The 111,429-nt window shown below is 41.5% G+C and carries 94 protein-coding genes, 1 tRNA gene and 1 pseudogene; 53 read left to right on the top strand and 43 right to left on the bottom strand.

Translation table 11 applies throughout. The features are described 5' to 3' along the window. Positions 1-235: 235 nt before the first annotated feature. Positions 236-382, top strand: coding sequence for a hypothetical protein (locus FMM05_RS21010; RefSeq protein WP_185965585.1), 147 nt, complete (start codon positions 236-238; stop codon positions 380-382). 71 nt (positions 383-453) lie between these two features. Further along, on the top strand, positions 454-2,019 hold the full coding sequence (locus FMM05_RS13185; protein ID WP_143373865.1) for a recombinase family protein: 1,566 nt from the start codon (positions 454-456) through the stop codon (positions 2,017-2,019). Between the two features lie 125 nt (positions 2,020-2,144). On the opposite strand, the gene FMM05_RS13190 is transcribed toward FMM05_RS13185, so the two are convergent. The 11 genes from FMM05_RS13190 to dinB all read right to left on the bottom strand — a co-directional run bounded on the left by FMM05_RS13190 (position 2,145) and on the right by dinB (position 20,638). Then, positions 2,145-2,420: a helix-turn-helix domain-containing protein gene (locus FMM05_RS13190; protein ID WP_143373866.1), complete on the bottom strand. Its 276-nt coding sequence runs from the start codon at positions 2,418-2,420 to the stop codon at positions 2,145-2,147. Between the two features lie 552 nt (positions 2,421-2,972). Further along, the gene (locus tag FMM05_RS13195) at positions 2,973-4,847 is read right to left on the bottom strand and encodes a DUF4209 domain-containing protein (RefSeq protein ID WP_185965586.1); all 1,875 of its coding nucleotides are present in this window, start codon (positions 4,845-4,847) and stop codon (positions 2,973-2,975) included. 141 nt (positions 4,848-4,988) lie between these two features. Further along, the gene (locus tag FMM05_RS13200) at positions 4,989-6,389 is read right to left on the bottom strand and encodes a hypothetical protein (protein WP_143373868.1); all 1,401 of its coding nucleotides are present in this window, start codon (positions 6,387-6,389) and stop codon (positions 4,989-4,991) included. A gap of 69 nt (positions 6,390-6,458) precedes the next feature. Beyond that, a complete protein-coding gene (locus tag FMM05_RS13205) occupies positions 6,459-7,298 on the bottom strand; it encodes a hypothetical protein (RefSeq protein ID WP_143373869.1) in 840 nt (279 codons plus the stop codon). A gap of 70 nt (positions 7,299-7,368) precedes the next feature. Beyond that, entirely contained in the window at positions 7,369-10,023 is a 2,655-nt protein-coding gene (locus FMM05_RS13210) for a hypothetical protein (protein WP_143373870.1), read from the bottom strand. Then, the gene (locus FMM05_RS13215; protein WP_143373871.1) at positions 10,010-10,312 is read right to left on the bottom strand and encodes a hypothetical protein; all 303 of its coding nucleotides are present in this window, start codon (positions 10,310-10,312) and stop codon (positions 10,010-10,012) included. The genes FMM05_RS13210 and FMM05_RS13215 overlap by 14 nt, the downstream gene beginning before the upstream one ends. Before the next feature lie 283 nt (positions 10,313-10,595). Next, a complete protein-coding gene (locus FMM05_RS13220) occupies positions 10,596-11,816 on the bottom strand; it encodes a Shedu immune nuclease family protein (protein ID WP_143373872.1) in 1,221 nt (406 codons plus the stop codon). Positions 11,817-11,819: 3 nt separating this feature from the next. Next, the gene (locus tag FMM05_RS13225) at positions 11,820-13,814 is read right to left on the bottom strand and encodes a UvrD-helicase domain-containing protein (protein WP_143373873.1); all 1,995 of its coding nucleotides are present in this window, start codon (positions 13,812-13,814) and stop codon (positions 11,820-11,822) included. Beyond that, positions 13,798-15,702, bottom strand: a complete 1,905-nt coding sequence (locus tag FMM05_RS13230; protein WP_143373874.1) for an ATP-dependent nuclease — start codon at positions 15,700-15,702, stop codon at positions 13,798-13,800. Before FMM05_RS13230 ends, FMM05_RS13225 begins: the two co-directional genes overlap by 17 nt. A 714-nt stretch (positions 15,703-16,416) precedes the next feature. Beyond that, positions 16,417-19,479 (bottom strand): DNA polymerase III subunit alpha, encoded by a 3,063-nt coding sequence (locus tag FMM05_RS13235; protein ID WP_143373875.1) that lies wholly within the window; start codon positions 19,477-19,479, stop codon positions 16,417-16,419. Position 19,480: 1 nt separating this feature from the next. Beyond that, on the bottom strand, positions 19,481-20,638 hold the full coding sequence (gene dinB / locus FMM05_RS13240) for a DNA polymerase IV (RefSeq protein WP_143373876.1): 1,158 nt from the start codon (positions 20,636-20,638) through the stop codon (positions 19,481-19,483). Between the two features lie 87 nt (positions 20,639-20,725). Here dinB and FMM05_RS13245 point away from each other — a divergent pair, with 87 nt between their 5' ends. From FMM05_RS13245 to FMM05_RS13260, 4 genes are all read left to right on the top strand, one after another. Further along, positions 20,726-21,490, top strand: a complete 765-nt coding sequence (locus tag FMM05_RS13245; RefSeq protein ID WP_143373877.1) for an XRE family transcriptional regulator — start codon at positions 20,726-20,728, stop codon at positions 21,488-21,490. A gap of 205 nt (positions 21,491-21,695) precedes the next feature. Continuing rightward, entirely contained in the window at positions 21,696-22,133 is a 438-nt protein-coding gene (locus FMM05_RS21290; RefSeq protein ID WP_143373878.1) for a MauE/DoxX family redox-associated membrane protein, read from the top strand. Continuing rightward, entirely contained in the window at positions 22,130-23,233 is a 1,104-nt protein-coding gene (locus FMM05_RS13255; protein WP_143373879.1) for a hypothetical protein, read from the top strand. The genes FMM05_RS21290 and FMM05_RS13255 overlap by 4 nt, the downstream gene beginning before the upstream one ends. A gap of 76 nt (positions 23,234-23,309) precedes the next feature. Continuing rightward, on the top strand, positions 23,310-23,579 hold the full coding sequence (locus FMM05_RS13260) for a DUF6520 family protein (protein WP_143373880.1): 270 nt from the start codon (positions 23,310-23,312) through the stop codon (positions 23,577-23,579). Positions 23,580-23,646: 67 nt separating this feature from the next. Here the strand turns inward: FMM05_RS13260 and FMM05_RS13265 are convergent, their stop codons facing one another. The 3 genes from FMM05_RS13265 to FMM05_RS13275 all read right to left on the bottom strand — a co-directional run bounded on the left by FMM05_RS13265 (position 23,647) and on the right by FMM05_RS13275 (position 30,703). Beyond that, positions 23,647-26,277, bottom strand: coding sequence for a S9 family peptidase (locus FMM05_RS13265; protein WP_143373881.1), 2,631 nt, complete (start codon positions 26,275-26,277; stop codon positions 23,647-23,649). Next, positions 26,277-27,560, bottom strand: a complete 1,284-nt coding sequence (locus FMM05_RS13270; RefSeq protein WP_235894409.1) for a RagB/SusD family nutrient uptake outer membrane protein — start codon at positions 27,558-27,560, stop codon at positions 26,277-26,279. Before FMM05_RS13270 ends, FMM05_RS13265 begins: the two co-directional genes overlap by 1 nt. 125 nt (positions 27,561-27,685) lie before the next feature. After that, complete coding sequence (locus tag FMM05_RS13275) at positions 27,686-30,703, bottom strand: SusC/RagA family TonB-linked outer membrane protein (RefSeq protein WP_143373882.1); 3,018 nt, start codon at positions 30,701-30,703, stop codon at positions 27,686-27,688. A 451-nt stretch (positions 30,704-31,154) separates the two neighbouring features. Here FMM05_RS13275 and FMM05_RS13280 point away from each other — a divergent pair, with 451 nt between their 5' ends. The 6 genes from FMM05_RS13280 (at position 31,155) to FMM05_RS13305 (ending at position 36,529) form a co-directional block, all read left to right on the top strand. After that, positions 31,155-31,574, top strand: coding sequence for a hypothetical protein (locus tag FMM05_RS13280; RefSeq protein ID WP_143373883.1), 420 nt, complete (start codon positions 31,155-31,157; stop codon positions 31,572-31,574). Between the two features lie 224 nt (positions 31,575-31,798). Then, positions 31,799-32,572, top strand: coding sequence for a GGDEF domain-containing protein (locus tag FMM05_RS13285; protein ID WP_143373884.1), 774 nt, complete (start codon positions 31,799-31,801; stop codon positions 32,570-32,572). 52 nt (positions 32,573-32,624) lie between these two features. Next, complete coding sequence (locus FMM05_RS13290) at positions 32,625-33,509, top strand: nucleotidyltransferase domain-containing protein (protein ID WP_143373885.1); 885 nt, start codon at positions 32,625-32,627, stop codon at positions 33,507-33,509. 3 nt (positions 33,510-33,512) lie between these two features. Then, complete coding sequence (locus FMM05_RS13295; RefSeq protein WP_143373886.1) at positions 33,513-34,157, top strand: Cap15 family cyclic dinucleotide receptor domain-containing protein; 645 nt, start codon at positions 33,513-33,515, stop codon at positions 34,155-34,157. A 241-nt stretch (positions 34,158-34,398) separates the two neighbouring features. Then, positions 34,399-35,103 carry a hypothetical protein gene (locus tag FMM05_RS13300; protein WP_143373887.1) on the top strand — a complete coding sequence of 235 codons (705 nt, stop codon included), beginning with the start codon at positions 34,399-34,401 and terminating at the stop codon, positions 35,101-35,103. Between the two features lie 115 nt (positions 35,104-35,218). Then, positions 35,219-36,529 carry a hypothetical protein gene (locus FMM05_RS13305; protein ID WP_143373888.1) on the top strand — a complete coding sequence of 437 codons (1,311 nt, stop codon included), beginning with the start codon at positions 35,219-35,221 and terminating at the stop codon, positions 36,527-36,529. A 131-nt stretch (positions 36,530-36,660) separates the two neighbouring features. Here FMM05_RS13305 and FMM05_RS13310 read toward each other — a convergent pair whose 3' ends face one another. Continuing rightward, the gene (locus FMM05_RS13310; RefSeq protein WP_143373889.1) at positions 36,661-38,289 is read right to left on the bottom strand and encodes a helix-turn-helix domain-containing protein; all 1,629 of its coding nucleotides are present in this window, start codon (positions 38,287-38,289) and stop codon (positions 36,661-36,663) included. Positions 38,290-38,662: 373 nt separating this feature from the next. Here FMM05_RS13310 and FMM05_RS13315 point away from each other — a divergent pair, with 373 nt between their 5' ends. From FMM05_RS13315 to FMM05_RS13340, 6 genes are all read left to right on the top strand, one after another. After that, on the top strand, positions 38,663-39,376 hold the full coding sequence (locus FMM05_RS13315; protein WP_143373890.1) for a hypothetical protein: 714 nt from the start codon (positions 38,663-38,665) through the stop codon (positions 39,374-39,376). A gap of 69 nt (positions 39,377-39,445) precedes the next feature. Next, positions 39,446-40,291 carry a helix-turn-helix domain-containing protein gene (locus tag FMM05_RS13320; protein WP_143373891.1) on the top strand — a complete coding sequence of 282 codons (846 nt, stop codon included), beginning with the start codon at positions 39,446-39,448 and terminating at the stop codon, positions 40,289-40,291. Positions 40,292-40,362: 71 nt separating this feature from the next. Continuing rightward, on the top strand, positions 40,363-41,205 hold the full coding sequence (locus FMM05_RS13325) for an RteC domain-containing protein (RefSeq protein WP_143373892.1): 843 nt from the start codon (positions 40,363-40,365) through the stop codon (positions 41,203-41,205). A 149-nt stretch (positions 41,206-41,354) separates the two neighbouring features. Continuing rightward, positions 41,355-41,663 carry a helix-turn-helix domain-containing protein gene (locus FMM05_RS13330; protein WP_143373893.1) on the top strand — a complete coding sequence of 103 codons (309 nt, stop codon included), beginning with the start codon at positions 41,355-41,357 and terminating at the stop codon, positions 41,661-41,663. A gap of 76 nt (positions 41,664-41,739) precedes the next feature. Then, positions 41,740-43,155 (top strand): DUF3945 domain-containing protein, encoded by a 1,416-nt coding sequence (locus tag FMM05_RS13335; RefSeq protein ID WP_143373894.1) that lies wholly within the window; start codon positions 41,740-41,742, stop codon positions 43,153-43,155. Positions 43,156-43,172: 17 nt separating this feature from the next. Continuing rightward, positions 43,173-45,236 carry a type IA DNA topoisomerase gene (locus tag FMM05_RS13340; protein ID WP_143373895.1) on the top strand — a complete coding sequence of 688 codons (2,064 nt, stop codon included), beginning with the start codon at positions 43,173-43,175 and terminating at the stop codon, positions 45,234-45,236. Positions 45,237-45,288: 52 nt separating this feature from the next. Here FMM05_RS13340 and FMM05_RS13345 read toward each other — a convergent pair whose 3' ends face one another. Both FMM05_RS13345 and mobC read right to left on the bottom strand, forming a co-directional pair. Next, on the bottom strand, positions 45,289-45,465 hold the full coding sequence (locus FMM05_RS13345; RefSeq protein WP_143373896.1) for a histone H1: 177 nt from the start codon (positions 45,463-45,465) through the stop codon (positions 45,289-45,291). 147 nt (positions 45,466-45,612) lie between these two features. Beyond that, on the bottom strand, positions 45,613-47,619 hold the full coding sequence (gene mobC, locus FMM05_RS13350) for a conjugal transfer protein MobC (protein ID WP_143373897.1): 2,007 nt from the start codon (positions 47,617-47,619) through the stop codon (positions 45,613-45,615). 237 nt (positions 47,620-47,856) lie between these two features. Here mobC and FMM05_RS13355 point away from each other — a divergent pair, with 237 nt between their 5' ends. Beyond that, positions 47,857-48,630 carry an SDR family NAD(P)-dependent oxidoreductase gene (locus FMM05_RS13355; protein WP_143373898.1) on the top strand — a complete coding sequence of 258 codons (774 nt, stop codon included), beginning with the start codon at positions 47,857-47,859 and terminating at the stop codon, positions 48,628-48,630. Positions 48,631-48,698: 68 nt separating this feature from the next. Then, on the top strand, positions 48,699-49,613 hold the full coding sequence (locus tag FMM05_RS13360; RefSeq protein WP_143373899.1) for a helix-turn-helix domain-containing protein: 915 nt from the start codon (positions 48,699-48,701) through the stop codon (positions 49,611-49,613). A gap of 21 nt (positions 49,614-49,634) precedes the next feature. Here the strand turns inward: FMM05_RS13360 and mobB are convergent, their stop codons facing one another. Together mobB and mobA are read right to left on the bottom strand one after the other, a co-directional pair. Then, positions 49,635-50,921 carry a conjugal transfer protein MobB gene (gene mobB, locus FMM05_RS13365; RefSeq protein WP_143373900.1) on the bottom strand — a complete coding sequence of 429 codons (1,287 nt, stop codon included), beginning with the start codon at positions 50,919-50,921 and terminating at the stop codon, positions 49,635-49,637. Between the two features lie 5 nt (positions 50,922-50,926). Continuing rightward, positions 50,927-51,355, bottom strand: a complete 429-nt coding sequence (gene mobA, locus FMM05_RS13370) for a conjugal transfer protein MobA (RefSeq protein ID WP_143373901.1) — start codon at positions 51,353-51,355, stop codon at positions 50,927-50,929. 650 nt (positions 51,356-52,005) lie between these two features. Here mobA and FMM05_RS13375 point away from each other — a divergent pair. Genes FMM05_RS13375 through FMM05_RS13385 form a run of 3 tightly spaced genes read left to right on the top strand, consistent with a single transcriptional unit; the run spans position 52,006 to position 53,821 of the window. After that, a complete protein-coding gene (locus FMM05_RS13375; protein WP_143373902.1) occupies positions 52,006-52,773 on the top strand; it encodes a ParA family protein in 768 nt (255 codons plus the stop codon). A 5-nt stretch (positions 52,774-52,778) separates the two neighbouring features. After that, positions 52,779-53,189 (top strand): DUF3408 domain-containing protein, encoded by a 411-nt coding sequence (locus tag FMM05_RS13380; protein ID WP_143373903.1) that lies wholly within the window; start codon positions 52,779-52,781, stop codon positions 53,187-53,189. Between the two features lie 2 nt (positions 53,190-53,191). Beyond that, positions 53,192-53,821: a hypothetical protein gene (locus FMM05_RS13385; RefSeq protein WP_143373904.1), complete on the top strand. Its 630-nt coding sequence runs from the start codon at positions 53,192-53,194 to the stop codon at positions 53,819-53,821. Between the two features lie 78 nt (positions 53,822-53,899). Here FMM05_RS13385 and FMM05_RS13390 read toward each other — a convergent pair whose 3' ends face one another. From FMM05_RS13390 to FMM05_RS13400, 3 genes are all read right to left on the bottom strand, one after another. Beyond that, complete coding sequence (locus tag FMM05_RS13390) at positions 53,900-55,075, bottom strand: MFS transporter (RefSeq protein WP_143373905.1); 1,176 nt, start codon at positions 55,073-55,075, stop codon at positions 53,900-53,902. Positions 55,076-55,145: 70 nt separating this feature from the next. Continuing rightward, complete coding sequence (locus FMM05_RS13395; RefSeq protein ID WP_143373906.1) at positions 55,146-55,727, bottom strand: TetR/AcrR family transcriptional regulator; 582 nt, start codon at positions 55,725-55,727, stop codon at positions 55,146-55,148. A 171-nt stretch (positions 55,728-55,898) separates the two neighbouring features. Next, positions 55,899-56,918, bottom strand: a complete 1,020-nt coding sequence (locus FMM05_RS13400) for a PDDEXK nuclease domain-containing protein (RefSeq protein ID WP_143373907.1) — start codon at positions 56,916-56,918, stop codon at positions 55,899-55,901. Between the two features lie 259 nt (positions 56,919-57,177). Between FMM05_RS13400 and FMM05_RS13405 the strand changes: the two genes are divergently transcribed. The 13 genes from FMM05_RS13405 (at position 57,178) to FMM05_RS13465 (ending at position 72,251) form a co-directional block, all read left to right on the top strand. Next, positions 57,178-57,483: a DUF4134 domain-containing protein gene (locus tag FMM05_RS13405; RefSeq protein ID WP_143373908.1), complete on the top strand. Its 306-nt coding sequence runs from the start codon at positions 57,178-57,180 to the stop codon at positions 57,481-57,483. 12 nt (positions 57,484-57,495) lie between these two features. Beyond that, on the top strand, positions 57,496-57,828 hold the full coding sequence (locus FMM05_RS13410) for a DUF4133 domain-containing protein (protein ID WP_143373909.1): 333 nt from the start codon (positions 57,496-57,498) through the stop codon (positions 57,826-57,828). After that, positions 57,825-60,320: a TraG family conjugative transposon ATPase gene (locus FMM05_RS13415; RefSeq protein ID WP_143373910.1), complete on the top strand. Its 2,496-nt coding sequence runs from the start codon at positions 57,825-57,827 to the stop codon at positions 60,318-60,320. Before FMM05_RS13410 ends, FMM05_RS13415 begins: the two co-directional genes overlap by 4 nt. Before the next feature lie 25 nt (positions 60,321-60,345). Further along, on the top strand, positions 60,346-60,975 hold the full coding sequence (locus FMM05_RS13420; protein WP_143373911.1) for a DUF4141 domain-containing protein: 630 nt from the start codon (positions 60,346-60,348) through the stop codon (positions 60,973-60,975). 18 nt (positions 60,976-60,993) lie between these two features. Beyond that, positions 60,994-61,992 (top strand): conjugative transposon protein TraJ, encoded by a 999-nt coding sequence (gene traJ / locus FMM05_RS13425; RefSeq protein ID WP_143373952.1) that lies wholly within the window; start codon positions 60,994-60,996, stop codon positions 61,990-61,992. An 11-nt stretch (positions 61,993-62,003) separates the two neighbouring features. Next, positions 62,004-62,630 (top strand): conjugative transposon protein TraK, encoded by a 627-nt coding sequence (gene traK, locus FMM05_RS13430; RefSeq protein ID WP_143373912.1) that lies wholly within the window; start codon positions 62,004-62,006, stop codon positions 62,628-62,630. A 6-nt stretch (positions 62,631-62,636) separates the two neighbouring features. Beyond that, positions 62,637-62,903, top strand: coding sequence for a hypothetical protein (locus FMM05_RS13435; protein WP_143373913.1), 267 nt, complete (start codon positions 62,637-62,639; stop codon positions 62,901-62,903). Next, positions 62,890-64,194 carry a conjugative transposon protein TraM gene (gene traM, locus FMM05_RS13440; protein ID WP_185965587.1) on the top strand — a complete coding sequence of 435 codons (1,305 nt, stop codon included), beginning with the start codon at positions 62,890-62,892 and terminating at the stop codon, positions 64,192-64,194. Before FMM05_RS13435 ends, traM begins: the two co-directional genes overlap by 14 nt. A 17-nt stretch (positions 64,195-64,211) precedes the next feature. Beyond that, positions 64,212-65,105: a conjugative transposon protein TraN gene (gene traN, locus FMM05_RS13445; RefSeq protein ID WP_143373915.1), complete on the top strand. Its 894-nt coding sequence runs from the start codon at positions 64,212-64,214 to the stop codon at positions 65,103-65,105. Positions 65,106-66,439: 1,334 nt separating this feature from the next. After that, positions 66,440-67,549, top strand: a complete 1,110-nt coding sequence (locus FMM05_RS13450; RefSeq protein ID WP_221932274.1) for a chemotaxis protein CheB — start codon at positions 66,440-66,442, stop codon at positions 67,547-67,549. A gap of 23 nt (positions 67,550-67,572) precedes the next feature. Then, complete coding sequence (locus FMM05_RS13455) at positions 67,573-71,325, top strand: CheR family methyltransferase (protein ID WP_143373916.1); 3,753 nt, start codon at positions 67,573-67,575, stop codon at positions 71,323-71,325. A 4-nt stretch (positions 71,326-71,329) separates the two neighbouring features. Next, the gene (locus tag FMM05_RS13460; RefSeq protein ID WP_185965588.1) at positions 71,330-71,767 is read left to right on the top strand and encodes a response regulator; all 438 of its coding nucleotides are present in this window, start codon (positions 71,330-71,332) and stop codon (positions 71,765-71,767) included. A 58-nt stretch (positions 71,768-71,825) separates the two neighbouring features. Next, a complete protein-coding gene (locus FMM05_RS13465; protein WP_143373918.1) occupies positions 71,826-72,251 on the top strand; it encodes a response regulator in 426 nt (141 codons plus the stop codon). A 31-nt stretch (positions 72,252-72,282) separates the two neighbouring features. On the opposite strand, the gene FMM05_RS13470 is transcribed toward FMM05_RS13465, so the two are convergent. Together FMM05_RS13470 and FMM05_RS21015 are read right to left on the bottom strand one after the other, a co-directional pair. Next, the gene (locus tag FMM05_RS13470) at positions 72,283-73,497 is read right to left on the bottom strand and encodes an aspartyl protease family protein (protein ID WP_185965589.1); all 1,215 of its coding nucleotides are present in this window, start codon (positions 73,495-73,497) and stop codon (positions 72,283-72,285) included. Positions 73,498-73,547: 50 nt separating this feature from the next. Next, positions 73,548-73,937, bottom strand: a complete 390-nt coding sequence (locus FMM05_RS21015) for a hypothetical protein (RefSeq protein WP_185965590.1) — start codon at positions 73,935-73,937, stop codon at positions 73,548-73,550. Positions 73,938-74,345: 408 nt separating this feature from the next. Between FMM05_RS21015 and FMM05_RS13475 the strand changes: the two genes are divergently transcribed. The 4 genes and pseudogenes from FMM05_RS13475 to FMM05_RS13490 all read left to right on the top strand — a co-directional run bounded on the left by FMM05_RS13475 (position 74,346) and on the right by FMM05_RS13490 (position 77,901). Next, positions 74,346-75,212: a helix-turn-helix domain-containing protein gene (locus tag FMM05_RS13475; protein ID WP_143373920.1), complete on the top strand. Its 867-nt coding sequence runs from the start codon at positions 74,346-74,348 to the stop codon at positions 75,210-75,212. A gap of 129 nt (positions 75,213-75,341) precedes the next feature. Then, positions 75,342-76,484: an aldo/keto reductase gene (locus tag FMM05_RS13480; RefSeq protein WP_185965591.1), complete on the top strand. Its 1,143-nt coding sequence runs from the start codon at positions 75,342-75,344 to the stop codon at positions 76,482-76,484. Positions 76,485-76,567: 83 nt separating this feature from the next. Beyond that, positions 76,568-77,266 (top strand): annotated as a pseudogene (locus FMM05_RS13485) (NAD(P)H-dependent oxidoreductase). Between the two features lie 29 nt (positions 77,267-77,295). Next, positions 77,296-77,901, top strand: coding sequence for an NAD(P)H-dependent oxidoreductase (locus tag FMM05_RS13490; protein ID WP_143373921.1), 606 nt, complete (start codon positions 77,296-77,298; stop codon positions 77,899-77,901). Between the two features lie 269 nt (positions 77,902-78,170). Here FMM05_RS13490 and FMM05_RS13495 read toward each other — a convergent pair whose 3' ends face one another. The 10 genes from FMM05_RS13495 to FMM05_RS13540 form a co-directional block, all read right to left on the bottom strand. Continuing rightward, a complete protein-coding gene (locus FMM05_RS13495; RefSeq protein ID WP_143373922.1) occupies positions 78,171-78,956 on the bottom strand; it encodes a PRTRC system ThiF family protein in 786 nt (261 codons plus the stop codon). Continuing rightward, entirely contained in the window at positions 78,956-79,660 is a 705-nt protein-coding gene (locus tag FMM05_RS13500) for a PRTRC system protein B (RefSeq protein WP_143373923.1), read from the bottom strand. The genes FMM05_RS13495 and FMM05_RS13500 overlap by 1 nt, the downstream gene beginning before the upstream one ends. Beyond that, positions 79,650-80,819, bottom strand: a complete 1,170-nt coding sequence (locus tag FMM05_RS13505) for a hypothetical protein (RefSeq protein ID WP_143373924.1) — start codon at positions 80,817-80,819, stop codon at positions 79,650-79,652. Before FMM05_RS13505 ends, FMM05_RS13500 begins: the two co-directional genes overlap by 11 nt. A 17-nt stretch (positions 80,820-80,836) precedes the next feature. Next, a complete protein-coding gene (locus tag FMM05_RS13510; protein WP_143373925.1) occupies positions 80,837-81,055 on the bottom strand; it encodes a PRTRC system protein C in 219 nt (72 codons plus the stop codon). Next, positions 81,000-81,647, bottom strand: a complete 648-nt coding sequence (locus FMM05_RS13515) for a prtrc system protein e (RefSeq protein WP_221932275.1) — start codon at positions 81,645-81,647, stop codon at positions 81,000-81,002. Before FMM05_RS13515 ends, FMM05_RS13510 begins: the two co-directional genes overlap by 56 nt. Positions 81,648-81,653: 6 nt before the next feature. Continuing rightward, a complete protein-coding gene (locus FMM05_RS13520; protein ID WP_143373926.1) occupies positions 81,654-81,842 on the bottom strand; it encodes a hypothetical protein in 189 nt (62 codons plus the stop codon). A gap of 49 nt (positions 81,843-81,891) precedes the next feature. Then, positions 81,892-82,935 carry a DUF932 domain-containing protein gene (locus FMM05_RS13525; protein ID WP_143373927.1) on the bottom strand — a complete coding sequence of 348 codons (1,044 nt, stop codon included), beginning with the start codon at positions 82,933-82,935 and terminating at the stop codon, positions 81,892-81,894. Between the two features lie 26 nt (positions 82,936-82,961). After that, a complete protein-coding gene (locus FMM05_RS13530; protein ID WP_143373928.1) occupies positions 82,962-83,447 on the bottom strand; it encodes a single-stranded DNA-binding protein in 486 nt (161 codons plus the stop codon). Between the two features lie 747 nt (positions 83,448-84,194). Further along, positions 84,195-85,382, bottom strand: coding sequence for a winged helix-turn-helix domain-containing protein (locus tag FMM05_RS13535; protein ID WP_143373929.1), 1,188 nt, complete (start codon positions 85,380-85,382; stop codon positions 84,195-84,197). 55 nt (positions 85,383-85,437) lie between these two features. Next, positions 85,438-86,334, bottom strand: coding sequence for a helix-turn-helix domain-containing protein (locus FMM05_RS13540; protein ID WP_143373930.1), 897 nt, complete (start codon positions 86,332-86,334; stop codon positions 85,438-85,440). Positions 86,335-86,505: 171 nt separating this feature from the next. On the opposite strand from FMM05_RS13540, the gene FMM05_RS13545 reads away from it, so the two are divergent. The 8 genes from FMM05_RS13545 to FMM05_RS13580 all read left to right on the top strand — a co-directional run bounded on the left by FMM05_RS13545 (position 86,506) and on the right by FMM05_RS13580 (position 93,748). Beyond that, the gene (locus FMM05_RS13545) at positions 86,506-87,255 is read left to right on the top strand and encodes a glucose 1-dehydrogenase (protein WP_221932276.1); all 750 of its coding nucleotides are present in this window, start codon (positions 86,506-86,508) and stop codon (positions 87,253-87,255) included. 105 nt (positions 87,256-87,360) lie between these two features. Then, entirely contained in the window at positions 87,361-87,771 is a 411-nt protein-coding gene (locus FMM05_RS13550) for a (R)-mandelonitrile lyase (RefSeq protein WP_143373932.1), read from the top strand. 69 nt (positions 87,772-87,840) lie between these two features. After that, positions 87,841-88,485 carry a carboxymuconolactone decarboxylase family protein gene (locus tag FMM05_RS13555; RefSeq protein WP_221932277.1) on the top strand — a complete coding sequence of 215 codons (645 nt, stop codon included), beginning with the start codon at positions 87,841-87,843 and terminating at the stop codon, positions 88,483-88,485. A 90-nt stretch (positions 88,486-88,575) separates the two neighbouring features. Beyond that, positions 88,576-88,941: a putative quinol monooxygenase gene (locus FMM05_RS13560; protein ID WP_143373934.1), complete on the top strand. Its 366-nt coding sequence runs from the start codon at positions 88,576-88,578 to the stop codon at positions 88,939-88,941. Between the two features lie 132 nt (positions 88,942-89,073). Then, positions 89,074-90,135 carry an NAD(P)-dependent alcohol dehydrogenase gene (locus tag FMM05_RS13565; protein ID WP_235894410.1) on the top strand — a complete coding sequence of 354 codons (1,062 nt, stop codon included), beginning with the start codon at positions 89,074-89,076 and terminating at the stop codon, positions 90,133-90,135. A gap of 27 nt (positions 90,136-90,162) precedes the next feature. Beyond that, a complete protein-coding gene (locus FMM05_RS13570; RefSeq protein ID WP_143373936.1) occupies positions 90,163-90,573 on the top strand; it encodes a cupin domain-containing protein in 411 nt (136 codons plus the stop codon). A gap of 68 nt (positions 90,574-90,641) precedes the next feature. After that, on the top strand, positions 90,642-92,564 hold the full coding sequence (locus FMM05_RS13575) for a pyrroloquinoline quinone-dependent dehydrogenase (RefSeq protein ID WP_143373937.1): 1,923 nt from the start codon (positions 90,642-90,644) through the stop codon (positions 92,562-92,564). Between the two features lie 68 nt (positions 92,565-92,632). Continuing rightward, positions 92,633-93,748, top strand: coding sequence for an aldo/keto reductase (locus tag FMM05_RS13580; protein ID WP_143373938.1), 1,116 nt, complete (start codon positions 92,633-92,635; stop codon positions 93,746-93,748). Positions 93,749-93,998: 250 nt separating this feature from the next. Here FMM05_RS13580 and FMM05_RS13585 read toward each other — a convergent pair whose 3' ends face one another. From FMM05_RS13585 to FMM05_RS13600, 4 genes are all read right to left on the bottom strand, one after another. Beyond that, positions 93,999-96,680, bottom strand: coding sequence for a PAS domain-containing sensor histidine kinase (locus FMM05_RS13585; protein WP_143373939.1), 2,682 nt, complete (start codon positions 96,678-96,680; stop codon positions 93,999-94,001). A 185-nt stretch (positions 96,681-96,865) separates the two neighbouring features. Continuing rightward, complete coding sequence (locus FMM05_RS13590; protein ID WP_143373940.1) at positions 96,866-97,312, bottom strand: response regulator; 447 nt, start codon at positions 97,310-97,312, stop codon at positions 96,866-96,868. Between the two features lie 157 nt (positions 97,313-97,469). Continuing rightward, positions 97,470-99,014, bottom strand: coding sequence for a cryptochrome/photolyase family protein (locus FMM05_RS13595; protein ID WP_143373941.1), 1,545 nt, complete (start codon positions 99,012-99,014; stop codon positions 97,470-97,472). Next, a complete protein-coding gene (locus FMM05_RS13600) occupies positions 98,998-99,150 on the bottom strand; it encodes a DUF2256 domain-containing protein (RefSeq protein ID WP_143373942.1) in 153 nt (50 codons plus the stop codon). Before FMM05_RS13600 ends, FMM05_RS13595 begins: the two co-directional genes overlap by 17 nt. Positions 99,151-99,363: 213 nt before the next feature. Here FMM05_RS13600 and FMM05_RS13605 point away from each other — a divergent pair, with 213 nt between their 5' ends. The 3 genes from FMM05_RS13605 (at position 99,364) to FMM05_RS13615 (ending at position 102,501) form a co-directional block, all read left to right on the top strand. Continuing rightward, positions 99,364-100,872, top strand: coding sequence for a PAS domain-containing sensor histidine kinase (locus FMM05_RS13605; RefSeq protein WP_143373943.1), 1,509 nt, complete (start codon positions 99,364-99,366; stop codon positions 100,870-100,872). 525 nt (positions 100,873-101,397) lie between these two features. Then, positions 101,398-101,835: a response regulator gene (locus FMM05_RS13610; protein ID WP_143373944.1), complete on the top strand. Its 438-nt coding sequence runs from the start codon at positions 101,398-101,400 to the stop codon at positions 101,833-101,835. 213 nt (positions 101,836-102,048) lie between these two features. Further along, complete coding sequence (locus FMM05_RS13615; RefSeq protein ID WP_143373945.1) at positions 102,049-102,501, top strand: response regulator; 453 nt, start codon at positions 102,049-102,051, stop codon at positions 102,499-102,501. A gap of 508 nt (positions 102,502-103,009) precedes the next feature. On the opposite strand, the gene FMM05_RS21295 is transcribed toward FMM05_RS13615, so the two are convergent. The 3 genes from FMM05_RS21295 to FMM05_RS13630 all read right to left on the bottom strand — a co-directional run bounded on the left by FMM05_RS21295 (position 103,010) and on the right by FMM05_RS13630 (position 104,969). Continuing rightward, positions 103,010-103,132, bottom strand: a complete 123-nt coding sequence (locus FMM05_RS21295) for a DUF1016 N-terminal domain-containing protein (RefSeq protein ID WP_394345152.1) — start codon at positions 103,130-103,132, stop codon at positions 103,010-103,012. 221 nt (positions 103,133-103,353) lie between these two features. Then, positions 103,354-104,595 (bottom strand): site-specific integrase, encoded by a 1,242-nt coding sequence (locus FMM05_RS13625; RefSeq protein WP_143373947.1) that lies wholly within the window; start codon positions 104,593-104,595, stop codon positions 103,354-103,356. A gap of 299 nt (positions 104,596-104,894) precedes the next feature. Beyond that, positions 104,895-104,969, bottom strand: a tRNA-Pro gene (locus tag FMM05_RS13630). Between the two features lie 196 nt (positions 104,970-105,165). Here FMM05_RS13630 and trxB point away from each other — a divergent pair. Continuing rightward, positions 105,166-106,119, top strand: a complete 954-nt coding sequence (gene trxB, locus FMM05_RS13635; protein ID WP_143373948.1) for a thioredoxin-disulfide reductase — start codon at positions 105,166-105,168, stop codon at positions 106,117-106,119. Positions 106,120-106,197: 78 nt separating this feature from the next. On the opposite strand, the gene FMM05_RS13640 is transcribed toward trxB, so the two are convergent. Then, entirely contained in the window at positions 106,198-107,034 is an 837-nt protein-coding gene (locus tag FMM05_RS13640; protein WP_143373949.1) for a GIN domain-containing protein, read from the bottom strand. A gap of 188 nt (positions 107,035-107,222) precedes the next feature. Between FMM05_RS13640 and FMM05_RS13645 the strand changes: the two genes are divergently transcribed. After that, a complete protein-coding gene (locus tag FMM05_RS13645; protein WP_221932278.1) occupies positions 107,223-110,519 on the top strand; it encodes a S41 family peptidase in 3,297 nt (1,098 codons plus the stop codon). An 86-nt stretch (positions 110,520-110,605) separates the two neighbouring features. On the opposite strand, the gene FMM05_RS13650 is transcribed toward FMM05_RS13645, so the two are convergent. Then, a partial coding sequence (locus FMM05_RS13650; protein WP_143373950.1) for a DUF4365 domain-containing protein occupies positions 110,606-111,429 on the bottom strand: 824 nt, incomplete at its 5' end.

A 111,429-nucleotide genomic window follows, 5' to 3' on the forward strand; every position in this document is an offset into this window, starting at 1 on the left:
TGTCCGCAGTATTTTTTTAAGTTCCGGCTATCGGTGGTTAGGGTGTTACCTGCACAAATTTAACCAAAAGCAGGCTCGGCCTGTAATTGCTTTCCAAAAATTTTATCGCTTGAACAAAGATAATAAAAAAGTTTATATAGTATTTATTTTACCAAAACTATTTACTATCTTAGCCTTTGTGAACGGTAGATCCCTGCACGGGGGAATGGTGTAGAACGATTAATGTGGGAGTGCAATGGAGACAAAACTAAAACCGGAGCAGGTTGTGGAGATGCTGCGCAAAAAAGGCATGGAGGTAACGGTAGAACAGGCGGCTATGGTGCTGGAATTTTTACAGTTGCTGGCGACCATAATGGTGGCGCAGTACCTGAAGAAGCCTTGATACTGTATTTTGTATCTTTATGGTAATGGTATGGGTACACGTCAGATTGATAATAACTTAAACTTTTTAGAATGAAAATAGCTGATTTATATTGCAGGGTGAGCAGTGACGAACAGGCGAAAGGCTATTCCCTGCGCAGCCAAGAAGACCTGTTGCGCAAGTACTGCGGGATACATCACATTGAGGTGCGTAAGGTCATTTTTGAAGACCATTCCGCCAAGAGCTTTAACCGCCCGGAGTGGAAGGCCTATCTTGCGGAATTAAAGAAAAACAAAGGCAAGACCGACCTGATGTTGTTTTTAAAGTGGGATAGGTTCAGCCGTAATACGGGTGATGCTTACCAGATGATCAGTATCCTGAATAAGCTGGGTGTTGAACCGCAGGCTGTCGAGCAGCCTTTAGACCTGTCCGTGCCGGAAAACAAGCTGATGCTGGCTTTTTACCTTGCTGCCCCGCAGGTAGAGAACGAGCGCAGGGCGCTGAACGTTATCGACGGTATGCGGCAGGCAATGAAGGATGGCAGGTATATGGGATTGGCTCCGGTCGGTTACATTAACAAGACAGATGATAGCGGAAAGAAATCTATTGAGCCTTTAGAGCCGTATGCGGGTATTATCCGCTGGGCTTATGAGGAAATAGCACAGGGTGTATTTAATACCGAGCAGGTGTATAAGCTTGCGCGCAAGAAAGGGTTTAACAAAACCAAGTCCTTATTTTGGTTTGCTATCCGTAACCCGGTGTATTGCGGAAAGATATTCGTACCTAAGCATAAAGGTGATGCCAGCCACTTTGTAAAAGCACTGCACGAGCCGCTGATTACCGAAGACCTGTTTTACCGCGTACAGGACATGCTGGACGGCAGGAAAAGGAACCAGTATAAGACGAAGGTCGTATCTGCGCCCCTGTTGCCTCTAAGAGGCTTTTTGGAATGCCCCCAATGCGCTAAGCTGCTTACGGGCAGCTCTTCTAAAGGGCATACGAAGTATTATGCCTATTACCACTGCTTTGGAGGCTGTAATTTCCGTTTCCGGGCGGATAGTGCCAATGACCAGTTTTTAAACGAACTGAGGCGTTATATCCTGCGTGAGGAATTAGCGGATGTATTCAGGGTGGTCGTTGAACAGGTTTGGAAGGGACAGACCCACGATATTCAGCAAGACCATAAACAGTTGTCAAAGGATATTGCTGCAATGGAGGAAAAGCTGGACTACCTGCGTGAGCTGCTGATCTCCAAACAGATTGAGCCGGAGGACTACCGGGAGATGAAAACGGGCAACAGCGAGAAGCTGGAACGGCTGAAGGCGAAGCTGGCCGGATTGAACCAGGATACAACAGATGTTCGGGCATTGCTGAAACAGGGCATCGGCAACCTGATGAAGCTGGATTGTGTGTATGAGGCGGCAGAGCCGGAATTAAAGCGCAATATCATTAGTTCGATGTTCCCTGAAAAAATGGGTTTTGAAAATAATGCACTTCGAACTGGTAGGGTCAATGAAGCAGTGCGGATTATTTACCTGATAAACAGCAATTTGGTTAAAAATAAAAAAGGACAAAATGGAAATTCATCCATTTTGTCCTCTGAAGTCGGGGTGGCAGTCCGACAACCTTTATTTGTAAGCGTATCTGAATCAGTATAATGTGTTCATCCTCAATTATATGCTCACCGAATTGTTCACATTTAATTTGAGCGGTAACTGATACAAATTTAATGATTTGAATTATGAAATACTACATTTACTTTAAATTCTTTAAGTATTACATATTAACGCGCAGTGTTTCCATCCATTAGTTTCAGGATATCCTCATATTTATAATACATTAGGCCACCTATTTTTGTATATGGCAAAGTTCCATTTATCCTTAGATTCTGTAGTGTGCCAGCTGAGACGCCTAATAGTTTACGTACCTCCAAACTTTTAAGCCAGGTTTTCGAGGTTTCACCCGCCTTTTGGGGATAGATTGCAAAACGGCGTATTTCTTCCAGCAATTCTTTTTTGAATTGCTCAAGATCGTCTCTAGTTATAAGTTCTACATTCATACTTCGATCATATTTTAAGTTTACCACTTATTTATACTGTAGAAGTAAGTTACATTCAAATTGAAATTTGTTTTGAGTTATCAATTATTTGACATTGTTTGGCCCTACATTTCTGTAGAGATAATTTTGTTTGCAAAATTTCATATGCAGAGAGGTTGTAATCTTACAGAGGGTTTGGGAGCCCGGGGGCGCAACAGTGTAAAAAAGATAAACCAAAAATCAAAAAATACAGATAGAAACCGTTTCAATATTGGATATGTGCAATTTTTAGAGTTTAGTTATGTTTAGGTTGCCACTTTAGCTAGAACGTCAGTTTCGGCCGCTAATCGAACTTCGAACTAAAACCCTGTAAAAAGGGTATTTCATCTCTAAGTTTTCAAATTGCAACGAGTTACGACAAATTGATTTAAATGCTTTAAGTTTTTGCATTGAACTAATTGACTCTTTAGAACTTTGTAAGTATGAGTTCAAGTTTACTAAATTCTAACGTTTTATTACTCTAAACTCACTAGAGATTACTGCGAGCAATCTATCACATAGTCAACGCGAGAATTATTGCGATTCCGTATCTCCTTCTGTTATTTTAATATCGTATTTACCTAGCCGTAGGAGTACGGCGAGGAGCAGTAACATTTTATCGGGATGGTATTCTTCAGGGCTATAGAAGCAATGGGCAATGTTATTGCGGATATTAAGACCACCTTCGTTGGAAAACACGTAATCAAATAATAAGCGGTCATCTTCGTCAAAATATTTACGGATTGCCTCGTTATTTAATATGTCGTGAGCTAGGGCTTCCTGCGTCCCCTTGCGCTTGCCTATACTTGTGGATACATTTAATCGTTGGCTGAAGCTACGGAAAAGCCCCTCAAGTTTTAAGGCTAAACTATCGGTACAAAGTATGAAGCTGGGTTTATAATAATCACTTTCACCCCATGCGCGCACCTGGTGTATAAATTCGGTGATTGCCGGAGCCACCTGAAAAATCCAATTTGTTTGATGCGGTTCACCATTGAGATTGTATGAAATAGTCGGCTTTCCAATCCATGTGTGTTCGACGAGAAACTCCATAAAGTTGTTCACGGTAATACGTCCTTCCCTGATTCCGCCAATCAGTGTATAATGCAACAGCGGTAGCGCGTGGTCGGATAACAGATTGCCATATACTTCAAGAATATGGTGTTTTTGTTCCTGTTCATTTTCCAGCTTTGAAATATTTTTATTTCCGTCAAAATGATAGTTCGAAATTCCCTTGAGCCAAGGTACGCTACCGTCTTGTGTAATTTTAAGAATCTCAGCAAACTTTGGAAAAAAAAGTCCTTTTGATAACAGGCCATAGAATTCTTTCAGGGGCAGCTTATGTAACCTTTTAGCCTTTTTTTTCAGTAAATCATCTACTTGTACACGCCTTTGGATTTCATCATCATCGAAATGATAAATGTGATGCTCTAGTGTTACGCCATTTTTCAGCTCATAATGCAGTTGTTCAGTGCGTTTTTTTTCTGTGGAATTTCCGCTAAGTCTAAAGGCTTCTATTGCTGCAGTATAATAGGTTAGCTTAATCCAGTCCCGTTGCTTATCGGTTTCTTTCTCAGCCATACCCAGATTGAGGTAACCCATTTGCTCATACCACGGTTGAGCGTTTGCCTTTACTTTTTCGGATATTTTAATTGCCGTAGGTAAATAATAATTAAGGAGCATGAAGTCATCAATCCTGTTTTTTATTACCTTTTGGATCTCGGACTCGAATAATTGCAAAAGGCCATCGAAATCTACGACTTTAAACACTTTACCCGCTCCTAACATATGTTCTATAACGCTGTGTTTGGTTGCAAACGGAATACTTTGGTTGTTTAATAGTTCTTTAATCCTTTCTTTAAGGATGGCAGGTTCAATACCGGCAGAAGTCACCAGCCCGAGGGTATTTTCCAATATCCTGGCCACTAAGCTTGAGATGGTTCCCCCGTCTCTGCTGTCGCGTTCGGTACAATTTTGGATAACCTCACAATAGCAGTTATATGCTGCTAAAGCGAACTTTCGGTTTTTTGTGGCAGGGTATTGCCATAATAATTGGTTGTAACGTCCTCGTAATAAAGCTGAATTTGCCTCACGGGCTCGTTGAGTAATGTAGGTAATGGCTTCATTTTCCATCCGCTCCCGGTCAGGATATAATACTATGCTCCCGGGCTGGGTCGCATTTGAGACCGCGAAAGAAAAAATTTCACTGCCTATGAACGAAAAACAGGCGACTTCAATTTCCCAAGTTAACAGTTGTTTTTCAATCGGGTCTTGTGTCTTTGACCTGTATTTAAGGAAGGGTGCCGCGGCATCATATCCTTCTTCTATCTCCAGTGAGGCATCATCGACAAAGCAGTATAGGTCTTCAAGCGAACCTATTGTATCAATAAGATTGTCGTAATCTTTCATTTTTTTTCTTTTTTGCATAGCTCTTGAAACCGATGTTAGGTGGCCGAGTATTTTTCTTTTGGCTATTTTACCGGAGTTTTACAAAACTCATTTTTAAACTCACTTGCAGTTTAAAATTTTCCGGAATTAGTTGGATTACTTCTAAATCAGTTCAAAGTAATCTGACTCGTCCTGGATATTTTTACCATTGCGAAATTTTGCATGGTTAATGACATAGCCACTAAAACCACAGTTTTTTAAAAGGAGCTTACTTATGAGTGTATACAGTTTTGAACTTATGTAAAACATATGATCGTCAATTTCTTCGCTGCTACGCTCTGATCCATCATTCATCAAAATATTTCCGTGTAGCAGGTAGTTTCTGTAGTCAATGGCCTTTTCGTCTGAAGGAGAAAGAGGGATACCCAATTGGTCAAAAGGTTCCCTAAGTTTCATAGCATTGGTAATTTTTTGCGTTTTTATGGGGCTATTTAACACAGCTATTCTCCTTCTGATTTTGATAACAGCATCTGGATGAATTCTTGAAGTGTATTTATCCAAAACGGTATTCAATTCGCTGACAATTTTTTGGGCGAGTTTCTTGTCGGTGATAAGGTTTGACCGCATTTGTGAAGGGTTTATTATGATATTAGCCAGCGATTCAAGTATTACTGAGAAAACGCCTGGCATAGAAACTATCGATTTTAGATGGGAAACTTCTATTAAGAATAAAATTGCGACGGATAGATCTTCGTTGTCACGTATCTGGGTTACAAATGTCGAAATTACGGAAGAAGGGATTTTGATAAGCAGGTCTTTAAAACTTTTCATTTCCTCTTTTTCGCTATTGGAAAATTCATATGAAAAGGGAGATGGGTTAGATGTTACCGGATAGTATATGGACTTTAACGATACCCTTGCTAACCTGTTATATTGAAAGTCAGTATCCGAGAATATATAATGTTCGCCACCTGGCATATAGCCGGTAAGAAAGCCAATGCCCTTTTGGATAGCATATGAATCTTTTTGAAAATTCTCAAAATCTACAGGTGTAAGATTTTCTATTACGATATAGCTGATACTATCCTGCTCATGCTGTACAATATCGTAGATTGCTTTTCCAGTATTAATCCGTACACTATGGAAGGCCCAGGGTATTACCCCATCATGCTTTGGAGATTCCAATTTGAGATAAAATGGACGGTTTCCATTGGAAGTATCAAAAAAGAACATTCTGAACTTGGATTTATCCATAATGTTGCCTTTATACATGCCGTTGATACTGAATGTATGCTTAGCAGGAAGATTACGAAAGAGGTTCTGTAAAGAACTATCAAAATCGTGTGAGGTAATTTTGTATGATTTACCTTTTAAAACCATATCCATCAAGCCTTTTTCAGGGTTACGGAATATCCCTTCAAAACTTAACTCAAACTCCCTATTTATTTTTGTGATATATGCCTGGCCTTCTAACAAAGGTAGACTAACTTGTTCGGAACTTAGCTCTTCAATCTTCTTAATGATGGCAATTTCCATCTGAAAGTCCTTCATATTAGGTTCCATTTTTTTTAGCCTTTTTTTAGTCATTAATAATTAACTAAGAAGAAAACATCAATTTTATTGAAATTTCATCTAAGCATGTAAATCGTGTTCTGATCCGGATAATTTACATTTTGGGCAAATAAATGCATCTAAATCCGTATCAGGCAAAACTATCCGTATTGGGTAGTTGTATTTTTCTGTATCCCCGTAGGTCTTTGCCTCTTTGAGTACCTCCAGTGCATTGATTGTTCTGCAAATAATTTGGTAAGCGGTTTTCCGGGTTACAAAGAGACTCAATAATTCAAATACACTCAAATTTTTGAAGGTATACCATTCACTGTCGATTCGAAAAATATGTGTCGCTTCTTCTTGTGTCAAAAGGATGCCTCCATCAAGGGATTTTTCATAGGATTCTTCTATCGCCTCAGCTGTATTAAAGATAAAATCAACTAATTCGTCTTTTATCACAAAATTTTCGAGTTTAGAATTAATGTCACCTTTAATTTCAAGTTTTTTTCCAGCTGACTTGATCTTAGAGATATCAGAAAAAGCTTCAGATATCGCGTTTTTGAATACTGCTTCTAAATCGGAATTTTCTATTTCAGTTGTAGAAATAAAACCAACTTCATCGTTATGTTTTTCCCTGTAGCTTTTCATGTCGAACCGCTCTAGAATATTTGTGAAAAACGATGGCAGAATGTCTTCTGCCATCTGGTATAATACTTCTTTATTGATTATTACAATCTTTATTTGTGGTTTATCATTGTGATTAGCGGTGTTTTTTGTGAGATGAAAATTTACGTCCTCTAATAGGTTATCGAATACCAACGTGCAATGTATATCTTTAGGCAGAATGCCTAATCCGATACTGAATACACGGTCACTCAACCGGCACCAAAAGTCATTTATTTCCAAATTTCTAATGTCCATTCTTCAACTCTTTAATTTGAAAGTGCTTTGATAAGTCAATTGCAAACAATTTAGATGATTTCAGTGTACTTTATAGGAAGTGGTAGGCAATTTTTCTTAGCAGCCCTTTGTTGTGAGAATATTTTATTTTTTCTTTTACCATCCTGCTTGCATTTTGGTTTGCCTTTACCAGTTCGAGTTTGCGATTGGAATAATCATCAGTAAGCCAGTTTATTTCAAATAATCCATCTGTCTCGTAATTGTTAAGGTTGATAAAGAAATAAAAATAAGGGTGTAAGCTAATGATTTGATCCAGCAATGTATTTTCAAAATTTTCCTTTCCTAATTTGTGAAGTACTTGAATGAAATCATCCAACTCTTCATGCATATAAGACGGCAATCCGGTAATCGGGTTATTGTGGTCTTGAAAATAGTATCTGCTACGTCCTAAAAGCTGACGAATCCGGACACAATACTGATCCAGGAATTCTAATGGGGTGTCTAAAATATCTATGCATACTGCTTCGCAATACAATGATGGATGGAAATCAGATATCAGGCTGTTGGTAATAGTTACTTGAAACTGTTTCCTAGATTCTAAACTGAGAATTTTCCAAAGTGCCGGTATCAAGTTGATTGTGGGGGATTTCACGGCTATTTTTGATAGTTCTTCAAACAACTTTTCATCTGTTAAGCTAAAACCTTTCTTTCTTAGTGCATTCAGGATATTAGCCGGAAGATAGGAAGCTTCGTCCTGTCGATCCAGAATTGATTTTAAAAGGTTTGTAAGTGACTCATCACTTAACGATTCATATTTGTCCAATACAATAAACGACAGGACGCTTAAGTCGTGCGCTGAAAAGTCAACTTTGATGGCAAGATCAAAAAAAGCGTTCAGAAATTTTTGTTCAAAGTCAAATTCTAAGTAGCTGATAAGATAACAGGCATTGGTAAATACAGAGACAATTTTTTGCCGCAGTGCAGGGTTTTCAGTCCTGTTATTCCGGTGTCTAATCTGCTCATCCAAAAAAGTTATATTTTTTTCATCTAAAAAATTTTTAAGGGATTCTTTAAAATGTTTTTTGCCCTCATCTGTACATTTTATGCTTTCCAAATTATTTCGTTGTATAAATCGAAGGAGTTTCTCCGGACGGCAATACAAAAGCATAATGGTAATTTCAAAATCGCCAAAAGCGGCCAAATGGCTCCTGTATTCGCTTTGCATCGAATAAGAGATGCAACAACACTCGACGTATTTTTCAAATATTAGCTCAAATTCGTTAGTAAAAAAACACCTGTTTCCTCGGTAGAAAAAGTAACATTCTATTATTTTCGACCGTAGTTTCTCAATTGTCTGTCCGGTTGAATAATTTAAATCCCTGTCTTTTAATTCCTTAATTTGGAGGTAGAGTTTGTCTACAGATACCCTATAATCGTTAAGAAGGCTTCTTTCAGATATGGATTTTAAAATTTGCTTTTTATCGGATTCTAAAGGAAGTTTTAAAAGTTCGTAGTTAAGATCCACCGTTTGATTTTCATGTAGTGAACGTTGTATGATTTCGAAGTTATGAACGGCAATATATCCAGGAACTAAGTCTTTAGATGCTTTTGTTTCGTTAATTACCCATTCAAGCTTCAACTTCGATGAGGTATAATGCCCCAACAGAAAAAGTATATGGGCCGAAAGAAGTTCCGTGTAATATACGTCATCAGGCGCAACAAGTTGCGACTTCTCAAAAGCTGTTCTAAAGGCCAGGCTCTCATAATGGCACATAGCACAGTCGCATTGCCCAGGGTCATCAATGGATATGTGAATTTTTTCCTGACCTTTTCCGTTAAAAATGCTGACACAACTTTGATTAAGTTGACGGATAATCTCATTTACCTTTAGCTGTGGATTTTTGACACCTTTATAAAAAGTAGGTTTGCTTAACCTGATTTCATCTGTAATGGTAATGCTTTCAAAGAAATCGATTATTTCCTGATTGGTTGATTTCAGGGTAAACTTGTTATAATGGGTCTGGTCGGTGATTTTGGAGCGAAATGCCATTTTTTCCACCATACGCCACGCCAGGATTTGCCCGAACTCCCTGTAATACCTTACGGCGTGCCAAAGCTTGTCTACAATATGTAAACCTTCAAAACTTTTATGAAATTGTTCGTTCAGATTTTTATCGGCGGTTTCCTGTTTTATCCATTTCGCGTCAGCGTTTGAAATTATTGTCTGGTAGCGAAAGCGGGAAGTGTTGATTATCTGTTCGGTTATGATGTCGTTGATAGTGGTATGAGACAAATCCCGATACTGCTTAAAATCCCTTTTTTTTGTTACACTGAAACTATAATAGAGATTATCTAGTTTATCCCGTTTTAAAGGCAATTCTTTTATGATCTCTGTCGCTTTAAAGAAATACCAATGATCCTTGTCCTGATCGTCGGTGCTATGGATTAATGCAAAGAAATTTGTAAAGGGACCTTCGGAATCTTGTACATAATCCGAATGAATACGGAGGCTTGTACCTTTCTGGAAGTATTTTGCCTGTACCAGGCCAAATACAGGAAACTCTTTTTTATACTGTTCAAGCTCATGGACGGTTTCAGGCTTCTTTTCAACCATTAGGTCAACTCCTTGCCGATCCGAACTACTTTTGTAGACGTGAAAGCGCTTTAATAATATTGCGCTGCTACGCGTTTCCCCCTGTGTGCCATTTTGATCCTGTGGATTTTCCAGGAGTTTATTTTTCTTCATGGGTAGCGGTTTGATTTAGAAATTTTTCCAGTTTCGTTTTGATAAATGCGGTTTTCCGTTCATTTTTTGTGTATTTATACAGAAGAAAAAGCTTAGTATACAACTGCTTTGCCCTTAAGGTAGTCCCCGAAAAAAGTTCTTCAATTTTATCTTTAAGCGCAATATCGATTTGTTTCAGCTTTTTCTTGTATTTTTTATAGAACAGACTATAAAATTTTACTTTTTGTAACTCTGTGCTGTACACAAAAAGCTCATCTTTTATTAACTTTCTGCTTTCTTCTGTCTCCATAATTGCTTTTAACTCATGAATATTTTTTTTACTTAAATCTATATCTACGAAAACTTTTCCAATATAATCCGGTAAAAGGAATATATTTCTAGGAACATTGTCTTTTATGCTTAGTAATAAAGGCTCCCGTATTCCTTTAATTGCTTTTGCAATTCATTTCTATATTTGAAAATTTCATTCTCCGGTTTGATGAAAAAGTTATGCGCATAAATCGTCGATCCATTTTCTTTGTTTAAAATGAATTCAATTGTTCTTTTAGTAAACTCACTCATATATCATTCAATCAATTTTTCTTGATTTGTTCTATTGTAAACTTTAATCTTTGGATTAAATCATCATAAGTAAGAATATCTATAACGTTTTTATACTTTCTTTTTACGACCTCAAAATCAGACTTTTGTTCTGAAGATAAATTATTTTCTCTACCCATTATAATTAAACCTTGTGGATTAGTTATTTTTATGTTTAAATCTTTAGGCAACTTATCCAAATACTTTTCATTTAATTTTTTCTCACCTAAAACACCCCCTCTATTTAAATGATATATATATTTTTCCAATTGCATTATCGTACCGGTTAAATCTTTGTGTGGAATATAATTATTACGGTACAAGCGATCCGTCATTATCGAATTCTCGAAAGGCTTCTTGATCTCAATTACATCTATATTCCCATTACTATCGACAAGCATAAAATCTAAAAACCTCCGTTTCTTTGAGTCAATTGTCAAGTTAACACTTGTAAAAGAAAGGATATACTTAGGATATAGTATTAATATTATTTCTAGAATTTCATTTTGCCATTCTTTTTCATTATAAGAATTTTCACTACTGAGCATTCCCTCTAATTTTTCAAGTATTGTAGAATATTTTTGCAATTCATATTCTTTAAACAACTTACTCAAATTCTCACCTTTTTTTGAAACTTTCTTATTGATATATTTTTGAAATTTAATCTCTGAATCAGTAGTTGTTTCAAAATAATTTTTAATTATAGCAGTTATTCTTGCTTCCGCATATAAATTTTTTTCATAAGTTGTAGGGAATTCTTTTACCAAACCTTCAAAGGTTACAAAGGGAATTGAATTTTCTTTTTTGCCTCCTATATAAATATCTTGATTAGTGAGAGATATAATCTGTTTGAATAAGGATATTTTGGTTTCTGCAACAAAATATTCTAAAATCAAATCTATATCTTTATGAAAATAAATATCTCTATTATCGCTTATTATACCCCGTGTAATTTTAAAATAGTTTACTGATTTTTTCGCGAAAACAAAAGATACTGGTTTATATTCTCCCATATCATAAATTGAGAGCGCATTTTCATCCTCATCTTCTTGAATTATCTCTTCATATAAATTCTCATCAGTAAAATGAAAGGTAGATTTATAATTTATATAGCCATCATTTTTAAGACCTTCACGAACCCAATCATTATTAATATAGTCCGAATAACTATATGTGAAAATTATTTCATCGTTGATAACTTCAAAATTTACCATAATTCAAATTTCAATTATATTCCACTTATCTGCATTTATATCTCTTAAATGAGAATCAAATCTGGTTTTGCATACCGCCACACACAACAAATGTGTAGGTCTTGAAAAACCTACATAAGCCATTTTCGTTGATTGTTTGTGATACTTTTTCGTTTTACAGAAATTGGCAAACTTGAATTGATCAGATAATCTTTGAGTTTCGTAATTATCATTGCCATTCTGATAGTATGTTTCCAAATATAATGTTGCAGTATGGGTTTCACCTTTTACGGAATGTATTGTAGAAATATTTATATCAAAACCATGAAAATTTTCCTGATTGGGATTCTTAACCGGTGTTGGTGCTACAAAAATCTGTTGAGTTGATGATGCTGTATTTATAAATGAAGACGACTCATTTATATTTTTTCCAAAAATATATAGAAAATCAGGTACATAAGATTTAACAGATAAATACACCTCCTCAAATTTATTTCTAACTAAATTGATACTCCATAAGTACAAATTTCTTTTGAGATCAATATATTTCTCGGCATGAGTTGTTTCTAAATAATCTAATAATTCACGTTTTGAAAAATATATATCCTCAAATCTTAAAATTTTTATTAAAGCGTTTAATATATTCTTCCTTACAGGCTCTAAAGTCCTTTTATCTTTATCAAAAAAAATCAAATATGAATCCAAATTCTCATAATCTATCTTTTGCTTTGAAGTATTTGTAATTAATTCCTCATAATAATCTTTGATACCTAACTTATTAATATCATTTATCTTATCTCTACTCCAACCAATAACCTTGTATTTATTCTTTTGGGTTATTTCGATATCTCCAGAGGCTATATAATTATAAATTATTTCTGAAAATTTAGGAATTACATTCTTGATGTTTTCTAAAGAATATACTATAAGGTGGGGTTTTAAATTACAGTTTTCATTTTTACCTTCAATTTTAAAATTTCCATCTCTGCTTAATGCTAAACAATCAACTAGTTCTGCTATATTTTGAGATAATCTTTGGCTGCCATTAATATTTTTGGTTCTGCCATTGTCTCTAAATATCCAGATTTCATCTAATCCTACATCTCCATTATAAATCGCTTGATTTTTATCTCCAATTCGTTGATAATTAGAAAGACTATTATCATTGTCATAGAATATTTTTTCTAATAAATCATATTGATGTATATCAACATCTTGCATTTCATCAACAAAGATATATTTGAATCGTTTTTGGAGAATCATTTTGATTTTGGGAAATCTTTTTAGATAAATTTCGGATAAAAAATAGGCATCATCAAAATGCAAAATTCCTTTTAAAAGTATTTTAAGCTTAAAGCTTACCATCCACTTTATAACCCTGTCTTTTTCATGTTGTGTAAAATCCTGCCAATCTTTTCCTCTTCTAGGCTTAACAACGTTGACTGAATTTTTATTCAACGCACTTATTATATCTAACTTATTGTCTGCGAAAGACAACCGATATTTATAAATTATCCCTTCATTTGAGCGGATAAAGTATTTTGCATTTTTACTTTCTTGTAGATTAAATCCTTTGAGATGGGCTGAAAATAGTTTATCAACTGTTTCATTATAAATCTCGTTATCTATTCTATAAGGTCTGTTTTTATACTTTGTTTGATAGTATGGTATTGCTAAGAATTGATCAACAAAGCTTTGAATCGTTCCTATGAAATTTGGGTAAGAAAATAGTTTTGGGCAATGTTTGCCTATCTTTTCTTTTATTTCATCAACAGCAGTATTTGTATGTGAGAGTATTAAAACACCTCTATTATTAAGCAGCGGGAGTCTTGTTTCTAAGATAAGTAACTTAGCAAGGAGAGCGGTAGTTTTGCCACTCCCCGGAACAGCCTGCAAATCAATCGTTTCAAAATTTTTTATAAATTCTCGTCTTTCATCATCAAAAACTTTTCCGCCAGGAAGCAATATACTCTCTGCATATTTAATATCTTCCTCTAATACATTAATTTCTGGCAGCATATTTTATAGCATTTATGAGATATTCAATAGGATTATTTGCAATTACAATTTGTTCTAAACTGTCAATATCTGTTTTTAAAAATTGAGAGAAATACATAGCTATCATAGCTTTAGAAATCTTTTTATTATCAATAATGAAGTAATACATCATATCAAACGCGACTTGCTCTTCAGTTTTGCCATCAATGAACGCATTCCATTTTGTCTCATAATCTAGTTGCGAAATCGGCTTAATACCCTTATAGCTTTCCTTCGTGCCATCATAAATATCCGCTCTAATTTCCTCAAGACATTGGACAATTGATTTAAAAAGAATTTTTCTCAGAAAGGGATGTAAAGCAATACAATATTCTAAAGTCCAAAAATCTCCAATAAAAGCCTTTAAAGATTGTTTTTCAAAATTGTCAATCTTATTATTTTTAAAATTTACGACATCGTATTCAGTAATTATGTTTTTTTCTTTTTTTTTCTCATTAGGAATATTGTATTTCAAAGCAAATTCAATTGGCCTTAAATCCAAATCAGTCACAATGCTAACAGGAATATCCATGTAAGGGTGATGATTTCTTAGGAATATTTTTGAATATCTTAAAAATGCTGTATTACCTATTGGAATAATTGAAACGCTAGCCGAAGTCAAATCATTACTTAAGTAATCTAACTCAAATAATTTATCCGTTAACGACGGTAATATTAATTCCTCGGAAACTCCTTCGACAAAAATTAAACCTTTCGCAAAAAATAGATTTGATTTGGTTACATCTAAAAATCGTTCAAGAAAAGGATAATCTGATTCTTTTAATTTGGTGTATTTTTTTCCCAAGGGAAATGCATAACTGTCCGTACATATAATCAAATTATTTAAACCAACTTTTGAAGCTAAATTTGGGCTATGAGTTGTTAATATTAGTTGAAGATTATTTTGATTTTGCAATGATTCAATAACTTGCATCTGAGCCTGAGGATGGAGGTGCGCTTCTAATTCTTCAATTAAACCAAGTCTGATTCCATCCCAGTTCTTTTTATTAAGATGTAATAATTCAGAAGCCATAAACAATCTATTCAATGTTCCTAAGCCCACATTGACCTCATCTTTAATTAATAGCTCTAATTTTTCAAGTATATTTTTAAGTTTTCCTTCGCTAACTTTTATATCCGTTTCTTTAGTTCGATCAAAAAACGATTTCAAATGTTTATCAATTTCATCCTTTAATTCTTTACCATTTTTATCATCAACTAAAATGTTTTCTTGCCCATCCTTACCTTGAAAATACTCTTTAATAGAATTATTGAAGCTCTTGAAAATTCCTACTAAATGGTGTGATTCATCTTTACCTTTAAATGCTTCATGCTCTTGAAAAATTTGAGAAAGTCTTGAATTTTTCTTAGGAACTAAATCAGTTTTTACATCTCTTAGAGGTTTAAGATATGTTACTTTTAAAAATTCTCTTGCTCCAGCTGTCAATAAATATCCTATATCATCAGCTCCGGCTTTTATATCCGACGGAATAATTCTACCATTGTTAATATTTGCATCGTAGGACAATTTTAAAGTCGGTATTATATTTTCTCCAGTACCTTCCCAGCTTAACCATTCAGTAAAATTTTTAGCTTCATCATCACTCAAATCCTTAAACATTAATTCAATCCTTAATCTGGTTGAATTATAGTGAAAATCATCTTTTTCAATTCTTAGCCATTCGTAAGAATGTGTTTTTAAAACTAATTTTATTGCATCAATTATGGCTGTTTTTCCAGAGTCATTTTCTCCAATTAATACGTTAAGACCCGATGTGAAATCTAAATTAAGATGTGGTTTATCCAAATTGAATTCTTCATTAGAGCCAAACTTTCTGAAATTCCATAATTTAAGTTTTGATAAGTGCATGTATTGGTTGGTATTTAAATATCTAATCTCCTTTAAAACTTAATATTCGTACTCTATTAAATATAATAAATGATTTCTTTACCTCATTATATCGTTAGCGATGTACACTTTTATATCCGCCTAGCCTTTCCGCTCTATAAAAAAAAACAAATACCATTTTTGTTTGTTTTCCCAAATAGTTTTCATTACAATCGAATCGGCTCCACATGACGAAAATTATAATTGCTTCTGATTTACTTTCGGTTATGAAAATATTTTTTTGGAATACATTTATAGAACCAATAGGAAAGCAATCAGTGATGTAGCTTTAATAAAATCATAACGTATTAAATTTCAATCAAATTTAGTTAAAATTGCATTAGAAAATAAGACCTTTTAGAAAGGTGTTAAATAATTATACTAAATAGTCTTACTTTTTTAAATCGGCAATATTCCTACAATATAACAAGACGGTTTTTAGTTCGCCCATAAACTTGGTAGTAGACATTTTGTAAATGTAAACTGGTCAGTTTAACTTTATATATATTTTGATTAAAATAAGTAATTTTTTCCTCATTTTACAGGGCATAAAAGATATGTAGAGAAGTATTAAAAAAGTCCAAAAAAAGGTATTTTGTGCAGATCCGGCAAGTCAATGTATTTTTTTGGCGCGGTGCCAACTGTAAACAGTTCGTCATCATCAAAAAGTGCCATAATTCATTTTCATTGCTAAACTTATCTTGTAGTAATCATCTTATGCCTTGGCAGGTTGATCTCCTGTTCCTGGGGATACGGCTCCCGGTGGGTCATTGATACATCCTCACGCAGCTTTTCCTGTGTGCGAGAACTCTCGGCATCACTCTCCCTATAGCGCGGGTCAGAAATGAAAGGCATCTTTTCCATTTTGGATATGGTGATGGTTGGAAAATGATAATCCACTTCCACTGTACCCAAAAGCAAATAACAGCCCCCGCCTTTAAAAGGATATTCTTTAAGGCTATTTGTAAAATGTGCTGTATCGAAGAATTCTCCGTTTGCATCGATCCAGGTACCGAAATACATGGCACCCATCTTGGTCGGCACATGTTTGCGCGATACTAAGTAGGCCAACATTTTAACCTGCTTTTTATGGTGCTGTACAAGGTCGCATGCCTTAACGTCGCCCCGGTATGATGTTTTAAGCAGGTTAAAGGGCGTCACCGATACCGGGAAGCCCAGCAGTTCAATTTCATCGAAGGCATCCTCATAGGGAGAGCGTAAGAGTATCGGGAGTTCGTAGTGCTGTACGGCATAAGGGAACAGCATCGGCCCGATGCTTTTTGGGGTAAAACGTAGCATTATCCTGCGGGCGGTCACCAGCAATTCATTTTTCGTTTTTCCCGTAAAACGAAATGCACCAATATAAATCAGCAGCTGCACCCCTTCAATACCGATGGGTATCCGGTAGATAAACTCCTCCAATGACGAATAGTCACCATGCCCCTCACGCTCCGTAACAATATTTTGTGCTACTTCTTTTTGCAATCCCTGTAAATGCATAAATCCTAAGTACACATTTTTGCCATATAAAGTGGTTTCAATCTCGCTTTTGTTCACACAGGGATTGTGTATCCGGGCGCCGGACATGCGTGCCTCATGTACATAGACTTCGGTACGGTAAAACCCGCCTTGGTTATTGATGACCGCTACCATAAATTCAATAGGATAATGCACCTTGAGGTACAGGCTTTGGTAGCTTTCCACAGCATAGGATGCGGAGTGCGCCTTACAAAACGAATAGCCGGCAAAGGATTCGATCTGCCGGTAAATTTCCTGGCTCAACTGTTCAGGATGTCCCTGCCGCGCACAACATTCAAAGAAATTATCCTTTACCTTTTGTAATGCCTCTTTGGAGCGGCCTTTACCACTCATGGCGCGTCGCAGGATGTCACCATCGGCCGCTGGAAGCCCGCCATAATGCAGGGCAATCTTTATAACGTCCTCCTGGTATACCATAATACCATAGGTTTCGCCGAGCTGCTCTTCAAATACGGGATGGAAATACTCGAACTTATCAGGACAATTATGGCGGATGATGTACTCCCTCATCATCCCTGATTGCGCTACGCCGGGGCGAATGATGGAAGAAGCCGCCACCAGTACTTTATAGTTATCACACTTGAGCCTCCTTAACAACCCGCGCATGGCAGGACTTTCAATATAAAAGCAGCCGATGGTATTACCACGCCCTAAGTACTCATTGCAGGTGGCTTCATCTTTTGAAATGGAAGTGTCGCGGATATTGATATCGATGCCACGGTTCTTTTTTACCAGCTTGGCGGCATCATCAATATGCCCGATCCCCCTTTGGGAAAGGATATCAAATTTCTCAAAGCCTATTTCCTCGGCAACATGCATATCAAATTGTACGATCGGAAAACCTTTCGGAGGCATTTCGAGTGCCGTAAAATCGGTAATGGGCTCTTCTGAAATGATGATGCCACAGGAGTGCATGGAACGCTGGTTGGGGTATTTCTCCATCATCATCCCGTATTTGTGTATCTGCCTGACGATCTCGTTTTTGTCGTGCTGGTCCATGGAAGTGCCTGAGAGTTTGTCGAGTTCTTCCTTTGGGCGCCCAAAGACCTTGCCCACTTCACGGAAAATGGACTTGTATTTGAATTCCACATTGGTACCGCAAAAGGCAACGTGTTCGCGTCCGTACCGGGTGAAAATATATTCGAGGATCGTATCGCGCTCTTTCCAGGACCAGTCAATATCAAAATCGGGCGGGCTTTTACGGTTCAGGTTCAGAAAGCGCTCAAAATACAGGTCGAGTTCCAAAGGGCAGATATCGGTAATACCCAGGCAGTAGGCAATGATGCTGTTGGCACCACTGCCGCGCCCGATATGCAGAAAACCCATGGAGTTGCTGTAACGGATAATATCCCAGGTAATCAGGAAGTACCCACTAAATTCGAGTTCATGGATGACTTTAAGTTCCTTCTCGATGCGCTGTTCTGCATCAACATTTCCTTTGCCATACCTTTTTAACAGGCCTTGTTTAGCCAGGCGGGTCAGAAGTTGCAGGTCGGTATCCCTGTTTGCGGTATAGTGCTTTTTATTACGGGGTACTTTGAATTCATATATAAAATGGCAGCTGTCCATTAGCCTTTTTGTATTAGCAATAATGGTAGGGTACTGGCTATACGTTTCAAGTAGGTCACTTTCATGCACCATTACCTCGCCCGGAGAACAATAGTCCAAAGGGGTGAGCTTGCTTCCGAGGGTATTCAGGTCAATGGCCCGCAGGATTCGGTGCAGGTTGTATTCCTGCTTATCCCGAAAAGTAACGGGATGCAATACGACCATTTTATCCAGCTTTGACTGCCATTCGGAACGTATCAGCATTGAGAGGTTTTCAGGGCGGATGCCTATGTATTCATTATCCCTCAGCATCTCAGGGATGTTATCAACAGGATATATTACAACGACGTTTTCAAAATCCGGCGCAGCAAGTGGCAATACCGTCCCCGCAAGGTTATGCTGTGTGCGCAACCGGTTGATCTCCCCAAGGCCTGTGCGGTTTTTAGCCAGTGCGATATAATGCAGCCGGTTCTCATGGCGCAGTTCCATCCCGACGATTGCCTTAATGCTTGCTTCGTTACACAGCCTGTAAAATTCATAGATGCCGGTTACCGTATTGATGTCGGTAAGCGCCATACTCGTTACCCCACAGGCGGCTGCAAGCAGGATGAGTTCTGCTACCGGAATCGTACCGTAGCGCAGGGAGTGGAAAGAGTGGCAGTTCAGGTACATATTAAATAGCTTTAGGTTTCAGGAAGGCACCGTTGCAGCGCATCACGGCATTGGCGCCAAAACGGTTTTTGATCTTGTCCATAGCCTGATAGAGCGACATCATTTCGACCGTATCTTCAAACATATTGATCTGGTAGGTACCGCGTACCAGCCCGCTAAAGCGCACGCCGACAAGGCGCAGGCTCATGCGGCGATGGTACAGCTTTTCAAAAAGTTCCAAAACGGCCTTTGTCAGGGTATGGTCCGCAGAGGTATAATCAAGGGCAACCTGCCGGGTTTCGGTATCAAAATTGGAATACCGGATCTTAACTGTTACTGTCGATGTTAACCAGTTCTCCTGCCGTAGCTGGTAGGCCAATTTTTCGACCATGCCACAGAATACAGCGCGCAGGAAATGCAAGTCGGTGGTATCCTGGTGAAAAGTGTCCTCAGTGGAAAGTGATTTACGTTCGCGGTGGGGCTCTACGGGTGTGTTGTCGATCCCGTTGGCTTTTTTCCAGAGTTCCATTCCGTTTTTGCCGATCATCTCCTGCAAGACCTGTCCCGGCATTTCAGCAAGGGTTTGTATGTTGCGGATACCAATACGGGATAACAACGTAAAGGTGGCGTTACCGACCATAGGAATCTTGCGGATGGAAAGCGGGTTAAGGAACTGTTGTACCTGTTGACCCGATATTTCAAGGTTGCCCTTTGGCTTGCCCTCACCGGTCGCGATCTTGGAAACGGTTTTGTTCACTGATAAGGCAAAGCTGATCGGCAGGCCGGTTTCATGGGTCACTTTCGCTGCCAGCTCATTCGTCCACTTGTAGGCACCATGGAACCTGTCCATCCCGGTAATATCCAGGTAGTGCTCGTCAATGGATGCCTTCTCAACGATAGGTGCTTTTTCTTCTATAATTTGGGTTACGGTATTGGAATAACGGGAAAACAATTCCATATCGCCCTTTACAATTTTTGCTTCCGGACAAAGCCTTAGCGCCATTTTGATGGGCATGGCCGAGCGCACGCCAAAACGGCGTGCCTCATAGGAGCAGGACGCCACCACGCCACGGTCGCCACCGCCAACAATAAGGGGAATCCCTTCCAAATCAGAGTTTTGTAGCCTTACGCAGGATACGAAAAAGGTGTCCAGGTCCATATGCACAATCGAGCGTTCCATAATCAATCCATTTTGTACGGTACAAAATTAGGATAGATATTCCCAAATTAGTTTATATTTGTCGGGATTAATAATCCCAAAACGCTTATGTCTTTATTCTCTGACAATATCAGGCACCTCCGAATGAAAAAAGATGTCTCGCAGGAAATCGTTGCCGAGAGCCTCTTTATTTCGCGTGATATCCTTGCTAAATATGAGCAGGGAAAGTCTCAGGCTCCTTATGAAAACCTCATAAAACTGTCACGGTATTACCACGTCAGCATCGATTTACTATTAACCGTAGATATCCGTAAAATCGATATGGACGGGCTTATCAAACTTGACGATAACCGAATTGTACTTCCCATTACCGTTGACCAGAATGGCGGGAACCTTATTGAGATTATCCCACAAAAAGCAAAGGCGGGTTATCTAAGTGGTTATAGCGACCCGGAATTTATTGAAAGCCTGCAGCATATTGCATTGCCATTTTTACGCAATGGTAAATACCGTGCATTTCCCATTGAGGGCCGTTCCATGCCGCCATTCCAGGAAGGCAGCTTTATTGTCGGTGAATACGTCGAGCATTTAGAACATATTAAAGATGGCCACACGTATATCATGCTTACAAAAAATGACGGCATTGTCTACAAGCGTGTTTTCAGGAAGGGTAAAAAGTTTATGTTCCATTCTGATAACCCGGATTTTGAACCTTATGAGGTTACCCCTTCACAAATCCTCGAAGCCTGGAAATATGCCTGCGGGTTTACTACTACCGAATATGAACCTGATAATATTCCCCACGACACTGTAAAAAATTTATTATTAGAACTAAAAAGGGATGTTAGCATTCTTAAGAATAAAATTCAGTAGTTACTACAGGAGCACAACTCATCGCCTTTTGTTGACAAAAGGAACTGACATGTGATAGATTGTTTTTGAATGCTTTTGGCGTGTTTGTGCTGCTAAAATATCGGTTTATAAAATATACCTTGGCTTTATAATTATCAATTCTGCCGGTCGTAAAACTTAGCTATTGTGTATGAGTTTTGCGCTGGTTGAACATAAAACTAGGGATATGAGATTTTTAGCATTGTTTAAAAAGGTAATCATCGAATTAGTCTGTTTATCTTACATCTTACTATTTGTTTACGCGGCTACCAGTAAATTGATAGACTACGAGAATTTCACTGTTCAACTGGGACAATCGCCTATGTTAAGTGCCCTGGCCGAATGGATTGCCCCAATAATACTCGTAAGTGAATTTTTATTGTCCATACTCCTTTTATTTCCCAAGTATCGCCTGTTTGCACTTTACGCCGCTTTTTCACTGATGGTCATGTTTACGACCTACATTTCGATAATCCTCCATTACGCATCCTATGTTCCGTGTTCCTGTGGTGGCATACTTGAAAAAATGGGTTGGTCAGAGCACCTGTACTTTAATATATTCTTTATACTCCTTGCTATAACAGGAGTACTTTTCTATCCACCAACTCAAAAATCAGTAATATGACCATTAAGAGAGTTATAGTATTGGGGCTTCTTGCATTTTTTAGTGCAACAACTACTATCGGATTGTATCTGCTTTCAAAAGATTTGATACAAACCGAGGGGACATTTATCCGCAGTTTTCCACCACATCCAGCGGAGTTTGATAAGCAACTTGATATACATTATAATTCCTATTATTTTGCGGGGTACGACAAAGGGATACTCTATTTAGGGAATTATACTGCACCTCTTGTAGTAACTGCTATTGATACATCGCTTATTTACTCACAAGAATATAGGATTCAGCCTGAATCAAGCAATTTTACTTTTAAATCCCTTCAGCTGCGGGTCAATCCACCATACTTTTATTTGAGTGACGGTACAGTTCCCTGCATATATGGAGGAAAGATAAATAACTGGAAAGCAGGTTTATTAATGAGCGACCTTGCGTACTTTACTTTATTGGAGCCTGTTGATTCTACACGATTTGTTTTACGGTCGAATAAAAGTAATACCGGCGAAAATATTCTTGGGACTTTCGATCTTCGAAAAGAAGATAAATTAAAATTGGCTGAAAACCTTTTAGAGAAGCAGTCTGACGGCGACGGCATATTTGACACGGATGGGACACTTTTGTACAGCAAAGCGACATCCAAAATCATCTATGTGTACCATTATCGAAACCAATTTGTGGTCGCTGATAAACAAGCCAAACTACTTTACAGAGGGCATACGATAGATACAACTACCAAAGCCCAGATTAAGGTCGCACATATTGAGAAAGGCAATCAATTAAAAATGTACGCACCGCCACTTACTGTCAATGCCCATACAGCCATATGTGAGGATCTGCTGTTTATACATTCAACTTTACGGGGAAAGTACGATAATATCAAGCACTGGTCTAATGCATCAACGATTGACGTTTATAATGTAACCTCAGGGGATTATGTAATGAGTTTCTATATCCCAAAATTAAAAGATGCATCCCTCAGGAATTTCATTGTCACGCCAACCCAGATCTTTGTATTAATTGAAAATCAGTTGATGTCGTATACCATATCGAATACTTTACAAAAAGAACTACTGAAAGCGAAGCGGAATACCGCATTAAATCAGTAAACATTATACCGGCCAGTATCAGGATTTAGATCGAAAACCTGTAAAAGAGTAGATCAACAACTTTAATTCTTTTATTATGAAAAATTTATTTTTAAAAAAAATGCTGCCAGTAGCAGTATTTTTGTTAGGCATTTTTGGAGCATTTACCACAATGTCAATGCAGGATGCTGATGTTGTAACAGCACCTAAAACTGGTTGGCATGCCAATGCTGCCGGCCAACCCTGTATGGTTGAACTTACCTGCTCTGATATACCGGGACAGGTCTGTAGGGCGAGTTATCCTAACGGCCTGATTGCCTATGACAAGCCGACAGGTTGTGTAACTGCGGTATTCCGACCATTGTAATTATTTTTTAAGTATAGAGGCGGTGTATTGAACTATCAGTACACCGCCTCTTTTTATGATTCCAATACTATTCCGTACTTTCCTTAATCCATTCAATGTTTTTGTCACCTTTCAAGAAGTAATCAAACCATTCCTTTGTTTTTTGGCAAAGGTCTTCCTGATTGGACGGGCTTTGTAAATTATGGCCTTCATTGGGATACAGCAACATAACATGCTTTCTTCCTAACCGGCGAAGGGCAAGATACAATTCAACGCTTTGGTGCCAGTTGACCTGATTATCATTTTTACCAGACCAGGATAAAAGAGGCGTTTGTATTTTTTCGGCATAATTTATAGGGGAGTTGCTATAGTAGCTATCCCTGTCATCAAAGAGGGACTTACTCATGTGCCATTGCTGATCCTCAAGTCGCCAGGAGTCGGGCTTTCCGGAATCCCAGTTTATACCCAGGTAATAGCTTTGAAGGTCTGTAATCGCACCACCTGCAACCGCAGCCTTAAATATATTGGTCTGACCAATTATGAAATCCGTCTCATATCCTCCGAACGAGTGTCCAATCAATCCAATTTCATCACTATCAACCATTCCTGTGGCCAGCACTTTCCTGACCGCCGAGGTTACCCATTCGTTGGCAGCTGTGCCGGGATTATCAATATCGTTGGTAATATCAGGATACAATATGAAATAGCCATCCGAAAGAAACATTAGGGGGTCAAATCCGACCGGCTGGTAAAGCATAGGAACAGGATAAAGATTAAAGTCCTGGGATTGGCGCTGGTAAATATGCACTATCATTGGATATTTCTGCCCTTTTCGGAATCCCGCCGGATACCACAAGTTTCCTTTCAGCGCATCGCCTTTACTGTTTGTATATTGAATCAGTTCTGAAAATCCCCACTCGTATTTTCTATGATGACTGTTGCTTTGGAAAATGCATTGTGGCGAATGGGTACTATCTTTTAGCATCAATCTTGGCGGCAGATTAAAACGTTGCTCTCGGTACACTATACCGCCATTTATGATTTTGCCCTGGTCAATAAAGCTATCACCATATATGAGTTTTTTTACCCCGTACCTGCGTGACCACAGGAAGTACCCTGTATTTCCATTTTCTCCTGTTGCTTTTAGAAGCATATTTTTATTTGTAGAAATAATGGGGCTGTAGTACCCATTGAAGTTTCGTATCAATCCAGCCCTGTTATTTTCAGCTATTGCGCGAAATTGAACATTCATTTCTTTGCCATGTGTTATCCTTTTTATATAGCCGCTACGTGGGCGGTATTCCCAAATATCAAAATTATCATACAGGAATAAGCTTTCATCATCCCCCGACCAACCGGCAATGCCACATGCTTCAATTTCACCTCCAATTACATTCCTTTCATTCCTGAAATTACTGTTTAAATGGGCGGTAATGTTATTGTGCAACCCTGAAAGCATGCTATATAAATACCAATCCCCATCGCTAAAGTACACAACGTACTTTCCGGATGGTGATGCGTTGATATGAAAAGGATATGCGCTGTGCTTTGACAGTAGCAGTTTTGTCGTTCCTTTTTGCATGTCTTTAATATAAAAGTCCATCGGCGCGGAATATTTAAATTGTGGCTCATATTTCAGAGGGTTGGCTGACACCAGATAATTGTAATTTCCCGCAGCCATATTCCAAGTCAGGGTATCCGATTCTAATACTTTAAATGATTTTTCCCCGGGCTTCCATACACTAAGCTTTGCTCCAATTGCATTCCCTGCCTTTTGCCGCTGTGGATACACATATTTGTCATCGGCGGCCCAGACTTCCGCCAGTTGATTAAGCGTTTCGCTATTGTGGTTTGTTTTTTGTGTAGCAAAAAAAACATTTTTCATATCTGGCGATATAGTAAGTTTATAAACCCAGTCTTTTACAATCCCCGTTTGCGGCCACAAATTCTTATTTGTAGCCTGATCCAGTTGATAGAGTTTCTTATCTGAAAGAATGTAATACCCAATTCCCACCGGCGCACTGGCATCAATAATATAAAAAGAAAATGCCACTCCGGTAGTATGCCATACAAAATCGGAATATGAATATATGGAACTTGAAGCAATTACAATGTTCTCAATCCGGTGCCCTAATTTTAAAACCCCTAATATTGACTTTTTTCCCTCTGACGTGGTGTAAGCTAATTTAGTGCCTGTTGGGGCTAAGGCATAAGACGATACATCTTTGAGACTATAAATTGTTTTTCCCTGCTGGTCAGTCAATCTAAGTGAGTTAGTTCCATTACCATTGGACAATAGTATAAGCATTCCTGCTTTCTTTGAAAATTCAAATGATTTAATATCATCATAACTTTTTATCAAGCCACCATTTAAGTCCATTACTACCAGTTTATTTTCCCTTTGGCAGGCAAAATATCCTGATGAGGTAAATGTGCCGTTATTATGCTGTGGAAAACTGTATGCAGTTGCGTTTTCGCTTCCCTTTACAAAGAGTGTATCCGCCCCATTTTCATAGCTAACACTATAACTTATCCATTTCCCATCATCTGATACTTCCTTCAATTCGGGGCTTCCCCAAAGATGATAATCTTCACGCGTAATAGGTTTAGCATTTATTACCTGCCCGACTACAGGGCAGGTAATAAGTAGCAGCAGGCATACCAGAAAACAGCTAAGCTTCAAAGCAGAATGATTGCATCTGTAGATTGTATTTTCCATCAGTAACCTGGATTTTGTGGTAACAGGTTCGGATTCGCTAAAAGTTCTGTCTCAGGCAGAGGGAATAGAGAATCCGTTGGATCCCATCCCGGCTTGATACCCTGAAGTGCCGTTTCCAGTTGCCCGGTCCGTTTTAAATCGAAAAAACGATGGCCGTATTCCGTAAATAACTCCAGCCTTCGTTGAGTAAGAATTTCCTGTAATATATCAGGCAGGTCAGTAGCGGGGCTGCCAGCCAGCCCTGCTTTGTGGCGTATATGGTCAAGGTCTTCAAGGGCACCTGTAAAGTCACCATGTAAGGCCCGCGCTTCAGCACGGATAAGATATTGTTCAGGTAGCCTGAATACTATAGAATACTCGCTTGAAGCTGCTTCGGTAGCGGCCTGGCGGTATTTAGCCGAATAATACCAAATGCTGTTGCCGTCTGTAACCTGGCCTATCCACGCTGCTTTACGGGCATCTTCGGGAGAGAAAGCATTTACTAACTCATTTGTCAGGGCTACTGTGGCAGGCGGGGCTGCAAGTAATGTGAATGTCGCTGCCTCATCTGTATTACGCCCTTCCATGGCCGGAGATAACTGCCATATCGTTTCCGGGGAATCCTTTAAAAAAGTATGCTGCAAATTCATTTCATCTGAATATAGAGCACTATAATTTATGACAGACGATGCCAGTTCTGCGGCCTCAGCCCACTGGTGATTGTAAAGATAAGCCCGTGCTAATAGTGCAGCAGCGGCATACCTGTTTGGGCGTACACGACCCATACCATAATATTCCTCCGGTAAAAGGACAATAGCCTGTTGAAGGTCGCTGATAATATACCCATAAATTTCCCCTGAAGGCAGTCTGGGCACGGAACTGTTGATCTGATAGTCTGTTGTTGTCACATAGGGAATGTCACCATACAGGTTTACCAAATAGAAATGCAACAACGCCCTTACAAAAAGGGCTTCACCTTTCAGGCGCTGGACATCCTGCGTGGAGAGCGCCGTTGAAGCATCTACCCCTTCATAGACAGCATTTGCAGCATAGATTTGACTGTATGCGGCATTCCAATAATTAGTAACATAAATATTTGAAGGCAACAATGCATTATTAAAAAAGTAAAATGCCGCATAGGATGACGCTCCATAAAAAGTAAGTTCATCGGTATACACCCCTAAATTATGGGAAATGCCAAGTGACGTACCGGATAAAATGCCCTGATCGCGAATTCCGGCATAGATGTTTACCATCGCTGCATTTGCTGTATTGCTTTCCAGAAATACAGAACTTCCTGTCAATTGTGATTTAGGTAATTCAACATCTACAAAGGAATCACAGGAAACAGATAGCAATACCAGCAGTGTAAAAGAAAAAGCGCGGAAGCCAGATATTGATTTTTTTTGTGTGTACATACTGATGAAGTTTAAAATGTTAATTGAATCCCGGCAGATATCACCCTTAGAGGCGGGAGAAAGCCTAACGTGCCAAATTCGGGGTCGCCACCCTTGTACGGTGTAATCGTTAGCAGGTTCTGGGCTTGCAGCAGTATGCTGCTTTTAAGGCCGTTGGATAAGTCAGGCAGAGTATAGCTGACTGCGATATTTTTTAACCTTATGAATGATGCGTCAACAATATTGGCAGTGCTGCTTTCATAAAGTGACTGCGCTGTAACGGCTTCAGAATTAAAACCAGTGGTATACACCTGATAAGAATTGCTATCCCCTGGTGCCTGCCAGCTATTGACAAGCTCTACAGGCTGATTATTCATCATGCCACCATTCCCAAGGGTAAAGCCCTGATTTTTCTGTTTGACAAACTGGAACAGGAAACTCAAAGTCCAACTTTTATATCGTACCTGATTTTGAAGGCCACCATAAAATTCCGGGCTAAGGTCGACGGCGGTCTGCTTATCATCGGGTGATGTAATCTGCCCGTCACCATTAACATCTTCAAACTGATACACACCAGTCTGTTCGTTAACGCCTTTGTAGTTGTATACCATCCGTATAGCGAGTGGCTTTCCAATACGGTATTGCTCTTTGTAAACAGAACTCTCCAATCCAGGGAAAGAAACCAACTTATTATGGGGAAGGGTCAGATTGATATTGGTTGACCACGAAAAGTCTTTTGTATCAATATTCTTTGTGTCAAGGCTTAGTTCAAAGCCGGTATTCTGAACCGTAGCATTCAGGTTTGCCTGTAAGGATGTAAATCCTGTAGTAGCGGGGACAGGCAACCCGACTAACTGGTTAGAAGAGCGATTCCTGTAGTAAGCAGCCGTCAGGAAGATACGGTCTTTTAAAAAACCAAGTTCCAGGGCTGCCTCAAGCTTTTTGGTCTTTTCCCATCCGAAATCAGGATTGTACAGACGGGATGGCAATAAACCTACAATCCCTTGGTACATAACACCTGATGAAGTATACGTATCCAGGAACTGATAATCGCCAATCTGGTCACTTCCGGTAGATCCGTAACTTCCCCTTATTTTCCCGAAGCTTAGAACGTTCTGGTTCTTTAAGAATTTCTCTTCTGAGATTATCCAGGCTGCGCCAAGGGCTGCAAAGCCTGCAAATTGGTTTTTAGGGCCAAAACGGCTTGAGCCATCCCGCCTTGCTGTAAAGTTTATAATGTATTTGCTGTCCCATTTGAGATTTATCCGTCCAAAAAATGCCTGGTACTTATACGTTATTTCATCACTAAGCGGTATTGTCCTAGAGGATGCTGCGGCCAGATTATAGATCAGGCTATTGGATGTAAAACCAATACCGTACTGCGTTAAATTATTAGAGACCTGTTTTTGAAAAGTCCCGCCAGCGAGTACATCGATTTTTGCCCTGTTTAAATCCAGCTTATAACTTACCTGAGGTTCGGCTATCCATGACCGGCGGTTCAGGGTGTTGACAAATAGGGCTGAATATTCACTACCCAAGTTAAATGCAGGATTGTATACTGTTGACGGTGCCGTCCTTGTCTCGTCGTGATTGGTTGTAGAATAACCAAAGCTGCTTTTAATTATCAGGTCATCGTTAATCTTGTAGGACAGTACAGAATTTGCGATAAAATCATTCGTCCTGGATTTAAATTCAGCCGCCAGATTAGCCAATGGATTGGTCCACGTTCCATTTTCCCAGTTTAAATTCCCTTGTGCATCATACAGTGCGGGCGCATTAGGTGCCAGTGAACGGGAATCAATCGTAGGGTCAAAAGCCGGCTGGTCATTGTCCTGTACTACATAACTACCGGAGAGACTTAATTTGAACCGCTCATCGGTTGATGAATGGTTCAGGCTAAAATTACCACCCCCTTTTTTATAAATGAAGTTCCCCGGCACTACGCTCGTCTGTGTGTGGTAGTTTGTGCCAAATAGGAATTGCGTCTGCCCCGTACCACCGGAAACGGAGCCTTGAAAAGCTGTAATTTCCGATGTCCCACCTGTAAGTTCCTTCTGCCAGTCGGTGTACCTGTTACGGCCCCAGGTACCATTGATGTCATAGGCATACTCGGGATATTGGGTAACACCATCATTCTCAAAAGCTTTGGCCCGCATTGCAAGATACTGTTGGGTATTCATCAGGTCCATAAACCGTGTGATGTTCCCTACACCAGTTGAAGCATTAATGGATACCTGTGTTTTGCCAACTGCACCTTTTTTGGTTGTAATCAAGACTACACCATTGGCACCCCGGGAACCGTATATGGCGGTAGCATCAGCATCCTTTAAAACTTCGATACTTGCAATCGCATCAAGGCTAATACTGTTGAGCGGATTACTTGTTACCGGAAAAAGTGTAGCTGATGTGTAGCTTGAACCTATACTTTCTGAAGAATACGGCACACCGTCAATAATATATAGAGGGGCATTCGCATCTCCTCGTAAACTGTTGCGGCCTCTAATAGCTATATCAAATCCACCTCCGGGCGTACCTGTGGACTGGGTAATACTGACACCGGGCATCCTTCCCTGCATAGTTGCCAATACATTAGTGACCGGCTGCGTTTCAATGTCCTTCGCAGTAATTCGTGAAATACTTCCGGTACTTTCTTTCTGCTTTACAGAATAATATCCCGCATTAATTTCCAATTCCTTCAACTGGGTTGCATCTTCCTGAAGCATAATGTTGAAAATAGTTTGCTCCCCGATTGCAACTTCAACAGCTTTAAATCCTGTGAATGAGAACACAAGCACCTCATTGTTAGCGGCTGCTATAGAAAACCGGCCTTCACCATCGGAAATTGTGGAGCGTGTTGTACCTTTTACCATTATGATAACTCCGGGCAATGAGCCCGAAGCATCGGATACGGTACCGGTAATGGATTGTTGAAAATACGCCTCACCCAAAGGTGAAGCATGTGCCCGGGCTAAGGCACTACAAGGGAAAGATGCTAAAGTAAGAGAATAGAAAAGCACCCTCAGCCCATTGTTAGCTGAAATAAATTTCATAACATTGGTTAAGATTAAATGAAACAAACGGTTTTATTGGTCTATGCCTTCTGTGAGTCGCCAAACTTACACAGAGGGCTTTTTTATTTACCAAAACAAAAGAGTAACCCGGCCTTTCCCCTAAACTAACTCGAAGAAGGAATACCAGTACTGACCGGGCCACTTAACTATGAAAAATTTAAACCATAGGCATAACAGATTACGTATTACTACTGTATGCGAAACCAATGCTGAAAAGAAGTAAAACGCTAGGAATATAGCTGAGAAAGATTGTCCCTAAAAAGGAGGCGTGGGTTTAAACTCAGCTATTGCCTTAGAGGTACTGGTATACCATGGAACAATAAGTGAGCCCACGCCATATGGCGTGAGCATTTGCACTTATATTCTCGTTCCTAATAAAGTACCAGTTTCCTAAGGCGAGATTCTAAGCGAATGCTTCTAATAGTAATATTTGAAGAATCGCAAAATTAACAAATTTGATACTGTTTATCATAGTACCGAGCCAAATATATTAAAATTTATCGGTACGCCAAAGCGTACCGATAAATTTATTCAGAAATTGTTAATTGCAGTTGTGAAAGAAGAGTTAGAAGAAAATATTAAATTAAAGACTGCCGCAAGTTTACGAAAGCTTATCAACTGTGAAGATATCGCAGTGTTGTCTGATAGTTACAATAAAATTGCTTTAGCTATTGGTATGCGCAAGGGAACAGTATCCGATACATTTAACGCAAACTCGAAGCCTAGTTCTTCAACATTATTTATGATAATAAACGCAATGGGTTATTCACTTTCTGACTTTGCGAAGGTTTACGAATCACTTACAGATGTTGAAGTCAAAGAATTCAAAGTAAGCAAAAATCAAAAGTAATATTCTATAAAAGATTGCGAGATGATCTCTTACAGTTTGGTAAATTATGTGCTGAGTAAAATTAGGTAATTTTAATTGTAACTTACAAATACATTTATATTTCCGTAATCACATCCAAAATTATTTGTTCATAAACTTGAAATTTATTTCATGCTATTACTCTAACGATTTGCTGATGTAGGCAGGATAACTAAAATTATTTCACTAATATAGAAAGGCTTCTAATGAATAAAATTAAAGAAGGTTATTTGAAGTTCAAGCAAGACTTTATTCCTAAAGTTTTTTACGACATAGCTAAATGGATTTTAGGACTACTTATAGCATGGTGCTTATTTAAAATTTTTAAACATAGGATTCAAATCAAAGATGCTTTTTTAAAAAACATAACTTTAGATTTGACAAGCATTTTACTTATTTGCATTTTTTGTATAACACTTACCACAATTATTGTAATTAGTATTTATAGTAAAAAAATACAAAAGCTTAAAGATATAACATACACTGATTCGAAAACTGGTTTAAAAAATTATAAGTTACTAGAAAGTTATCTCAAAACTAAAATTTCCGAATCCATTTTAAAAAATGCGCCCTTGTCAGTTATAATAATTGATATAGACGATTTCAAAAACTTTAATGAGCATTATAGCCCAACTATCGGTGATAAAATTATTGCTGAAGTTGGCAGATTATTATTGCATGATACTAGAATAACAGATGAAACATTTCGTCGGTACGAGACAGGTGATGAATTTGTTGTAATAAGCACAAATACTAATCTTACTCAGGCGAAAAATCCAGCAGAAAGAAAACGTGAATTTATAGCTAATAACAATTTCGTTATTGATGGGACTATATATAAAATTACAGTTTCTTGTGGGATAGCGGAATATAAAAGTGAAGCTGATACATTGGATACCTTATTGGATAGAGCAAATTATGCAATGCGCAATATTGCAAAGAAAAAAAACGGAAAAAATTGTACAGAATCAGTTTCCTAAATATGAAATTTATAATTAAGTGCAAGTTTAACAGGTTTTAATATTTATTAATATGGCAAAATTTACTGAAAATCAATTAAATGATTATAGATATCCGCCAAGTTACACTGAAGAACAAAAATTAGCTAATAGTGAAACTCAGGTTAAAGAAGCTATTAAAGGTTCTTCAGCATTAAGAAATAAAACAACAAAAACTTTTGGACAGGGATCCTACGCAAATGATACAAATGTCAAGAACAATAGTGATGTTGATATAAATGTACGTTTAGACGCTTCAATCTTTGTACAATTACCTAATGGAAAAACTGATGCCGATTATGGATATTCAGATAGCAATTATACATTTTCGGCTTACAGGCAGGACGTTTATCATGCCTTAGTTGATTACTTTGGCTCAAAATATGTAAAAGATAATAACAAATGTATTACGATTCTTCCGGATTCTACAAGAGTCGAAACTGATGTTGTGCCCACTTTAAAATTTGTCAGATATGATTCCGAAACGGCAAAAGTCGAAGGAGTTAAATTTATCTCAAATTCAGGCCAGTCAATAGTGAATTTTCCATTACAACACATAGAAAATGGAAAATGGAAAAACAGTCAAACTCAAAAAAGATTCAAAAGATTAACCAGAATTTATAGACGCATACGTTACAAAATGATTGATGATGGAATCCCTGTTGGCGATAATATTACCTCATTTTTACTTGAATGCCTTGTATGGAATGTACCAAATAGTATTTTTAATGATTATGATAATTGGACAGATAGGCTAAAAGAATCGATCAGGCATATTTACACTAAAACGACTAATGTTGAAGATTGTAAAAATTGGGGCGAGGTTTCAGAATTATTATATCTGTTTGTAGGTCGAAAGTGGTCAGTAAAAGATGTAAATGATTACATGCTTCAAATGTGGAACTATTTAGAATATTAAATTATGAACTTTAGATATTATCACACAAGTAAGTTAATTATACTAATTCTGGTTTTAGTATTTTTTATTTCACCTCTTGCACAATGGATTGAGAAAGAAATTTCTTTAAATAAATATCTGAATACAGTTTATGGATACGTGGGTGTGTTTTCTACTATTTCAATTTTGTCAATAATTCTACTGGCAATTGATAAATATCTTTGGAAATATTTTATTTGTAAATGGTTAATTAATATACCTAACTTAAATGGAAGATATGAAGGAATATTAACATCTACATTTATTGATCCTGCAACACAATTACCGATGAAAAAAAAATGCATCTTAGAAATAAAACAATCTGCGTCCGAAACAAAGATTTATACTTATTATGGCGATTTGGGCAGTACTATACAAACTTCTCAGGCATTTAGTGTTTCAGAAGAAATAGTAAAAAACAGTAACGATATTTTTGAAATTTTTTATATATATACAAATAATCCTAATACTTTAATTCAGCAACTTCACAACCATCTAGGCACTGGACATCTAAAATATTATTTAGACATAAAAGTGCTGGAAGGCGAATATTATAATCAACGAGGTTTGAAAGGAACTTTACGAGTAAATTTTGTTCAAAAGAAAACGGTAGGGCGATTTATCATTTAATTTTATAGATAAGTTCAAAAGTGGTTTGTGCTTGCCTGTAGTTATCAAATTATAGATAAGATTGTACTAATTAACAAATGACTGAGATCACATATCATCATTTCTAAAACCAGAATAATTATTGATACTGCGAATAGAAAATACAAGATCAATAACCCTATGGGACGAATTTTCTGCATAGTCTTTTAAATTCGTTAATTTTTGTAAAATAATTCCTAACAATACATAAGGTGCAGAAACTATGATAACTCAACTTTTAGATGCCCGAAACCAACATCTTTGGGATCAAATCAATAAGGAATATATTGTCAATTTTACCAATTCATCTAATAATGAATATGGCTGTTTTACTGAAAATAAGAATGTTACCTTTTACATTAATAAAAATAATCTGTGTATAGATTCCTTTACTCACGAAATGCTCCACGTTTACCTAAGGCTAAAAGAATGTTATATTGGATCAAGCCTTGAGATGACTATTCGATCGAGCAATATATTGTCAAGGTGTATATCAACGTCATTAATTGAACATATGGGTAATTGTTTGGACCATGTAAAGATGCTACCAATCTATCTGGATCTACAGTTTGATAGAAAAAAATTTATACTTGACTACGACGTTTATAAATGCAGTCCTGAAGAATTGGCCTCATTAAAGAAATATTACAAGCAGGGTAAAACCACAAACTTGCAGGCTGTCGATGCTTACATCGGAAGATTAGTATCAATTTTTGCAGATCCTAACGATACGTTTGACTATTCAAAAAATTTAATGCAACTCAAAAATATCGATCCTTATTTATATCAAATTATTGAAAAATTATTCAGCCATTGGAAGGAAATCAAGCTGGAAAATAGAGCTATATTTGAGGATGATTATCATACTGTAACTTTTAATTTTAAAGAAAATATGAAAAAATGGTTGACAAGAAACCAAATTAATTGAATAACAGTAGGATAATTTTGACTTTTCATTTGCGTAAGTATGTAATTAGCTAACTCCGAAATAGATGTATACAAGATGTCCGAACCAAGTTTTGCCTAAAAAAGTCTAAGTTTACATGAATGAAAAAAGAAACAAGATTGCAGATAACCCATCCTACTCAAAATTACAAAAGGATGTTGTTGGATATTCTTTACTAGGGAAATTTCTAAGGCTATTTACATTATTCAGCCCAAGTGATTCAGCTTTTAAAAAAGCACTCTCGGAATTACCTGAGCTGAAAAAACAAACAGAATATTTCCTGCAACTTCCCGACAAGTTTAATAGTCATTTTGCAAGACAGGGCTGGATTGCACATGAGTCCATGAATATCCCGGTGATGGAAAATGCAATTGAGTTTGCAGACCAGGGTGATGTAAAAAAAAGCGAGGAAATACTGTCTGACTATTTCACCTCATCCGAAATTAACTGGCTTCTGAATAGATTCAGGCTTTTGCCTGAATTCTCGATACGATATGATCTTATTAAAACCGCCTATCAAAATACACTAGAACGGCGTTACGATTCATGTATACCTATACTACTAATGGTTATTGATGGTGCTACCAATGATATAAGTAAAAGTAAAGGCTTTTTTAATGACCAGACAGACTTATCAGCTTGGGATAGCATTGCGGCTCATTCTACCGGGCTAGAGGCAATAAGAGATATATTTAATACTACCCGAAAAAAAACAAATCCTGATGAGGTTTTTATGCCTTACAGAAATGGAATTCTCCACGGCAGGGATGTTAACTATGGCAATAAATATGTTGCAGGAAAATGTTGGTGCACACTTTTTGCATTAAATGACTGGGCTCAGGCTTTGCAGAAGCAGAAAGTAAATCCTCCAGTGACAGAAAAACCAAAAACCTTAAAAGACAATTTAAGGGAGATTGCCAATACCTTTAAAGAATACGGTGATCATAAGAAGTGGCATAAAGAAATTAGTGAAGAAATTGCAAATTGGCAACCGAGGAACTTTATAGATACAGTTCATAACTCTGAAAACTTTCAAGATTTTACTCCTGAAAAAGAGGTCTACGAATTACTGGTAAATTGGCAAAACAAAAATTATGGGAAAATTGCTGGACAAAAGCATTATTTTGGCTCACAACCGGTAAGTTTTGGTATAGAAGCTGGTAAAATACGAAGGGATTTTGAAGATAAGGTCTTACAAAGGTTTAAAATTCTTTCGATAAAGGATGAAGCACCGGCGATATCGGAGATTACCGCTGAAATTAAATACTCCATCCAAGACCAGGCCTTTACTAAAGAGATAATTTTTAGGATGATCTGTCAAGCTATGGATGGGAAAGCGGCAATAAATGGTCAGGAAAATATCAAATGGGCCTACATCGATAACTTCATTTATGGATTATATATTTAGGGGTTAATTATACAGGTAAGTTTACATTAGAAGTATAGATAAACATTTAGAAATAATTAGCCAGCATTAATCGAAATATCTGAAAGTCAATTTATTAAATTCAGCGAATTAATATACTGCTGGTAACTATTTTACTTTTCCTTCTCTTCAAGTTCCTTCCTGATCTTGGCACTAAAGTAATTTGGGGAAAGCTTAGTGCGTGCTTTAAATGCGGTAACAAAACGCTGCGTTGTACTAAATCCTGCTTCTTCAGCCAGAGCATCATGGGTAAAAAGGCGTTTATGCCTATCTGTTTTAAGCTGCTCAATAATATAATCCACTTTCAAATCGTTTATGTATTCTGAAAACTTTTTATGCCTGTAAAATAGAATGATGTCAGAGACGTAACGAACATTCGTTTCCAGGTAGACAGCAAGAGCAGGAAGCGTGATGTCCCTTTCCAGGAACTTCATATTGTGTTCCCATTTTTCCAAAAGCCGTACAATCTTGGTTACTGTATCCGGGGCAATATCCAGTTCACGGGGTACACCCCTCACCACCTTTGGAGCCTCTTTTTTATTTTCGCTTAAAAGTTTCCTGAATATACGGTCCTGACGCCTTCGGTTAATCAACCAAGCCAGCAGCAGCGCAACAACCACGGACAGGACAGTCAAACTTATCTTAAGGACACCTTTCATGGAACGCTCGTTAGCCAAAAGTTGTTCCATATTTTGTTTTTCCTGAACCAATGTACGGGTATCATAATGCTTATGGATAGTGTCATAAAGATGGTCATGGGTACTGATAAGGATACTGTCCGCTTTCAGTAGGCGGTCCACGTAGAACAACACCTCTTTCGGCTGATTCTCTTTTTTGTAAAACCGGATCAGGAGTTCAAAATTCTCCCTGAGGTCCGGGCGAATGTATTCCCGCTCATCGAATACTTTAGCAACTCTCTTCAAATAAGGCACTGCTTCCCGGTACCTTTTCATTGCCCAGTAACTCTTGGCAATATAAAAATCGGCCACTGCTACATTGGCGTAGTCATTTTGCCCCTCGATAGCGGGAATGGACTTTTTCAAATTTTGAATAGCCAGCGCATAATTCCGTTTACAATACTGGTTCTGCCCGTCAAGGTGCAAAAAATAGCAATCCATGTCGTGGTTATCAAGGCGGTTTGCCTCCCGGTAACCCAAAGCCACCATAGCCTCCGACTTTCCATAGTTGCCTTCGCTGTTGTAGCAAAGCCCTAAGGAGTGCAGTGTATTGAGATACGCCCTCGCATTGTTCTCTTTAAAATATTCCAGGCAGGAGGTAAAGAGCTGAATGGCCTCCTCGTTCTTCTTGAGGTAATATTTTTCGTGTGCTATGTTGTATTTCAACTTGTATTTTAAATACTCATCGTTCGACCTTTCTATGAAGGGGTCTGCGGCCAGGTAATTTTCAAGCGCCTGCTCATGCCTTTTAAGGCCATAGAATACTATACCACGTGAGAGGTACGCAGAACCAATTAATTTGTCGCTTCCGGATCTGTTAGCCACAATAAGCATACTGTCCGTGTACATAATTTTGAGTTCGCTATCCGTACAGTCTACATAATTTTTGTAGGCGGTAACGAGGAGTTCCCAGTCCTGTCCCGCTTTGGCCTTTTTGAGGAACGATTCGAGATATACCTTTTGTAAAACTGTATTATCCTTTGATTGCCTGATCCTGGAAAAAAGATATTTGTAGTCTTTCGTGTCAAGGGAATCAATGGGAGCAGCACACACGGATACTGACACTATTAGTGTGATTACACAGAATAATGTTGCCTTAGAAGATTTATTTACTGCCATTTGAAAAAGATAAATAGTTAATATTCGGACTATTTAGAACATAGCGATAGTAAGGCAGAAATGTGAACGGGAGGCATACCAAATGTAGCCAAAATGCTACCAAATACGGCTATTTTAACAAAATTTAAGACTGTGGATTTTCCGAAAATCCACAGTCTTAAATGCGAATTACCAAACTCAATGATTTGCAATGTGTTATGCCTGCCTATAGATTTGTCAATGAATTCAAAAGCCAACATGCCAGTAATATGGCAACCAGTTTGTCTTACCCGGGTAAATGAACTGATCACTGAATCAGTCAAATTAAATTTATCAACTAATGAAGAAAGTAAATCTTCCTTTCGCAGGACTACTGTTTGTAGCCCTACTATGTTCCTGTTCATCTGAGGATAGCCCGGAAACATTCAATATCAATACAAAAGGTGCCCCTGCAAATACCCGATTAGGTGGTATAGTGGCTGGAAATAAATCGAACCCAATAGATTTTGCAGGCGAAAGCTATAGAAGTACACTATCCGAATATCAATCCGGTAATTACAGCCCGGATTCCCTTGCGGCAGTGATCAATCTTGTTAACTCGCTTACGGGCACAGTAACCCTTACAACAACGGCGGTGGATGACACTACCGAAACATTGCTAACAGCGAGTATCCAATCGCCTAAAGCTACATTAGTAGTAATCCTACAGCAGTCATCGCTTTCTACAGAAGCCAGGGAGGTGCTAACAGATTTCGTCGAAGGCTTTGACAGCCTTAAAGCAAAACCTTTTGAGGAGATTTACCCTGAGATTGTCAGCCTGGAAAATACAATTAGTGGCTCGGATTCCCTCACCGCTACCGACAAAAATGTGCTGTTAACGGTTACATCTATTGCCCGGCACTCCCTTTCCAATAAATGCTGTGAAGATACCGACTGGGAAACTTCTGTCGGAAATATCGTGGCGGCAACTGCGGGCGCTTTGGTAAGCACTGACCTGGCTGTCCGATATACCTTGATCACAAGGATTGGCGAATATGAACTTGTACCCCTTTAGCTATTTTGACTGTAATGCCGGGTGACAAACGTTGCCTGGCATTATTTATTAACTCTAAATTTCCCGTTTATGGAACCTACGTTAGGACAAATGCCCGCTGAAGTGCTATACATTGGAAGTGGAAGTGATGATGCTATAATGACAGAAAGGATCGTATCGCCCGGTTGCTTTCTATTCATTTTTGTCAAGGCCGGAATGTTTACCCTAAAAATTGACGGAAAGCGGATTTCCTGTACGTCGGGAGAATTTGTTGTCGCTGTCAGCAAACAGCATCACGAGATACTGAAATATGGTAAGAAAGTCTTATGCTATATCGTAAAGGTACAATGGCAGTTTATCATGGGCACAAAATTGTTTTTTAATTTTATAGAAGCCTTTGTAAGTAGTGGTGCCGTTAAACTGTTCCCCGATACTTTTGACAGGGCAGTCATGCTGCGCATCATGAAATTACTGCATTATTTTTACGGGACACGGTCAAGCCCTTCCCGTTTCTCGAAGCCATCCTTTGCAGCAGCCGTAAGCCTCCTTGTCTTGCAGGCTGGTTGGCAGTACAATAACAGCACGAATACCGGAGCATTGAAGTATACCCGAAAGGAGTCATTGGCCATGCAGTTTTTAAAACTCCTGATGCAGCATTTCCGCAAGGAACATGCCCTGAAATTTTATGCTGATGCACTGTTTGTTACCGCGGGATACCTTAACAAAGCCGTCCGAGAGGTTACGGGAAAAACGGTCGGGATGTGTATTGCCGATGTCATTACCAGTGAAGCTAAGTATTTATTGGAAACGTCGGATGACAGCATTGAGTCCATTAGCGAACAATTAAGTTTCGGATCTTCCGGAAGCTTTAGCCGCTTTTTTAAAAAGCATACCACGATGACACCGAATGCTTACCGAAGGGACTACCAAGGCTAATTTACGCATGGCAACCCATCAACTCCTACGCTTAACCGCACCCCGGTATAGTGTACTTAAACTTATTATGTATGGTACAATCTGCATTTTACAGGAAGATACTTTCAGACATAAGCACAAGGGAGCAGGAACTGTCCATTTCCGCAGGCAATGCAATTGACCACGCCGGAAGCATGATCAACGTCTTACACGAGGCCCTTTGCGCACTTAAGGAGCATCTAAACAAAATCCCCTTTACGGACAGTGCTGAAGAAATCGGGTTTTTCAGGGAAGTAAAACCGCAGGTCATGGGTAAGCTCATTTTCTATAATGATGTGTACCGCATTGAGACTACCTGCCCGGTGCAGGGAGGGAAAATGTTCCGTAAATATTTTTCAGGGCAGTTAAAACTCCTGAAGCAAAATGAGGCAGGGCACCTCGATATGGATTTCTACCGGTATTACCGCTCCGGAAGGACGGATAAAGACACCGAATTTTTTCAGCGGGACAGGTTGCATTTTATTAATGGGCTCGACATTTTTTACTTTGAAATGGATCCCCATTTCTCAACCTATTACGACCACCTGGTGGCCCGCATTTTGGCGCATGACCTCCTGTATGCCTATTTACTGTCCCGTGTAGACCCTGACAACCCCGTACAGAACGGCTTGATGGACCTCCCTGAAGATTTATGCTGGACCGGAACCAAGAACGCCCTTATCGAGCTTATCTACGCTTTGTACATTTCAGGGGTCATCTCCCACGGGAAGATCGGGGTACGTAAAGTAGGCCTCATTTTTCAGGGGCTGTTTAAAACGCCCTTGGGCGATATCCACCACGCCTTTCACCGAATGAAAGACCGGGCAGGACGGCGTACCCTCTTTATCGACCAGTTAAAAGACTCGCTCGAACACTATATGGATAAGAGCTTATAGCAATACGAAATTCAATCAGCAGTACCCCGTGTACTGCTTTTTTTATGCCTGCACATAAAAAAAAGTACGTACCCATTGGCACAACTTGGCAGATAAAGTTTTCAATAATAACAAACTTGGCGGTAGTATTAATTCAAAACCGTAGTGCCATGAACATAGACAAAATGGAATTTAACGCCTGGATGGAACGTGTAATGCAACGCTTTGACCTGCTTGCTGAAAAAATAATCCAGGTAGAACAACGCCACAACAGTATTGATGGCGAAGAATTACTGGACAACCAGGATGTGCTACTGATGCTGAAGATCAGTGCACGTTCCCTGCAACGCTACCGTTCCGGGGGGAGGTTGCCTTATTACACTATCAGCGGTAAACTCTATTACAAGCTTTCCGATGTGCACCAGTTTATCCGCGATAGCTTCCATGCGCCGCAACACTCGCGCAATGCCAAAGGCTGACAAATAGCCGGTGCGACTACCATTGAAGCCCCTACAATAAAAGCATGGGATAGTTTTAGCATCTAAAAATTTCGCTATGGCAGAAAAAGTGCACACCCCGAACCCTTCCGATGAGCTCAACGAAATGATGCTCGTTTTGGATAAAAAGGAGAATACCATCAAGGGGGTTACCGGTCTGTCAAAGGACGGCACCGTAAAAGCTAAGGCAATCGACGATAAGAAACAGCCCGACTTTATGCGTATAGAGCGGAACGGCGACTTCTTCACCAACTTCTTCGGAAACTTCATGCGCCAGCTTAAAGAGCCGACCCGTTTTGACTTTTTTCGTGTACCCTATGCCTTGGGAAAGGATATAGCCCTTGAACTGCAGTCGCACCTGGACAACCTCGGGAAAGATGCCCAAAAGCTCATTTCCAAATACGCCCTTAATTCAGAATATCAATTTAAAAATCGTAATACTATGGAAACAACGCCGTCAACACAGGAAACAAGCGAGTACAAATTTAAACCGGAACAGGTTAATTGGGAATCACTCGCCAATTTAGGAATTAGCAAGGAACGCCTTGAAAAAATGAACTTAATGGATCCCCTGCTTAAAGGGTTTAAGACTAACGATACGGTACCGCTTACCCTCACCATGGGGGATGCTGTGGCAAAACTCGATGCCAGGCTGTCCCTGCAGACCAATGATGCAGGACAGGTTGTAGTAGCCATGCATGGGATCCGTAAAGAACCCAACCTGAACTACCCGTTTTTCGGCCACGAATTTACCAAAGAAGACAAGGATAACCTTTTAAATACCGGTAACATGGGCAGGGTCGTTGACCTTTTCAACCAAAAGACCAGTGAGAATGTCCCTTCGATAATTAGTGTCGACCGTAAAACGAATGAGCTGGTAGCCTACAAGGCAGAATGGATAAAGATACCCGAGGAAATTAAGGGTGTGAAACTGGATGATGCCCAAAAACAAGTTTTGCAGGAGGGCAAACCGTTACAGCTTGAAGGGATGACCGCAAAGAATGGTGCATCGTTCGATGCTACGGTACAGTTCAATGCCGATAAACGTTACGTAGAATTCCTGTTCGATAACAAGCCTGCGCAGGGCCAATCCCAGGGCAGGACGTATGATGAAGCCCCAAGGGAGTTCAGGGGTAAGGAACTTACCGATGACCAGTATAATAAATTGAAGGACGGGTTAACGGTCTATGTGAGCGGCCTTGTAGACAAAAACCAAAAGGAGTACCAGGGTTATATTACCTACAACAGTGAAAGCGGAAAAGTAGGCTTTTCATTCAACAACCCCTCAAAATCAAAAGAGGAGTCACTGCCTGCCGGAGCTACCCAGGCACCGCCTGCGGAAAACAAAGCCGGGCAATCTGCCACTGCTAAGGAAAATGAAAAAGCGGGACAGAAAGACCCTGATGCGGGAAAACAACAGCAGCAACAAGAGCAGCAGGATGCCCCTGCAAAAAGTAAAGGAAGGAAAATGTAACACCAAAACGATGCATTATGATAGCAGTACTTGCAGAAAAACCCAGCGTGGCCCGTGAACTGGCTGCGCTGTTAGGGGCAACAGTTAAAAAGGAAGGTTACCTTGAGGGCAACGGTTATGCCGTAACGTGGGCACTTGGACATCTGGTCGCCTTAGGCTTGCCGGAAGATTATGGTATTAAAGGATTTCAAAAAGAAAGCCTGCCCATCATTCCATCGCCATTTTTACTTACCCCCAGGAAAGGTTCCGGAAAAGAGCGCCTATTACCGGATAAGGGGATATTAAAACAACTGGTTGTTATTGGGGAATTATTTACAAAATGCGACAGTATCATTGTTGCCACAGATGCCGGACGCGAAGGGGAACTCATCTTCCGCTACATTTATGAGTACCTCAATTGCAGGAAGCCCTTTGAAAGATTATGGGTCAGTTCCCTGACTGAAAAGGCGCTTAACAACGGGCTGGCCAATTTGCTGGCAGGCAGCGATTTTGATAACCTCTACCTTGCCGCCCGTGCCCGCAGCCGCGCTGACTGGTTGGTAGGCATCAATGCTTCACAGGCACTTAGCATCGCCGCCGGTTCGGGGGTGTATTCCCTTGGCCGTGTGCAGACCCCCACCTTGGGGCTAATTTGCAAAAGGTACGACGAGCATGAAAAATTCATCCCTGAAAAATACTGGCAGCTCCAGTTGCAGCATACAAAATCGTTTATTGATTTTAAAAGCGTTTCGGTTTTGGCCTGGGATGACAAGGCACAGGCAGAAGATGCCTTAAAATCCATACAGCGTAAAGGCCATGCGGTTGTTACCAGCGTAGAATCAGAAACAATGGAGGATCCGGCACCCTTGCTCTTTGACCTGACCGGCCTACAGAAGGAAGCCAACCGTAAATTTGGGTTCACCGCCTCCGAAACGCTGGAGATCGCACAGGGCCTTTATGAAAAGAAGTTCATAACCTATCCGCGTACCGGAAGCAAATACATTACCCAGGACCTATGGCCGGAGTTGCCCGGGCTGATCAGGGGGATGGAAAGTGATGCTGCCCTGGGAAAGCTACTTTCAAAGGTGAAATTTGGCAGGCTTAACAAACACATCGTTAACGAAGCGAAAGTCACCGACCATCATGGCCTGCTGGTTACCGAAAAAGTGCCCTCGGCGCTATCGGTAAAGGAAGGTACTATTTATCACATGATTGCACTGCGATTGCTGGAAGCCGTGTCGGAAAGCTGTGTCCGGGAAGTTACCGATATCAGCCTGCAGGTGCTGCACTATGATTTCAAATTAAAGTCATCGAAAGTACTGGAACCCGGATGGCGCGGCATACAGGAGGAGTTCACCGATGCTGAAGCGTCAACAGATACCATTCCCGAAGTAAAGGCGGATGACCAAATCAGCATTACAGGAATTTCACTGCTTGAGAAGCAAACCAGGACACCGGAGCTGTATATTGAGGCCAGCCTCCTAAGTGCCATGGAGCATGTAATGGTTGACACTGACGACCCAAAATTGAAGCAGGCTATTAAACATGCAGGATTGGGCACACCAGCTACCCGTGCCGGTATTATCGAAGCCTTGCTGGGTAGGGATTATATTGAACGCAAAGGCAAAGCACTGCTGCCGACACCCAAAGGAGCGTCGGTCTATAGCCTTGTAGCTGACAAAAAGATAAGCTCGGCTACCATGACCGCTGAATGGGAACTCGCTTTAGCAGGTATTGAAGAAGGCGAACTGGACAGTGACGATTTTCAGCATAAAATAGAATCGTATGCAAGGGACGTTACTTTGGAATTGTTACAGGTACAGATTAAAACGGAAGGTGTCCCCCAACTACTATGTCCCAGGTGCAACGAGCATCATTTACTGATAACCGAAAAGGTTGTTAAATGCCCTGAGGGTGATTGCGGCTGGCTGCAGTTCAGGAAGGTTTGTGGGGTATTGTTATCCCATGAAGAGATTGTAAACCTCATAAAAAACAAGCAGACCAGCGTGCTGAAGGGAATGAAAAGCAAGTCAGGTAAATCATTTACTGCGAAGCTTGTTCTAAATGAACAATCCGAGGTTACTTTTGCCTTTGAAAAGTGATTATTACTTTAATTGAAAAAGGCTTGCTGTAGTAAATACGGCAAGCCTTTTATTATTTTTTTGATTCCTCAAGAGAAACCTTACGGAATTCTTTCAGAAGCTTTTCAAGGTCAAGCGATGATTTACGTGCCCTGGTACCCGCAGCCTTGTTGCTTTTTTCTACTTGTAGTTCTGCGTCAGCTTTAAAGGCTTCAAATTCTGTGCTCAATTTTTCGATTAGTTCTTTCATAATGGATTTAAAAATTTAGGGTGCAAAAATAGCACTTTATTTTTATCCGGGTAAGGGTAATCCGTTTGGTAATGGCAGAAGTACGCTGTAGTTTAATAGCCTGTAATCGGAATATTTCCGATTACAGGCTTTAATTTAGACCGTTATTTATTTTTTTGGCGTGGATATCAAATGTGCCAGGTCGGGATCATTCTTTATCCTTTGTAACTCCAGGTCAATAATATTTACAATATCCAGTTTAATTTGGCGGTAATTATCTTCTATATCCCGTTTCATGGTGTCCTTACCGTCTTTGCCGATAAATGACCTAATGTCCGGTATCTTTTGATAACGCTTTTCTTCCGCAGTTACCTTTTCTGTATCTACCACAATTTCCGAATGGAAAATCTTTTGTTCAATGCGTTCGTCAAAATTATCGGATACTGCGCCTACGAACATCCCCTGGGTCAGGGTTGAAATTTTAGAGGCCGGGATGAGGCTGTCCAACTGCGTGGAAATGGACGTAGACTTATCGCTTCGGTTAATGGTCATGCTCTGCCTTTTCTGCAATACCTTCCCGAAGCGCTCGGAAAGGTTCTTGGCGGTTTCCCCGACTACCTGCCCACTAAAGATATTACCTACGGTGTTCTGTATCACCTTGCTTTCCTTATCGCCGTAATCGCGGGTAAGCTGCGAGTAATCCTGAAAACCGAGGCAGACCGCTACCTTGTTGCTGCGCGCTGTGGCGATCAGGTTATCCAGGCCACGGAAATAAATTGTGGGTAGCTCGTCGATTATCACAGAACTTTTCAGTTGCCCTTTTTTATTGATCAGCTTTACAATCCTTGAATTGTACAATCCGAGCGCAGCAGAATAGATGTTCTGCCGATCGGGATTATTGCCCACGCAAAGTATTTTAGGTTCTTTGGGATTATTGATATCTAAAGTAAAATCATCCCCGGTCATTACCCAGTACAGCTGGGGTGAGATCATCCGTGACAGCGGGATTTTGGCCGAGGCAATCTGCCCCTGAAGCTGGTCCTGTGCGCCGCCCTGCCAGGCATCCATAAAGGGTGAAAGATAGTTTTCAAGGTCTGGATATGTCGTTAGGATCGTAAAAACATCCGCATATTTCTTATTCAGCAGTTCTATCGCGTGCGGGAAAGTGCAGTACCTGCCATTGTCGTAGATCTTCAGGAACCATATGATCGCTGCCAGCAGGATAATCGGAGATTCGACGAAGAAATCCCCTTGTTTCTGTATCCAGCTTCGGTTCAGGTTCAGCATGATGGTATACGCTGATTCGTAGGCATCCGAAATGTCCGTCATAAAATCGGGGTTAATGGGGTTACAGCGGTGGCTCTTTTTAGGGTCGTCGAAATTAATTACGTAGAATTTCGGTTGCACTTTATACCCGTGGGTATTGTTGAGCAGGTGGTTGTAGGCAATGGTGGAAAGGTCGCTGAATTTAAAATCGTAGATGTACATGGAGAACCCTTTTTCGATATGCTGCCGGATGTAGTTATTGATGATGGCAAAGGACTTACCTGAACCCGGTGTTCCCAGTACCGTGGTTGCCCTGAAGGGGTTGACTACGTTTATCCAGCCCTCGTGCCATTTGCCATCATAGTAAAATTTAGTAGGGAGGTTGACCGAATACTCATTTTCCATCAACTGTGTTTCCTGAAGAAAGCTTTCATTTTCATTGTTGAACACATCATCCATCAGGTTGTTCCGCAATAATCGTGACATCCATACACCTGACACCATCAGGGCAATGTATCCGGTGCCGGTAGTAACCATATATAAGGTCACACCCATAGTGCCATAAGACCTCAGTAATGGCGTATTTAGGAAAAACAGAAGCAGGCCGACAGCAAGCATTCCATTAATTTTTCGCCAGGTTACCTTTTCATTTTTAACCCCTTTGGTACCCAGGCAGCTAAGCGCCAGCAGTACAAGCGCAAAAAGCTTGGAATATATGACCTGCGAAAATAAGCCTGCTTTTTCCTGGAAGCCTTTGAGTATCTTATTGACCAGTTGTAATGTCCAACCTTTATCGTAAAAGAAACCAAAACAGAACCAGTAAAAATGCATTAGTACCAGTAATATACTTACTGCGCGCATGAAAGCCATTATCTTGGCCAACCCCCTTAAATCATCTTCTCCCTGCATAATAAAATCGTTAACTATTCAGGTTTGAATTTAAAACGTCTGCAACGTAGTCATTGCATTTTGGCTGCGGATGGCAGCCAATGGCACTGCTGGTGCTGATTATTATTTTCAAGGATTTTCATCACGAAGTATCGTTATTTGCAATCTTCAATTCGACTACGATAATTCCTGATTTGACTACAACAACCGTATAAGTATAACGGAATTTTGCACTATTAAATCTTTAAAATAAAAATTATGGAAACGAATAAAAAGAAGGTGGCACTTGTCACAGGCGCCAATACCGGTGTAGGGTTTCAGGTTGCCAAAGCACTGGCCGCTTCAGGTTATGTAGTATATGTTGGAGCAAGAGACCTGCAAAAAGGGGATGCTGCGGCCTCTGAAATCGGCAGCCATACCAAAGCCATACAATTGGATATTACCGACACTGCGTCCATTAAGGCAGCAACAGCAAAAATTCAGGACGAATCGGGGTATCTTACCCTATTGGTTAACAACGCTGCCATTTCCCATGCCGGAAAAGAAGGGCGTACCATGGAAGAGGTATTAGGTGCCCAAAAGCCCAGTATTGCTTCTATTAGTGAACTGCGTACAGTATGGGACACCAATGTATTCGGCACACTTGCTGTAACGCAGGCAGTATTACCATTGCTACAAAATGCACCAGCTGCACGCATTGTTACCGTATCCAGTGCTTTGGGTTCACTTACCTTAAATGCAAATCCCCACAATCCGTACCGGGCAGCATTTGACGCGGTATATGGGGCATCTAAAACGGCACTCAACGGCATTTTTCTGTCTTTAGCGAATGAACTCGAAAACACCAGCATCAAAGTCCATTTGGTAAGCCCCGGTTTTACGGCAACGGCACTCAATAACTTTCAGGGGACTGATACTGTGGAACACGGCTCATTGGAACCAATACGCGTGGCACTGTCAGAAGACCTTTCCAATGGAAGTTTTACCGGACCCGCTGATTTTGCAGGTACAGATAATGCACTTCCCTGGTAGTATTAAAAACATAAAACCTATGGCAATGCCAATACATACGCCATAGGTTTTTTACTTAGATTTGAACAATGAAAAATAAAAACATAGTACGGTTTCGCTCCATATCGGAAAGCCACGAAGCTTTTGGTTTACCCAAACCGCAGCATCCGCTCATAAGTTTGGTCCATTTCAATGAAAGCAATCCTTTTAATACGGAAATGGCACCTATTTATGATGTGTTGGATTTCTATAAGATCACCTTCATTACGCAAAACAGCGGCAGGTTGAAATACGGACAGGACTATTATGATTATAATGATGGCAGTATGCTGTTTACAGCGCCCAATCAATTGGTTGGCACTACCGAATACAACAGTAATACCTATGCGTACCTGTTGCTTATCCATCCTGATTTTTTGTTGGGCTATCCATTGGCAAAAAAAATCAGGCAGTACGGTTATTTTTCGTATTCGATGAATGAGGCCCTACATTTATCCAGCCAGGAAAGGGAAATTATATTATCGGTATATAAAATCATGGAACAGGAAATCAATGCCCGTGTGGATGAGTTCAGCCAGGAAGTAATCGTTTCCCAAATTGAATTGTTGCTGAGTTATGTCAACCGTTTCTATAAACGTCAGTTCATTACCCGTAAGGGGGTACATAATGATGTGCTGCAAAAAACAGAAACCCTTCTGGAAGACTATTTTACTTCGCAACAAACGATTGATCAGGGTGTACCAACGGTACAGTTTCTTTCAGAGCAATTGCATTTGTCGGCCGGATATTTAAGTGACCTGCTCCGGTCACAGATAGGGCTAAACGCGCAACAATTCATTCACCTGAAGCTCATAGAAAAAGCGAAGGAAAAATTATCCACCACCCATTTAACCGTAAGTGAGATCGCTTTTGAACTGGGTTTTGAACATTCGCAATCCTTCAGTAAATTGTTTAAGACAAAGACGAATCTCTCGCCCATAGAATTCAGGCAATCGTTTAATTGAGTGCCGGACAGTACTTGTATTTCATCTTTTATGTTTTCTCTTTCTCTTCATTTGGTTGGCAAACGCCAGTTCGTCATAATCTTCACCCTGACCTGATGGCAATAAACTGCCTATGCTATCTAAAAACAGATTCTTTGTAGTGTTGCCACCACTAGTTTCTTTGTCCAAAAAACCAAACAAACCTTCCGGCGCCTTTTCTTTAGATGGCGTATTTTGCATTGCTGCTATTGATTTTACAGCGTCTGCCGATTGTGGCTTTATTCCCTCATTCCACCATTGGTTGAATGCATTGGCAGATAGCCCTTTGGCTAACTGTGAGCCATTCCATACCGACCTTGATGCATGGTCTATAAAGGTTATCCCATAAATACGCCCTTCCGGATTTCGACGGACAACGGTATTTATGCCCTGTTCTTTTAGTTGTGCTATAAAGCCGTTTTCATTATTTGAAGTGTGCATTGCGAGTTCAATGGTATTTTTAAGAATGCCTTTCGGATTTCCCTCTTTAAACAATTCACCTGATTTCTCGAAGTGTGCCTGCAATGCCGCATGGCCTGCACCTATACCAAATAGTGATGACTTGAATGGATTGCTCACTTTTTGTCCCGAAGCATCCAAAGCAAAATAGACCATACCCTGCCTTGGTTTCCCAGCTTGCTCCCCCGTCACTTCCTGTGCTGTAATATTAAAGAGGGACAGCAATGCGTTGTATGCCCCAAAACTTTGATAGCTGTAATACTTCGGGAGGTAGCGTACCACAGAAGCAATCTGGCTTTTACTATTCCCTTGCTTAAAGTCTACCGGCTTAAAAAGTGCTGCGCCAGTATCATGCTGCCTTTCCGTCGCCGGAACCGTTAACCCGTATTTTTTTTCCAATTGCCGGCAGGCCTGCATGGAGCGCCTGTGCTCGAAAGTGTCCGGTATTTTTTTTCCAATGCGGTCCACGTTGGTCGAAACAATATGAATGTGCGTGCGCTCAATATCGGTATGTTTGAATACAATATAGGGCTGCTGGCCATATCCCATTTCATTCATATACTCCTGCGCCATTTTGATATAACGGTCATCGTCTACATTATCAGCCGGGTCGGGATTGAGTGATATGTGTAACGAAGGTTTCTCGGTATTCCTGTTAGCCGCTAAATACGGTTCAAAAGAACGGTAGCAATCACCCAGGTTGAACGTGCCATCCCTGCTTTCCCGCATTTTTTGAGTGAATAAAACCTGCCCGTTTTCCTGATGTACCTTTTGCAGGTTATAGGAAAGTGCGCCCACAATATTAGCCCCATGCCCAATTTTTGCGATCATAGCGGTTATTCTTTTAAGTATTTGGCTTCAAATTCTCCCGTAAGTTCCATGATCTGTTTGCACAAATAAGCCAATTCAGCCGTTTGTTTTTCCAGTTTAAAGAGATATGCAGCCGCTTTTTTCTCTGAAAAATTCCGGTACAGGATTTTTACTATTTGGTTATAATTTACCCCAACCGCCCTGAATTGCCCGTACAATGTGGTCAGCCGCATGTAATAATCCATCGCTGCCGCATCAATTTTTATCGCCTTTATTTCCCTTGAGAAAAGCACGGACACTATAAATTTCGCCTTGGTATCCACTCCGGACGCTTCAAACAGCGTCAGGAACCGGGCATTTTCCTGGTCGGTTAACCGAAAGACATACCGGTGGGTACTGGGATCCGCCTTAGGCTTCCTTCCTCCAAGACCTCTTTTTTCATCTGCTCCTTCCATATCCGTCCAATTTAAGTTGTACAAAACCCCGACTTCGGAGGGTGTTTTCCAGCCCCCTGCAAGGGCAAGTTGTTTTGGGGCACCCGCGCAGTTTTGGGTGCCTCAAAACACAACTTGCTCCTTTCTTTCGAAAGGAAAATCCGCCCTGCGGGACGGATTATGGTTAGCATGGATGAAAACGGCTCCCTGCCGTTTCTCTAAGTTTGTCAGGGATCACTTTGTTAGGTACAAAGTAAAGTATTGTTGTTCAAATCATTGATAGCAATGGCAGTACCAAAGAAAGACGTATAGTGCCAGTGCCTTCCAATGCAGAAAATCTGCAAAGTAGCAGTGTACTATTGTACTTGTTTTTGTAAGTACGTTGGTATGTATGAACGTACTTACGTAGCTACGCCAACACCTCCGTATGCGGGTAAGGTCTTATATACCTACGGCCTGAAGTATCTATAAATAGGGGTAAACAAGTGCGGATATAAGTCTAAAAGTACCAACAGCAGTATGGGCATACACCCATATCAATATACCGGTGTACGCTGTTCTGTAGGTAGTTGGGGACATATATACGGATTTACGCAGCACTTTACAATTATAACGGTATACATAAAATAGTAGGACAGTATAAATACATATATACAATTAAGTACATCACTATGGAAACACAGCACAACACATTATTTGTAGCCTTCGCTTCCCAAAAGGGTGGCGTTGGTAAGAGCACTTTTACAAGTTTAGTAGCCAGTGTGATGCACTACCGCCTGGGATACGATGTAGCGGTATTCGACTGCGACTTCCCCCAGTACAGCCTGGTGCAGATGCGCGAACGGGATATGAAAACCGTTATGGGGAATGAAGTGTTTAAGAAAATGGCGCACCGGCAGTTCACAGCCCTGAATAAAAAAGCCTATCCCATCCTGCAGCAAAAAGCGGAGACCGTGCTTGAAGCTGCCCGGGAATTTATCGCTTCGTCAGAAGTTCCCATAGACATACTTTTTTTTGACCTGCCCGGAACCGTGAATTCAGCGGGAATTATTAAAGCACTGGCTGGGATGCACTACGTATTTACGCCCATCATTGCTGACCGGGTGGTCATGGAAAGCACCCTGGTTTTCACCCAGTTGATTACCGATGTACTGATGAAACAGCAAAGTGTCAACATACGAGAAGTTTACCTTTTTTGGAACCAGGTGGATGGCAGGGAGCGTACCCCTTTGTATGCGTCCTATGGGGAATTTATCCGGTCGCTCGGGCTTAACCTGATGGAAGCTGCTATTGCAAGCAGTGTGCGTTTCAGGAAAGAAAGTGAACACGATGCAAGGGCGGTATTCCGATCTACCTTATTGCCACCTGATGAACGGCTGATGCAGGGTTGTAACCTTGATGCCTTTATCAAAGAGTTTTTAGAAATGCTGAAATTATGATGGCTATGGATAGGGACGATAAAATAAACAGCAACAACGGGGAGATCGATGAGCAGTACCTGATGTCTATAATGGCGGGAGGTGTGCGTAAAGAGGGGCTTGAGCCGAAAGCTGGCGCCAGTGAGCAAAACCCTGAGAATGAGCCTTCAGTACCTAAGGAGAAAAAGCAGCGAAATAATACCATCAGGGACTACGAAGCACTGTTTTTACGAAATACGGAGGGCAACGCCCGTCTTGGAAAATCAGTTTACATCCGTCAGGATTTCCATGAGCGGCTTACCCGTATCGTGCAGGTTATCGGCGAAGACAAGGTAAACCTGTATTCCTATTTAGAGAATGTGCTGGAATACCATTTCAGGGAATTTGGCGACCAGATTAAAAAAAGTTTTGATGATAAGTATAAGCCAATATTGTAACTATGGAAACAATTATTATCTGCCTGTTGGTACTGGCAGTTGCCTTATTACTGTATGTAATAACGCAAGGGAAAAAAGACAAAGACAACGTACAACAAAAGGAAGATCCATTGGCTGGATTGCCGGATATTATAGGCAGGCCAAGAAATACTCCCAGTTATTCATCTCTCGGTACTATTGCTCAAGTCAGAACGGAAAATGATATAAGCATAACCGATAGCTCTGACAATAGAAATGAGGGTACAGCACGAGTTTCTGAAATTCCGCAGAAAGAGTCTGATGACGCTGAGGGGCTACCAGACTTAGCGGTTGAAGAGGAAGACATGCGAAACTACGCAGCTTCCGGCACCGAAGATGGCTTTGCCACGGGGATTACTTTTGATGAACTTGCTATCGTACAAGAGATGCTGGCGCGTAAGGCGCTTGCTCCCTCAGAAGAGAAAACAGCGGCGGCACTAGCTTCAAAAATTGACGGGACTGAACTTTTGGGATTGATCGAAAGTAAAATTGGTGATGCATCAAAAAGAATAGCCATGCTGTTGGATAGCGGTATTACCCAACAACATGGTAAAAGTCCTTCCTTTCTGCGGAATGACAAGGAAGATGGTTTTAATGTGGGGGATTATATTTAATCCTCCACATTTTCACGGCTGTGCTTTCGCTGTACAGTACTAAGTACTGGTAAAGTTCATTGCAGGTAAATAAAAATTTTACTTAGGCACACCATCATTAAAACCTCTATCCAGCCAGGCTCTCCATAAAATCATAATAATTGCCAATGCCCCGAACCCAATACCAACCCATGGTGTAATTGATATCCCATACTGATTGATAAACCACCCTCCGGTGGCGGCACCCAGCGAAACGCCGAGATTTCCAAACGAAGTTTGCAAACTATTGGCGAATTCCTTTGCATCGGGAGCAGCCGATACCATATAACCTACACCTATCAGGAAACAGGGGCCATACATAATTCCCCAAAAACCGACTACTAGGGCTACGCTGAGTAAGGAGCCAGTTGTATATTGAAATGCAAATGGAACCAAAAACGTACCTGTGATGAAAAATAGCGTAGTCAGTGTCATGTACTTTCCTAATAAACGGCCCGCCACAAAATTAGAAAGCACACCCATTACACCAAATAGCAAGAGCATATAGCTGATTTGCTGCGCACTTAAGCCTTTTGCTTTCGAAAGATAGTCGGCGAAATAGCTATAGGAACAAAACCAGGCGGTGATCAGAAAAAGGTTTACAGCAGTACCTGCAATGAACTTTGGCCTTATAAGTATGCCCAATTGGTTTTTAAAGGACTTAACCTCGTTATTAATCATAGCCGGTAAAAACTTATACATTATGAACAATGTTATTAAAATTACCATGCCCTGAATAACGTAGCTCAGTTGCCAGGTGTACATGCTTGCAATAAATGTGGTTAAGGGAATGAGCGTTACCTGTGCAAGCGCAATACCGCCAATTATGATACTGGTAAGCCTCATCTGCATCTGGGGAGTAGTATCTTTTGTTGCAGCGGCAATCGCCATGGAAAAGAATGCAGGGTGTAACATTGTGGGTAGTATCCGGAGAACCATAAGCAACCAGAAAGGCGGGCTGAAAATTGAGAATACATTAGATAGTAAGAATAGTATCATGGCATACATCATAATTTTCTTTTTATCAAATTTTGAGGCATACAAAACCGTGAATGGCCCTGTAAGAGCAATACTCAAGGCAAATAGGCTCAGCAGATAACCTGCGGTCCCGATAGTTATATTATAATGTTCCGCTATCTGCGGTAAGATGCCAATCACACCAAATTCCGTACTTATAATTCCGATTACGCCCAGGCATCCGATGTATGCCGTTCTTTTATTTACACTTAAATTCATAATAAACTGACCAGTTTAAAAAAGGTTAAATTTTTTTATTTGTATTTGGATATCAATGGTGCTGTCAAGGTTATGCCTTGACCATTTGGATTAATGTTTCCATCATGTCGTAGATCGCCTTCCGGTTTTTATGTAATGCATAATTTTTAAATAATGCACTTGAGGAGCCTGTAAAAAAACCGGCAGTCAATCTTGTATCTAAATCATCTCTGAAGCACCCTTGCTGCTGTCCGGCCTTTAAAATTTCAAAATAAATCTCTTCGATCTTCTTGTCATTATTCGCCAGCAAACGTCTAATGTCCTCATCCGTTACTGCGATTTCAAATGCCATCTTTACGGCCAGGCACGTTCTTTCTTCATTGATGCTCTGATCAACTGACAAACGGAATATCTTTCTTAAATTTTCAATTGCATCAGGTAAGGGTTCTTTTAGAATGCTTTCATATTCCGATACTTTGGACTTCATATACTTAGTCAAGCATTTAATAAGCAATGCTTTTTTATCACCGTATGTGGGATAAATACTGCTGCGGTTCATTCCCATATGCTTCTCTAAGTCAGTAATAGAGGTCACATGAAACCCTTGTGCCCAGAAAAGTTCCAGTGCAATGTCTAATTTCTGCTCATAATCAAATTCCCTGTTTCTTCCCATAATGGTGCAAAGATAATAAATTTTAAACTGACCAGTTTAAAATTTATGAAAACTATTGTAAGCACAGCGTAACAAAGGCATCTATTAACATTCTAAAATCCTACATTACACTTATTAATGCATACGTACCTGCAAATTTTAGTCCCGTAAAAATAGATTTAATCGCTTTTATTATAACCCCAACTGTTGTTTGATGACCAACTTTTCGCGCTCTATTTCCGCTGCCAGCTCTGCTTCCGTAGGCAGGTAGGCTAAATATTTGTTGGCAAACAATTGCTTATTCTCATGCAGTACCGAATACCGCGCTATGGTGCTGTCGGTTTCTGTACACAGTAGTATTCCTACTGTAGGGTTATCGCCCTCGGTACGCTCCAGGTCGTCGTACATGCGTACGTACATATCCAGCTGCCCAATGTCCTGGTGGGTAATCTTGTTGGTTTTAAGCTCTAAAATAACAAAGCATTTCAGGATGTAGTTGTAAAAGACAAGGTCGATATAAAAATCAGCCGTATCGGTACGGATGTGTTTTTGACGTGCTACAAAGGAGAACCCTTTGCCCAGTTCCAGTAAGAATTGTTGCAGGTTATCGATCAGTGCCTGTTCAAACTCCTGTTCCGTATAGGATTTATTGACCGGCAGTTTTAAAAATTCCAGCACTGCGGGATTTTTTATAAATTCATCCGTAGGATTGGTTTCATGTACTTCGGAATCATTTGACAGCTCTTTCTTCTGTGAAGAAAGCAGCCTTTGGTAGTATAAGGTAGATATGTTCCTGTCAAGAACACGCACCGACCAGTTTTGGGTAACCGCTTCAGCAATGTACCATGACCGCGCCTGGATATCGGGCACACGCATCAGCCGCTCATAATGCGACCAGCTCAATTGGGCAGACAGTGTCTGCCCTTTTGGTACTTCCCTGAATGTCAGGTAAAACTTCTTGAAATTTTTAAGGCTTGTCTGCGAGAAGCCCTTGCCAAATTCGAGGGCCAGTTCTTCAGATAGCACTTTAAGGATCGTATCCCCATAGCCGGCGCGGTCTGCCCCGTTTTGCTCTTCTTCCACAATGCGTTTCCCTATCTGCCAATACGCTTCCACCATAGCTGCATTGATGGCCGTATATGCCTTACTACGCGCTTGGGAGAGTATCAGCTTTATTTCTGATATATAATTGGGCTGCCTGTTTATTTCCATTTCCTGATAGTTTATCAATTACCCATTCTCGCAGTCATTAGGATCACATGACCTTTCAAATTATGGTTTCCCCTTTAATGTCAACACAAAAGTAATCATAAATAAAGACGGTACATCCGTAGCCCCACCTAATCCCTCTACCATAATCAGACAAGGTACACCACTGAGTGCCGCCTTCCTGATTGCGCCATTTTGATCTGCACATTTGCCGTAATCCTGAAACTAGCAGGTAATTAACAACATTAATTCGGTAACTATTATGAAGAAGCAAAACAGAAAAGTACTGATCACGGCAGCGTTGCTGCTGTCAGTATTGGGGGCATCTGCCCAGGGAGACGGCTCGGCGGGTATCACAGAGGCCACCCAGATGGTGACATCCTATTTTGACCCAGCGACCCAGCTTATCTACGCCATCGGGGCTGTCGTTGGCCTAATTGGCGGTGTAAAGGTTTACAACAAGTTCAGTAGCGGCGATCCCGATACCAGCAAAACGGCGGCCAGTTGGTTTGGTGCCTGTATCTTCCTGATCGTAGCAGCTACCATCCTAAGGTCCTTCTTCCTGTAATCCCTGAATGTTATGAACAGCTATAACATCAATAAAGGTATTGGCAGGACGGTGGAATTCAAAGGGCTGAAAGCCCAGTACCTGTTTATTTTCGCCGGCGGCCTGCTTGGTATAGTAGTCCTGGTCATGGTGCTTTACATCGCCGGTATGGGTTCCTATGTGTGCATCGGCATTGGCGGTGGCGGTGCATCGCTCCTTATCTGGCAAACCTTTGCCATGAACAAAAAGTACGGGGAGCACGGGCTTATGAAGGTTGCGGCGCGTAAACGCCATCCTAAGTACATACTTTCCCGCAGGCGTATTGGGCGCTTTGTAAGGTCGAACCTTAAAAAGGAGACGCCATGAGAAATACAGCCAAAGCAACAACGCTGGAAAAAAAGTTTCCGCTCCTGGCGGTTGAAGAGAACTGTATCCTGAGCAAAGACGCTGACATCACCGCATGTTTTGCGGTCAGCCTTCCGGAACTCTTTACAGTAGGCTCGGCAGAGTATGAAGCCATCCATGCCGCGTGGCATAAAGCGGTTAAGACACTGCCGGATTACACGGTCGTACACAAACAGGACTGGTACATCAAGGAAACCTATGCACCCGATTTAACAGAAGAAGGCTTAAGCTTTTTAGGCAAGTCCTACAAGCAGCATTTTAACGAACGCCCGTTCCTGAACCATTATTGCTACCTGTTCCTAACCAAAACGACGAAGGAGCGCATGCGGATGCAAAGCAACTTCTCGTCGCTTTGCCGGGGCAAGCTGATCCCGAAGGAAGCGAGGGACAAAGAAGCCGTACACCAGTTTATGGAAGCCGTTGCCCAGTTTGAGCGTATCGTGAACGATTCGGGGCTGGTAAAGATGACACGCCTCACCGAGGAAGATATTGTAGGTACCGATGAAAAGCAGGGCTTGCTGGAACAATACCTGACTTTATCGACGCAAGCTGATGAACCATTACAGGATATTGCCCTGGGTAGTGAAGAGGTACGTATCGGAAACAAAAGGCTGTGCCTGCATACGCTCTCCGATACGGACGACCTCCCGGGAACGGTGTCAGCAGATACCCGCTATGAAAAGTTGTCTACCGACCGCAGCGATTGCCGGCTTTCGTTTGCTGCCCCGGTCGGGCTGCTGCTTAGCTGTAACCACATGTACAACCAGTACCTGTTCCTGGACAACAGTGACAGCAACCTTCAGAAATTTGAGAAATCAGCCAAGAACATGCATTCACTGGCACGGTACAGCCGCAGCAACCAGATCAATAAGGAATGGATCGAGCGGTATTTGAATGAAGCCCATTCGTTTGGGCTGTCATCCATCCGCGCCCATTTCAATGTGATCGCCTGGTCGGATGACCCGGCGGAACTGAAGCAGCTGAAGAACGATACCGGAAGTGCGTTGGCACTGATGGAATGCAAGCCCAGGCACAACACCACGGACGTGGCTACCCTGTATTGGGCAGGAATCCCGGGGAACGCTGGTGATTTTCCCAGCGAGGAGAGTTTCTACACGTTCATCGAACCGGCACTGTGCTTTTTCAGCGGGGAAACCAATTACAGGGACTCGCCATCACCCTTTGGGCTAAAGATGGCTGACCGCCTGACGGGCAATCCCATCCATTTGGATATATCCGACCTGCCGATGAAACGCGGGGTCATCACAAACCGCAACAAATTCATATTGGGGCCTTCGGGCAGCGGAAAGTCGTTCTTTACCAACCATATGGTACGCCAATATTACGAGCAGGGTGCCCATGTGCTGCTTGTGGATACCGGTAACAGCTACCAGGGACTGTGCGAACTCATCCACGGAAAAACCAAAGGTGAAGACGGCGTGTATTTCACGTATACGGAAAGCAACCCCATCGCTTTTAACCCTTTCTATACCGACGATGGTGTGTTTGATATCGAAAAAAGGGAGAGTGTCAAGACCTTGGTACTCACGCTGTGGAAGCGGGATGACGAGCCGCCGACACGTGCTGAGGAAGTAGCCCTTTCCAATGCCGTGAGCGGGTACATCGACCAAATCAAACAACAGTCAGCCAATCCTTCGTTTAACGGATTCTATGACTATGTAAAGGGAGACTATAAAAAGGTACTGGAGGAGAAAAAAGTGAGGGAAAAGGATTTTGACCTGGCCAACTTCCTCAACGTACTGGAACCCTATTACAAGGGCGGTGAATACGACTACCTGCTCAACTCCGACAAGCAGCTGGATTTGCTGAACAAGCGGTTCATCGTTTTTGAGATTGATGCGATTAAAGACCATAAAATACTGTTCCCGATCGTGACCATCATCATCATGGAGGTATTCATCAATAAGATGCGCAGGCTCAAAGGGCAGCGCAAGCTGATCCTTATTGAGGAAGCCTGGAAAGCCATTGCCAAGGAAGGCATGGCGGATTACATCAAATATTTGTTTAAGACCGTCAGGAAATTCTTTGGGGAGGCCATCGTGGTTACGCAAGAGGTGGATGACATCATACAGTCGCCTATTGTGAAGGAAAGCATCATCAACAATTCCGACTGTAAAATCCTTTTGGACCAGCGCAAGTACATGAACAAGTTTGACGATATCCAGGCGATGCTTGGGCTTACGGATAAGGAAAAAGCGCAGGTACTTTCCATCAATATGAACAACGACCCTTCAAGGCTGTACAAGGAAGTGTGGATCGGCCTCGGCGGCGTACAGTCGGCAGTTTATGCTACGGAGGTTAGCCTGGAGGAATACCTGGCCTACACCACCGAAGAAAGCGAAAAAATGGAAGTCATGGAACTGGCCAGCCAGCTTGGAGGCAATGTAGAACTCGCCATCCGGCGTATCGCGGCAAAGCGCCGTGAGGAATAAATACTAACACTTAAATAGTAAAACCATGAAAAAGATCATTTATGTGGTGTGGGCAGTACTGGTACTGGCTGCCGCACCGGCAAAGGCGCAATGGGTCGTAAGCGACCCCGGAAGTTATGCGCAGGGCATTATCAACACGGCCAACCAGATTATTGAAACGTCGGCTACGGCCAGCAACACGCTGAACAGCTTTAAAGAGGTGAAGAAAGTGTTTGACCAGGGTAAGCAATATTATGACGCCTTGAAATCGGTAAACAATCTCGTACAGGATGCCCGCAGGGTTCAGGAAACAGTGTTGTTGGTTGGGGACATCTCCGATATGTATGTAACGGGATTCGGCCTCATGATGAACGACCCGAACTTTAGCCCGCAGGAACTGAGTGCTATTGCCTTTGGCTACTCCAAGCTGCTCAACGAGACCACAGGGCTGTTGGGTGACCTGAGCCAGATCATCACGGCTTCAAGCCTTTCGCTCAGCGATAAAGAACGCATCGATATCATTGAGCGTGTGCATGCGGAAGTACTGCATTACTATAACCTGGTGCGCTACTATACCAAAAAGAACATTTCGGTAAGTTTTGTCAGGGCACGCAAGCAGCATGACACCCAGCGCGTACTGGAGCTCTATGGCCCTGCAAACCAAAAATACTGGTAAGGAGCCATGCTGCTGGAAATTGAATTTAGTAACCTGCACGAGATGCTGCGCAATCTCTATGATGAGATGCTGCCGCTCTCGGCAGAGATGGCGGCTGTTGCTAAAGGGCTTGCCGGGCTGGGGGCATTGTTTTACGTTGCCCTGAAAGTCTGGCAGGCACTCAGCCGCGCTGAACCCATAGACCTGTTTCCCTTGCTTCGGCCATTTGCCTTAGGGCTCTGTATCATGTTCTTCCCCACGATGGTACTGGGGACGGTCAATGCTGTACTCAGCCCCATAGTTACGGGAACACACGGTATTTTAGAAGGCCAGGTTTTGGACCTTAACGAATTGCAGGCACAGAAGGACCAGCTGGAACGCGAAGCGATGCTGCGCAACCCGGAGACCGCCTACCTGGTATCGGATGAGGAATTTGACAAGCAGCTGGAAGAACTGGGCTGGTCGCCTGCCGACCTGGCCACGATGTCGGGCATGTATCTGGAACGGGGTATGTACCAATTAAAGCAGGACATCCGCAATGCTTTCAGGGAATTTTTAGAGATCCTTTTCCAAGCGGCGGCGCTGGTCATTGATACCATCCGTACCTTTTTCCTTATTGTGCTTTCGATACTCGGCCCCATTGCCTTTGCCATTTCGGTGTGGGATGGGTTTCAGTCCACGCTCAACCAATGGTTTACCCGGTACATCAGCGTGTATTTGTGGCTTCCTGTTTCCGACCTTTTCAGTTCGATGCTGGCCAAGATACAGTCGCTGATACTGGAGAAGGATATTGAGAACCTGTCTGACCCGACCTTTATCCCGGATACCTCTAATGCGGTGTACATCATCTTTATGATCATCGGGATCATCGGCTACTTCACCATACCTACGGTTACCGGATGGATCATCCAGGCAGGTGGCGCAGGAAATTACACCCGCAATGTCAACCAGGCTACCCAGAAAGTCGGGAGTGTTGCCGGTGCCTCGGCAGGTGCAGCCGCAGGCAACGTTACCGGCAGGCTTATGAGTAAAAACTAAATCTTATAATTATGGAATTTAAAACCTTAAGGAATATCGAGAACAGTTTTAGGCAAATACGCCTGTATGCCCTCATCTTCGCCGCCGTGTGTTTAATTACTACAGGCTACACCGTTTGGGAATCCTACCGTTTTGCCAGGGAGCAACGTGAAAAGGTCTATGTGTTGGACCAGGGAAAATCACTGATGCTGGCCCTGTCACAGGACGCGGCTATCAACCGCCCTGTAGAAGCACGTGAGCACGTCAGGCGTTTCCACGAGCTGTTCTTTACCCTTGCACCGGACAAGGCGGCGATCGAAAGCAATATGAAAAGGGCATTCAGCCTTGCCGATAAAAGTGCTTTTGATTACTACAGAGACCTATCTGAAAAAGGGTACTACAACCGTATCATATCGGCGAATGTGCAGCAGCGCCTTGAAGTGGACAGTGTGCAATGCAATTTTGAGAAGTATCCTTACGCCGTCAGAACGTATGCCAGGGAATCCATCATCCGTGCCAGTAACGTGACACGCAGAAGCCTGGTTACGAGCTGCCTGTTGGTCAACTCCGTTCGTTCGGATGATAACCCGCAGGGGTTTAATATCGAACAGTTCAGGGTATTGGAGAACAAGGATGTCGAGGTAATCGACCGCAAATAAGAAATTATGAAAGCGCTTACCAACTCAATAAAACCCTGGCTTGAGGGCATGGACACCCGTTGGCAACAAGTACCGGCAAAGGATGCACGCCGCATTATAGCATATAGCTTTGGCGGCTATGTATTAATCACCCTTGCGGTGCTTGTGCAGATAGTGTGTAAGGTCAGTACCTCTAAAAGCAGTATGGAGATCAAACACATCACCAACCCGGTAACGGTAAAGGCCAATAAAAAGATAAATGAACTTAAAACAGAAGATTATGAAAGAGAATGAGAAAAAGAAGGCGGCCGTGCAGGTTACCGAGGGCAACCCAGTTCCGGGCACAAATGAGACTGCAGAAGTGAATGGCGAAGGACGTTTCAAAAAGCCCCTGATCTTTAGCGTTATGGGATTGCTATTCATCGGCTGCCTTTACCTGATATTCGGTCGCAATAGCGGGGACAAGGCAAAAGATGTGATAACGGTCGGGATTAATGCGGCGGTACCACAGGCTTCAGGAGACGGGCTACCCACCGATAAAGGTAAAGCCTATGAACAGGAGATGCTTCAGGAAAAAGAAAGGAAAAAACGGGAAACGCTTATGACCCTATCCGATTACTGGCAATCCGACAGCACCCAGCAGCAGAGCGAGCCCACCGGAAGTCCTAAAAACGGGCATGAAATAAAGCCTCCAAAAGATATGAATCCAGCATTGAGCAGCTACAAGACAATGCAGCACTCGCTGGGGAATTTTTATCAGAGAGACCCTGCACAGGATGCCTTAAAATCCGAAAATGAACGGCTGAAGGCGCAACTGGAGACGAGGCAGGCTGCACAGGGCCAAAAACCGGATGACCGCCTGGCGTTGATGGAGAAATCCTACCAGATGGCAGCAAAATATTTCCCGGGCACTGTACAAAAGGATTCACTTACCGCCAAGCCGTCGAAACAAAAGCCGGAAGACGAATTTATTACAGTAGTGGCAGACAGGAAATCTGTTGTATCCCAACTATACCGCAAAGTTCCGGACTCCTTGCTCCTGGCGCGCCTGGCTAACGGCGAACAACAAGGCTTTGCAACAGCGAGCGGTCCGCAAGATGTTCCACTTCCAGCCAATAGCATCCGCGCCTGCATCCACCAGAGCCTTAAATTAGTTGGTGAAGGCAGCGTACAGCTACGCCTCCAACAGGATGTGCGAATAGGGAAAGCGGTATTACCCAGTGGTTCTACAGTGACCGCCAGCACAAAATTCCAGGGAAACAGGTTGCAAATGCAGGTCGTCTCCGTGGAAATTGACGGCAGCATCGTGCCAGTCAATCTGAGCGTGTATGACCTTGACGGCCAGAAAGGACTGAACCTGCCGTACGCACCGGAGGTTACGGCAGTAAATGGCACACTTGCCAATATGGGTAGTACGAGCGGTAGCAGCTTTACGCTGAACCGTTCTGCCGGGCAGCAACTCACCTCGGATATGACACGTGGGCTGATACAGGGCGTGTCGGGCTATTTTTCGAAAAGGGTAACGGCACAAAAAGCCACCCTGAAACAGGGATACCAGTTGTTCTTGGTCTCTAAACAGAAATAATTTAAAAAATTAAGATTATGAAATTACATCATATTAAGAACAGCCTGCTAACGGTACTATTAATAATAGCAGTAAATGCAACTGCACAGGTAAAACAGCCTGACGCGTTAAGCCTTGGACCAATAACCCCTTATGCCATAGAAGTTACTTACGATAAGACCTCCCATATTATTTTCCCAGCCGGAATCCGCTATGTGGACCTGGGGAGTGATTATATCGTTGCAGGTAAAGCGGATGATGCCGACAATGTGCTACGCGTAAAAGCGGCTACAAAAGGCTTCGACCCCGAAACTAATTTTTCGATAATTACAGAAGATGGCAATTTCTACAGTTTCAATGCCTGTTACAGCGATTCGCCTTGGGTAATGAGTTACAACCTTGCCTCGGGGCAAACTTTAGTCAACCGCTCGCAAGCTGCCGATGTCCGTTTTGTGGAATTAGGCAAAGCACCGGCCTCAGTTACGGAGCTTCTGATGGAACGGCTGTATGAAAAAGACCAACGAACGATTAAGGATATCAGGTCGGATAGTTATGGAATTACGTTTAGCTTAAGGGGTATTTACGTCCACGAAGGCAAATATTATTTCCACACGCAGATCGACAATGGAACCTATGTCCCCTTTGTGGTCGATTTTGCACGGTTCAAGGTTGTTGACCGAAAGGTAGCCAAACGTACTGTGGTACAAGAGCGTACTTTAATACCGTTGCGAACGTATAAACCGCTGCTGCCTGTCAACGGCAATGCTGATGAGAGAAACATTTTTTTGCTGGATGTTTTTACCCTGACAAAGGGCCAAGTACTGCTGATCGAAGTGTTTGAGAAGAATGGCGGACGTGGTCAGGTGCTAAGGGTTAAAAATTCCGACCTGCTTAAGGCGAAGCCCATTAGTAAATTAAAATTCAAATTCTGAGAGGCTCAAAAATAGCTATTGGATACTACTGCAAACCTCCCTATCTTTGTGGAAATATTAGAAAATCTTAAAGTGTTTTTACTTTAAGTCTCGTCACTGAAAACTGGTAATTTTTAAAGACTTCGAGACTAAGTGGAGACGCTCATGCTACGGCGTGGGCGCTCGCTTATGCGAAGTCTTGGTATACCAGTGCCACAGTGTCCGTAAGTGTAGTTGTCTGCGCCTATTTTTTTGGCGTCAAAAACGTTCCGTAACTCCCAGCGTAGCTTCAAACACTTACCATACATTATAATTCATAAGAATTAAATAACATGGTAGATCCGAATTCAAAACTTCAAATGAAACTTTCCGAAAGTAGATTTCCATTCAGTAAAAGGATGGTAAATTTTTTTAATAGTCTTGAAATTGATACTGTAGAGCAATTAGCGGAAATTCCCCTGTCAAAGTTTACCTGTTTTAGAGGCTTTAAGGTGAAATGTAAAAGTGAGTTGATTGCATTTATAAAGTTTGAGCAAATTCAAAACTATTTTAGTGACTAATTTTATCCAATCCTCAAAGTAACAAGCAGCGTGGATAACTATATTGCAAAAATGATATAAAAAGCAAAAAAAATCAGTTAAAATCACGAGTAGCTTTTTGACTTCCTACCATTTTACAGGCAATTAAATTCCAGCACATAGTGGGGTTCAGGACCGCAGAGGCTGAGAGATTCCAGTTGGATCCCTAAACCGACATAATATTTTTTATAAAATAAGTTGCTGATTATTATGATGTTTCAAGTTATATCTGTATTTTAAAACTTAGGGATTTAAGTTTAATTATGTTTCAAGCTCATCAAGGCTACTATTATATTTTAACATCGAGCGAATAATATCTAAAGATTTCGATGAAATAGATGGCATAGCAATTAAACTTAAATTTATTGCCTACATTTAAGGAAAAACGCAATGGGATATCTTATCTCTGTTACTATTGAAAACCTTACCCGCTTTATTTTATACAAACGATCTCACGAAAATCTATCAAAGTTAAACGGTTTGGAGGAAGAACAGGTAGTAAGAATCCTTGAACGGTATCCTGAAGTTTTTACCCGTGTAAGTGTGTCTTTATGCAGCTATAATAACCAGGATCTCACGCTGCACAACGTGTCACATTCCTTATGTGATATCCTATCTACATATCCATACATCTTACATGATTTCCCTAAGGAACTTTTAAGTTCCATTGTCGCCCTCCGGGCCAGCTGACACGATTGCCCAGTTGATAATTAATTGGTAACTAATACGCTATGTTAATAACCTTGCTATAACCGATATAAGTAATTACCTTTCCACATGACACCTTACGATAATAATAATCCTGGCTCAGGTTATATAGATAACAGCGCCAGGCACCTTATAGAACATGACCGAATTATAGTAATAGGAGCCTCAGCGGGAGGCCTTGACGCTATAAAAAAATTAGTGGAGCGCCTGCCCCCCGATTTTCGTACCCCTATATTTATAGTATGGCACATGGCTCCAGGCATGCGTGGCATTGTACCGGATATACTCAATAAATTGAACGCTATTTATGCCGCACATGCGCTGGATAATGAAGTTATTAAACCAAACCGAATTTACATTGCCCCGCCCGATCACCACTTGTTGCTTGAGGAAGGTATAATAAGGCTGTCACGCGGGCCCAAGGAAAATCACTTCCGGCCCGCTGTTGACCCGCTATTCCGTTCTGCGGCATACAATTATGGAAACCGGGTTATAGGGATTGTGCTTTCAGGCAGGTTAGATGATGGTACAGCAGGGCTTTGGCGTATAAAGCATAGTGGTGGCATTGCTATAGTACAGGACCCGGATGATGCCGAAGTCCCTTCCATGCCGGCGAATGCTGCGCGCGAAGTAGCTGTTGATTATTGTATACCTGTAAAGGATATGGCAGCGGTACTTACACAACTTTCCACAACGGCAGTACCTTTAAATAGGGAGCATATGAAAGACGAAAAAACAAAAATTGAAATAGGTATCGCTGCCGGGGACAGTGCGTATGACCGGGGCTCGCTAAAAATTGGCGAACTTTCCCCTTATACCTGTCCAGAATGCCAGGGTGTACTGTCTAAAATAACGGATGGCGACCTGACCCGGTACCGGTGCCATACCGGCCATGCCTATTCTGTTGATACCCTTTTGGCAAGTATCACCGAAAAAATTGAAGGCAGTTTATATAACGCTATGGCGGCCATTGAAGAAAGCATGATGCTGTTAAATCATATTGGCGACCACCTTTCAGAGGTAAACCATCCTCAACTGGCGGCGTTGTATTTTAAAAAGGCAAAAGATGCCGAACTCCGCGCCGACCTTTTGCGTGATACCGTTATGGGGCATGAGCAGCTAAGCAACGACAGATTATTGGAAGAATTATATAAATTGAAAAATGCAGCAAAAGAATAACTTTGTTCAATTGATATAAGCATATGATACATCAGGACTCAGATAACGGAATAAAGGAAGTAAGGCAATTACAGGATAAGCCAGGGAAAAGCGAATTTCTAATCGTAGGGATTGGAGCTTCCGCCGGTGGGATCCAGGCATTACAAAACTTCTTTAGGGCGGTGCCGGAAAAGACTGGTATTGCGTATGTTGTTATCCTGCACCTCTCTCCGGACCATGATAGCCAGGTGACAGCAGTATTGCAACTGGAAACAAACTTACCGGTAACACAGGTCACAGAAAAAGTGTACCTGCAACCCAACCATATTTACGTTGTTCCACCCAACCAGCACCTTTCTATAGAAAAAGATTACATTGCCATCTCGCAAAATGTTACGGTCGAAGAACGGCGTGCGCCTGTCGACATATTTTTCCGCAGCATGGCGGATGAATTTGGCCCAAGGGCTATAGCCGTAATCTTATCCGGTACTGGTGCTAACGGGTCGATGGGATTAAAAAGGGTAAAGGAAAGGGGTGGTGCCTGTTTTGTACAAAATCCCCGGCAGGCTGAGTTTCATGAAATGCCGCGTAATGCCATAGCTACAGAATTGGTTGATGAAATTCTGCCTGTTGAAGAAATTCCTGCAAAAATAGTTTCGTATAAGGACAGCCTCGGTACGGTAGCGATTACCATTGAAGCAAAACAACAAACCGGTGACCAGCAGCAGGCTTTGCGGGAAATTTTCACGCATCTGCGCCTGCATACCGGCAATGATTTTACAAACTATAAACTACCTACTTTGCTGCGCCGCATAGAACGGCGCATTAATGTACGCAACCTGCCTGACCTACAGGCCTATGCCAGGTTTCTAAAGGGGAATAACGACGAGGCTGTCGCTTTGTTAAAAGACCTGTTAATCTCAGTTACAAACTTTTTCAGGGACACAAAACCCTTTGAACTTATGGAGCATGAAGTGCTGCCAGCACTTTTTAAGGATAAATCATCGGGCGACGATGTAAGGATATGGGTTTCCGGCTGTGCGACAGGTGAAGAAGCGTATTCCCTGGCAATGCTATGTGCAGAACTTACTGAAGGTAATATGGACGCACCCAAGGTACAGATCTTTGCCACTGATATAGATGAGGCGGCTATAACACATGCCCGAGACGGTTTGTACAGCCTAAATGATTCTGCCGATGTATCTCCCGAAAGGCTCAAGCGCTTCTTTACCAAAGAAGGAGATTCTTTCAGGATACGGAGAGAAATCAGGGAGACCATTATGTTTGCAGCACACAATGTTTTAAAGGACCCGCCATTTTCCCACCTTGATATGGTAAGCTGCCGTAACCTGATGATATACCTTAACCAGGTCGCCCAGGAAAGGGTTACCGAAACGTTTCATTTTGCTTTAAACCCGGGTGGTTTCCTTTTCCTTGGCACATCTGAATCCGTTGATAACACATCCGATCTATATTCCACTTACAATAGGGAAAATCATGTTTTCCAGAGAAGGCAGGTAACCATGAAAGCGTATCCCGTACCGGAAGCTACGCCGATGCAATTTGAAAAATTCAGGCGGGATTCCACGACGCAGGATCATGAAAAGAGGATATTGGAACGGATATCCTACGGCGACCTGCACCAACAGCTTTTAGAGGAATATGCACCGCCATCGCTGGTTGTTAATGAAGAATATGAAATCCTGCACCTAACGGAACAGGTGGGCAGGTATTTACAAATACTTGGAGGGGAACTGTCCAGCAATCTCCTGAAACTGGTGAAACCGGAATTAAGGCTCGAGCTGCGCTCAGCATTATATAAGTCGACCCAGCGCCAGTCTGCTGTTGAAGCAAGGGGCTTAAAAGTAAACATCAATGATCGTACAGAAACAGTAAATATTCACATCAGGCCCGTACTGCGGTCAGGTGATACCGCAAAAGGGTTCATATTAGTTGTATTTGAACCTGCTGCTGATGAAAGTAACCGGGAGATACTACTATCTTCAGATGAGCCTATAGCCAAACAACTGGAAGAGGAACTGGTCAGGGTTAAATCACAGCTTCGTGCCGCTATTGAGCAGCATGATTACCAGGCAGAGGAAATGAAGGCTTCCAATGAGGAACTCCAGGCAATGAACGAAGAATTGCGTTCGGCAGCGGAAGAGCTGGAAACCAGTAAGGAGGAACTCCAGTCAATAAATGAGGAGCTGCGTACTGTAAACCAGGAACTGAAGATAAAAATTGAAGAGACAAGTATTGCGAGCAATAACCTGCAGAACATTATAAATTCTACCGATATCGGTACTATATTCCTTGACCGGAATTTCAGGGTTGCTTTATATACACCGGCAACAAGCGCCCTATTTAACCTTATTCCCGCAGATTATGGCCGTCCGCTGACCGACATCACTCATAAACTAAATTACCGTAATCTGGTAAGTGATGCGGAAACGGTGCTGGAAAAGTTATCGGTTATAGAAAAAGAAGTTACAACTATTGACGATAAGACCTATTTAATGCGCGTAGTGCCGTACCGCACCGATGAGGACCGTATCAATGGTGTGGTGGTAACGTTCCTGGATATTAATGATCGTAAAGTTGCCGAAGAAGCCTTGCGTAGTGCCGAGGAGAAATACAAACAGGAGCTGGAACAAGAGGTTACGGAGCGTACCAGTGAACTTAAAGAAAGCAGGGATGAATACCTAACCCTGGTTGAAAATACCCCGGATGTTATAACCCGTTGGAATAAAGAATTGAGTCTGGTGTATGCCAATACTGCTTTTGAAGCGCTGACAGGCATTAAAAATAATCTTATGCTCGGCAAAACTAACTCAGAAATGGGGTCTGCGGGTAATATGGAACTTTCTAACAGCATACAGAGGGCGTTTGAAAGCGGCAAAATGCTTGAACTGATTACTGCCCATAACACACCGGGAGGAGACATCTACTTTTATACCCGTATTACCCCCGAAAAGAATTTAGCGGGTGGAGTAGAAACGATACTTGCCATCGCAAGGGAGATCACAGATCTTAAAAATGCTGAAAAGCAACTACTGGAATTAGGAAATGAACTGGCAAAAAGGGCTACCGAATTACAGCGGTCCAATGATGACCTGCGCCAATTCGCACATGTTGCCAGCCATGACCTTAAAGAGCCGGTACGGAAAATAAGTACTTTTCACAGCCGGATCATACAAGAACATGGTAATGAACTGCCCAAAGACGTAAAATTTTACCTTGACAGGATAAAATCAGCTACTGACAGGATGTATGCTATGATAGAAGGTGTACTGCACTATTCTAAACTTGAGAGCGATACAGAAGCATTGCAAAATGTAAACCTGAATGAGACCTTGCGACAGATTGAAACAGACCTTGAGGTAGTCATACTCTCCAAACTGGGGGTAATTGAGTATGAAGAACTGCCTGTGATTGAAGGAAGCCCTATGCTGTTTCATCAGCTATTTTACAACTTGATACTGAATTCGCTAAAATTTGCAATCGAGGGAAAACCGTCGCACATTTCAATAAAATCCTCAGAGGTATTTCGTAATAAAACGAATTACGCAGAGATAACACTTTCTGACAATGGTATTGGTTTCGATCAGAAATACGCAGAAAACATCTTTAACTCATTCACCAGGCTCAATAATGTAGAAGTTTACGAAGGTTCGGGATTAGGCTTGGCTTTATGCAAGAAAATCGTTGAACGCTACAATGGCTTTATTTCTGCGAGCGGCGAAACGAATAATGGTGCCGTATTTACAATATTATTTCCTTACAATAATAAATTTTAAAGTTATGAACTATAAAATTCTACTTATTGACGATGATAGCGATGACCGGCTTTTTTTCAGGGATGCCATTGAAAAAATCTCCACAGGTAACGTATCGTGCATTACTTTAGATGACGGACATATCCTTGTGTCTACCTTAGCCCAAAGCAGCGACGGAAGGCCTGACATAATTTTTACCGATATAAATATGCCCAGGATGAGCGGATGGGAAGTCCTCGCCATGTTAAAAGGGCATGATACTTATAAGGATATCCCGGTTATAATGTACTCTACCTCCAAACATACCGAAGAGATTACCAAAGCAAAAGAATTAGGGGCATTATGTTTCTTTAATAAGCCACAGGATTTCAGGGATCTGCAAAATGCATTAACAGAAGTTGTAAAACACCTTCAGGCAGGGACTATCAACCAGCTTTGTGAAAATTCTACAATATTTACATAAACAATATTTAGCATAGGACATGCTATATATCATATAAGTCATTCACTAAAAGATTACTATGAATAAATCAGGGCCAATAATTATTATAGAAGATGACCTCGATGACCAGGAGTTATTATCTGAGGTATTTCACAAGCTTCATTATAAAAATGAGATCGTCTTCTTTGGCGACGGAGAAGCGGCGCTTACCTACCTGACCGGAACTAAAACAGAACCGTTTATCATATTTTCAGACATTAATATGCCAAAGCTAAACGGCATGGAGCTACGGGCGAAAATCCATGAAAATGAAGAATTGCGCATCAAATCCATCCCCTATCTTTTCTTTTCTACAGCCGCGGAACAGGGCAATGTAGTCGATGCCTATTCAAAATCGGTACAGGGATTCTTTATAAAGCCATCCAGCTTCGATGACCTGTACGACATTGTTAAAACGATTGTAGAATATTGGCAAAAGTGTGTATCGCCGGACTACGTAAGGTAGCGTAGCTAATCATGTAAAGCAATTTATCAATTTACTCTAACAACGTATACCTGCTAAGTTCATACAACGCTACAGAACCATCTTTTTTTAGCACTTTAAATGCCAGGGCAGATTTTTCTTTAACCGCATCCCGCAATGTGCACCATTGTTCGGCAGTAATAGCAATGAGTGACTGGCCGTCAATTGCTGTAATTGTATCACCTAACTCCAGGCCTTTTATTTGCGCCACACTTCCTTCCCAAATAAATGAAACAACAACCTTTCCGTCAATAAAAAGTGGGTCAAAACCCAATGTTTTAAGCGGTTCTTCTTGGTTGTATTCAAAGGGCAGGTGAATCAGGTGCTTTTTCCAATCCAAAATAACCTCATCAAACTGCATTAAAAACTTGTTACCTAACAAAGGCAGCGGGCTTGGGCTAATACGCACAACCTGTTTTTGGAATAGCCTCTTGCCAATGGTAACGCTATCAAGAATGGAAGCATGGTTGACGATGCTCCTATTGCCGTAAAGGGTAAATTCGGTATTGCCGGAACCTTTCCTGAGTATTTTATTTTTAGACGCTGAGCTTTTAAAGTAAAGGCTGTCAGGAAAGTTAAAGGACTGATTGTTCCCTGTGTCGAAAATAGTCTCAAAATTATAGTTGCCAAAAAACAATTTTATCAATGGGGTACCGGAAAAGTTCTCTTCAAAGGGCAACTCATACGTCTTGCCGGTGGGCTTTATTTTTTTATCGGAGAATATAAGTACATTATTTTTATAGTCTATTTTCCAGTAGGAGCTGCGCATCAGGTTAGCACCTATTATGCCGTCGATTGGTGTGCAAAATTGTTCGCTCATTTTTGCGAGGTTCATCGATGCGGCACCGATGTTGCTGAAATTTACAGTTCCGAGCTTTAATTTATTGAGGGTGTAGAATGTTTCGGTTTGCTCCTGGGCTGACCCATCGATGAGCGTATTGCGCATTGCTTCTTTCAAATGCAGTTTTTCCCGAAGTCTGGAAGAAAGTATGGTCACTGCCCCGGTATCAAATAGAAAGTTGTAACTGGTCCCATCGATCTGCACGGTTGTGAAAATGAGATTATTTACCAGCGTAAAGGGGACGGTCTCAACAAAATTCCTGTTGTCTGTCGTAACACCAAAAAGAAATTTATCCCTATTCGCAATTTTTGCTTTATCGTCTGCTGTCTGCCCGAAAGATATTGCCGTAAGAAATAATGCTATAATCAAAAGGATGGATCGTGTCATAATTAAAAATTTGTGGTGCGCCACAAGTAGTATGACGCACCACAAATATATTAAAAAGTTAATGTGCCACCAACTGTTCCGGTGGTAGTTACGGCACCTGTCTGCCAGTTGTACGCATTTGACACGCTGACATTTACAGATACTTTGGCTTTGGGGCAAAGCCCTTTTGCGGAAGCCTCCTGCCCGTTGTCGAAAGATAGTGGTACCCGGCCAATTACACCGGATGCAACACCCCATCCTAAAGATAAGAGGTATCCTTTCGGAAGCCCCCTGAAATACTCAGATTGCTCCGTGGTGAGTTCAAAATGCGTAGAAAACCATTTTATAACATCTGCCGATGCCACTACGGCATCATCCTGTAGTTGCTGGTCGTCGGACTTGTACCATTCTGCCTGGAATGCTTTAACACCATCAGGTGTAAGCGGAAATTTCTTTGCCATAATAAAATTTTTAATGTTATACTGTCAAAATTATAATGTGTAGAGGGTTATCTTTTAAACTATAACACGACAATATATAGCCAATTATAGCCAAATAGGATAAGGACAACTAAACATACAGTCCCTTGCCAGGTAGTTGTAACATTGAATTGGTCGGTCAGGTTAACTTGTTCAATGATGAAAAAATATTAAATTGGCAATCTCTGTAGTGGAATATTACGCCGCAAATTACCGGCCATCAGCCATTGTACTGAGTACTTAACTGCAAAATTGCGGGCACTGACTTCCGCAGGATATTGCACAGGTTATTGTTCCCTTTATAACTCTAAAATTTTTTGATTTACTTAGAAATGTTATTATTTTAAATTTACAGATTATATCAATCTGCCAATTCTATAACTTTGCGGAATGAAAATCTATAAAGACTTTGTTTCTTACAATCAGGCAATCGGTTTATCAAAGCCATTGGATAACGATATTGATGTTGGTTATTATGACCCTCCAAAAATTGTTATCAATACTGATCCGGTTAAAGTAGATTTTTACAGGATATCAATAAAAATTAAATACAAAAGAAAATCTACCCCGAATACTGCGCCTGTCTCTGCGGTGTTTTTTAACACCCCCGATTTAATTATTGAGCCCGGTTGGGATGCAGAACCTACCTACACGGGGATGTACCTGCAACTTTCGAAAAAAATAATCAATGAAAACAGATTTTTATTTAAAACATACCTGGACTACGGACGTCACGAGGCTTTACACTTAACCGACGATGAGGCGGAAGAGGTAGCCGCAGTTTTTAAATTAATGATTAAATATTATGAAAACGATAAGAATCATTTTGGGGTCTTACTTTCATATGTGAATGTGCTGGTCTCGTTGGTGGAAGCTTTTTATAAAAGGCAATTTTCTACTAATCCCAAGCAATATAACCGTGTTGTCACAGATTTTCAGCAAAGCCTTATTGACTACTATAATGAGCCTGTAAAACAACTACCAAACGTGCAATATTTTGCTGACCGATTAGGTGTGACGGCGAACTACCTGGGCGATATTATCAAACATTTTACCCAAAAATCGGCTTTGGAAAATATCCATGACTTTATTATTAAAAGGGCAAAAGAGTTATTGGTTGAAAACCAGAAACTGAATACCACTGAAATTGCTTACGAGCTAGGTTTTGAATATCCCAATTACTTTTCAAAATTCTTTAAGAAGCAGGTTAATCTCACACCAAAAGAGTTCCGGTTGCAAGCCATCAGCAAAAATTAAGTCATCAAAACGCCTCCGAATAGAGGCGTTTTTCATTACCGGTAATTTGTATCTTTTTCACAGGTAATCTGTTTCCATAGATATTTTTTTACAATTGTAGTTTTGCCTATGAACTAACAACATATTAAAATGGAAAACGATAGTACAACTAGCAATTCCGATAACTCCCGTCGAAAATTCTTCCAGCAGACAGCAATTGCAGGGGCAGGATTACTGCTTGCACCAAATTTGATGACAGCTTCGTCAGGCACTGCTGAAATGAATATTAAAAAGGAGGATAAAAAAGACAAAATGACTATAAGGAATCTGGGTAAGTTAAAAGTTTCTGCTTTAGGAGCAGGCTGCATGAGTATTAGTGCCAATTATGGAGCACCGGCAAAAATGGAAGAAGGAATAAAAACCATTCGTAAAGCGTATGAAAGTGGCGTTACCTTTTTTGATACTGCTGAAGTGTATGGCCCTTACACCAATGAGAAGTTGGTAGGTGAAGCCCTGCAACCCTTTCGGCATAAGGTAGCGATTGCCACTAAATTTGGCTTTGAAATCGGTGCCCCAAATATAACCCTGAACAGCAGGCCCGAACACATTAAAAAAGTCGCTGAGGAATCATTGAAGCGCCTAAGGACGGACCATATTGACCTTTTTTACCAGCACCGTGTTGACCCCGATGTGCCTGTCGAGGATGTTGCGGGTGCGATAAAAGACCTGATACAGCAAGGTAAAGTATTGCATTTTGGTTTATCGGAAGCCAGTACGGCAACCATCCGAAAAGCGCATGCTGTGCAACCTGTTTCGGCCATCCAGAGTGAATATTCTTTCATGGAGCGTAGTGTAGAAAAAAATGGCGTATTGGATCTTTGCGAAGAATTGGGTATCGGTTTTGTTCCGTGGGGACCGCTTGGAATGGGTTATCTGACAGGAAAACTAAACTCGCAAACACCTTTTGATAGTAAGTTGGATTTACGTTCGTCATTTGAAAGGTTTACTCCTGAAAATTTAGCAGTAAATATGCCAATTGTGAATCTCCTGAACCGTTATGCATCCAATAAAAATGCAACGGCTTCCCAAATAGCACTGGCTTGGCTCATGGCCAAGAAACCTTTTATCGTTTCTATTACGGGTACCCGCAATATACCGCATCTTAATGAGAATTTAGGTGCTTATGATGTCCACTTATCGAACGCAGAATTTCAGGAACTGGAAATGGAATTTGCAAAACTAAAAGTGTGTGGTGCCAGGATGAATGAAATGCAGATGGCTTTTTGCCAATAGTTTTAGTGGTAATTGCCTATTTATTTTAAACCTACCTAAGAAAGTAAAGCAGAAAATACACATATAATTTGAATCACAACAGGATGAAAATAAGAATTCTATTGGCATTATTGATTACGGTAACAACATTTTGGACAAAAGTGACTGCACAAACTGCGGCAACAAACGTTGCCGTTAAAGAGAAGACAGTATTGCTTATCAATGCGCATTTAACCTATTCCGGACTATCTGAAGGAAAACTGAATGAAGCTTTTTATAACAGAGCTAAAGAGTTTTTTATCGCACAAAACTTTAAGGTTCTGGAAACAAAAATTGAGGTAGGTTACGATGTAGAAGATGAAGTGGAAAAACATATGCAAGCTGATATTATTGTATTACAAACACCCGTGAACTGGGAAAATACACCGTGGATTTATAAAAAATAGGTAGATGATGTTTTTACAAGCGCTATGAAAAGTCAAAAATTTCTCTCTGGCGACGGTCGTTCTACAACAGACCCGACAAAAGAATATGGAACCGGTGGAAAGATGCTGGGTAAAAAGTTTTTACTCTCTGCTACATGGAACGCACCCGAAGAAAGTTTCAACAACCCTAAACAGCGGCTGTGGAAAGGCAAAAGTGCCGATGATGCATTGTTTAATGTAGGCGCAAATTATTCATTCGTTGGGTACACAGTAGTTCCGGGACATTATTGTTATGATGTTTTCCATAACAAGCATATAAAAGAAGATCTGGAAAACTATCCAAAATATTTGGAAGAAGTATTGAACTGTAAGTTATAATCAATCAAAATTATTTTAAGAAAATTAAGATGAGTACTACTAAGAAAGTTTTATTAATCAATACGCACCTAACTTATCCAAATTGGAGCGAGGGTACACTAAATGCTTCGTTCCATCAAAAAGCTAAAGAATTTTTCCAGGCCAACAATTTTGAAATTTTGGAAACGAAAGTTGAAAATGGCTACGATGCCATTGAGGAAGTTGAAAAACACATTGATGCTGACATTATAGTTTTGCAGACACCCATCAATTGGTTTGGAGCACCCTGGATTTACAAAAAATATGTTGACGAAGTGTTCAACAGTGGTCTTCAAAACGCAAAATTTCTTACCGGCGACGGAAGAACAAGAGAAGATGTAACAAAGCAATACGGCACAGGCGGAAAATTGCTGGGCAAGCAGTTTATGGTTTGCAGTACATGGAATGCACCGAAAGCCAGTTTTGATGATTCAGGTCAGGTACTTTTTGAAGGCAGGAGCACTGCCGACGCGCTTATCCAAATTACTAGCAATTATCGTTTCTGCGGTGTTGAAGTTGTAGCAGATTACAACTGCTTTGATATTTTTAAAGATGGTGATATTGCTGGCGATTTAGATTATTATCCGGAGCATTTAAAGCGGGTTTTTAAATTGTAAGAACCAATTTTACTTAAATTCCATATAGCTAATCACAATATTACAATGTTGGATAACGCCGTACACATGATTTTTTACATGTGGATGACGTGCCCTATGCAATAAAAAGTCGGTGCGGGTGCACCGACACAATAAAGCGCGCACGTCTAGCAATTGCAGCAGGGGTTTCCCCGATGCTGTTGCCAGACGTGCGCACCGCTTTGAAACCGCAAAAAGGCGTTCCCGACCACGGGGAGGGATTGCCTTTTTGCGCCAGAAAACCGGCGTAATCAGCCAACCGCTAACGGTTGGCTGCGAAAATTTCCCAAGTTCAGAAAGAACCCCCTTTCGGTGGTAAGCCCCTGCCTGAGTAGCTGCCACAAAAGGCTGCAGCCCATCTGTGCCAAAACGGAGTTGATGAACAAATCCTGTTTTTCAAGGGCTTCGGCAAGGGAGCAGCTTGGCAGGTCTTCGGTATCGCCCTGTGTGAGCAGTTCCGCAAATTCATTTGTAACCTGTGGCAGGCTGCCCACAGGCAGGAACTTTTCTGATGCAGGTTGCTTTATACTTCCAATAGTAGACAGGATAACCTGTCCCGTGTCCCTGCTGTTTCCGAAGTCCATCCAATAGCGGGGCATATCGGAACGGCTTGCATTCAAGTCCAGTTCGTCCAGTACTTCGGCTATCCCGAACCGTGCGGCTGCGGTATCGACGCACGATATATAAATGGCATTCCTGCCTGTTGCGGTGTCATTGGTAAACGGTTTTTCTATGGCTTTCCATGCTGTCCCAAAAAAGCGGTTGGTTCGGGTAATCAGGGCGGCTGCCTTAGATAATCCGATTTCGCACTCGGCAAAAAGCTGCCTGCCACGGTTAGCATCGGTAATGACATCATCATCCCATAGGCTGACCTGAAAGCCTGCATGCCCTAATTGTTGCAGGCTGTGCGACATCCGTGCCAAGCCTGTCAGCACCTGTGAGCCTGTACCGCCTGCCCCGATAAGGCACACGCTTATGGGATTATTGGGGCTCAATAATTCGGGCGCAGTAAAATGCGCTTTTATCTTTGTTTCCATTACAGTAAATTTTTAAGAGTTAGCGGTGTGGTTCTAAGGATATCGGTAGGGAATGGTTTTTTGGGGTCTGCCATGAGTTCTTTATAAAGGTTAAAGAGGTTTACGCCAACGGGGTTGTGTTCGTTGATGTGGTGGGAGAAATAGCTTTCAAAAAAATAGCCCTGCCAGGCGTTAATAAATTCCTCTAATGTGGATGCCGCTTTGATGGCTATAGTGACGTTACCCATGCACACAAATCCTTTTTGATAGAGGTTAAAGAATGGGGCATGAAATAATGGGGTTTCGGCTTTGGGCTTCGTTTTAATGTTCAGGGCGAAGATTTGGAGTTGTTTTTTATTGGCTTTCCAAACAAGCGCAGGCAGGGCAATTGTGCCATTATCCAAACCAAGGCTATCCGCAAAGTAAAGCTTGCGGCGTTGGGGCTTGGTGTACCATACCACGCTGCCGTTCTGTGATGGGTCAAGGTGCAACACGTTGGGCGGTAAAATGCCCTCGGGGCGCAAGAATGCCTTTCCTGACTGCTCACGGGTATCAAGTGCTTTGGAAAGGCATTGGGCTTCCCGTACCGTAAGCGGGTGCGGGTTGATGGGACAGCCGCTGCTGTCCATATCATAGTATTCGATATAAGGGCATGCGCTTCCATGCGTAATAAAAACAACAAGGGCGGCTTTCGGTTCGTATAATTGCAGGGTTTCAGGTATCATAATTCCTATTATTTAAGAGGTAGCACAATTCATTGACAAGGGGCAGCAGGCGGCACTCATAATCAAGGGTGTCGTTATCCTGACTGCGCCCGTCAAAGCAGCGGTTCAGGACAGGTTCCTGTATCGACAGGCACTCGCCAAATTCGCTGTTGATGGACTGTTCAAGGTTATTGTAGAGCCACCCGTCGGTGGAAGCGACAAAACCGATGTATTTTTCCATAGTAATGCAGTCAGTATCATCATAACAATCACTTTCAGGGTCAGGCAGGCAGCTTTCATCGGCATGCGCATAGATATTCACTTTCGGGTACTCCTGCGAAAGGGCATAGAATTTTTTGGCAAGGCGGTGGCAGTCGCACTCAAACCCATCCTTTGGATGGAACTTTTCAAGCCATTCCCCAAAACGGTCACGGTGTATGGTGTTCCAAAGCCTGCGCATCATGGTTTCCCCGATATATTGTGCAGCCCTTACCTCCCGTACATTATTGTGATACTCCTCCGCGTCCCATCCGTCAGGGTCGCCTGTTACCCAGTCGGCAAGCATTTCATAATTCCAATACAGGTAGCTGTTTTCCTCGGTGTAAAAAGGAATGCCTGCGGAATAGCAGAGGTAACGAAAAATACAGAGCAGCAGCCGTGTCGCTTTCCTGCGTTTTTTGTCCCGCATCAGGGTATGCAGGGGCAGCACAGGGATATAGAACAATATATTTTGCGTGTCAAAACGCTCGGTTACCTGTAACACAAATTTGCCGTTATCTTCTACCATCGTAATTTCAATATGTTGCGGGTGGTTATCCCGCAGCAGCCGGGCAGCTTCGTGCAGGGCGACCTCCCTGCTATAGGGATAGGTAAAATCTTTTGTGTCAACAGGTTTTATTCTATAGTGGCTGCACAGCAAATCAAAACTGCGGTAAAAATCCTGTTTTTCGCTGCCGCCTGCCACAGCCTGCCCCGTGTGATGAGGCAGGAAACGGGTTTTCAGAAAACCATAGGCAGCAGCCCCTGCGGGGCTGATTGCAGGCGGTCGGCAAGTACTTCGGCGGTGTCTTTCCTGCGCTGCAAGCCCATAAGGAACTCGGCTGCGTTTTTGTGCAGTAGTTTTTGCCTTTTGTTTTGGGGCAGCCGTAACTGCCCTGTTATTAACTTTTGCATAATCCATAACATTATATTTTACTATTATCCTTTTGTCCCCATCGTGGTTTCAAAACGGTACTGTACCGTATCGTTGGTAATTTCAGGGCCGACTGTCTTGGCGGTGGTCAGTGTCGGGTAGCTGTTGGCATAGAAATTCATCACGGCCTCTATGCTCCATTTCGGGTCGGGGTCGGTCAGGGCAAATTCATTCCCCTTGTCTTTCATCAGGAATACCCTCGGCATCAGTTTCGTCTGTAGCATCGTTCTCGTTTTTAGGTTCAACATTTTTTACATCGGTGGCAGGCTGCCCTGCCCCGAACAGGTCGGGGCTGAACTTAGCCGACAGGCTTGCCCTGCGCTTTTGCATTTCTTCGGCTTTATCGGGGAACTCGGAAGCCTGCGGGACTTTTAGCCAGGCATCCCTGTACTTGCCCTCGGCTTCGAGCGCATCGACTTTTGCCATAGTGCCGCTGTATTTCATTTCCTTTATTTCCTTGGGCGTGGTGGTCTTGTCAGGTTTATCAAATTTCTCTGCTTTTTCGGTTTTCTTCTTTTCCATAGCGGCAGTTTTCTTGGCGGTTTCCTGCCCTTTGAGGTACTGCTCCATATTGACAAGTAGTTTAGAGGTTTCGGCAAGTGGCGCAGTAACGGCATCAAAAAATCCCTCACAAAGTTCCTTTGCACTCCCTTTTAGTATCAGGGGCGGTATATGGTTTTTTGCGGCATCCCCGCAGCCATCATTTTGCAACAGTACGGAGGTAGTCAGTTGTTCCCCGTCCTTTTTGACGGTAATGTTCAGGCAGCCCTCAAACGGGATGGCTGCTATATGGGCGAAAAAATTTGTAACTGGCATAACGTGTTATTTTTGGGTTCTGCGCTTCGGTTCGGGGTTGCTTTCAATAACCCTTTTAATCAGGTTCAGGGCGGTTTTAGTGTCAAAGGCATCGGCTGCGGTCATTGCCACGTGGTCGAGCCTTTCCATAATCGGCAGTACTTTTTTTAGTGTGGTAACTGCCTTGCGTTCTGTGGTCTGTGCTACTATGCTCATAACTTTTTAAATTTTAAGCAGCCCCGCAAAGCAGGGCTGCGGTTAACTATCAGTTCAGTATCAGGGCGGCTGCCCCTTGCCGTGCAAAATCCCCGCACAGGTCAAAGGCTTTTTGACCCCGTGCCTGTGCTGTACCGCCTAAGCAGATACTTTTGAGTTTATCCTCGCCCGTTTTGAAGCTGCGGACGTTTTGGTAGTAGCCCGTAACGGCGTTGTATGCACCGAACAACGTGCCTTTGGTGGTTGACAGGCTTTGCGTGTCGTCTGCCATAGCATACTCAAAGGCAGCATCACAGGCATTTTTGTACATTGTTGAAAGTTCATCGGTAGCCCCTTTTTTCAAAAGGTTGTAGGTTTCTTTGTTCGGGCAGAGTGCCAACTGTATCAACTGCCTTACCTGTTTATCTTCAATGCGCACGTTTGCCCACTGATTAAAAATGCCCTCTAACTGTAATGAAAAGGTATCGGCAACGCCCATTACTTTATGCGCCTGCTCCAGTCGTTCCTTAGCCCCTGCGGTATGGCGTATGCGCACTACATTGGTTGCGGTTTTCAGGGCTGCGTTAAGGGTGTTTTGGCAGACGATACGCACGGGCGTAAAGGCTGCGGTTATTGAGCCGCTGCCATCGTGGGAGGTGGTAAGGAAAATATATTTGCCTGTAACATCGTCCCCGTTGCCCACTCGGATGTAGCCGGGCAGCTTGGCAGTAATAAATATGCGTTCCCCATTGCCGATTGCGCCTGCGGTTTCATACTGTATGCCCTCGCCACCGCCTACAATGGCATCGAAAAAGGCAAACGCATCACTATTTTGCACGATTTGGTAATCTTTTCCTACCACACCAAACACGGCTTTGGTATCGGTGCGCATGGTGGCATATTGGTCGGGTACGGGATAGGTATCGAAAAGCCCTGCACCCCTTGCAAAAATGGGGGCTTTGGTTACTTCGTAGTCCAAGCCTGCAACCGCTATGGCTTCACGGCTTGTAGGGTAGTTTTCCACTACCTGCCCAAGCCCATGCCATGCGGGTCGTTTAACGCTCATAAATGCGTGCTGCCCTGTTTGCTCGTTGAAATTTATATGATGTGCCATGATTTTAAATTTTAAGGTTAAACAGTTTAAAATGGGAGGTCGTCATCAATGGCTGCGCCATTGGGGATTACTTCGGCTTCGTACACGGGTGCTGCTGCTGCATTCGCAGATGGTACGGTTTCGTTGTTAACAGGGGCTGCGGTTGCGCCTTGTTGGTCGGCAGGCTGTTGCGCTTGTTGTTGGGTTTGGGCTTCGGCTTTGTTCCCGTTCCCACCGTGCAGGGTAATATCCGTTGTGTTGAAGTTCAGCCCCGCTTTGGGTTGCCCATCGTTGCCCATCCACGCACGGGCAGACACACGCCCTGCAAGCTCTACAAGGCTGCCTTTGGTCAGGTACTGCGCCACCCCTGTAGAAAACCAATAGGCACAGTCAAAAAATTCGGTTTGGGTTACTTTTGTCCCGTTTTTGTCTTTGTAGTCGTGATTAACGGCTACAGAAAAACTCACTACACTTTTGTTGTTTGACAGGCTGCGCACCTCGGCGTCCCTTGTCACTCTTCCGATAATTGTCATAATCGTCTTTATTAAATGATACATCCATTTTGTATCTTTTGCCAGTCTTCAAATCTGTTACAGTCCTGCCTCGCTTGCGCTCCGCATAACTTTTTTCCAAAAGAAAACCGGAAAAAGAAAGCAGTTAAACAATGCGGGTAAAGCGGGAAAACAAAAGGAAACGGAATAAGTCCCGAAGGGTGGGTTTGTGAGTATGCGAGGAAAGCCATTATGCCGTAGTCTTTTGCTTTTACCACTGGCTTTACCCGCAATAAATTAGCTGCCTTTTACCGGTGCATCTTGGGAAAAGTTTCCCAATCATTCCAAGACGATAGGGTTCGTGAAGAACCGGGCAGTTATTGACATTTATTAATGGACAAATTATTTATAGAAAAGATATTCGAAACGATATAGAAGTATCAGGGTACTTCCTAAAACCTGAAAGACCGTGCATAAAGAAGGCATCATTTTATCAATGATGCCCTGTGTATCAATTTACGTTACGACCGGGATATTTTTAAGCAATTATTGTTTGTGTAGATTATACCTGCTGAATTTATATAATTTTTAGAATTATCCTTTTTCTATGCAATATCTAATAACGCTGTTTTACCTGTACCTGTAATTCGGTACCTATCCAATAGTTATTGTATTGGCATTTATTTTAGGCATTTTTCGCTGAAGAAGCTAAGAATTAATTAAGTAGCTGCAATTAAAATTATGTAAGAATTAGTGATTTTTCGCATTAAATTTGCTTTAAAGCTATTCCTAAAAACTTTTACTGATCACCTTCAGCAAACCTTTGTTATTCGTTTTTTTAAAGATAAGATCCCGGCAGTGGTTAAATTCCATAAATTTTTTCAGAGCCACAATAAACTTTTCGATAACAATTTGATCAATGTGAACTGATTCAAAATGGATGTTATGTACAATCAGCATTTTTAGCTTGCGGTCAGCTTTAGCATCCATCCGTGCAATAAAGATATCACCGGCCAGCACCGGTAATGAAAAATAGCCATATACGCGTTTGGGCGCCGGTACGAAACATTCGATCTGGTAATCAAAATTGAAGTAGTCCTTTAGGCGGTGCCGGAAAACGTTTAGGATATCAAAAGGCGAAAGGATAAAGACATCACTTGAAAGCTCAATTTCAAAATCCTGTATCGGGAGCATAAATAACGGCCCCTTTACATCATTAACCGTCACAGTTTTAACCTCACCGGACAGCACCATTTTCTGCAGCTCTTTTTTGATGAGGTTGCCTTTAACATGCCGGCCCCGCCAGGCCATTTCTTTAACGGAAGCGATACCGAGTGCTTTTAACGTGCGCTGTATGACATAACGTGCATAGTCTTCATCAGTAGGCATAGCCAGCTCCGTTTCCTGCGGCACCATATTACGTGGCAGATCATATACCTTTTGGAATTTTGTAGTACGGCTTATAACAAGGTTCCCGTCAAGGTAAAGCTTTTCAAGAGCCACTTTTGCCGGCCGCCAGTCCCACCAGCCGGAACTGATTTCCCTCCGGTCGTTCTCAAAATCGGTAACCATAAGTGGGCCCTCCCGTTCGATCCGTTCCAGTATCTCTGCCATTAAATTGATTTCAGCTTGCGTGAGCGGCTTACGTTGGGTTCCGAAAGCTTTTTTTACAGGCAGTGAAAAACGGAATTCATTCATAGGCAGGTAACCGGCATCCGAAGGGAAGTATTCAAATATCCGGTTGTCTTCCGTAAGTTGTGCGAGCCACTTCGTTTCATAATCGGGTATGCGGGCTGCCATAACATGGTGATGGGCACGTTCCACAACATAATTGGTGTCAAGCTGCACGAACCCTAAATGGTCAATAACCCTGTATACCGCTTCTATGCCAGATCCGAATTGTGCCTTCCGGGCGAGCCCTGCGGCATTAATTATAATCTTCCTGGCTTGTTCTTTAGTGAGGGTAAATGATTCCATTCTTCTAAAATAATTATATTTTATAGAACATAAAGAGTAAATTTTAAACTAGCTATTAATTTAACGACCGGTAATCAAGCGGCGAATAACCCGTTACTTTTTTAAAGGCCCTGCTAAAATGCTGTGGGTATTTGAAGCCCAGGCTGTACGCAATTTCACTAACCGATTTACTCATGTCCAGTACTCTTTCCTTTGCCAGATCCATAATTTTCAAATGGATATATTCCAGTGCCGTCTTGCCGGTTTCCTTTTTAACCATATCCCCAAAATAATTGGGAGACAGGTGCAGTTGCTCGGCACAATAAGCAACCCCGGGCAATCCAATGGTTTGTGGTTTATCGGACTGAAAATATTCCCTAAGCAGGCCTTCAAATTTTTCGATATTACTTAGGTTATCGTCGTTACGGGTGATAAACTGGCGGTCGTAAAAACGTACACAGTAATTAAGGAACAATTCAATATTGGCTGCAATTAATGTTTTACTATGCTTGTCCGTTCCCTGCACCAATTCATATTTTATTTTTTCAAAACAGTCAAGCACGATTCTCCTTTCTTTCTCTGAAAGATGCAGAGCTTCCCTCGATTCATAGGAGAAAAAACTGTAGTCTTGCATGTGCCTGCCCAAAGGCGTGCCATGAATCAGGTCGGGATGGATTAACAAGGCAAAGCCCTGCGGCTTATAATCTTTATTAATATTTACATTTATGACCTGCCCGGGCGCAACAAATACTAATGTCCTGTCTTGGTAATCATAGGTATTACGACCATATTTTAAATCGCCACACATTACATCTTTCAGGTAAACAGCGTAAAAGCCAAAACTCATCCTTGACGCGTAAACTTCAGGGAACGTCTCACTAAAATCAATTATGCTAACGAGAGGGTGCAAATTCTCTTTGTGGTAAAAAGCGTCGTGCTCACTTACCGTATCTATTCTATGTATAGGCTCCATAATGGTGGCTTTAATTTTTAGACAAATTTAACTTAAAATCTTCTACCTGTTTTAGTTGCCGGCCCCAAACCTGTAAAAATGGTATGTAAACCTGTATTCTGTATACGTCCGGCTAGCCCCAACCGCCTGACCTTTGTATTGTAATAATTTAAAACAGGTATAATGAATATCATGGAAGGAAAAGTTGCACTGGTTACAGGGGCAGCATCAGGTTTAGGATACGCTACCGCAAAAGCATTTGCAGAAGCCGGGGCAGCAGTTGCATTGGCTGACTGGAATGAAAAGACAGTTCAGGATGCAGCGGAAAAACTGGCGGCAGAAGGTTATAAAACATTAGCCATACAATGTGACGTTTCGGATGACAACCAGGTAGAAAAAATGGTTACTACAACCGTTGCAGCGTTTGGACGCCTTGACTATGCTTATAATAATGCAGGGGTACAGAATAAACTGGCAGAAGCAGCCGACCAGACCCTGGAGGATTTTGAGCGCGTGAACAACATCAACTACCGCGGTATCTGGAGCAGCATGAAATATGAATTGCAACAGATGCGTAAACAAGGCAGCGGTGCCATTGTAAATTGTTCTTCAATTGGCGGAATCCGTGCCGGAGCGCAGCGTGGTGTGTACCATGGTGCTAAGCATGGGGTTATTGGGATAACCATTAGTGCGGCTGTAGAGTATGCCGGCCAGGGCATCCGCATCAACAGCGTAAGCCCAGGGTTATTTCATACGGCAATGGCAGATGAGATGATTGCAGGAGGGCAAAAGGAAGCATTAGAGGGCATGGTAAAGATGGTCCCGATTGGTCGCATGGGCCGACCGGAAGAAATCGCAAATGCGGTAGTTTTTCTTTGCAGTGATGCGGCCGGTATGATCGTAGGTCACAACTTGGTGGTAGATGGTGGATTAACAATATAAGATACTATCTTAATGAAAACAAAAACAATAACCGGAATACTTTCTATAATCCTTATCTTAACTATTATATGCTGTAAAAGCGCTAATCCACAGAATAACAAAACTATGGAGACACAACAAAACACTTCATTATTTCCAAAAGGGGATAAATTATCAAACGACTATTTTACAGGCAATGCTTTCCTGCATCCTTTACAGGCTAAGGATAAAAACAATGAATTTGCCCTTGGCAGTGTAACTTTTGAGCCGGGTGCAAGAACTGTTTGGCATACCCATCCAAAAGGCCAGGTACTGATCGTGACTGAAGGTGAAGGCTTTTACCAGGAAAAAGGCAAACCGGCCCAACACCTTAAAAAGGGCGATATTGTAAACATCCCTGAAGATATAGAGCATTGGCATGGTGCTTCTGCAAAGAGCAAATTTGTACATATCGCCATCACGAACTACGAAGGAGAAAAAAATGTGACCTGGCTCCAGCCGGTAACCGAGGACGAATACAATAAGGTAAATAAATAATCACAAACTATGAGAAGGACCCATTTTATCATTGGATTACTATTCATTTTTTTAATACTAAATACAACTATGACAGCACAGGACCTGGATGCAAAACAACAAAGCATCGTATCGATTTCAGCAGTAACCGCAACAGGTAACCTTGAACAATTGAAGGTTACATTAAACACAGGCCTTGATGCAGGGCTAACTATTAACGAGATTAAAGAGGTATTGGTACAGCTTTATGCCTACTGTGGTTTCCCTCGCAGCCTTAATGCTATAAATACTTTTATGGCTCTACTTGAAGAGCGCAAAAGTCAGGGTAAAAAAGATATAACCGGTAAAGAAGCAAGTGTTGTAAACGACAGCCATAAGTACCAAACCGGAAAACAAACGTTACAAAAGCTAACAGGTAAGGAAGAAAAAGCACTTGCGGGTGCCAATGCCTTCGCCCCGGCCATTGATACTTTTTTGAAAGAACATTTGTTTGCGGATATCTTTAGCCGTGATGTACTTACTTACCAACAACGCGAGCTTGTTACCGTTGCCGCATTAGCCGCCATGACAGGTGTTGAACCCCAATTACAGGCACACATTGGCATCGCTATAAATACAGGCATTACAGCGCCGCAACTATTACAAGCCTTTACCATTATTGACCAGTATGTAAATAAAAAACAGGGAGATATTGCCCGAACAGCATTAGACAAAGTGATTGCCACTAAAAAATAATAATTAAACAATTAGGATATGGATAGAAGAGCAAAACAGTCCGAACGAAGTATAAAAGACGCTGTCCGTTCAGTAATAATAATTCTCGCAATGTTCTTACTCCCTGCCCAGGAGGCATCTGCGCAGCAGGATGAAAGGAAGCTACGCATCGCCAAAATCGAAGTATATCCTGAATATCTTAAAGAGTATCGGGCTGCACTTGCAGCACATGCCAAAGCTGCGGTAAAAGCAGAGCCGGGTGTATTATCACTGCAGGCTGTATACGATAAGGTGCACCCCACACAGGTGATGGTATTTGAAGCGTATGCTAATGAAGAAGCCTACCAAACCCATTTAAAAACACCGCACTTTTTGAAATACAAAAACGGGACACTCAAAATGGTAAAATCACTTGAACTGGTAGAGGTCGCGCCAATTGCTATAGAGATTAAACCGGAATTGACGGGAAATAAATGAGGATAAATTATGGGAACAGATAACATTCAACCTTCAAGGAGAAAGTTTCTCCAGCAAACCACAGTGGCTGGCACAGGTTTACTGCTTGCCGGGCCACTAAACCTTTTTTCACAAACAACTAAAACAGAATATATGAGCAAGAACGTAAAAACAAAAGGCTATGCAGGCCATGATACCACCAGCAAACTTACCCCCTGGAACTTTGAACGCCGTGCCGTTGGGGACAATGATATCCTGATCGATATCAAATTTTCAGGCATCTGCCATTCCGATATCCATACCATTAGGGGGCATTGGGGCAAACAGGTGTACCCACAGGTTCCGGGGCATGAAATAGCAGGTATTGTAGCGGCAGTCGGCAAAAACGTAACCAAATTTAAAGTGGGCGATAAAGCCGGTGTGGGCTGTATGGTTGACAGCTGTATGCAATGTAACAGCTGTAAAAATGGTGAAGAGCACCACTGTGAAACCACAGGTATGGTGGGTACTTACGGAACCCCGGATAAAACTTCACCTACAGGGATTACACAGGGTGGTTATTCTAACAACATCGTGGTTACCGAACATTTTGCTATTAAAATACCGGAAAGCATCAGCCTGCAAAATGCGGCACCGCTTTTATGTGCCGGTATAACAACCTACTCTCCACTAATGAAAGCAAACTTTCAGAAAGGCGATAAAGTAGGCGTTGCAGGAATTGGCGGATTAGGGCACCTTGCCATCAAGCTTGCAGTCCACAAAGGTGCCGAAGTATATGCGTTTACTACTAGCGAAAATAAAAGAAAAGATATTTTAGGTTTCGGGGCTAAAGAAGTGATCGTGGTTGATTCGATCGATAAGCTTAAACCGTACGCAGGTACATTAGATTATATGATATCAACCATTCCGTATGCCTATGAACTTTCGGACTATGCCGTTTGTGTAAAGCCCTACGGGCATTTTACCCAGGTGGGGCAACCTATCAATGGCGAATTTAAAATTGATAATGCTAAATTCTTTTTTAGCCGTGTAAATTTTAATGCGTCACTCATAGGCGGTATCCCGGAGACACAGGAAGTAATCGATCATTGTGCCTTAAATAAAATCTACCCTGAAATACAGGTAATTAAAGCTTCGGAAATTAATGATGCCTGGGATAAAGTAGTAAATAAAGAAGCCCGTTACCGCTACGTGATCGACATAGCAACATTATAGCAATAAACATTACAACAAATAGAAAATATGGAAAATACAGAACAAAGTAGCACACCCCCTCAGGGATTCGGCCCGGTTGCGGCACAATATTTTACAGGTACAGCCTGGTTACAAATGAGGGTTACACCGGATGAAATTACCAACTGCGCCATTGGCGAAGTGATTTTTGAGCCGGGTTGCAGAAACAATTGGCATACACACCCCAGCAATCAAATACTTATTGTAACAGAAGGTATAGGCTACTACCAGGAAGAAGGTTCATCCATCCGTGAGATTAAAGTTGGCGATATTGTTAATGTACTGCCGGGCATTAAACACTGGCATGGTGCCTCTCCAGAGAGTAGGTTTACGCACTATGCCGTAAGTATTAATACCGAAAAAGGCATTGTAGACTGGCTGGAACCGGTTACGGACGAGCAGTACCACAGTTTTGAATAATTGAAAAAATAGTGCCCTGTGATTGATATTGCAACGCTTTAAAACCCGATCTAACTTAAAGAACGCCAATGAAAAATTTAAAAACCTATCAGGGCAATATCGGCCTGCTATTGTTGCTTGCCATTGTTGTATGCCAAAGTAGCTACGCGCAATCGGATGACGCGCGCAGTTGGTCGGTCTATAAAGGAGATAAGGGCAGTACAAACTACTCACCTTTATCCCAGATTACACCGAAGAATGTCAGCCAGCTTCAACCGGCCTGGACTTTAACACTCCTGGATAAGAAGCCTGGTGCACAGCCGGGCAAAAGCGAATGTAACCCCATCATTGTTGATGGCATCATGTATGCAAGCTCTGCAAATCAAAATGCTTACGCGGTAAATGCAGCTACCGGAAAACAGCTATGGTCGTTCGACCCACTGGATGGCAAAAATGGAACTGAAGTAAACAGGGGCCTAACCTACTGGGAAAATGGCAATGATAAGAGGATACTGATGTCTGCCAATAACCACCTGATCGCTTTGGATGCTAAGACAGGTAAACTTATCCTGGGTTTTGGCAGTGGCGGTAAGGTTGACCTGAAAGTGGGCCTGCGTGACCACAACCTCAAAGAGTTCTATGTGTCGCTAACCTCTCCCGGTGGAATTTATAAAGACCTGATCATCCTTGGCTGCCGTGTGCCGGATACCTATGGCTCACAGCCCGGATTTATCAGGGCGTATGACTGCCGTACCGGTAAATTAGTATGGACGTTCCATACTATACCCTATCCGGGTGAGCCCGGTTATGAAACCTGGCCAAAGGACGCTTATAAAACAGTGGGCGGTGTAAATGATTGGGCCGGTTTGAGTGTAGACAGCAAAAGTGGTATGGTATTTTTAGCCCTTGGCTCCTCATCGTATGATTTTTGGGGAGCGGAGCGTAAAGGAGATAATCTTTATGCTAATTGTGTGGTTGCATTGGATGCAAGTACCGGAAAGCACATCTGGCATTTCCAGACGGTGCACCACGACCTTTGGGATTATGACCTGCCCGCGCCGCCCGCTTTGATCACCATCACAAAAGATGGAAAGAAAACGGATGCGGTTGCCCAGATCACAAAACAGGGCTTTGTGTTTGTGTTCAACCGCGAAACAGGTGTCCCGCTATTCCCTGTTGAAGAACGTAAAGTACCTGCGTCTACGATGCCGGGTGAACTCGCATCGCCTACCCAGCCTTTTCCCGTAAAACCAAAACCATTCGCACGCCAGCTTATCACCGAAGCAGACCTGAGCAACTACTCAAAAAAAGACCACGATGCATTGGTGAAACAATTTAGGTCGATGCGATATGAAGGCCTGTTTACACCACCGGACATGAAAGGGACTATAGAAATCCCGGGGACACGAGGTGGCGCTGAATGGGGCGGCGCTGCCTTCGACCCGGTTACCAATTTGTTCTATATTAAGTCGACGGAGGCACCCGACCTGATAACCATGGAAAAAGGTTCCGATACAGAATCAATTCCCGTGGTACAGGAAAATGCAGACAACCAGTTTGCAGTTAACCGAAGGGGGGCCAAAGCAAACCAGTTTATCAATGCAACGGGCTATAAGACATGGAAAGACCCGAGCGGTAATCCAGCTATTACACCGCCTTGGGGTACGTTGAGCGCTATCGACATGGCTACAGGTGATTATGCATGGCAGCTTCCTCTTGGAAATGACGAATCCCGCCAGCAGCAAGGTGCTCCGGAGACGGGTCAGGAAAGCAAAGGTGGACCGATTGTTACAGCAGGCGGCATCATTTTTATAAGTGGTACCGATGATAAAAAGCTAAGGGCGCTGGATAAAACTACAGGTAAATTACTTTGGGAAACAACACTTCCGGCACTGGCTAATGCGACCGCATCTACCTACATGGCACAGGGAAAACAATATGTAGTCATTTCTGTCGCTGGTGCAAAAGAACAGCCATCAGGTTCTATAATGGCATTTTCCCTGCCAAATTAGGCAATACAGTTCCAATATTTACAGACCAACACACATAAAATTATTTATTAATCTAAAACAATTCTACTATGAAAACAGACAGACGTAAGTTCCTGATAAGCGGAGCAACCCTGACTGCTGCCTTAGTCGCAGCACCGGGGATAGGATTTGCCAGTTCAGAAAATATAGAAGAAAAAAAAGATAGTGATATGGCACCATCAAAATTAGACAAAACAAGGATATTGGGAAGCGGGGAAAATAAGCTTGAAGTTTCTTCCCTTGGCCTTGGCTGTATGGGAATGAGCCATAACCGTGGCCGCCTTCCTGACAGGAATGCGATGATAGCACTTATACGAAAAGCTTATGAACAGGGTGTTACTCTTTTTGACACTGCGGAAGTATACCGTTTTGGACAGCACATCAATGAAGAACTTGTGGGTGAAGCATTAAATCCGTTCCGTAAGGATATTGTTATTGCTACGAAATACGGATTCAAAATTGAGAACGCAAAATCGGTTGGTCGTGACAGCCGCCCCGAGCACATACGTGCAGTAGCAGAACAATCGCTAAAACGACTGAAAACCGACAGGATCGATTTGTTCTACCAACACCGCGTTGACCCTAATGTACCGGTAGAAGATGTAGCCGGAACCTTAAAAGACCTTATCAAGGAAGGTAAAGTGAAACACTACGGCCTTTGTGAGGTTGATGCACAGACAATCCGCCGTGCCCACAAAGTACATCCCCTGACTGCCATACAAAGCGAATACCATCTAATGTGGCGTCAACCTGAAGTCGATATTTTCCCGACACTAGAAGAGCTGGGAATAGGGTTTGTGCCGTACAGCCCAATTAGCAGGGGCTACCTGGGCGGACTGATGAATGACACTACGAAATTTTTTGAGGAAAATGATAACCGCCCTACATTGCCGCGTTACACGCCTGAAGCGATGAAGAAGAACATGGTAATCATCGATGTACTTAATGCATTTGGCCACGAGCGTGGGCTTACCTCTGCTCAGGTGGCATTGGCGCACATGCTGGCGCAAAAACCATGGATTGTCCCTATACCGGGAACAACAAAATCAGCGCACCTCCTGGAAAACCTTGGGGCTGCTGACCTTAATTTTACAAAGGAAGATTTAAAGACCCTTGATACAGCGCTTGCCAAAATTAAAATTTTTGGGGCTCGTGGTTCTGTTTAAATAAAGCGCCTGTATCAAATGACCTACAAAAGTTTTTCGACAAAACGTAAACAATCAGAAACCTACTGTTTTCAGTAGGTTTTTGCCGTTATTTCATGGTAGTGTTAAAGGGTAATATGTTTCAGACTTTGACTAATTAAGAGCTATAGTTCAGTTATAATTATTAATAAGCACGACTTGTATTTAATCCATCTGCTATTGAAAGATACCAAATAAAGTGCTGAATTTAAACGCTCTACAACAAGGGAAGCTAATCTGGTAAAATAATCGTAAAAATGGCTCCACCTTCAGGCCTAGGCCTGGCAATGATTTCACCTCCATGATTATGTACTATTTTTTGGCAGATAGCCAATCCTATTCCGGTTCCTTCAAACTCATTTTTACCGTGCAGGCGCTGGAATATTTTGAAAATACGATCCGCATGTTGCTCATCGAAACCTATGCCGTTATCTGTAAACTCTATTTTAAGATATTTTTTTTGAGGCGAAAGCTGTGGGAGATTTTTGATTTCCTTGTCATTTAACTTAGTAGCGCCAACTCTTATTTCCGGAGAAACCCCATCTTTGGAATATTTTAATGCATTGGACATTAAGTTATTAAGAAGCTGTAACATTTGCGATGGTATGGCTTTAATTATCGGTAAGTTAGAGTACTCAACCACCGCATGTTTATTACTGATCAACACCTCATTTTGACTACTTACTTCATTCAATATATCCTGCAGATTTACATTTGACAGTAGTATTGAATTTGGAGATAACGTTGAAAATGCCAGGACATCTCGTATCAGAGCCTCCATCCTTTGTGTAGAGTTTTTAATTTTTTCTAGGTAATTTATAGATTTATCATTAATATTTTCTAAACTGTTCTCAAGCATTCCTAAGAAAGTATTGATTTTACGCACAGGTTCCTGCAAATCGTGTGAAGCGATGTAAGCAAACTGTTCCAGTTCGTAATTAGACCTTTGCAGGTTAATGTTAAGAGTATCCAGTTCTTTTGTCCTTTCTGCCACAGCTTTTTCAATCTCTTTGCGCATCTGAACTTGTTGTGTCATCTCGATAGCTACAACCATGACTTTAATTACGGTTTCATTTTCATTTAAGAAAGGGATAAATTCAAAAGTTACATACATACTTTCTTTTAAATCATTGCGGAGAATTATCATTTCACGTTCTTCGGCAGTGTGTTTCGTCCCTGACCCAAAAACGCTTTCTAATTCTGATCTAAATACGCTAATAATTTTACTTTGTTCAATTCTCTCCGCACCGATAATAGTCAGAAACCGGTCGTTGACTTCTTCTATGTTTAGATGCAAGCTACTTACAACACATATACCTACAGGTGCGGCAGTAATAACTTCGCGCAGTTCCTTTTCTTTTTCCTCAATATTTTTTTTGGCCAGTACAGCATCGGTTACATCTACACTTACATCAATTATAGCATATACATTTCCCGATTCATCAAATAGGGGAGAAAACGTAACATTAAAATATTTTTCTTCCAGCTTATCATCCTTTAAAACCTGAAGCTTTGCTCCGTCCACCTGGAACATTTTGCCTGTTGTAAAAACATCATCCAGCAAGCCTAAAAATGGCTGCTGTTCCAGTTCAGGCATTAAGGTCCTTAATGATTTTCCTTCAATTTCATTGCCACGGCCAATAGTGTCCTTGAACATTTGGTTTGGGGATTCAATAATTAAATCTTTCCCTACAAACATTCCTATTGCAGGGGGTGCAGACTGTATAAGAGTTCTAAGCTTCCGCTCACTTTCTTCTATCTTTTTTCGTACGATTACCTGTTCAGTAACATCTACTGCCATATCCATAATTCCATATACTTCCCCATTCTGGTCGAATAGGGGCTTATAAGTGAAATTAAAATAGTAAGTAGACAATACGCCATCCACCTCAAGGTCTGCCGCTGCCGCTGTCTTAGTGTATGCAATTCCCGTGGTGTATACCTGGTCTAAAATATCCAAAAATGGCTGCCCTTTCAATTCTGGAACTGCATCTTCTAACTTCCGGCCTATAACTGAAGCGTCTTTACCCCAGACCCCAAGCATCATATCATTAGCAATTTCTATTGTCATTTCCTTACCGGTAAACAGACAGGTGGCAACGGGGGCTTCTTCTACAAGTGCACGAAAACGCGCCTCACTTTCACGCAGGGAAATTTCTGTTTGCTTACTTTGTGTTACATCCGTTGAATGTACAATAACGCCTATTATATTTCCCTGATTATCTATATGGGGGGTATATACTACATTCAGCCATTTACCCCCACGCATCCGTGTAGGGGCAAAAACCTCATAAATTTGCTGTTCGCCATTATATGCTTTTTCCAGATATGGGAATGCTTTTACATAATGTGCCTCGCCCAAAAATTCACGTACCGTTATTCCAAGGGCTGTTGTGGCGTCTACCTCAAACCACTCCATAAAAGCATTATTGTAAGACTTATACCGTTGTTCCTTATCAAGGTAGAATATCATAGCAGGTACTGTGTTCCTCAACAAATCCAAGTGTGTATTAGTCTCCTCCAGTGTTTTTTTTACCAATCCCTGCTCGGCATTTTTTTGGTCTTTAATATCTGTAGCAGTACCAATCCACGAGTAAATTTTCCCCTCATCATTTGTTAGGGGGCAGGACCTGTTGAGGTGCCAGCGATACTGGCCATCTGCCCGTTTGTAGCGCGCTTCTGCTTCAAAGGGTATATTTTCTTTTAACGCATGTTGGAATTTCTTAACCAAGTTTTGTAAATCTTCAGGATGTACAGTCTCCGGAGTTATCCATTCCACACCCGTTGCCATTTTTAAACCTGTGTATTCTTCCCACTTTTTGTTGTATAGTGAAACTTTGCCATCCGGGAGGTTAGTCCAAACCATTTGGGGCATAGCATTTAAAAGTAAAAATTCTTGAGGGGTGGAAGACATTGGAAAATATTAGAAATGGGTAGTTCAAAGATGCAAAATATTTTTATTTGTGTCAAACCCTGATTACAGAAATATGATGCCGAAATACTTACAAGCCACCACAGATTGGGAAATGCTATGAATTAGTGCCGAATTTAAAGATGTACTCGTGAATTAATAATAACTGAAAGTATAACGAAAGCAGGTTAACCAATATAAAAATCCTTAAATTCAGGCCGGTTATTACCGCTGAGGCATACACGATCGATGGCTGTGACAATCAGCTTTTTTAATTGCTCATAGTCTGTAGGCTTTGTAACAAAATAGTTAGCACCTAAATTATACATTTTTTCGATATCAGCAGGATTGTTACTAGTAGTAAAAACCACTACAACATTTTTTTTAAGCTTCTCATCTGCACGAATTTCAAGCAGGCATTCCGGCCCGGTTTTAACCGGCATATTTAAATCCAGAAAAATAACATCTGCCGCAGGTACCGGCGGGCTATTAAGATATTCCATCAGTTTTCCTCCATCACTCGATATTGACAATTTAACCTCGGGAAAAGCAGCTGTAAAGGCTTCCTCGAAAAATTCGCAATCATCATAATCATCATCAGCCAGAAGTACATGGTTGTACATTCGTTTCATCATCAAACTTGAATTATTTAGGGTGTAAAGTTACAAGCACTTTAATTAAATTTATTATCTTTTAAAAACGCAAAATAGTAATATTAAACGGAACATTGTTGCCAGTAATGTACGATCGATGAAAATAGCGATTACCATTTAAAGCTAAAGATCGGCATTATTATAAATTGTCAATATTTTTAAGTACATGAGCAGCACGATTTAATATCGCTTCCTTTTCATTGAGTTCCATCTTATCCCAAAGGGCATATACCATCTTTAGCCTCGGGTGTTCCCGTAGTTTAAGTTGATGGCGATCATGAAAATCCCAATAAAGGCTGTTAAAAGGGCACGCGTTTTCGGTTGCCCGTTCCGTGTGGTCATAGCGGCAGCCGTCGCAATAGTTACTCATCTTATGGATGTAGTTAGCACTTGCCGTATAGGGTTTTGACCCGATAATACCACCATCGGCATATTGGCTCATACCACGTGTGTTGGTTATTTCTACCCATTGGATTGCATCAATATAAATCCCCAGGTACCAAAAGTCTACCTGCTCGGGTGCAATTCCTGCCAGTAATGCGAAATTCCCCGTTATCATAAGCCGCTGAATATGGTGGGCATACGCACTTTGCAACGATTGGCCGATGGTACTTCTCAGGCAATTCATCTTTGTTTGGCCGCTCCAATACCATTGCGGTAATGTCCTTTCGTGTCCAAAGAAGTTCATCGTTTCGAAATCCGGCATATTCATCCAGTAGATACCACGCATATATTCCCTCCAACCAAGAATCTGACGCACAAATCCTTCCACCTGGTTGATATCAATTGTTATTCTATTTTTATGCCATGCCTCCGTAGCAGCATCAATAACCTCCATGGGAGAAAGCATTTTAGTATTTAATGAGAAGGACAGCCTCGAATGGTACAGATACCATTCATCAGTGTGCATAGCATCCTGAAAAGTACCAAACAGTGGCAGGCAATACGTAATAAAATGATCCAGCAGTTCTTTGGACTGCTGCCTATTTACAGGCCATTGGAAATCATTCGCCTGAATTGTGCCGATTACTTTTACCCCTGTTGCGGTAATTCTCCTATGTTGCACCGTTACATCGTTATGCAGCAATAATGGGGGAAATGGCTTATGGTTTTTTGGCAGCTTTTTTCTGTTTTCCTGGTCAAAGTTCCATTGCCCACCAACGGGCTCAGTCCCGAGCATTAATATAGAATGGCGCTTTCGCATGTGGCGGTAAAAATTTTCCATAAGCAACGATTTTTTGCCTAAAAAAAACTCGGCTACTTCATTGCGGTGCGTAAAAAAATGTTCCGTATCAACTAAAGAATTATTTATAGTGAGGTTTGCGCAATAAACCTTAAGAGCCTGGTCGAGCCTATACTCGTCCGGCATTTGGTATTGAAATTCTTCAACTTGATATGTGTCTATTAGCGCGTCACAGTTTTCCTGGAAGCTTTGTTTGTTATGCAGGTCATCCAATTTGATATAGCACACCTCATGTCCCAACTTTCGTAGTGCATTCGCAAACTCTTCCATTGCGGCAAATATGGCGCACACCTTCTGTATGTGATGCCATACGTAATCCGTTTCCGTTTTCACCTCCATTAGCGCATAAAGCACCGACGAATCCTTCCCTGAGAACCATGTATGTTGTAAGTTTAGCTGATCTCCCAGGACCAGGCGAAGTGTTTTATATTTTTCCTCCATTTTTAGCTCCGCTGCATTTCTTACTGCAATAGACAACCTTATCCCAATTGCGTTCCCACTTCTTTCTCCAGTTAAAAGGGCGCTGGCAGACCGGGCATAATTTTTCGGGAAGGTCCTGCTTTTTTACGTTTTTCATGGCTGCAATTAGTCACGTAGCATATCAGGCTACAGTCGTACATTATTTGACAAATATTTAATGGTACAAAATTATAGTATTAAAACCCGAAGCACTGTATGTCAGCTCTTAAACATGTTATAAAAATTTGTTAATAGCAATTTTTTTAACGTTGCATTAAAATTTTTTACCGCGTAATAAGAATATTTTTGCAAAGACCTCAATAGTACCTGTATGGAAATTAATACCACGATAACCGAGGCTATATTACGAAATGTAGTTGAAATCGCCCCGTTCCCAATTGGCGTTTACGCCGGTCACAACCTGAAAATTATCTTAGCCAATGAATCCATGCGCCAAACATTTGGCAAAGGGAATGACATCATTGGTAAACAATATACTGAAATACTGCCTGAGCTGGAAAACCAGGAAATTTTTGGACAACTTCGTAATGTAATTGCTACAGGTGTTCCCTATAAAGCAGTAAATGCAAGGGTAGACATTGTAATATCCGGCGTACTGAAACGCCATTATTTTAATTATAATTTTACGCCGGTTTATGATGATAACGGTACACTTTTCGCCGTTATGAATACTGCCGCAGACGTTACAGACTTACAGCTATCAAGGGAGCAAACAATTGAGGCGGAAGAACGCCTACGCCTTGCCGTTCAGTCCGCTGAACTTGGTACTTTTGAAACCGTGGGTAACGTGATTCATGCTTCAGAACGATTTTACGAAATGTGGGGCATAGGACATGAGAACTGTACCCGCGAAAATCTCACGCAGCTGATATATCCCGAGGATGTGCAAATTCGCGAAGAAGCTTACAAGAATGCGGCAATTACAGGACAGCTGAACTATGAGGTGCGCATTACCCACAGTAGCGGTGATACAAAGTGGTTGCGCATTAAAGGCACGCTGTTTGATCAATCGGAAGCAGTGATCCCCGATGTCATTGGCATAGTACAGGATGTCACGGAGCAACGCTTATTTGCAGAAAGATTGCGGAAACTTGTTAAAAAAAGAACCAGGGAACTGAAACGATCCAATGAGGATTTACTGCAATTCGCCCATGTAGTCAGCCACGACCTGAAAGAGCCAGTCAGGAAGATTAAAATGTTTAACAACCTTTTAAAGTCAGAGCTGCAACCTGTGTTACAGGAAAAAAGTAAGCGATATTTAGATAAAGTGCAACATGCTTCAGACCGGATATTCATGATGATTGACGGAATATTAAGTTATTCTTCCCTGAATGCATCAGGAAATCCTGTAGAAGATGTAGACCTCAACCAGGTAATTGAAAATATTAACGGTGACCTAGAACTTGTTATTATGGAAAAAAATGCTTTGATAGATGTTGAACGCATGCCTCACATTGAAGGTTCGCCAATACTGATGCACCAGCTATTTTACAACCTGATCAACAATTCTTTAAAATTTTCAAAGGAAACGATTACGCCCGAAATAAAAATCAGGTGCAATGAAGACAATGGAAAATTACAAATCCTTGTCAATGATAATGGTATCGGTATTGATGATAAATATTCCCAACAGGTGTTTAATGCTTTTGAGCGGCTTCACTCGAAGGACAAATATGAAGGTACGGGGTTAGGCTTATCACTTTGTAAAAAGATTGTGGAGCGGCATCATGGCTCAATTGAGGCAAATGGGGTGGTTGATGTGGGAACAGAATTTAAAATTGTTCTTCCGATCAGACAACCCGGTAAAAAGTCGAAATAAGCATTTCAACAGCTTAAAATATAAATGTAGTGCAGAAAATAAAAATTCTCTCCTTTGCCATATGTTTCGCGCAAACTTTTATTTGCAAAAATAATTCTCATTTCTGTACTTGCATAGACCACTATAATGAGATCCAAAGCCTGTAATATATTAATTTGAAAGTTTACACAGTAAAAATAAGATTCGTTATAATAAGGGCTAAGCTGACAACAGGCTGCAAGTTAAAATTTGCTCCGCGCTGCAGGTCTTAAGCAGGCCTTTCTAATGAAAAAATATACATTGTTTATACCCATCATAAATCTCTTAAATGCAAATCCAGATCATATCTGTCATCTGCTTGCTAACCACAGCCAGCAGCTTTAGGCATCTTTTTTTAAAAGGTATAATACTTTAAAAATCAATTCATAAAATAATTATTATCTTTACTTTATCAACTCGATTTTCCGGGAGCAAAATTTTACAAGCCAAGTGTAGCAAGCTTATCTTTTAAAACTAACTTTTTGTCAGTCTTTAAAAATAAAGCTTATGCTGCTACAGCTAAAGAATGTATATCTCGCTGATGACGATATAGACGACGTTGAATTTTTCAAGGAGGCTTTAAAAACCATTGCGCCTCATTGCTCCCTCACAGTTGCTGCAAACGGCAAGGAGCTTGTTAAAACGCTTAAAACCGACGGTGAACCCCCTGATATTATCTTTATAGATATCAATATGCCCGTCATGAATGGGCTTGAAGCATTAAAGGCAATTAAAGAAAATAATCTGGATAAGGCTGCCCCCGTAATTATTTATTCCACAAGCAATAACGAAGAAATGATACGTTTGGCAAAAGATTACGGTGCTAATTTTTACGTTGTAAAACCTGCCGATTTCAATGTTCTCAAGGATAAGATCAGTCGGCTTTTATCGTACAATTGGAGTGAATGGCAAATGTCTGAAGTATTAAAGGAATATGTATTGTAATTGGATAAGTTACATTGCCAAATTATAACAGTGTCCTCTAAAGTTTTTATAAGTCCATTTGTCTGGAATTTAGTAACCTATGCAATCTTTTAATAGAATAAGAAAAATTGAATTTGTTGATCGTTGTGTGCACGGTAGGTACAACGGCACTTCCGGGTCATTCTGTTACAACAATTGCCTCTATCGAAAATGTAACGGTATATTCTTAAGTTTATGAAACTATCTGCAAAAAATATCGGTATTGTACTCATAGATGATGACCTCGAAGACAGGATGTTTTTTGAAGAGGCTTTGCAGGAATTAAATGCGGAGCATAACTATCGGCGTTTTCAGTGTTGCCATGAGGCATTAATCTATTTAACTACGCCGGAAGCCGTTATACCTGATATCCTATTACTGAATTTGAACTTGCCCAGTGTAGATGGCAAAGCCTTCCTTAAAACAATCCGGGCCATTGATAAGTTCGCTCCAGTGCCTATTGCCATTTATGCTACCAGTAGTACTGACCAGGATAAGCATGAAACCTTTACTGATGGGGCCAACATTTATATCACAAAACCGCGTGATTATTACCACCTCAGAGAAACACTAAAAAAAGTAATCAAGTTACAATGGCAGTACCAGTACTTAAACCTGAACATTCACACCTTCATGGTTTCCCTGTAATATCTCTCTAAAATGAACTTATACAGATATATATAATCTAATACGATCAATTGCCATATTAACAATTTGTATTCCTCATCTACTTTAATAAAATTAAAATACTAAAATTCCTGACTAGATCAATTATATAAGATAATTTGGAGACACACATCTTTGCCAGCAGCATAATAGATTCTATACAAACCTTTAAGTCATCAACAATAGATGGTTGTATGATGCATACCTGTACGATTTGAAAAAGCATACAGCAAATCGTGCTGTTCCGCCACGGTAGAGGAAATATTAGTAGGGAATTGATTTGAACCGATGACCATTAATTTGGTGGACTTTTCCACGCAAGTCATCCCTTGTTAGTTAGGAGAACTAGCATCGCATGATATCGCTTGTTTGATTCGTTTAAACTCAAATTATTTTAGCAGCTTCTATCTCATAAATTTCAATTACTTACTACATTACATCCGTAGTAGTTTAACAAAGTCCAATCCGCCTAATTAAAATTTTGCTATAGCTATTTGATGATTTTTAAAAGCGCAGACAGTGTCTGCGCTTTTAAATATACCAAGTAAAACTGACACATCTGTTCCAGGTTTCGTTTTGAGAAGCCTTTGCCAAAATCAATTGTAAGCATTATGGAAAGTGTTTTTTAATAGCTGCGTTTCATTATCCGCCCAGACATTTCCCCTCTTCTCTTCCCAGACAATCATGCGCCCAATTACGAAGTAGTTCAGAACCACTATGTGATTGACCTATTGGACAATTGTGAGCTTGCATCATTAAGGAAACCTGAGATTCTTTGCACCAATACATTTGAAATTATATTTTTCAGGGCTAACTAATATGAATAAGAAAGTATTATTTGTTAGTCCTGTTCGTGGATAAGCGGTCTCTTAACTTCCCCATATCTTCGCTAAGTTTTGCCTCCACAACCTTAGCATAAATTTGTGTTGTACGAATACTGGTATGTCCCAACATTTTTGATACGCTTTCAATAGGTACACCATTGCTCAGCGTTACCGTGGTAGCAAAGGTATGCCTGGCGATATGAAAGGTAAGTGTCTTGGTTATCCCACAAAGGTCAGCGATCTCTTTCAGGTAACCATTCATACGCTGGTTGGAGATCACCGGAAAGACTGTACCATCGTTTTGTGCCCGCGGGTCATCGACGTACATTTCCATTAACTCCCTTGCCTGTGGCAGTATCGGTACACGTACATTCGTATCGGTCTTTGCACGGTTGGTATATATCCAAAGCTCCCCATCAACGCCGGTTACGATATTTTCAGTTCTAAGTTTCGCAAGGTCAATATAGGCAAGCCCGGTATAGCAACTAAAAAGGAACATATCACGGACGTTTTTTAAACGGTCTATTTTAAATTCCTTTTGTGCTAGTGTGTTAAGTTCAGCAGCATTTAAGCAATAGCGTTCTACCTTCTCATAATGTTTTTTGAAGTTGGCGAAAGGATCTTTGGGAAGCCAATCAAGCAGCACGGCCATGTTTATCATTTTACGAAGCCTTTCAATATGCTTCATGATCCCGTTATTATTTAATGGCTTTTGATGGTCTTTGGGAGTATAGTTATTCAGGTAAGTCTCAAAATCTAGTAGGAACTTATATTTAAGTTCTGAGAGTACCATATCATTCCTGTAGTATTTCTCGCGGATGAATTTGATAATGTACCGTTGCGTGGTGCTGTAGTTCTTCATGGTTCCCGGTGCAAGCCTATGTAACGACTGCTCGTTATGATAGTCCATTAGTTTTACTAATGTCATTATTTCCTCGTCACAACCAAGGAAGAGAGCCTTAACAGTATCGACCGTTACAGGCTTTCGCTGCTGTACAAGGTCGTTATAGCCATCGGCAATGAGGCTGCGTATGCGTTCCAAATGGTTGTTCAGCTTTATACATTCTTCGCCCTTTCCTTTAGCGCGACCTTTAGCATCGTCCCACGTGTTGGGGTCAACTTTTTGTTTTAGGGAAATTTCGGTCCTACGGCCATTTACAGTAAGACGGGCGTAAACAGTAGCCTGCTTGCTTTTTCCTTGTTTGAAAATTCTGATAATAAATTGGATTCCAAAGGTGTTTGTGTTTTTCATACCAAATGCATTTAAGTTAAATTGAACATTAAGTACCGACTCAATTAAACTGCTTCAAAAAGGTGGCGTTTTGAGGCTGCATTTGGCAATGAAAAAGTGTTAAAGAAACAGGTGTAAAATATTTACATTCAGCAACTTAAAATACTTTTTGTGAGTAGTTTTTGGGATACCCATTTTTACTCACCGAATTGCTCACATTTATATTGATTGTTTTGGGGTATTTCGTTACCAAAAAGGCACAAAAAAACCCGTAAATACTTACAATTTACGGGTTTTGAGGTGTTTTGACCTCTATTTTGTCGGGGTGGCAGGATTCGAACCTGCGACCTCCTGGTCCCAAACCAGGCGCGATGACCGGGCTACGCTACACCCCGAATGGTCTTCTCAATTACAGTAGCAGTAAAACTATGTGCTGTAATTGTGGGTGCAAATATAGTATTAAATTTAATATACCAAAACACTATAAGCTATTTTTATTTAGGCATAGGTAAAACTGAGATTTTTGGTTAGTTATTTCTTGTATAAAAACATACATTTGCATCATCAAAATTTCACATTAAGATAAAGATTATGTCTGATACGATAGAAAAAATCAAGTGTTTGATAATAGGTTCGGGGCCTGCAGGATATACGGCAGCTATTTATGCCGCGAGGGCAGATATGAACCCTGTATTATATACCGGTATGGAACCGGGCGGACAGCTAACTACCACTACAGAGGTTGATAACTTTCCCGGATACCCTGAAGGTATTGATGGGCCAACTATGATGGTACAATTACAGCAACAGGCAGAACGCTTTGGTACACAGGTGCGCATAGGCATGGCTACTGCTGTTGAATTTAGTAAAGAAGAAGGTGGCTGGCATAAAGTTACTATTGATAGTAACAAGCAAGTGCTTGCCCACACAATAATTATATCTACCGGTGCTACTGCAAAATACCTTGGCCTGCCAAGTGAGCAACGCTTAAGGGGCGGTGGTGTTTCGGCTTGTGCGGTGTGCGATGGTTTCTTTTACCGCAATCAGGATGTAGCCATTGTGGGTGCGGGAGATACGGCTGCCGAAGAGGCTACTTACCTGGCTAACATTTGTAAAAACGTAACCATGCTGGTTCGTAAAGATGTAATGCGTGCCAGTAAAGCAATGCAGCACCGCGTACAAAATACGCCGAACCTTACCGTGCTTTATAATACTGAGGTTGATGAGGTTATAGGCGACCAGGTTGTAGAAGGCCTTAGGGTAGTAAACAACGAAACCGGCGAAAAGCAGGTGATTGACATTACAGGCTTGTTTATTGCAATAGGCCACAAACCTAACACCGATATTTTTAAAGGCCAGTTAACAATGGATGAAACAGGCTATCTTATTACAGAACCGGGATCTACCAATACTAACCTGCCGGGTGTATTTGCAGCCGGAGACGTTCAGGATAATATTTACCGCCAGGCAATTACCGCCGCAGGTACAGGCTGTATGGCCGCGCTTGATGCAGAACGTTACCTTGGTGAGTTAGAAAGTCATTAATAATTGCGTAAGCTTATTTATATATTAAAACAAAGAAAGCAGCTATTAAGCTGCTTTCTTTGTTTTAAACTGTCTATTCTATAATTCCTTCTTATAAATCGCGGCGCTATCGGCAAATTTCTTCATAGAAACAGCGGTAGGTGCGCCAAACAATTCAATTTCAGTTTTACCCGATGCTTCAAGGTCTAAGGTTTCGGTAACTAAAATGCTTGATTTTGCAAAACCTTCGGCAACAACGGTTGCATTTTTAACGGTTAATTTTTTACCGGTAAAGGAAGCCGTGTTATCAACGCGCAATTGCATAGCAGCAGCGTCGCCCTCTATGGCAGCGGTAGTTTTTTGGTACATATCCATTTTAAGATTCTGTGTGGCAATAAGCGCTTTCAGGTCGGCGTTTTTGCTAAGTTCAACCGTAGCGCTTTCGGCCTTAACATTAATTTCGGCCGTAGTCTTGTCATTAAGGCTGATGCTAAAAGTGCCCGCTTTTACATTAAGAAACGATTTGCTGAAATCAACATTTTTAATAGCAATGTTCTCTAACTCCAGCTCGGTAAGGGCATACAGCATCACCTGGTGTTTCGCAATGATCGATTTTAGTTCTCCAGTATAAGTAACACGCACCGTTATTTTTTTCGCGCCTGTAATTTCTTTGTTGGTATACAGCCTTAAAGTTGTACCATGAATATCGGCCTGAATGCTCTCGTGCAGGTTGTCATCGGCCTCAATTTCTAAAGATTGGGTACTGCCTTTAGTAAGGTACACCTCCATATTATCTTCCAGTTCAAGGCTGTCAAAAGTTTGAACCTCTTTGGTGCTAACCGTAACATTTTTAGAACCTTTTATTTTTTCCCGTTTTTGGGCAAAGGTTACCGCCGTACATAACAGTACAAGCAGCACCAGGCAGCTTTTCTTCATAATTTGTGAATTTATTGGTAAAAGCAAATATATAAAAAATCGTGGGCACGGCTTACAATTTTGATGTTTTCAAATTCGCTAAGCATCAGCTAATTGTGATTTTTATGTAACATTTTTTTAATAAGTTAGTCATGTAAGAACCATATTGCAACAATGTGTATATTTGTTGTGCAAAATAGATTTTTTATATGAAAAGATTTACCTGTTTACTATTGCTTTTGGCAGGTGGTACCATGAGTGCCCAAACTGTAAAAACACCCGATGCATCTAACCCCAAATGGCTACGGAATGCCGCAATATCGCCCGATGGGTCGGCTATTGCCTTTTCGTATCAAGGAGATATTTTTACAATACCAGTAAACGGCGGCCAGGCAGTAAGGCTTACCATACACGAAGCTTATGATGCCGACCCGGTATGGAGTGGCGATGGTAAACAAATTGCGTTTTCGTCTACACGCTACGGTAATAAAGATGTTTTTGTTATCCCCGCCGCTGGGGGAGTATCAAAAAGGCTTACCTATTATTCTGCCGATGATGTGCCTTCTGATTTTAACAACACCAATGATAAGGTAATTTATACGTCATCAAGGTTAGATGATGTGGCATCTGCCGTGCTGCCTACGTTTTTCCTGCCGGAATTGTATGAGGTTAGTATTAATGGCGGTATGGAAAAGCGACTGCTTGCCACACCTGCCGAGGCAGCCGTTTTTAGCCCGGACGGTACAAAATTGCTGTTTCATGACAGGAAAGGATATGAAGACCCTTTCCGTAAGCACCAAACGTCATCTGTTACCCGCGATATTTGGGTGTACGACCTGCAGTCTAAAACCTATTACCCCGTAACCGAAACCAATACCGAAGAGCGCAACCCCGTTTACGGCAACGGTAGCGAATATTATTTCCTGAGCGAGCGTAACAGTACCTTTAACGTATGGAAAGCATCGTTAGCAAATAATAAAGAAAGCAGCCCGCAGCAGATAACTAATTTTACAAAGCATCCGGTGCGCTTTTTAAGCCGTTCTAATAACGGAACGCTTTGTTATACTTGGGATGGTGAAATTTACACCCAAACCGATGGCGGCCAGCCTAAAAAACTTGTTGTAGATATACAAAGCGATGAGCGTTACAACGAAAAAGTGATCCAGACGCTTAGGGGCGATGCTACCGATTTTGCCATATCGCCAAACGGTAAAGAAGAAGCCTTTATAGTACACGGCGAAGTTTTTGTGGTAAGTACCGAATTTGGCATTACAAAAAGGATTACCAATACGCCCGAGCAGGAGCGTAATATACAGTTTAGCCCGGATGGACGCAGCCTTTTATACAGCGGCGAGCGTGGCGGCTGCTGGAATATTTATGAAACCAGCCTGGTTAACAAAGAAGATAAATACTTTTTTGATGCCACGCAGTTTAAAGAAAGCCCGGTTGTAACATCGGGTAAAGAGTCGTTCCAGGCGCAGTATTCGCCCGATGGTAAAGAGGTTGCTTTTATAGAGGAGCGTACTACCATCCGTATAAAAAACCTTGCCAGCGGTGCCGTTCGCACGGTGCTTGCCGGTAAATACAATTACTCTTACCAGGATGGCGACCAGTATTTTACATGGTCGCCCGATAGTAAATGGCTGCTTGTGCCCTATATGGCCTACGAGCGCTGGAATACCGATATCGGCCTTATTAATGTTAATGATGGCAAAGCGCCCATTAACCTTAGCCAGAGCGGTTACAACAACCAGAACCCTAAGTTTGGTATGGAGGGCGAAATGGTGTACTGGGCGTCTGATAAAGATGGTTACCGCTCGCACGGCAGCTGGGGTGCAGAGAGCGATGTGTATGCTGTTTTCCTTACAGAGAATGCCCAAAAGAAATTTGAGCTGAGCAAAGCCGAATATGCTTTATGGAAAGAGCAGGACGATGCTAAAAAGGGCAAGGATGATGATAAAGATGGCAAAGACAAGAAAGACAAGAAAGACAAAAAAGGCAAGGATAAAGATAAAGATGAGAAAAAAGAAGCTGTTAAGCCTGTAAAAATAGATTTTGAAGGCCTTCAGGACCGTAAAGCCAAGCTCACCATACACTCATCAAGGTTGTCTGACTTTGTGGTGGATAAAGATGGCGAGAACATTTACTACCTAACGCGTTTTGAGGAAGGTACCAACCTTTGGAGGACAAAATTCCGCGATAAGGAAACCAAGCTGTTTGTAAACCTTAACAGCGAAGATTCTAAAATAGAACTGGATAGCAAGGAAGAGAATATATTCCTTATTGATAAAGGCGGCAAGCTGATTAAAATAGCAGTTAAGGATGCTAAAAAGGAGCCGATTAACTTTGCTGCCGAAATGAGCCTTAACGAAACTGCCGAACGTGCCTATATGTTTGAGCATGCCTGGAGGCAGTTTAAAAAGAAATTTTACCTGGAAGACCTGCATGGTGTAGACTGGGATTATTACAAACAGGAGTACGCTAAATTTTTACCGTACATAAACAACTCCGTTGATTTTTCAGATTTGTTAAGCGAAATGCTGGGCGAGGTAAATGCATCGCACACCGGCAGCCGCTACCGCCCGGAGCGTTCGCCTGCTAATGATGCTACGGCATCATTGGGTGTATATCTTGATAACAACTATACCGGCAACGGTGTTAAAATCGCCGAAGTGTTAGACAGGAGTCCGCTTTTTAAAGCAAAACAAAAAATTAAGGCAGGCTTTATTATTGAGGCGATAGATGGCGTAAAAATTACCCCGGAGCAAAATTACTACGCGTTGCTAAACCGTAAAGCCGATAAAAAGACACTTGTAGGCTTTTTTGATGACAAGACCGGTAAACGCTGGAACGAGGTTATAGAGCCTATAACCCTTGGCAACGAGAACAAATTGGCGTATGACCGTTGGGTTAAAAAACGTGAAAAAGATGTAGAGCGCCTTTCGGGCGGTAAGCTGGGTTACGTGCACGTAGAGGGTATGGACTCTGAAAGCTTTAGGAATGTGTTCGAGAAAGCACTGGGCAAGTATAACGATGCCGAGGCCCTTATTGTAGATACCCGCTTTAACGGTGGGGGATGGCTGCATGACGACCTTGCTACTTTCCTGAGCGGAAAAATATACATGTCTTTTGAGCCACGCGGCCAAAAAAATATGGGTAATGAGCCGCAGTTTAAATGGCACAAGCCATCGGCGGTACTAATAAGCGAGGGTAACTATAGCGATGCGCACATGTTTCCATATACTTACAAAGCGTTGGGCATAGGCAAGCTTATAGGTATGCCGGTGCCGGGTACCGGTACTGCCGTATGGTGGGAAAAGATGGTAGATGGCAAAACCATCTTTGGGGTGCCGCAGGTAGGTATGCGTACCGTTAACGAGGGTAAGCTGATGGAGAACTTTCAGTTAGAGCCGGATGTTAAGGTTAAAAACGAACCTGCTAAAGTAAATGCCGGCGAAGACCAGCAGCTGGAAGCAGCAGTAATAGAGCTTTTAAAGAAAAAATAAATAGTAACGGCCACCTGAAAAGGTGGCCGTTACTATTTATGGAGTATTAAACATTAACATGATAGGAGACGAGCTAAATGTACTCGTCAATAATTGAAATGGTTTTCAATTAAATTTTCCGTTAGTATTTTAGCTTCTTTAAATTCAAAAATTAATAAATCTATTACTTGTGCATATTGATTTTTAGCTTCTTTGAATACAGGATTATCAAAAGATATACTAACAACAGTTTTTCTTAAATTAGTATATGAATTTAAAGCATTTTCTATTAATTGAGGTAGAGTATATAGAGCGGTAAAATCGCTATATAAACTTTTCATACTGATATTGTTATTCCTATTATGTAATATTAAACTTTCTAATGCGAATATACCTTCGGAGTAAAGTTCAGAAAATATTTGTATTTCATATTCAACTCTTCGGGAGCTTAAATTTAATGCATTCCCAAAATTTTTCACTGCTGCGATTACACGTGCGTCTTTGTTTGTTAAACCTTCATTTATATAGATAGTTATTTTTTCTGTAAGCTTACTTGTAGTAGCTGTCTGTTCGTTTATTAGATTGCTAATATTGATGATACTTTTTCCAGCATCATCTATAAGCTGAATATTTTCAATTAAATCAAATTCATTATCAGTGCTTTTGCTGATAAAAATGTTGAAATTTTTGTCATTTTCAGATGAGAAAATACGATTGATTCTTTCCTTAGATTTTAAATTAAATTTTTGATTCAATGGAATTTCTAATTTCCATTTTTTTTTATTTTTTTTAAAGATCTTTTCATTTATTTCAATCCAGTAGGTTTCATCTGTTGTTGGTAAATGTGCTATTAGTATAATCGGAATAGAAAGATTTAGCCAATAGTTATAATGTATTTGAGAAACATAATAAGAGAGAGTCTTTTCAGTTA

The organism is Flavobacterium zepuense (assembly GCF_007097145.1).
Classification (GTDB): Bacteria; Bacteroidota; Bacteroidia; order Flavobacteriales; family Flavobacteriaceae; genus Flavobacterium; species Flavobacterium zepuense.

Coding starts and splice junctions, on each gene's coding strand:
- FMM05_RS21010 (WP_185965585.1), top strand. CDS start 236: ATGGAGACAAAACTAAAACCGGAGCAGGTTGTGGAGATGCTGCGCAAA.
- FMM05_RS13185 (WP_143373865.1), top strand. CDS start 454: ATGAAAATAGCTGATTTATATTGCAGGGTGAGCAGTGACGAACAGGCG.
- FMM05_RS13190 (WP_143373866.1), bottom strand. CDS start 2,420: ATGAATGTAGAACTTATAACTAGAGACGATCTTGAGCAATTCAAAAAA.
- FMM05_RS13195 (WP_185965586.1), bottom strand. CDS start 4,847: ATGAAAGATTACGACAATCTTATTGATACAATAGGTTCGCTTGAAGAC.
- FMM05_RS13200 (WP_143373868.1), bottom strand. CDS start 6,389: ATGGAACCTAATATGAAGGACTTTCAGATGGAAATTGCCATCATTAAG.
- FMM05_RS13205 (WP_143373869.1), bottom strand. CDS start 7,298: ATGGACATTAGAAATTTGGAAATAAATGACTTTTGGTGCCGGTTGAGT.
- FMM05_RS13210 (WP_143373870.1), bottom strand. CDS start 10,023: ATGAAGAAAAATAAACTCCTGGAAAATCCACAGGATCAAAATGGCACA.
- FMM05_RS13215 (WP_143373871.1), bottom strand. CDS start 10,312: ATGGAGACAGAAGAAAGCAGAAAGTTAATAAAAGATGAGCTTTTTGTG.
- FMM05_RS13220 (WP_143373872.1), bottom strand. CDS start 11,816: ATGGTAAATTTTGAAGTTATCAACGATGAAATAATTTTCACATATAGT.
- FMM05_RS13225 (WP_143373873.1), bottom strand. CDS start 13,814: ATGCTGCCAGAAATTAATGTATTAGAGGAAGATATTAAATATGCAGAG.
- FMM05_RS13230 (WP_143373874.1), bottom strand. CDS start 15,702: ATGCACTTATCAAAACTTAAATTATGGAATTTCAGAAAGTTTGGCTCT.
- FMM05_RS13235 (WP_143373875.1), bottom strand. CDS start 19,479: ATGTACCTGAACTGCCACTCTTTCCACTCCCTGCGCTACGGTACGATT.
- dinB (WP_143373876.1), bottom strand. CDS start 20,638: ATGGAACGCTCGATTGTGCATATGGACCTGGACACCTTTTTCGTATCC.
- FMM05_RS13245 (WP_143373877.1), top strand. CDS start 20,726: ATGTCTTTATTCTCTGACAATATCAGGCACCTCCGAATGAAAAAAGAT.
- FMM05_RS21290 (WP_143373878.1), top strand. CDS start 21,696: ATGAGATTTTTAGCATTGTTTAAAAAGGTAATCATCGAATTAGTCTGT.
- FMM05_RS13255 (WP_143373879.1), top strand. CDS start 22,130: ATGACCATTAAGAGAGTTATAGTATTGGGGCTTCTTGCATTTTTTAGT.
- FMM05_RS13260 (WP_143373880.1), top strand. CDS start 23,310: ATGAAAAATTTATTTTTAAAAAAAATGCTGCCAGTAGCAGTATTTTTG.
- FMM05_RS13265 (WP_143373881.1), bottom strand. CDS start 26,277: ATGGAAAATACAATCTACAGATGCAATCATTCTGCTTTGAAGCTTAGC.
- FMM05_RS13275 (WP_143373882.1), bottom strand. CDS start 30,703: ATGAAATTTATTTCAGCTAACAATGGGCTGAGGGTGCTTTTCTATTCT.
- FMM05_RS13285 (WP_143373884.1), top strand. CDS start 31,799: ATGAATAAAATTAAAGAAGGTTATTTGAAGTTCAAGCAAGACTTTATT.
- FMM05_RS13290 (WP_143373885.1), top strand. CDS start 32,625: ATGGCAAAATTTACTGAAAATCAATTAAATGATTATAGATATCCGCCA.
- FMM05_RS13295 (WP_143373886.1), top strand. CDS start 33,513: ATGAACTTTAGATATTATCACACAAGTAAGTTAATTATACTAATTCTG.
- FMM05_RS13300 (WP_143373887.1), top strand. CDS start 34,399: ATGATAACTCAACTTTTAGATGCCCGAAACCAACATCTTTGGGATCAA.
- FMM05_RS13305 (WP_143373888.1), top strand. CDS start 35,219: ATGAATGAAAAAAGAAACAAGATTGCAGATAACCCATCCTACTCAAAA.
- FMM05_RS13315 (WP_143373890.1), top strand. CDS start 38,663: ATGAAGAAAGTAAATCTTCCTTTCGCAGGACTACTGTTTGTAGCCCTA.
- FMM05_RS13320 (WP_143373891.1), top strand. CDS start 39,446: ATGGAACCTACGTTAGGACAAATGCCCGCTGAAGTGCTATACATTGGA.
- FMM05_RS13325 (WP_143373892.1), top strand. CDS start 40,363: ATGGTACAATCTGCATTTTACAGGAAGATACTTTCAGACATAAGCACA.
- FMM05_RS13330 (WP_143373893.1), top strand. CDS start 41,355: ATGAACATAGACAAAATGGAATTTAACGCCTGGATGGAACGTGTAATG.
- FMM05_RS13335 (WP_143373894.1), top strand. CDS start 41,740: ATGGCAGAAAAAGTGCACACCCCGAACCCTTCCGATGAGCTCAACGAA.
- FMM05_RS13340 (WP_143373895.1), top strand. CDS start 43,173: ATGATAGCAGTACTTGCAGAAAAACCCAGCGTGGCCCGTGAACTGGCT.
- FMM05_RS13345 (WP_143373896.1), bottom strand. CDS start 45,465: ATGAAAGAACTAATCGAAAAATTGAGCACAGAATTTGAAGCCTTTAAA.
- mobC (WP_143373897.1), bottom strand. CDS start 47,619: ATGCAGGGAGAAGATGATTTAAGGGGGTTGGCCAAGATAATGGCTTTC.
- FMM05_RS13355 (WP_143373898.1), top strand. CDS start 47,857: ATGGAAACGAATAAAAAGAAGGTGGCACTTGTCACAGGCGCCAATACC.
- FMM05_RS13360 (WP_143373899.1), top strand. CDS start 48,699: ATGAAAAATAAAAACATAGTACGGTTTCGCTCCATATCGGAAAGCCAC.
- mobB (WP_143373900.1), bottom strand. CDS start 50,921: ATGATCGCAAAAATTGGGCATGGGGCTAATATTGTGGGCGCACTTTCC.
- mobA (WP_143373901.1), bottom strand. CDS start 51,355: ATGGAAGGAGCAGATGAAAAAAGAGGTCTTGGAGGAAGGAAGCCTAAG.
- FMM05_RS13375 (WP_143373902.1), top strand. CDS start 52,006: ATGGAAACACAGCACAACACATTATTTGTAGCCTTCGCTTCCCAAAAG.
- FMM05_RS13380 (WP_143373903.1), top strand. CDS start 52,779: ATGGATAGGGACGATAAAATAAACAGCAACAACGGGGAGATCGATGAG.
- FMM05_RS13385 (WP_143373904.1), top strand. CDS start 53,192: ATGGAAACAATTATTATCTGCCTGTTGGTACTGGCAGTTGCCTTATTA.
- FMM05_RS13390 (WP_143373905.1), bottom strand. CDS start 55,075: ATGAATTTAAGTGTAAATAAAAGAACGGCATACATCGGATGCCTGGGC.
- FMM05_RS13395 (WP_143373906.1), bottom strand. CDS start 55,727: ATGGGAAGAAACAGGGAATTTGATTATGAGCAGAAATTAGACATTGCA.
- FMM05_RS13400 (WP_143373907.1), bottom strand. CDS start 56,918: ATGGAAATAAACAGGCAGCCCAATTATATATCAGAAATAAAGCTGATA.
- FMM05_RS13405 (WP_143373908.1), top strand. CDS start 57,178: ATGAAGAAGCAAAACAGAAAAGTACTGATCACGGCAGCGTTGCTGCTG.
- FMM05_RS13410 (WP_143373909.1), top strand. CDS start 57,496: ATGAACAGCTATAACATCAATAAAGGTATTGGCAGGACGGTGGAATTC.
- FMM05_RS13415 (WP_143373910.1), top strand. CDS start 57,825: ATGAGAAATACAGCCAAAGCAACAACGCTGGAAAAAAAGTTTCCGCTC.
- FMM05_RS13420 (WP_143373911.1), top strand. CDS start 60,346: ATGAAAAAGATCATTTATGTGGTGTGGGCAGTACTGGTACTGGCTGCC.
- traK (WP_143373912.1), top strand. CDS start 62,004: ATGGAATTTAAAACCTTAAGGAATATCGAGAACAGTTTTAGGCAAATA.
- FMM05_RS13435 (WP_143373913.1), top strand. CDS start 62,637: ATGAAAGCGCTTACCAACTCAATAAAACCCTGGCTTGAGGGCATGGAC.
- traM (WP_185965587.1), top strand. CDS start 62,890: ATGAAAGAGAATGAGAAAAAGAAGGCGGCCGTGCAGGTTACCGAGGGC.
- traN (WP_143373915.1), top strand. CDS start 64,212: ATGAAATTACATCATATTAAGAACAGCCTGCTAACGGTACTATTAATA.
- FMM05_RS13450 (WP_221932274.1), top strand. CDS start 66,440: ATGACACCTTACGATAATAATAATCCTGGCTCAGGTTATATAGATAAC.
- FMM05_RS13455 (WP_143373916.1), top strand. CDS start 67,573: ATGATACATCAGGACTCAGATAACGGAATAAAGGAAGTAAGGCAATTA.
- FMM05_RS13460 (WP_185965588.1), top strand. CDS start 71,330: ATGAACTATAAAATTCTACTTATTGACGATGATAGCGATGACCGGCTT.
- FMM05_RS13465 (WP_143373918.1), top strand. CDS start 71,826: ATGAATAAATCAGGGCCAATAATTATTATAGAAGATGACCTCGATGAC.
- FMM05_RS13470 (WP_185965589.1), bottom strand. CDS start 73,497: ATGACACGATCCATCCTTTTGATTATAGCATTATTTCTTACGGCAATA.
- FMM05_RS21015 (WP_185965590.1), bottom strand. CDS start 73,937: ATGGCAAAGAAATTTCCGCTTACACCTGATGGTGTTAAAGCATTCCAG.
- FMM05_RS13475 (WP_143373920.1), top strand. CDS start 74,346: ATGAAAATCTATAAAGACTTTGTTTCTTACAATCAGGCAATCGGTTTA.
- FMM05_RS13480 (WP_185965591.1), top strand. CDS start 75,342: ATGGAAAACGATAGTACAACTAGCAATTCCGATAACTCCCGTCGAAAA.
- FMM05_RS13490 (WP_143373921.1), top strand. CDS start 77,296: ATGAGTACTACTAAGAAAGTTTTATTAATCAATACGCACCTAACTTAT.
- FMM05_RS13495 (WP_143373922.1), bottom strand. CDS start 78,956: ATGGAAACAAAGATAAAAGCGCATTTTACTGCGCCCGAATTATTGAGC.
- FMM05_RS13500 (WP_143373923.1), bottom strand. CDS start 79,660: ATGATACCTGAAACCCTGCAATTATACGAACCGAAAGCCGCCCTTGTT.
- FMM05_RS13505 (WP_143373924.1), bottom strand. CDS start 80,819: ATGGATTATGCAAAAGTTAATAACAGGGCAGTTACGGCTGCCCCAAAA.
- FMM05_RS13510 (WP_143373925.1), bottom strand. CDS start 81,055: ATGCTACAGACGAAACTGATGCCGAGGGTATTCCTGATGAAAGACAAG.
- FMM05_RS13515 (WP_221932275.1), bottom strand. CDS start 81,647: ATGCCAGTTACAAATTTTTTCGCCCATATAGCAGCCATCCCGTTTGAG.
- FMM05_RS13520 (WP_143373926.1), bottom strand. CDS start 81,842: ATGAGCATAGTAGCACAGACCACAGAACGCAAGGCAGTTACCACACTA.
- FMM05_RS13525 (WP_143373927.1), bottom strand. CDS start 82,935: ATGGCACATCATATAAATTTCAACGAGCAAACAGGGCAGCACGCATTT.
- FMM05_RS13530 (WP_143373928.1), bottom strand. CDS start 83,447: ATGACAATTATCGGAAGAGTGACAAGGGACGCCGAGGTGCGCAGCCTG.
- FMM05_RS13535 (WP_143373929.1), bottom strand. CDS start 85,382: ATGGAATCATTTACCCTCACTAAAGAACAAGCCAGGAAGATTATAATT.
- FMM05_RS13540 (WP_143373930.1), bottom strand. CDS start 86,334: ATGGAGCCTATACATAGAATAGATACGGTAAGTGAGCACGACGCTTTT.
- FMM05_RS13545 (WP_221932276.1), top strand. CDS start 86,506: ATGGAAGGAAAAGTTGCACTGGTTACAGGGGCAGCATCAGGTTTAGGA.
- FMM05_RS13550 (WP_143373932.1), top strand. CDS start 87,361: ATGGAGACACAACAAAACACTTCATTATTTCCAAAAGGGGATAAATTA.
- FMM05_RS13555 (WP_221932277.1), top strand. CDS start 87,841: ATGACAGCACAGGACCTGGATGCAAAACAACAAAGCATCGTATCGATT.
- FMM05_RS13560 (WP_143373934.1), top strand. CDS start 88,576: ATGTTCTTACTCCCTGCCCAGGAGGCATCTGCGCAGCAGGATGAAAGG.
- FMM05_RS13565 (WP_235894410.1), top strand. CDS start 89,074: ATGAGCAAGAACGTAAAAACAAAAGGCTATGCAGGCCATGATACCACC.
- FMM05_RS13570 (WP_143373936.1), top strand. CDS start 90,163: ATGGAAAATACAGAACAAAGTAGCACACCCCCTCAGGGATTCGGCCCG.
- FMM05_RS13575 (WP_143373937.1), top strand. CDS start 90,642: ATGAAAAATTTAAAAACCTATCAGGGCAATATCGGCCTGCTATTGTTG.
- FMM05_RS13580 (WP_143373938.1), top strand. CDS start 92,633: ATGAAAACAGACAGACGTAAGTTCCTGATAAGCGGAGCAACCCTGACT.
- FMM05_RS13585 (WP_143373939.1), bottom strand. CDS start 96,680: ATGTCTTCCACCCCTCAAGAATTTTTACTTTTAAATGCTATGCCCCAA.
- FMM05_RS13590 (WP_143373940.1), bottom strand. CDS start 97,312: ATGATGAAACGAATGTACAACCATGTACTTCTGGCTGATGATGATTAT.
- FMM05_RS13595 (WP_143373941.1), bottom strand. CDS start 99,014: ATGGAGGAAAAATATAAAACACTTCGCCTGGTCCTGGGAGATCAGCTA.
- FMM05_RS13600 (WP_143373942.1), bottom strand. CDS start 99,150: ATGAAAAACGTAAAAAAGCAGGACCTTCCCGAAAAATTATGCCCGGTC.
- FMM05_RS13605 (WP_143373943.1), top strand. CDS start 99,364: ATGGAAATTAATACCACGATAACCGAGGCTATATTACGAAATGTAGTT.
- FMM05_RS13610 (WP_143373944.1), top strand. CDS start 101,398: ATGCTGCTACAGCTAAAGAATGTATATCTCGCTGATGACGATATAGAC.
- FMM05_RS13615 (WP_143373945.1), top strand. CDS start 102,049: ATGAAACTATCTGCAAAAAATATCGGTATTGTACTCATAGATGATGAC.
- FMM05_RS13625 (WP_143373947.1), bottom strand. CDS start 104,595: ATGAAAAACACAAACACCTTTGGAATCCAATTTATTATCAGAATTTTC.
- trxB (WP_143373948.1), top strand. CDS start 105,166: ATGTCTGATACGATAGAAAAAATCAAGTGTTTGATAATAGGTTCGGGG.
- FMM05_RS13640 (WP_143373949.1), bottom strand. CDS start 107,034: ATGAAGAAAAGCTGCCTGGTGCTGCTTGTACTGTTATGTACGGCGGTA.
- FMM05_RS13645 (WP_221932278.1), top strand. CDS start 107,223: ATGAAAAGATTTACCTGTTTACTATTGCTTTTGGCAGGTGGTACCATG.